Origin of the sequence: Peribacillus sp. AS_2, assembly GCF_026891895.1 — a bacterium.
Taxonomy (GTDB): Bacteria; Bacillota; Bacilli; order Bacillales; family DSM-1321; genus Peribacillus; species Peribacillus frigoritolerans.
The window spans coordinates 1-101,195 of sequence record NZ_JAPTGA010000016.1; the positions used below are offsets into that span (position 1 = coordinate 1).

Annotated in this window: 105 protein-coding genes, 2 pseudogenes and 1 riboswitch; of the genes and pseudogenes, 82 read left to right on the forward strand and 25 right to left on the reverse strand. The window is 35.6% G+C overall.

From position 1 onward, the window contains the following. Window positions 1-165: 165 nt before the first annotated feature. Window positions 166-531: pseudogene (locus OTG27_RS22210) on the reverse strand (CatB-related O-acetyltransferase); the annotation flags it as partial. 294 nt (window positions 532-825) lie between these two features. Continuing rightward, a complete protein-coding gene (locus OTG27_RS22215) occupies window positions 826-2,166 on the reverse strand; it encodes a nucleobase:cation symporter-2 family protein (protein ID WP_057277118.1) in 1,341 nt (446 codons plus the stop codon). Window positions 2,167-2,413: 247 nt separating this feature from the next. Between OTG27_RS22215 and OTG27_RS22220 the strand changes: the two genes are divergently transcribed. After that, window positions 2,414-3,601 carry a PucR family transcriptional regulator gene (locus OTG27_RS22220; protein ID WP_268938144.1) on the forward strand — a complete coding sequence of 396 codons (1,188 nt, stop codon included), beginning with the start codon at window positions 2,414-2,416 and terminating at the stop codon, window positions 3,599-3,601. Window positions 3,602-3,697: 96 nt separating this feature from the next. Here the strand turns inward: OTG27_RS22220 and OTG27_RS22225 are convergent, their stop codons facing one another. Continuing rightward, window positions 3,698-4,888 (reverse strand): PucR family transcriptional regulator, encoded by a 1,191-nt coding sequence (locus OTG27_RS22225; RefSeq protein WP_268938145.1) that lies wholly within the window; start codon window positions 4,886-4,888, stop codon window positions 3,698-3,700. Between the two features lie 241 nt (window positions 4,889-5,129). On the opposite strand from OTG27_RS22225, the gene uraD reads away from it, so the two are divergent. The 8 genes from uraD (at window position 5,130) to OTG27_RS22265 (ending at window position 11,807) form a co-directional block, all read left to right on the forward strand. Then, the gene (gene uraD / locus OTG27_RS22230; RefSeq protein ID WP_268938146.1) at window positions 5,130-5,627 is read left to right on the forward strand and encodes a 2-oxo-4-hydroxy-4-carboxy-5-ureidoimidazoline decarboxylase; all 498 of its coding nucleotides are present in this window, start codon (window positions 5,130-5,132) and stop codon (window positions 5,625-5,627) included. Window positions 5,628-5,640: 13 nt separating this feature from the next. Continuing rightward, complete coding sequence (gene pucL / locus OTG27_RS22235; protein WP_134784533.1) at window positions 5,641-6,624, forward strand: factor-independent urate hydroxylase; 984 nt, start codon at window positions 5,641-5,643, stop codon at window positions 6,622-6,624. Continuing rightward, entirely contained in the window at window positions 6,624-6,983 is a 360-nt protein-coding gene (gene uraH / locus OTG27_RS22240) for a hydroxyisourate hydrolase (RefSeq protein WP_239859417.1), read from the forward strand. The genes pucL and uraH overlap by 1 nt, the downstream gene beginning before the upstream one ends. Window positions 6,984-7,013: 30 nt before the next feature. Next, a complete protein-coding gene (gene tpx, locus OTG27_RS22245) occupies window positions 7,014-7,553 on the forward strand; it encodes a thiol peroxidase (protein WP_063575047.1) in 540 nt (179 codons plus the stop codon). 786 nt (window positions 7,554-8,339) lie between these two features. Beyond that, window positions 8,340-8,747 carry a DUF1259 domain-containing protein gene (locus OTG27_RS22250; protein ID WP_268938147.1) on the forward strand — a complete coding sequence of 136 codons (408 nt, stop codon included), beginning with the start codon at window positions 8,340-8,342 and terminating at the stop codon, window positions 8,745-8,747. 277 nt (window positions 8,748-9,024) lie between these two features. After that, window positions 9,025-9,879, forward strand: coding sequence for a hypothetical protein (locus OTG27_RS22255; protein WP_268938148.1), 855 nt, complete (start codon window positions 9,025-9,027; stop codon window positions 9,877-9,879). Between the two features lie 35 nt (window positions 9,880-9,914). Then, window positions 9,915-10,826 carry a VanW family protein gene (locus OTG27_RS22260; protein WP_268938149.1) on the forward strand — a complete coding sequence of 304 codons (912 nt, stop codon included), beginning with the start codon at window positions 9,915-9,917 and terminating at the stop codon, window positions 10,824-10,826. 222 nt (window positions 10,827-11,048) lie between these two features. Further along, the gene (locus OTG27_RS22265; protein WP_268938150.1) at window positions 11,049-11,807 is read left to right on the forward strand and encodes a carbon-nitrogen hydrolase family protein; all 759 of its coding nucleotides are present in this window, start codon (window positions 11,049-11,051) and stop codon (window positions 11,805-11,807) included. A 304-nt stretch (window positions 11,808-12,111) separates the two neighbouring features. Here the strand turns inward: OTG27_RS22265 and OTG27_RS22270 are convergent, their stop codons facing one another. Beyond that, on the reverse strand, window positions 12,112-13,074 hold the full coding sequence (locus OTG27_RS22270) for a D-2-hydroxyacid dehydrogenase (protein WP_268938151.1): 963 nt from the start codon (window positions 13,072-13,074) through the stop codon (window positions 12,112-12,114). 139 nt (window positions 13,075-13,213) lie between these two features. After that, window positions 13,214-14,098: a 4-hydroxy-tetrahydrodipicolinate synthase gene (gene dapA / locus OTG27_RS22275; RefSeq protein WP_268938152.1), complete on the reverse strand. Its 885-nt coding sequence runs from the start codon at window positions 14,096-14,098 to the stop codon at window positions 13,214-13,216. Window positions 14,099-14,231: 133 nt separating this feature from the next. Next, window positions 14,232-14,410: riboswitch (Lysine riboswitch) on the reverse strand. A gap of 369 nt (window positions 14,411-14,779) precedes the next feature. Between dapA and OTG27_RS22280 the strand changes: the two genes are divergently transcribed. From OTG27_RS22280 to OTG27_RS22290, 3 genes are read left to right on the forward strand one after another with little or no spacing between them, the layout of a single operon-like run. Beyond that, window positions 14,780-16,255, forward strand: a complete 1,476-nt coding sequence (locus OTG27_RS22280; RefSeq protein ID WP_191929481.1) for a spore germination protein — start codon at window positions 14,780-14,782, stop codon at window positions 16,253-16,255. A 21-nt stretch (window positions 16,256-16,276) separates the two neighbouring features. Then, entirely contained in the window at window positions 16,277-17,362 is a 1,086-nt protein-coding gene (locus OTG27_RS22285) for a GerAB/ArcD/ProY family transporter (protein ID WP_268938153.1), read from the forward strand. Next, window positions 17,359-18,447 (forward strand): Ger(x)C family spore germination protein, encoded by a 1,089-nt coding sequence (locus OTG27_RS22290; protein ID WP_268938154.1) that lies wholly within the window; start codon window positions 17,359-17,361, stop codon window positions 18,445-18,447. The genes OTG27_RS22285 and OTG27_RS22290 overlap by 4 nt, the downstream gene beginning before the upstream one ends. A 707-nt stretch (window positions 18,448-19,154) precedes the next feature. Here the strand turns inward: OTG27_RS22290 and OTG27_RS22295 are convergent. Continuing rightward, window positions 19,155-19,556, reverse strand: coding sequence for a hypothetical protein (locus OTG27_RS22295; RefSeq protein ID WP_268938155.1), 402 nt, complete (start codon window positions 19,554-19,556; stop codon window positions 19,155-19,157). 199 nt (window positions 19,557-19,755) lie between these two features. Between OTG27_RS22295 and OTG27_RS22300 the strand changes: the two genes are divergently transcribed. Next, window positions 19,756-20,547 (forward strand): phosphotransferase, encoded by a 792-nt coding sequence (locus tag OTG27_RS22300; RefSeq protein WP_057277132.1) that lies wholly within the window; start codon window positions 19,756-19,758, stop codon window positions 20,545-20,547. Window positions 20,548-20,739: 192 nt separating this feature from the next. On the opposite strand, the gene OTG27_RS22305 is transcribed toward OTG27_RS22300, so the two are convergent. Both OTG27_RS22305 and OTG27_RS22310 read right to left on the reverse strand, forming a co-directional pair. Continuing rightward, the gene (locus OTG27_RS22305) at window positions 20,740-21,228 is read right to left on the reverse strand and encodes a hypothetical protein (RefSeq protein ID WP_268938156.1); all 489 of its coding nucleotides are present in this window, start codon (window positions 21,226-21,228) and stop codon (window positions 20,740-20,742) included. Between the two features lie 28 nt (window positions 21,229-21,256). Beyond that, window positions 21,257-21,670, reverse strand: a complete 414-nt coding sequence (locus OTG27_RS22310) for a thiol-disulfide oxidoreductase DCC family protein (RefSeq protein ID WP_268938157.1) — start codon at window positions 21,668-21,670, stop codon at window positions 21,257-21,259. A 279-nt stretch (window positions 21,671-21,949) separates the two neighbouring features. On the opposite strand from OTG27_RS22310, the gene OTG27_RS22315 reads away from it, so the two are divergent. Continuing rightward, window positions 21,950-22,483: a DinB family protein gene (locus OTG27_RS22315; protein WP_268938158.1), complete on the forward strand. Its 534-nt coding sequence runs from the start codon at window positions 21,950-21,952 to the stop codon at window positions 22,481-22,483. A 240-nt stretch (window positions 22,484-22,723) separates the two neighbouring features. Continuing rightward, on the forward strand, window positions 22,724-23,131 hold the full coding sequence (locus OTG27_RS22320) for a GNAT family N-acetyltransferase (RefSeq protein ID WP_106027950.1): 408 nt from the start codon (window positions 22,724-22,726) through the stop codon (window positions 23,129-23,131). Between the two features lie 272 nt (window positions 23,132-23,403). Here the strand turns inward: OTG27_RS22320 and OTG27_RS22325 are convergent, their stop codons facing one another. Further along, window positions 23,404-24,351 (reverse strand): right-handed parallel beta-helix repeat-containing protein, encoded by a 948-nt coding sequence (locus tag OTG27_RS22325; protein ID WP_268938159.1) that lies wholly within the window; start codon window positions 24,349-24,351, stop codon window positions 23,404-23,406. Between the two features lie 82 nt (window positions 24,352-24,433). On the opposite strand from OTG27_RS22325, the gene OTG27_RS22330 reads away from it, so the two are divergent. The 8 genes and pseudogenes from OTG27_RS22330 to OTG27_RS22360 all read left to right on the forward strand — a co-directional run bounded on the left by OTG27_RS22330 (window position 24,434) and on the right by OTG27_RS22360 (window position 34,752). Then, window positions 24,434-24,805, forward strand: coding sequence for a hypothetical protein (locus tag OTG27_RS22330; RefSeq protein ID WP_268938160.1), 372 nt, complete (start codon window positions 24,434-24,436; stop codon window positions 24,803-24,805). 851 nt (window positions 24,806-25,656) lie between these two features. Then, window positions 25,657-26,409, forward strand: a complete 753-nt coding sequence (locus OTG27_RS22335; protein ID WP_268938161.1) for a DeoR/GlpR family DNA-binding transcription regulator — start codon at window positions 25,657-25,659, stop codon at window positions 26,407-26,409. Window positions 26,410-26,956: 547 nt separating this feature from the next. Next, window positions 26,957-27,937, forward strand: a complete 981-nt coding sequence (locus OTG27_RS22340; RefSeq protein ID WP_268938162.1) for a substrate-binding domain-containing protein — start codon at window positions 26,957-26,959, stop codon at window positions 27,935-27,937. 80 nt (window positions 27,938-28,017) lie between these two features. Continuing rightward, a complete protein-coding gene (locus OTG27_RS22345; protein WP_268938163.1) occupies window positions 28,018-29,583 on the forward strand; it encodes a sugar ABC transporter ATP-binding protein in 1,566 nt (521 codons plus the stop codon). A gap of 80 nt (window positions 29,584-29,663) precedes the next feature. After that, window positions 29,664-30,566 (forward strand): ABC transporter permease, encoded by a 903-nt coding sequence (locus tag OTG27_RS22350; protein WP_268938225.1) that lies wholly within the window; start codon window positions 29,664-29,666, stop codon window positions 30,564-30,566. 55 nt (window positions 30,567-30,621) lie between these two features. Next, a pseudogene (locus OTG27_RS26770) lies at window positions 30,622-31,248 on the forward strand (glycoside hydrolase family 32 protein); the annotation flags it as partial. Between the two features lie 1,407 nt (window positions 31,249-32,655). Continuing rightward, window positions 32,656-33,669, forward strand: coding sequence for a glycoside hydrolase family 32 protein (locus tag OTG27_RS26775; protein ID WP_374941281.1), 1,014 nt, complete (start codon window positions 32,656-32,658; stop codon window positions 33,667-33,669). Between the two features lie 117 nt (window positions 33,670-33,786). Continuing rightward, on the forward strand, window positions 33,787-34,752 hold the full coding sequence (locus OTG27_RS22360) for a carbohydrate kinase family protein (protein ID WP_268938164.1): 966 nt from the start codon (window positions 33,787-33,789) through the stop codon (window positions 34,750-34,752). 579 nt (window positions 34,753-35,331) lie between these two features. Here OTG27_RS22360 and OTG27_RS22365 read toward each other — a convergent pair. Beyond that, window positions 35,332-35,502 (reverse strand): hypothetical protein, encoded by a 171-nt coding sequence (locus OTG27_RS22365; RefSeq protein ID WP_268938165.1) that lies wholly within the window; start codon window positions 35,500-35,502, stop codon window positions 35,332-35,334. Window positions 35,503-35,737: 235 nt separating this feature from the next. Between OTG27_RS22365 and OTG27_RS22370 the strand changes: the two genes are divergently transcribed. The 3 genes from OTG27_RS22370 to OTG27_RS22380 all read left to right on the forward strand — a co-directional run bounded on the left by OTG27_RS22370 (window position 35,738) and on the right by OTG27_RS22380 (window position 37,466). Further along, complete coding sequence (locus OTG27_RS22370; RefSeq protein WP_268938166.1) at window positions 35,738-36,052, forward strand: hypothetical protein; 315 nt, start codon at window positions 35,738-35,740, stop codon at window positions 36,050-36,052. 545 nt (window positions 36,053-36,597) lie between these two features. After that, the gene (locus OTG27_RS22375) at window positions 36,598-37,089 is read left to right on the forward strand and encodes a helix-turn-helix transcriptional regulator (RefSeq protein ID WP_268938167.1); all 492 of its coding nucleotides are present in this window, start codon (window positions 36,598-36,600) and stop codon (window positions 37,087-37,089) included. Further along, on the forward strand, window positions 37,086-37,466 hold the full coding sequence (locus OTG27_RS22380; protein WP_268938168.1) for a hypothetical protein: 381 nt from the start codon (window positions 37,086-37,088) through the stop codon (window positions 37,464-37,466). The genes OTG27_RS22375 and OTG27_RS22380 overlap by 4 nt, the downstream gene beginning before the upstream one ends. 116 nt (window positions 37,467-37,582) lie before the next feature. Here OTG27_RS22380 and blaI read toward each other — a convergent pair whose 3' ends face one another. After that, on the reverse strand, window positions 37,583-37,963 hold the full coding sequence (gene blaI, locus OTG27_RS22385) for a penicillinase repressor BlaI (protein WP_268938169.1): 381 nt from the start codon (window positions 37,961-37,963) through the stop codon (window positions 37,583-37,585). After that, window positions 37,944-39,755, reverse strand: a complete 1,812-nt coding sequence (locus tag OTG27_RS22390) for a BlaR1 family beta-lactam sensor/signal transducer (protein ID WP_268938170.1) — start codon at window positions 39,753-39,755, stop codon at window positions 37,944-37,946. The genes blaI and OTG27_RS22390 overlap by 20 nt, the downstream gene beginning before the upstream one ends. 230 nt (window positions 39,756-39,985) lie before the next feature. Here OTG27_RS22390 and bla point away from each other — a divergent pair, with 230 nt between their 5' ends. The 3 genes from bla (at window position 39,986) to OTG27_RS22405 (ending at window position 42,119) form a co-directional block, all read left to right on the forward strand. Further along, window positions 39,986-40,921 carry a class A beta-lactamase gene (gene bla / locus OTG27_RS22395; protein ID WP_268938171.1) on the forward strand — a complete coding sequence of 312 codons (936 nt, stop codon included), beginning with the start codon at window positions 39,986-39,988 and terminating at the stop codon, window positions 40,919-40,921. A 227-nt stretch (window positions 40,922-41,148) separates the two neighbouring features. Next, window positions 41,149-41,550 carry a DUF6157 family protein gene (locus OTG27_RS22400; protein ID WP_268938172.1) on the forward strand — a complete coding sequence of 134 codons (402 nt, stop codon included), beginning with the start codon at window positions 41,149-41,151 and terminating at the stop codon, window positions 41,548-41,550. Window positions 41,551-41,693: 143 nt separating this feature from the next. Further along, window positions 41,694-42,119 (forward strand): hypothetical protein, encoded by a 426-nt coding sequence (locus OTG27_RS22405; RefSeq protein ID WP_194719387.1) that lies wholly within the window; start codon window positions 41,694-41,696, stop codon window positions 42,117-42,119. 140 nt (window positions 42,120-42,259) lie between these two features. Here OTG27_RS22405 and OTG27_RS22410 read toward each other — a convergent pair whose 3' ends face one another. Next, window positions 42,260-42,991, reverse strand: coding sequence for an NADPH-dependent F420 reductase (locus OTG27_RS22410; RefSeq protein ID WP_268938173.1), 732 nt, complete (start codon window positions 42,989-42,991; stop codon window positions 42,260-42,262). A 227-nt stretch (window positions 42,992-43,218) separates the two neighbouring features. On the opposite strand from OTG27_RS22410, the gene OTG27_RS22415 reads away from it, so the two are divergent. From OTG27_RS22415 to OTG27_RS22430, 4 genes are all read left to right on the forward strand, one after another. Then, the gene (locus OTG27_RS22415; RefSeq protein ID WP_057277250.1) at window positions 43,219-43,578 is read left to right on the forward strand and encodes a winged helix-turn-helix transcriptional regulator; all 360 of its coding nucleotides are present in this window, start codon (window positions 43,219-43,221) and stop codon (window positions 43,576-43,578) included. A gap of 293 nt (window positions 43,579-43,871) precedes the next feature. Beyond that, window positions 43,872-44,309, forward strand: a complete 438-nt coding sequence (locus OTG27_RS22420) for a VOC family protein (RefSeq protein WP_098186383.1) — start codon at window positions 43,872-43,874, stop codon at window positions 44,307-44,309. 956 nt (window positions 44,310-45,265) lie between these two features. Continuing rightward, complete coding sequence (locus OTG27_RS22425; protein ID WP_034304537.1) at window positions 45,266-45,631, forward strand: cupin domain-containing protein; 366 nt, start codon at window positions 45,266-45,268, stop codon at window positions 45,629-45,631. Window positions 45,632-46,147: 516 nt separating this feature from the next. Beyond that, window positions 46,148-47,116, forward strand: a complete 969-nt coding sequence (locus tag OTG27_RS22430; RefSeq protein WP_268938174.1) for a hypothetical protein — start codon at window positions 46,148-46,150, stop codon at window positions 47,114-47,116. 296 nt (window positions 47,117-47,412) lie between these two features. Here OTG27_RS22430 and OTG27_RS22435 read toward each other — a convergent pair whose 3' ends face one another. After that, entirely contained in the window at window positions 47,413-47,868 is a 456-nt protein-coding gene (locus OTG27_RS22435) for a YfmQ family protein (protein ID WP_063577605.1), read from the reverse strand. A 364-nt stretch (window positions 47,869-48,232) separates the two neighbouring features. Between OTG27_RS22435 and OTG27_RS22440 the strand changes: the two genes are divergently transcribed. The 3 genes from OTG27_RS22440 to OTG27_RS22450 all read left to right on the forward strand — a co-directional run bounded on the left by OTG27_RS22440 (window position 48,233) and on the right by OTG27_RS22450 (window position 49,810). Continuing rightward, window positions 48,233-48,400, forward strand: coding sequence for a hypothetical protein (locus tag OTG27_RS22440; protein WP_156500246.1), 168 nt, complete (start codon window positions 48,233-48,235; stop codon window positions 48,398-48,400). A 108-nt stretch (window positions 48,401-48,508) separates the two neighbouring features. Continuing rightward, on the forward strand, window positions 48,509-49,150 hold the full coding sequence (locus OTG27_RS22445; RefSeq protein WP_268938175.1) for an HAD hydrolase-like protein: 642 nt from the start codon (window positions 48,509-48,511) through the stop codon (window positions 49,148-49,150). Between the two features lie 174 nt (window positions 49,151-49,324). Next, a complete protein-coding gene (locus tag OTG27_RS22450) occupies window positions 49,325-49,810 on the forward strand; it encodes an HIT family protein (RefSeq protein WP_268938176.1) in 486 nt (161 codons plus the stop codon). A 526-nt stretch (window positions 49,811-50,336) separates the two neighbouring features. Here OTG27_RS22450 and OTG27_RS22455 read toward each other — a convergent pair. Further along, window positions 50,337-50,540: an alpha/beta-type small acid-soluble spore protein gene (locus tag OTG27_RS22455; RefSeq protein ID WP_034304517.1), complete on the reverse strand. Its 204-nt coding sequence runs from the start codon at window positions 50,538-50,540 to the stop codon at window positions 50,337-50,339. A gap of 307 nt (window positions 50,541-50,847) precedes the next feature. Between OTG27_RS22455 and OTG27_RS22460 the strand changes: the two genes are divergently transcribed. The 6 genes from OTG27_RS22460 (at window position 50,848) to OTG27_RS22485 (ending at window position 57,915) form a co-directional block, all read left to right on the forward strand. Then, window positions 50,848-51,165 (forward strand): hypothetical protein, encoded by a 318-nt coding sequence (locus OTG27_RS22460; RefSeq protein ID WP_268938177.1) that lies wholly within the window; start codon window positions 50,848-50,850, stop codon window positions 51,163-51,165. Between the two features lie 320 nt (window positions 51,166-51,485). Continuing rightward, window positions 51,486-52,739, forward strand: coding sequence for a sensor histidine kinase (locus OTG27_RS22465; RefSeq protein ID WP_268938178.1), 1,254 nt, complete (start codon window positions 51,486-51,488; stop codon window positions 52,737-52,739). Beyond that, complete coding sequence (locus OTG27_RS22470) at window positions 52,736-53,380, forward strand: response regulator (protein ID WP_268938179.1); 645 nt, start codon at window positions 52,736-52,738, stop codon at window positions 53,378-53,380. Before OTG27_RS22465 ends, OTG27_RS22470 begins: the two co-directional genes overlap by 4 nt. Window positions 53,381-53,513: 133 nt before the next feature. Then, the gene (locus tag OTG27_RS22475) at window positions 53,514-55,733 is read left to right on the forward strand and encodes an MMPL family transporter (protein ID WP_268938180.1); all 2,220 of its coding nucleotides are present in this window, start codon (window positions 53,514-53,516) and stop codon (window positions 55,731-55,733) included. 348 nt (window positions 55,734-56,081) lie between these two features. Next, the gene (locus OTG27_RS22480; RefSeq protein ID WP_268938181.1) at window positions 56,082-56,327 is read left to right on the forward strand and encodes a hypothetical protein; all 246 of its coding nucleotides are present in this window, start codon (window positions 56,082-56,084) and stop codon (window positions 56,325-56,327) included. Window positions 56,328-57,069: 742 nt separating this feature from the next. After that, a complete protein-coding gene (locus tag OTG27_RS22485) occupies window positions 57,070-57,915 on the forward strand; it encodes an aldo/keto reductase (RefSeq protein WP_268938182.1) in 846 nt (281 codons plus the stop codon). Between the two features lie 53 nt (window positions 57,916-57,968). Here the strand turns inward: OTG27_RS22485 and OTG27_RS22490 are convergent, their stop codons facing one another. Beyond that, window positions 57,969-58,349 (reverse strand): winged helix-turn-helix transcriptional regulator, encoded by a 381-nt coding sequence (locus OTG27_RS22490; RefSeq protein ID WP_268938183.1) that lies wholly within the window; start codon window positions 58,347-58,349, stop codon window positions 57,969-57,971. A 108-nt stretch (window positions 58,350-58,457) separates the two neighbouring features. On the opposite strand from OTG27_RS22490, the gene OTG27_RS22495 reads away from it, so the two are divergent. Further along, window positions 58,458-59,642 carry an MFS transporter gene (locus OTG27_RS22495; protein ID WP_268938184.1) on the forward strand — a complete coding sequence of 395 codons (1,185 nt, stop codon included), beginning with the start codon at window positions 58,458-58,460 and terminating at the stop codon, window positions 59,640-59,642. Between the two features lie 74 nt (window positions 59,643-59,716). Next, complete coding sequence (locus OTG27_RS22500) at window positions 59,717-60,010, forward strand: putative quinol monooxygenase (RefSeq protein ID WP_268938185.1); 294 nt, start codon at window positions 59,717-59,719, stop codon at window positions 60,008-60,010. 460 nt (window positions 60,011-60,470) lie between these two features. On the opposite strand, the gene OTG27_RS22505 is transcribed toward OTG27_RS22500, so the two are convergent. Beyond that, complete coding sequence (locus tag OTG27_RS22505) at window positions 60,471-60,809, reverse strand: TetR-like C-terminal domain-containing protein (protein ID WP_268938186.1); 339 nt, start codon at window positions 60,807-60,809, stop codon at window positions 60,471-60,473. A gap of 414 nt (window positions 60,810-61,223) precedes the next feature. Here OTG27_RS22505 and OTG27_RS22510 point away from each other — a divergent pair, with 414 nt between their 5' ends. From OTG27_RS22510 to OTG27_RS22520, 3 genes are all read left to right on the forward strand, one after another. Next, window positions 61,224-61,886 (forward strand): hypothetical protein, encoded by a 663-nt coding sequence (locus OTG27_RS22510; RefSeq protein WP_268938187.1) that lies wholly within the window; start codon window positions 61,224-61,226, stop codon window positions 61,884-61,886. A 666-nt stretch (window positions 61,887-62,552) separates the two neighbouring features. Beyond that, window positions 62,553-62,747, forward strand: a complete 195-nt coding sequence (locus tag OTG27_RS22515) for a CDGSH iron-sulfur domain-containing protein (RefSeq protein ID WP_081109037.1) — start codon at window positions 62,553-62,555, stop codon at window positions 62,745-62,747. A gap of 264 nt (window positions 62,748-63,011) precedes the next feature. Next, window positions 63,012-63,818: a putative protein N(5)-glutamine methyltransferase gene (locus OTG27_RS22520; protein WP_268938227.1), complete on the forward strand. Its 807-nt coding sequence runs from the start codon at window positions 63,012-63,014 to the stop codon at window positions 63,816-63,818. 146 nt (window positions 63,819-63,964) lie between these two features. Here OTG27_RS22520 and OTG27_RS22525 read toward each other — a convergent pair whose 3' ends face one another. Continuing rightward, window positions 63,965-64,294, reverse strand: coding sequence for a tRNA-binding protein (locus OTG27_RS22525; RefSeq protein WP_268938188.1), 330 nt, complete (start codon window positions 64,292-64,294; stop codon window positions 63,965-63,967). 32 nt (window positions 64,295-64,326) lie between these two features. Then, complete coding sequence (locus OTG27_RS22530; RefSeq protein ID WP_268938189.1) at window positions 64,327-65,238, reverse strand: DMT family transporter; 912 nt, start codon at window positions 65,236-65,238, stop codon at window positions 64,327-64,329. 439 nt (window positions 65,239-65,677) lie between these two features. Here OTG27_RS22530 and OTG27_RS22535 point away from each other — a divergent pair, with 439 nt between their 5' ends. The 7 genes from OTG27_RS22535 (at window position 65,678) to OTG27_RS22565 (ending at window position 70,723) form a co-directional block, all read left to right on the forward strand. After that, window positions 65,678-65,926, forward strand: coding sequence for a hypothetical protein (locus OTG27_RS22535; protein WP_268938190.1), 249 nt, complete (start codon window positions 65,678-65,680; stop codon window positions 65,924-65,926). 405 nt (window positions 65,927-66,331) lie between these two features. Continuing rightward, window positions 66,332-67,099: a GNAT family N-acetyltransferase gene (locus OTG27_RS22540; protein WP_268938191.1), complete on the forward strand. Its 768-nt coding sequence runs from the start codon at window positions 66,332-66,334 to the stop codon at window positions 67,097-67,099. Between the two features lie 359 nt (window positions 67,100-67,458). After that, window positions 67,459-67,992 (forward strand): sigma-70 family RNA polymerase sigma factor, encoded by a 534-nt coding sequence (locus tag OTG27_RS22545; RefSeq protein WP_268938192.1) that lies wholly within the window; start codon window positions 67,459-67,461, stop codon window positions 67,990-67,992. A gap of 4 nt (window positions 67,993-67,996) precedes the next feature. Continuing rightward, the gene (locus tag OTG27_RS22550) at window positions 67,997-68,404 is read left to right on the forward strand and encodes a PadR family transcriptional regulator (RefSeq protein WP_268938193.1); all 408 of its coding nucleotides are present in this window, start codon (window positions 67,997-67,999) and stop codon (window positions 68,402-68,404) included. A gap of 7 nt (window positions 68,405-68,411) precedes the next feature. Beyond that, window positions 68,412-69,692 (forward strand): FtsW/RodA/SpoVE family cell cycle protein, encoded by a 1,281-nt coding sequence (locus OTG27_RS22555; RefSeq protein WP_268938194.1) that lies wholly within the window; start codon window positions 68,412-68,414, stop codon window positions 69,690-69,692. A gap of 191 nt (window positions 69,693-69,883) precedes the next feature. Continuing rightward, window positions 69,884-70,078 (forward strand): DUF6366 family protein, encoded by a 195-nt coding sequence (locus tag OTG27_RS22560; RefSeq protein WP_268938195.1) that lies wholly within the window; start codon window positions 69,884-69,886, stop codon window positions 70,076-70,078. A 219-nt stretch (window positions 70,079-70,297) separates the two neighbouring features. Next, window positions 70,298-70,723, forward strand: coding sequence for a cytidine deaminase (locus OTG27_RS22565; RefSeq protein ID WP_268938196.1), 426 nt, complete (start codon window positions 70,298-70,300; stop codon window positions 70,721-70,723). Between the two features lie 157 nt (window positions 70,724-70,880). On the opposite strand, the gene OTG27_RS22570 is transcribed toward OTG27_RS22565, so the two are convergent. Both OTG27_RS22570 and OTG27_RS22575 read right to left on the reverse strand, forming a co-directional pair. Next, on the reverse strand, window positions 70,881-71,513 hold the full coding sequence (locus OTG27_RS22570; protein WP_268938197.1) for an MOSC domain-containing protein: 633 nt from the start codon (window positions 71,511-71,513) through the stop codon (window positions 70,881-70,883). Between the two features lie 197 nt (window positions 71,514-71,710). Next, complete coding sequence (locus tag OTG27_RS22575) at window positions 71,711-72,340, reverse strand: LysE family translocator (protein ID WP_268938198.1); 630 nt, start codon at window positions 72,338-72,340, stop codon at window positions 71,711-71,713. Window positions 72,341-72,580: 240 nt separating this feature from the next. On the opposite strand from OTG27_RS22575, the gene pdxR reads away from it, so the two are divergent. Next, window positions 72,581-74,002, forward strand: a complete 1,422-nt coding sequence (pdxR, locus tag OTG27_RS22580; RefSeq protein WP_268938199.1) for a MocR-like pyridoxine biosynthesis transcription factor PdxR — start codon at window positions 72,581-72,583, stop codon at window positions 74,000-74,002. Window positions 74,003-74,286: 284 nt separating this feature from the next. Here pdxR and OTG27_RS22585 read toward each other — a convergent pair whose 3' ends face one another. Then, a complete protein-coding gene (locus tag OTG27_RS22585) occupies window positions 74,287-75,201 on the reverse strand; it encodes a LysR family transcriptional regulator (protein ID WP_268938200.1) in 915 nt (304 codons plus the stop codon). Between the two features lie 237 nt (window positions 75,202-75,438). Between OTG27_RS22585 and OTG27_RS22590 the strand changes: the two genes are divergently transcribed. From OTG27_RS22590 to OTG27_RS22695, 22 genes are all read left to right on the forward strand, one after another. Next, complete coding sequence (locus OTG27_RS22590) at window positions 75,439-75,972, forward strand: cupin domain-containing protein (protein ID WP_268938201.1); 534 nt, start codon at window positions 75,439-75,441, stop codon at window positions 75,970-75,972. Between the two features lie 169 nt (window positions 75,973-76,141). Beyond that, on the forward strand, window positions 76,142-76,945 hold the full coding sequence (locus OTG27_RS22595; protein WP_268938202.1) for a dihydrodipicolinate synthase family protein: 804 nt from the start codon (window positions 76,142-76,144) through the stop codon (window positions 76,943-76,945). 175 nt (window positions 76,946-77,120) lie between these two features. Then, window positions 77,121-77,540: a UPF0715 family protein gene (locus OTG27_RS22600; RefSeq protein WP_268938203.1), complete on the forward strand. Its 420-nt coding sequence runs from the start codon at window positions 77,121-77,123 to the stop codon at window positions 77,538-77,540. 159 nt (window positions 77,541-77,699) lie between these two features. Continuing rightward, window positions 77,700-78,152, forward strand: coding sequence for a hypothetical protein (locus tag OTG27_RS22605; protein ID WP_268938204.1), 453 nt, complete (start codon window positions 77,700-77,702; stop codon window positions 78,150-78,152). Window positions 78,153-78,802: 650 nt separating this feature from the next. Continuing rightward, entirely contained in the window at window positions 78,803-78,952 is a 150-nt protein-coding gene (locus tag OTG27_RS22610) for a hypothetical protein (RefSeq protein WP_268938205.1), read from the forward strand. A 93-nt stretch (window positions 78,953-79,045) separates the two neighbouring features. After that, window positions 79,046-80,521, forward strand: a complete 1,476-nt coding sequence (locus tag OTG27_RS22615; protein WP_268938206.1) for an alanine/glycine:cation symporter family protein — start codon at window positions 79,046-79,048, stop codon at window positions 80,519-80,521. A 103-nt stretch (window positions 80,522-80,624) separates the two neighbouring features. Then, on the forward strand, window positions 80,625-81,179 hold the full coding sequence (locus OTG27_RS22620) for a PepSY-associated TM helix domain-containing protein (protein ID WP_268938207.1): 555 nt from the start codon (window positions 80,625-80,627) through the stop codon (window positions 81,177-81,179). Between the two features lie 118 nt (window positions 81,180-81,297). Further along, entirely contained in the window at window positions 81,298-82,596 is a 1,299-nt protein-coding gene (locus OTG27_RS22625; protein WP_268938208.1) for a PepSY-associated TM helix domain-containing protein, read from the forward strand. 289 nt (window positions 82,597-82,885) lie between these two features. Continuing rightward, complete coding sequence (locus OTG27_RS22630; RefSeq protein ID WP_268938209.1) at window positions 82,886-83,365, forward strand: VOC family protein; 480 nt, start codon at window positions 82,886-82,888, stop codon at window positions 83,363-83,365. Between the two features lie 181 nt (window positions 83,366-83,546). Beyond that, on the forward strand, window positions 83,547-83,909 hold the full coding sequence (locus tag OTG27_RS22635) for a cupin domain-containing protein (RefSeq protein ID WP_268938210.1): 363 nt from the start codon (window positions 83,547-83,549) through the stop codon (window positions 83,907-83,909). A 174-nt stretch (window positions 83,910-84,083) separates the two neighbouring features. After that, window positions 84,084-84,260, forward strand: coding sequence for a DUF4083 domain-containing protein (locus OTG27_RS22640; RefSeq protein ID WP_268938211.1), 177 nt, complete (start codon window positions 84,084-84,086; stop codon window positions 84,258-84,260). A 323-nt stretch (window positions 84,261-84,583) separates the two neighbouring features. Continuing rightward, window positions 84,584-85,111, forward strand: a complete 528-nt coding sequence (locus tag OTG27_RS22645; RefSeq protein WP_268938212.1) for an RNA polymerase sigma factor — start codon at window positions 84,584-84,586, stop codon at window positions 85,109-85,111. Further along, on the forward strand, window positions 85,095-86,183 hold the full coding sequence (locus OTG27_RS22650) for a DUF4179 domain-containing protein (protein ID WP_268938213.1): 1,089 nt from the start codon (window positions 85,095-85,097) through the stop codon (window positions 86,181-86,183). The genes OTG27_RS22645 and OTG27_RS22650 overlap by 17 nt, the downstream gene beginning before the upstream one ends. 200 nt (window positions 86,184-86,383) lie before the next feature. Further along, window positions 86,384-86,845 (forward strand): GNAT family N-acetyltransferase, encoded by a 462-nt coding sequence (locus tag OTG27_RS22655; RefSeq protein WP_268938214.1) that lies wholly within the window; start codon window positions 86,384-86,386, stop codon window positions 86,843-86,845. A gap of 96 nt (window positions 86,846-86,941) precedes the next feature. Further along, complete coding sequence (locus OTG27_RS22660) at window positions 86,942-87,403, forward strand: GNAT family N-acetyltransferase (RefSeq protein WP_268938215.1); 462 nt, start codon at window positions 86,942-86,944, stop codon at window positions 87,401-87,403. Window positions 87,404-87,666: 263 nt separating this feature from the next. Next, a complete protein-coding gene (locus OTG27_RS22665; RefSeq protein ID WP_268938216.1) occupies window positions 87,667-88,524 on the forward strand; it encodes an alpha/beta fold hydrolase in 858 nt (285 codons plus the stop codon). A gap of 347 nt (window positions 88,525-88,871) precedes the next feature. After that, the gene (locus OTG27_RS22670) at window positions 88,872-89,363 is read left to right on the forward strand and encodes an RNA polymerase sigma factor (protein ID WP_054399229.1); all 492 of its coding nucleotides are present in this window, start codon (window positions 88,872-88,874) and stop codon (window positions 89,361-89,363) included. Beyond that, window positions 89,363-90,274, forward strand: coding sequence for a sigma factor regulator N-terminal domain-containing protein (locus OTG27_RS22675; RefSeq protein ID WP_268938217.1), 912 nt, complete (start codon window positions 89,363-89,365; stop codon window positions 90,272-90,274). The genes OTG27_RS22670 and OTG27_RS22675 overlap by 1 nt, the downstream gene beginning before the upstream one ends. 346 nt (window positions 90,275-90,620) lie before the next feature. After that, window positions 90,621-90,971 carry a PadR family transcriptional regulator gene (locus OTG27_RS22680; protein WP_098865994.1) on the forward strand — a complete coding sequence of 117 codons (351 nt, stop codon included), beginning with the start codon at window positions 90,621-90,623 and terminating at the stop codon, window positions 90,969-90,971. Then, window positions 90,958-91,767: a permease prefix domain 1-containing protein gene (locus OTG27_RS22685; protein ID WP_268938218.1), complete on the forward strand. Its 810-nt coding sequence runs from the start codon at window positions 90,958-90,960 to the stop codon at window positions 91,765-91,767. Before OTG27_RS22680 ends, OTG27_RS22685 begins: the two co-directional genes overlap by 14 nt. After that, window positions 91,754-92,596, forward strand: coding sequence for a permease prefix domain 1-containing protein (locus OTG27_RS22690; RefSeq protein ID WP_106028698.1), 843 nt, complete (start codon window positions 91,754-91,756; stop codon window positions 92,594-92,596). The genes OTG27_RS22685 and OTG27_RS22690 overlap by 14 nt, the downstream gene beginning before the upstream one ends. Window positions 92,597-92,826: 230 nt before the next feature. Continuing rightward, on the forward strand, window positions 92,827-93,459 hold the full coding sequence (locus OTG27_RS22695; protein WP_268938219.1) for a LysE family translocator: 633 nt from the start codon (window positions 92,827-92,829) through the stop codon (window positions 93,457-93,459). A 576-nt stretch (window positions 93,460-94,035) separates the two neighbouring features. Here the strand turns inward: OTG27_RS22695 and OTG27_RS26780 are convergent. Together OTG27_RS26780 and OTG27_RS22700 are read right to left on the reverse strand one after the other, a co-directional pair. Further along, entirely contained in the window at window positions 94,036-94,140 is a 105-nt protein-coding gene (locus OTG27_RS26780) for an IS3 family transposase (protein WP_374941282.1), read from the reverse strand. Window positions 94,141-94,311: 171 nt separating this feature from the next. Then, window positions 94,312-94,860, reverse strand: coding sequence for a TetR/AcrR family transcriptional regulator (locus OTG27_RS22700; RefSeq protein WP_268938220.1), 549 nt, complete (start codon window positions 94,858-94,860; stop codon window positions 94,312-94,314). Window positions 94,861-95,192: 332 nt separating this feature from the next. Here OTG27_RS22700 and OTG27_RS22705 point away from each other — a divergent pair, with 332 nt between their 5' ends. Together OTG27_RS22705 and OTG27_RS22710 are read left to right on the forward strand one after the other, a co-directional pair. Continuing rightward, window positions 95,193-95,948, forward strand: a complete 756-nt coding sequence (locus OTG27_RS22705; RefSeq protein WP_268938221.1) for an SDR family oxidoreductase — start codon at window positions 95,193-95,195, stop codon at window positions 95,946-95,948. A 127-nt stretch (window positions 95,949-96,075) separates the two neighbouring features. Beyond that, window positions 96,076-97,110 (forward strand): zinc-binding dehydrogenase, encoded by a 1,035-nt coding sequence (locus OTG27_RS22710; protein WP_268938222.1) that lies wholly within the window; start codon window positions 96,076-96,078, stop codon window positions 97,108-97,110. Window positions 97,111-97,416: 306 nt separating this feature from the next. Here the strand turns inward: OTG27_RS22710 and OTG27_RS22715 are convergent, their stop codons facing one another. Next, window positions 97,417-98,667 (reverse strand): MFS transporter, encoded by a 1,251-nt coding sequence (locus OTG27_RS22715; RefSeq protein ID WP_268938223.1) that lies wholly within the window; start codon window positions 98,665-98,667, stop codon window positions 97,417-97,419. A 193-nt stretch (window positions 98,668-98,860) separates the two neighbouring features. Between OTG27_RS22715 and OTG27_RS22720 the strand changes: the two genes are divergently transcribed. The 3 genes from OTG27_RS22720 (at window position 98,861) to OTG27_RS22730 (ending at window position 100,786) form a co-directional block, all read left to right on the forward strand. Next, window positions 98,861-99,715, forward strand: a complete 855-nt coding sequence (locus OTG27_RS22720; RefSeq protein WP_262870500.1) for a LysR family transcriptional regulator — start codon at window positions 98,861-98,863, stop codon at window positions 99,713-99,715. 169 nt (window positions 99,716-99,884) lie between these two features. Beyond that, complete coding sequence (locus OTG27_RS22725; protein ID WP_268938224.1) at window positions 99,885-100,394, forward strand: hypothetical protein; 510 nt, start codon at window positions 99,885-99,887, stop codon at window positions 100,392-100,394. Between the two features lie 182 nt (window positions 100,395-100,576). Further along, window positions 100,577-100,786, forward strand: a complete 210-nt coding sequence (locus OTG27_RS22730) for a hypothetical protein (RefSeq protein WP_034304456.1) — start codon at window positions 100,577-100,579, stop codon at window positions 100,784-100,786. Window positions 100,787-101,195: the final 409 nt, after the last annotated feature.

A 101,195-nucleotide genomic window follows, 5' to 3' on the forward strand; every position in this document is an offset into this window, starting at 1 on the left:
ATCAATAGGTGGTCTCTTTTATTTGTTCAAAATCAACATTAACCTTTAACAAAGTCATGGTTAAAAAGCGATCTTAATATAGTCAATGGAATCATTCTATAAAAAGTGATTTTCCCTCCATTAATTTGTGGTACAAGAATCGGATTCTCTGAAGTTGATGCATTGTCATCTTTTATTTTTTAAGGATCTTAGACTTTCCATATCCCCATTTACTATCACATCAATATGAGCAGAAATGATAGAGATATCTAAATCCCACCATTTAATTTCCAGCAGTTCGTTAATGATTTCTTTTAAGAAGCGGGTTTTAAGTTTCTTTTCGGGATTCCCTCCAACGATGGTGTAAGGTTCCACATCTTTGGTAATAACCGATTTGGCGGCTACAATTGCACCATCCCCGATTTTTATTCCAGGCATGATGACAGTATCCATTCCTATCCAAACATCATTTCCAATAATGGTATCACCTTTAAACGGCAACTGGTCTAACGTTGGCGTATACTTTTCCCATTCGTGTCCAAAAATGTTGAAGTTGCAGGGCCTACCTCCATTACCCCCTAATAAGCTAAGAAGGTTAAGCTTAAAGTTCGGTCAGGAATTTCGGGATTGACTCAAATTTTGGAGGGTTATATCGCTCTCTTTTCAAATGAAACAAGTTGAAGAGCCATAATTGAGTAAAAAAAAGCACCCTGCTAACCTATTAAATAGGCTGTTCAAGGTGCTTGTATTATTTGTTTGAAAATTCCCTGAATAAGGTTATAATTAAAAGTGTTGGAGAACCTAGCCAACTAGACACCCTTAGAGAATTGCCTTGTCCGCTACTTTCTAAGGGTGGATATTAATATTCTGGCTCATGCTTGGTTGAATTTCGGGTATGGAATGATGGTGTGTAATGGATGGATTTGTTTTTCCATTCAGGATGGCATTTAACACAACCAGTGTTATTGTACCCATCACGACTCCGTTTCCACATATTAATTGGACTGTTTCCGGGAATTTATCGAATGCTTCCGGGACCCCCTTGACTGCCAGACCGACTCCTATCCCAAGTGCAATCGTCAATTGATTGGAAGGTTTGCTTAAATCCGCTTTGGCTATCATCCCCAAAGCTGCAGATAGAAGCATGCCGAACATTGGTATCATGGCCCCGCCCAGAACGGGTAAAGGGATCATCGTCGTAAGACCGGCAACCTTAGGCACAAAAGCTAGAAAGATTAGGATACAGCCTGCCGTGACTACTACCGAGCGTTGAGTTACCTTTGTCAGCAAGACCAAGCCAACATTTTGTGAGAAGGTAGAATGGTTGAAAGAGTTGAAGATACCGCTTATGAAGCTCCCTATTCCTTCTGCACGGAGGCCCTTTTCCACATCTTTTTCAGTTATTTCCTTCCCGCATACTTCCCCGAGTGTCAAAAAGACGCCTATACTTTCCACAGCTATGATTAAAGATATGATTGTCATAGTGATAATAGATGAAAGGTCGAAGGTAGGTACCCCAAAATAAAAAGGAGTCACCATTGTAAACCAGCTGGCCTCTGTAAAGCCAGAGGTATCGACCATACCTAGAAAACCAGCCAATATAGTGCCAAGAATCATGGCGAAAAGAACTGAAACCGCTTTCAAGAAACCTTTAGTGAGTGTATTCAATAATAGGAAACTCACTAGTGTAAAACAAGCTAGCATTAGATTCATAGGATCTCCAAAGGTGGGGGAACCGACTCCGCCCGCTGCATTTTTCATGGCAACTGGCATTAATGACACGCCTATGATTAATATGACGGACCCTGCAACAATTGGTGGGAAATAGGGTATTAATTTACCGATTACTCCTGATAAAAGGGCAACAATTATTCCGGATACCATAACTGCGCCTAAAACCCCGGTTATACTATGGACCGACCCTATGGCTATTACTGGCTCGACCACGATAAAAGAGACAGCCATTAAAGCAGGTAATCTTATACCAAATCCTTTACCGCCAATAACTTGAAGCAAGGTGACTATCCCGCAGGCGAGTAAATCAAACGAGATCAGGTATATGATCTGTTCTTGTGTCAAGCCGATTGCAGGACCGACGATTAGTGGAACAGCTACCGCTCCTCCATACATTACACAAACATGCTGTAAACCTAACAATAACGTGTTTAGTTTGCTCAATTTTTCCATGTTTGCCCCCTTTTAATTAGTCACGACTTTCCAATTATATGAATGTAACGAAATCGCCTCCTTGTGATTTTGTAAATACTTCCTTATGGATGATTTTGTTGTTGCTTATTAAGAAACGCTATTTACAAAATCGGTGTATTTTTATATTATCACCGCCATAATGCTAAATCAAGACTATTTTTTGGAAAAATATGAATATTCATTCTAGTTCATTCTGTATATAATTAAGAAGAATAGGGGGAGAAATATGTATTTAACGATCGAAAAAGCTTTGAAACTTCCTGCCCTAAACCAAGTGGAAGTTATTGGAGGAAGTCAAGGGTTAACTCGGGTAATTAATTCAGTAAGTATAATGGATCATCCGGATATATCATGGATTAAACGAGGGGAACTCCTGCTGACAACCGGTTATGTGTTTAAGGATGACCTGAATGCTCAAATCAATCTTGTTAGGGAATTGTCGAAAAGAGGAAGTGCTGGATTAGCTATCAAGATTAAGCGGTTTCTTTCTACGATTCCTCCTGGAATGGTGGAAGAAGCGAACAAGTACAATTTCCCACTGCTGGAGATTCCTTATGAAATGCCTTTATCCGACTTATTATTCAGCTTTACATATGAACTTGTTAATAAGGAGAAAGTGAAAAACAATGGAAAAGGAAGTGTTGAAGTTTTTCATTCTCTTTTGAATGGGGAAAATAGGAGTTCATCTTTTATCCCCCAATTACAGGAATTTGGCTTTAATCCCGATAGGCCATATATTCTGCTCTTAATAAACGGAACGAAAGAAGAAGGGGATTCATTCTTTCCAATTGGCAGAATGTTGGAGAAATTAAGCCAAACTGAAAGAGAAGATTTCAAGTATTGGAATATCGACTTCGATGGTCAATTGATTATCCTGCAAGGGAAAGGGATGGTGACTGATGAACACCTGCTTATGCAGGCTCAAAGAATTGCCATCCTTTTAGAAGGTCTTATATTGAAAGATAATCCTGGCACTTCACTATCCATTGGGTTAAGCAAGGTGAAAAAAGAAATCTACAATATGAAAGAAGGGTTTATTGAAGCTAAAAAGGCCATTCAACTAGGCTCGAGGCTTAACCCGACTAATATCAATGATTACGCAAGCGTTGAAGTTGAAGATCTAATAAACCAAATCCCTAAGGATGCCATAACTCAATACGTGCTATCCATGATTCAGCCGCTTATTGTATATGATAGGGAAAATGAGGGGGAGTTATTAAAAACGCTGGAAACCTATCTATTTTCAAGAGGGAGAATAGAAGATGCGGCACGGGCTTTGTTTGTGCATCGAAATACTGTAAAGTTCCGTTTGTCTAGAATTGAAGACTTATTAGGAGTTGATTTAAAATCGAGGGATATTGCTTTTAAATTGCAGTTTAGTATAAAGGCTGCGAAGTTATTATTACATGACTAGGTAAAGGAAGCAATCGGGAATCAACTGTTACTGCCCATGAAAAACTGCCAGGGAATGAAGGATCCCTGGCAGTTTTTCATTTGTATAGGCCATTTCTTATCGATTATCCAGCAGGCGTTTGGCATATAGGGCAAGTTTTAAAGTGAACAGATCATCATTGCTTAATTCCATTCCTAATAGTTTTTTTATGCTTTTAATTCGAAAATGGATAGTGTTTCGGTGTACCCCCATTTTTCTGGCCGTTTCAGCAGGTCGAAGATTGCATTGCAAATATGCCTCCAAGGTTTTGATCAGATCAGACTGGGCTTCATCGTCATGGTCCTTAAGCGGTGCTAAATTACCTGTAACAATATCCATGAGCACATTTTTTGGAGCATACTGCAAAATTTTAAATGTTATTAATTCTTTGTAGCCGTAAATTTCCTTTCCTGGGTTCAATCGTTTTCCCAAATCAATAGATTGTAAAGCTTCCTGTAAGCTATTGGCCAGGTTATTAATACCTGTATGATAGTTACCGACTCCCAGTGTAAGTTCCATTGGCAGGTGTGTAGATAAAGTAGAGATAATCTGTTGGCTTATCTGGGTGACTTGTGAATAAAAGCGGGTGTTCCCTAGGGGGATGGTATCCAGATAAATGATAACTAGACTGCCCTTGATATTCCTTATGAGCTTATCGATTTTATATTGCTCGGTTAATGTTTCAATTGTCTTGATAAGCTGTTTATAAGTATTGGAATCATTCCTTTGATTCCATTGCAGCGTTAAAGGTAAAACCGTACATATGAAGCCCCCAGTAATTTGTTGGAAGCTGGATTTGTCCTCCGTCATTCCTAAAATCCCGTAACTTAAATTTTCAGCACCAACTCCGGAAATATCCCCCATGCTATAACTTTGCCCTTTTTGTTCATTCTGTCTCGTCACTATTTCACGAAGCAGGGGAGACATGATATCTGATAGCGAAAACTCAGGGGGGATTTTGAGAATAGGCAAATTGGCCATATTGGCAATGCTGATGGTGGTTTGCGGAATTTCCTCCAGTTTGATGAACAATCCTGAACAATTCATTTTTGCCAATTCGATTACGAATTGGTCTAATTGCTGCGGATTATCTTGAAATAAGTATCCGGTTGTTAGAATCAATTCATTTGGCTTCAACCAGGAAAGCACATCAGGAGCATCAAAGCTATTGATGGATTCTATTTCTCTATTAAGTCCCTGCATGCCAGCTGCCACTTGGCATTGTTTGATCTGTGGTAATTTTAATGCATCAGTCATCGTTAAATGCATGATAGGTCCCCTTCGCTGTGCCTTTTTTCTCTAATTTAACTAATTTTTTGAATATTGGCAACTGGATCTGAGCCTTTAAGATGGCCTGTTCTTTAAAAGGTAAGTGCGGTAAGCACAAAGGGGTTGGAAAAATATTAGCTTTTTCAGCTAATGACCTATAAATGAACGCTCGTATATAATTCAATTAAGTTAAGAATGTTTTGAATTATAAAAAAATAATCGGAAGAAGGGAGGGCCCGTATTGATATCTGACCTTAATAGCATTAATGAGTTGAACAAGGCGGCATTCATCGAAAAGTTAGGTTGGGTATATGAACATTCTCCTTGGATAGCAGAGCGTTCATGGGAGTACAAGCCATTCATTTCCGTAGAGGACCTAAAACAGAAAATGGAAATAGTTGTGCAAAATGCCTCATTATCGGAACAGCTCCAATTAATCAAGTCTCACCCGGACTTAGCAGCCCGGATTGATATGGCTGAAGCATCAGTTAAAGAACAATCCGCAGCCGGTTTGAATTCGCTTTCTCCGGAGGAATATGAAGAATTTCATGCGCTAAATAATCAGTATAAAGAAAAGTTTGGATTTCCGTTCATATTCGCTGTCCGTGGCAGCGATAAAACGGTGATAAAGGCAGAGATGAAAAGAAGGATTGGTTTGGATCAGGCAAATGAACTGAAGGAAGCCATCAAGCAAATCCACTTAATTGCCAGCCACAGGTTATCTGATTTTATAAACTAGGAGGAGGAATAATATGACAGCTCAAAATGAAAACAGAACGATGTATTACGGTAAAGGGGATGTATTTGTATACAGGACTTTTGTGCAGCCTCTTACAGGTTTGAGGAAAATACCGGAATCAAGTTTCACAGAAAGAGATAATACTATTTTCGGATTCAATTGCCAGATTTCTCTAAAAGGGGAAGCTTTTTTATCTTCTTTTACGGAAGGAGATAATAGCTTGGTGGTTGCAACGGATTCCATGAAAAACATCATTCATCGCCAGGCGGCCAATTATCAAGGAAATACGGCGGAAGGATTTTTAAAGTTCATATGTGAAGTTTTCCTTGATAAGTATAGCCACATAGATGCAGTGGAACTGACAGCAACTGAAGTTCCCTTCGATCATGTACTCGTTCCAAAAGGGGAAGGACATGAAAATAGTGATGTTGTCTATCGATGTTCCAGAAATGAAAGGGCTACCACTACAATCGAAGTCAAAAGGACACCTACCGGAAGCAAAATCGTTAAGCATTCAAGTGGAATAGTTGATGTCCATTTAATCAAGGTTAAAGGAAGCTCTTTTTATGGATTTATTCAAGATGAATACACCACACTGCCAGAAGCTCAGGATCGTCCACTATTTATCTACTTGGATTTCGATTGGGAATATAGCCGCTGGGAGGATGGCACTGGAGCGGATCCGGAAAAATATGTAGCAGCGGAACAAATTTGTGATATTGCAAACACAGTGTTCCATGAACTGAATAACCGTTCGATACAGCAGCTCATTTATCATATTGGCATTAGGATTCTGGAACGTTTCCCTCAGCTGGCGAATGTTCAATTTAAAACCAATAATCGTACCTGGGAAACCGTTGTGGAAACCATTCCGAATTCAGAAGGAAGTGTTTATCAGGAACCACGTCCTCCGTATGGCTTCCAAGGCTTTGTCGTTACACAAGAAGACGTTAAACAAAAAAAGGCAGCTGATTCAACTGTAGGGGCTTCCCGATAATGGACAGTAAGCTGACCACACATGTTTTAGACCTCTCTAAAGGTCTGCCGGCAAAAGGGATGAAGATAGAACTTTGGGCCATAGCAGAACAGGGAGACCATTCTTTCATAAAAGAGGTCTGTACAAACAAAGATGGGCGAGTGGATGATCCGCTTCTTCAAGGAGATGATCTCAAACCAGGTGAGTATGAGCTTGTCTTTTATGTCGGGGAATATTTCAATGATGGTGCGAATGATCCAAATATAAGGCCATTTTTAAATAAGGTCCCACTTCGTTTTGGAATAGGAAGTAATGAAGAACATTATCATGTTCCTCTGCTTGTTGCTCCGGGAGGATATAGCACATACCGAGGAAGCTAATAAATCAGTAAGAGAGTTGGAGGGTTCAATTTGGCACATGAGCGTACTGGTGCAGTGACTTTAGGCGGGAATCCAGTGACCTTGATTGGTCCTGAACTAAGAGTAGGGGATATGGCCCCTGACTTCACACTATTAACAAATGACCGCCGTAAAGTACATTTAACAGACTATAAAAATAAGACATGCATCATCACGACTGTTCCTTCGCTTGATACTGGTGTATGTGACTTACAAACAAGGCTCTTAAATGAAGAAGCAAGCAAAATGGGTGATGATGTAGCGGTGTTGGCTATCAGCGCAGACCTTCCCTTTGCTCAAGCAAGATGGTGCAAAGAAAGTAATGTCGAAGCTATAACCATTCTCTCCGATCACTTTGATTTGTCTTTTGGTACTGCATATGGAACGTATATGAAAGAACAACGATTGGAATGCAGGGCAGTATTTGTAATAAATCAAGAAGGAACCATTAAGTATGTGGAATATGTACCGGAAGTCACGGATCACGCAGATTATGAATCCGCATTACAGGTAGCGAAGGAAGTGATAAATAAAGCTGGTGCAGCTAAATAAACATTTTCCCTCACGAAGGATAGTAAAAGTACATTCTATTATCCGCAAGGCCGTCCGATTTTCAAAAGCTGGACGGTCTTTTGTTGATACTGAATTAAATTAGTAGTTTTCCAGTGACTTATCCAGGCCTCTTTCAAAAGTTAAAATATAATTACTATAATTAAACATTAATTCCTTTTATTTGAATGATAATCATGCTATAATGAAAGTCCAATAGCTTTATATAATATGGAAGCGCTTCCTTATTCAAGGGAGTGCCCTTTTTATGTTTTCACTTACTAATTAACATAACCATGCTAGAAACACCTGAAATAGAAATAAGTATACGTGTAAACTCCTGAAACCCGTCATCTCAGCTCCTGCCACATCAATTTCTTGATGATACAACAAACAGCCCCTGCAATGATATTTTTTACATCAGCGAATGGCAAAATCTATCGAGGGACTATTTCCTTTTTAAAACAACTCTTCTGGTCATATCCATTCCCACTTAAGAAAGATCAAATAAAAGTTAAAAAGCCCTTGCCTTCTTTTATTTCTTGTTGAAGGTGAGAGCCTTTCATTGTCCCATATCAATTTATCAATGTAAGCATCTTTAATCTTTAGTACATGTATCATAATACTCTACAAAAATCCCTTCAGAACAAAACCTGAAGGGATTTTCATGTCATATAACCTAGATTATTAGAAGTTGAGGATTATAAACTAATATCCTCATCAACAGATGAATATAATAATCGTGAATTTAGCATGTGGAAAATTTTTTTTTTTGAAAGGGGATTTTTCATGAGTTCGGAAAAACGAAGAAGATTATGTCAGGAATTTGCAAGAATTTTAGGCGGAGACGGAATGATTACTCCAGAAGGAGTATGCTTGGTGCAAAAGTTTCGTAATATTAGATTCACAATACTTGATCGCAGAACGCAATCTCCACTAGTCAATCCGCAATTTTTTACGTTTGAAAATGTTGATAGTAGGGGGAATGCGTTAAATTTAGGGGAAACAGTTCTTTTACAAGAAGAAGTTAACCCGTTATTAACTGAACTTAGAAAAAGGGACCTTTTAGTTACTTCTCTTCATAATCACTGGTTATTTGAAGAACCTCGTGCAATGTATATGCACTTTGAATCGATTGAACCACCACTAGATTTTGCTAAAAAAGTTAGAGATGCATTTAGAGTATTAAAAGTGTAGTCAGACTATAAGAGGCTAGCCTTACATCAGTGAGATTATCAATCCCACTGATGTTTTCTTTTTTGTATATCATGTCTTTTATTTTTCTACGGAGCAGGCCGCATGGCATCTTGTGCAGTTTCTAAGTTACCGGATTAGGGATATCAAAAGTACATATTAGAACATCATTACTAGCATGTCTGAGCCTTTTTAGCTTAATTTGAAGAATTTCCAAATTTTCAAAGGTATTCAATTTATTATGTCCTGAAATAATAAGAAAAAATGCAGGAGAGGTCAAATGAAAAACAATACATTATATCAAGTAATTATCGCTATTTTTATATTTGTCTTAATGGTCGATCAGTCGGTCTATGCCATGGAATGGGAAGATGAAGAAGGACCTATAAGTTTTAAAATTGAGATGTTACCTTGGGAGATTGTAAACAACATTATTCCTGATAAAACAAATTTCACCATAATCGATATTGAAACTGGTTTATCATTTAAGGTACAACGAAGGGCAGGCAGCCATCATGCCGATGTACAGCCATTAACCAAAGAAGATACTCAAATCATGAAGAAAATTTATAATAATAAATGGAGTTGGAATAGAAGAGCCATTATTGTATTAATCAATAATCAAATGATTGCTGCATCCATGCACGGAATGCCACATGGTGCTGGTGCTCTTCCAAATGGTTTTTCAGGTCATTTTTGTGTTCATTTCTCTGGAAGTATTACGCATCGTTTGAAAAACGAAGATCTTTCTCATAAATTAATGATATTGAAAGCCGCTGGTAAGCTTGATGATTATATACAAACCGTAAATCCTTATGAACTTATACGTATTTTCACCATTGCCATTAATCAAGGAAATCAGGAATTATTAGCAATGACCTTATCAAATCCGAGTCACCCTAACCGTGTCAATAAACTTGTTAAAGATATTACATATTTTGGTGTGATTGACCCTTTAAGACAACCGCCTGAACAGCTAAATGGTCTATTTCTCGTGGATGTACCCGTTCAAGTAGCTATTTATAAGAAGAAAGATGGCAAAGAAAAAAAGGTTATGCATTTTATGATCCGCAAGGAGAGTTTGCCTGATCGTTGGTTTATTGATCAAGATGCAATTTATGAAGACTTGAGGTGAAAATTGTGAATAAACCAACCCAGGAGGTGCATTCAATGAGATTAACATGGATTGCCGGACTTTTGCTATTCGTTCAACCAGTGAATATTTCAGAAAGCTTATTGGTAACCCACCAAGGACAAACGATTGCCAGTGTCAACCATGCTGATATTACGATGCCCTACCTGGATGTTCCTATGTTGGATGTGGATAAATACCATCAATTTGTCGAAAAAATAGACCGGCAAGTTTACCAAAAACCTGTAAATGCCACAATGGACAAGCAAGGTAATATTCTACCTGGGCGGGTAGGTTACAAGCTATACCATCAAGCCTTTAAAGAACAATTTCATTCCTTTTTGTACCGTAGTAGATCATATAAACTAGAAGTACCTTTGCTTGCTATTCATCCAAAGGTTGACAGCGAAATGCTTGCGGAAATTCGTGAAAAAAAGATAGGTGAATATAGAACCTATTTTAATGTGAACAATAAAAATCGTTCAAATAATATCTCACTTGCCACTGAAGCCATTAATAATTATGTCGTGTTTCCAGGAGAGGTCTTTTCTTTTAACCAAGTTGTTGGCGAGAGGTCAGTAGAAAAAGGATATTTGCTCGCTCGGGTTATCGTTAAAGGAGAGTTTTCTGAAGGGATTGGCGGAGGGATTTGCCAGGTTTCATCCACCTTGTTTAATGCTATCGACAATGCAGGGTTGCAAACGGTTCAACGCTATTCCCATACAAGGAGCGTTCCGTATGTTCCATCTGGCCGCGATGCTACAGTAAGCTGGTATGGGCCTGATTTTAGTTTTAAAAACAAGTACAATCAACCGATCCTGATCCGGGCTACAATCCAAGGAGGAATGGTGAGTATCAAGGTTTACTCTTCAGATATGATCAATTATAAAATACGAAAGATTCCCGATGCTTCAAAGCAGATATCCAAAGAACAAATTATTCGTTCGTAAAAGTACCGTATACGAATGGGGGCACCTTAGGCAAATTTGGTGTATATATAGAAGAAACTCGTAAAAACGGCCTTTGCTCATTGGAGCAAGGGCTTGTTTAGAGATGGGGGAGGAAACAGCTTTTTCTTTATCGGGACAGATTACATGAACAAGCCAATCCATGTCCATGCTACAATCATTACAAGCATGACCATAATATAAGTTGATGTTTAGGAGATCACTATGGGGAAAATAAAAATAGCTTTACTGCACCTATTGCCCATCGCTGGTGATGTGGAGCATAACCAAAAACTGATTGAACAAGCCATTCATATTGCAGCAAATAATAATGCCGAATGGATTATAACACCCGAACTATGTGTCAGCGGACTTCAATTCAATCATAAGGTTGGGACTGGATGGATTAACAAGCAACCTGATGCTTGGATGAATAATTTGGGCAGTAAACTAAGGAATTTGAAAAGCACTGTATTTTTGGGCTGCCCTGAAAAAGGCAGTGACGGAGAGTTGTATAATTCTGTGTTTGTCATAGATAAAAAAGGCCATTTAATAGGTAAACAGAGAAAAATCAGTGTTATTGATGATTGGTCAGCTTCAGGGGAAGTATTGGAGCCAATAAAAACAGACAATGTTGAGGTTGGTATTATGATTTGTGCAGACGCATATAACAAAGATATTGCTTGCACCTTATCTGAAAAAGGAGCAGAAATATTACTTGCACCGTCTTCTTGGGGTCCCGGATTACATGGTCCGGAGGGAGAATGGGAACAAAGGTCACTAGAAACAGGGCTGCCCGTAATAGTCTGTAATCGTACTGGCGAAGACGAAACGGTCCGTTTTTGGGATGCAGAAAGCATGATCATAAAAAATGGTGTACCCCTCCTGACTCATAAATCAAAACAATCAGCCATACTTACCTTTGAATGGGATTTACAAAGCATGGATTTACTATCCACTCATTTCGACATCGAGTACATATAATGAGAACTGCACCAACTCTTGTTGATAAAGGGTGCGCCAGTTTCTTATGGAACGATACATGAGGAGATAACAAATGGATGGTGGTACATCGCCTCACGGTAACTCCATCGAAAAAAGCCTATCTCTTGTGAGGGTTTTTGATTTGTAAGAGGGAGATAAAGCTAAACAAATGAAAATCCACTTTCAATAATCCTTGAAAAAAGTCAAATTATTCACTTTTAGTTTGTAGGCCGCATTCCTCCGTTGGAGAATGCGGCCTTTTCAATAAATAATTGCAAGCAAATAACAACAATTCTAATCGGGTTTAATACCCTCGGTTCCGATCTACCATTCCACTTAATGGTTGTTCACTTGAAAATCGACTTAAATTTTCTATGAAAAAGCTGCTCACTTCGTTAATCGTACTTGGTCCTGACAGGTGGGAAGTGACAAACACATTCGGCATGGACCAGAAGGCATGTTCTTTTGGCAACGGTTCTGTCTCAAATACATCGAGGACTGCTCCCTGTAGATGCCCTGCTCGCATGACAGATAGTAAATCCCCTTCATCTATCAATGCTCCGCGGCCAACGTTGATAAGGTAAGCGTTGGACTTCATAGCTAAAAGAAGGTCCTGGTTAATGATATGATAAGTGGAATCCGTTAAAGGAAGGGTCAGGACCAAATAATCCAGATCTTTTACAAATTCACCCCATTGGTCTGGAGTAAAGTGGAGATCCACGAGTGTTGCTTGTTTTCCACTAAAGCTTAACCCATGCACATTCATTTCAAATGCCCGGGCTTTACGTACAAGTTCAGCGCCAATCGATCCAAGTCCAGCCACCCCGATTGTTTTCCCCTTTAGAGTTTCAGAAATGAAAGGATCCCATCTCCGCTCCAATTGCGATTGTCTCATCCGAGGACCGTCTTTCACTATGTCCAAGAGAAACGAAAATACATATTCAGAGATGTAAGCACCAAATTGGTCAATAATTCGAGTTATTGTAATGTTTTGAGGTATCGATTTGTCTGCAATCAAATCATTGACCCCGGCTCCCATTGATTGAAACCAGCGAACAGATGAGGCAACTGGTTTACATAGTAATTGCGTCGGGAAATTCCATCCCAAAATAACTTCAGTGCCGGGTAAATATTTTTCTGCTTCCTCCAAAGTTTTCGCTGTCTTTACCGATATAAACCCACTATTTCGGATTTGATCAGCATATGCATCGACCTCTGACTTAATAGGACTAAATACAAGAATGCTTGGTTTGTGTGTACCCCCCATTGGCTCTCTCCTTATGATTCTTTATATATAGTATAAATTCTTTCTCCTGAGTCGTACATGGATAAAAAAACAGTGCATTTCTTTCGAGTATGCACTGCTTTTTAAAATTTCTCCAGAATCATTCGTTTTATTTATTTAATTAAATGGTTTCTGCGTTACTAGGCTGTAGAACTATTTGCAGTGCTCTTTCTTCTTCATCGTTAAAAGGGATCAATGGTAAGCGGACACCTCCAACATGTACCCCCCGCATATTTAATGCAGATTTTACTGGTCCCGGGCTTGGTGCAGCAAATAATGCTTTCATGATTGGAAGAAGTGTACGATGTGCAGCGGCAGCGCCAAGGACATCACCATTTTTAAAGCTATTGATCATTTCTTGCATTTCATTACCAATTATGTGTGAAGAAACCGAAACAACGCCTGTTCCACCGATGGCTAAAACCGGTAATGTCAACCCATCATCGCCGCTGTACAAAGTAAAATCACTAGTTGTTTTGCTTATGATTTGTGCCATGGCATCCAAGTCACCGCTTGCTTCTTTTACTGCCACGATATTGTTGATTTTTGAGAGGCTGACAATCGTCTCCACTGACATGTTTACAACACTTCGACCTGGAATATTATAAAGCATTACCGGTAATGATGTTGAATGGGCTATAGCGCTAAAGTGCTGAAATAGTCCTTCTTGAGACGGCTTGTTATAGTAGGGGGTGACGAGCATGATTCCGTCGACTCCTGCTGCCTCCGCTTGCTTTGTTAAGCTGATGGAAGCTCTCGTGTTATTTGAGCCGGTTCCAGCTATGACTGGAACTCTTCCATCAACAACATCTACAACAAATTTGAATAAATCTATTTTCTCTTCTTGAGTTAAGGTAGGGGACTCTCCAGTTGTACCGGCTATTACTAATCCATCAGAACCATTAGCAATCAAATGGTTTACTAAAGTTCTCGTAGCATTAAAATCAACCTCTTCATTATGATTGAACGGGGTAACCATTGCGGTTAAAACTTGGCCAAAATTCATAACTTCACACCCTTTTGTATAATTTTTAAAAATATTCAGAGGTGGTTAGGGCCATTCAGGAGTAAACGCAAAAAAGCAACAACGAGGATTCGCTGCTGCAGTAGAAACAATATTTACTAAAAAATGTTTCCGCGCATAAGATAGCCCTCCATATAGTTTCCTATATGACAGTCCTGTATTTATTCAATAGCAGAACCAGCTTCAAGAACATGAGATTCTTTCCGCTTCGGCAAATTCCCCTTTCCACAATAGTCATAGGATCTCATTCTCCTCAAAATGTGTACTAATGGTCTTTGCTCCTCTATCCTCACTTCAAAAAAATTTGAAGTAAGAAAATATTTAATTGATTGTAATATAACAGGGAATCCCTTCTGTTGCAAGCCTAATTATGAAGTTTTTTAAGAATGCTAGAAATCTATGGGGAATGGCTAGAGTATTGGGGTGGATTCATCTTTATTCGTTATAGGCTGAACAAATATTCAATGGACGAGGGAGTAGTAGACAATACAACTCCCTTTAATGATTCTTTTTCATTTATCCGATTAAAACTCACTGATAATTTATTGAAAATTACAGTTGGCCGCTAATTTTAATCAGTAATTTCAACTAAGTATTCGTGCGTATAAAATCCTACCATTCGTTAATAATATCCATATCTTACAATCAAAGGAGTGGAGTCTATTGAAAAGATATTCATTCTTTAAAAAGCAAGAAAATCATAAATCTACAGACTTCACTGATGTACTCGAACATCTGCAAAAGTCCAAGGACTTCACAAGCTTTACACTCAATTTTGAAAATGAAATATACTGTGTATCTTTTTTCGATACATTAATTGATAAAGATATAATGCATAGAGACCTCCTTCCTTTTTTACATACAAATTCTTCAACTCTGGAGGAGCTTGTACACAACTTACCAATAGAGGGGCTTGTTTTCACAAAAAATCCTGCTGAACTACAAAGTCAGCTGTTAATGGGTTATATAGCCATAACATTAAATAATCAATCTGATCAGGCAGTTTTAGTTAAAGCAGCAAATAACACTTCCAGGCAAGTTACACTGCCAGAGGTAGAGTTCAGTGTTGTCGGTCCGAAAGAGGCACTGGTCGAATCACTTGATACGAATTTATATTTAATCCGAAAACGGCTTCCTATTGCAGAACTTGCTGTTGAAGAAATTATTGTTGGGAAGTTATCCAAAACAAGAGTAGCAGTGCTTCATATAGAAGGAATTGCAAATAAGGAGAATGTAGAAACCGTCATACAGCGCATATCTGATTTAAGGGTTAACCAAATAATTGATAGCTCCTATATTTCACAAATGATTGAAGATAATAAAAATTCTCCTTTTCCTCAATTTATCGATACGGAACGACCTGATCGATTGGCTGCGGTACTAGGAGAAGGCAAAGTAGTGATCTTGGTGGATGGAGCTCCACATGGCTTACTTGGGCCCTCCACATTCTTTGAATACTTTGCGGCATTCGAAGATTATTTTCTCAACTGGACGATTGCCTCATTCTTTAGGCTTATTCGTTTTTTTGCTGTATTGTTTTCCATCCTAATGACCCCCATATATGTCGCAGTTCTCACTTATCATTATGAGTTGATTCCAAAGGATTTAGTCAGTACGCTTGTGATTTCTCGTAGCGGAATTCCATTTCCACCGATTTTAGAAGCATTAATCTTGGAATTAGCTATCGAACTTCTCAGGGAGGCAGGAGCTAGACTGCCGACTAAAGTAGGTCAAACAATAGGTATCGTAGGTGGTATTGTAATTGGGACGGCATCTGTTGAAGCAGGGCTAACGAGTAATGTATTATTAATTCTTGTTGCATTGTCGGCTCTTGGTTCTTTTACTACACCTGTTTATCAAATGGGTAATACCATTCGCTTAATTCGATTTCCTCTCCTGCTCATGGCTTATTTTTTAGGATTATTGGGTATAGCTATCAGTTTCTGTTTTTTGCTTGTGCATTTACTGAGGATAAGTTCCTTAGGGAGGCCATTTCTTGAACCATTATATCCGCCAAGGATTTATGATATGCGGGATGCCTTGATTCGTTTACCATTTTTTCTTCAGGCTAAACGTCCAATTGAGGTTCAGACGGAAGACACTGTTCGGTTAGAACCCAAAGAAGATTCTAAAGACTAAGTGAGAGTGGAGGTTTCTTACATGAACGATAAAAGTGATCAAATCTCACCATTTCTAGTCTATTTTTTAATCGTTAAAATTCAGATAGGTGTAGGGGTCCTGGGATTTCAAAGGATAATTATTCAATCTGCTGGCCATGATGCTTGGATGGCGGTCATTATAAGTGGTATAGTCTTTTCTTTGGGTATTTGGGGTATGTACAAGCTATTAAATCGCCACGATATGGACTTAATAGGCATACAGAAACGACTTTTTGGAAAGTGGCTTGGCGGTTTACTAAATATCATCTGGATACTGTATTGGCTGATGGTGGGTATTTCTGTTTTAAGATCCTATCTTGAAATCGTTCAATCATGGGTATTCCCCCAAATTAACACATGGATGGTGACCTCCATATTTGCTTTATTAATTTATTATGTGGTTTTAGGTGGGTTTAGAGTGGTCGCCGGTATTTGCTTTTTAGGGATCAGTATCCCTTCTTATTTAATTCTAACTTTTTATTTCCCGCTGGAATTCACACATTTTCGCAACCTATTGCCCATTTGGGATCATTCTCTTAAAGACATGGCCCTTGCATCTAAGCAAATGTCATATAGCTATTTAGGCGTTTCCACTTTAATAATGTATTATCCATTGGTTAAGCATCGTAAAAGTACACAAAAGTGGGCGCAACTAGGAAATCTTACTTCTGTTTTCCTTTATTTATGCCTAACGATCCTGACAATAGGGTATTACAGTGAAGACCAAATCAGTAGATATATTTGGGCAACTTTGTCCTTTTGGGGAATTGTACAAATGCCTTTCGTTGAACGGTTTGAGTACATAGGAATCGCTACATGGATCTTAGTTTTAGTACCTAGTGTATGTCTCTATATGTGGGTTTCGGCAAGGGGGATTTCACAATATTTTAAAATGAAGCAGAAAACAATTTATGCTCTACTATTAATTTTATTGGTTGTGATGACAAATCTGATTAAAGGCAGGGGAATGATTAATCAATATGTGGATTACATTTCAAATTTAGGTTTGGTTTTGGAAATTCCTTATGTCTTATTTCTGGTTTGTTTATCCACTGTCATGTCAAATAAAAAGGAAGATAAGAAATGAGAGTTTTATTCGCGAAATTGGCCCTGATACTTCTTTTAATTAGTGTTCTCTCAGGCTGCATGGGGGTGGATAGCAAAGTTCTCGATGAAATAAATTTGGCAACAGCCATCGGATATGATTATGTCGATAAGACTCATTTCGAAGCGATCGCTGTAACACCTCTTTATTATCCTGATAAAACCATTAACAATATTACCTATAGTTCGAAATCATCACTTAGTAAAGACGTGCGAGATGAGATGAATCAGCAATCTGAAAGACCTATCTTTAGTGGGAAATTAGAGGTGGTCTTATACGAAAAAAGGCTTGCGAAACAAGGGGTATTCTATCTAATCGATACATTAATCAGAGACCCTTCAATTGGAACTACTTTAAAACTCGGCATTGTCGAAGGAAGTTCAAAGGATGTGTTAGGCACCCAGTTTGGCAACATAGATAAAGGAATTTATTTATCAAATACAATTGAGCAAAATATAAAAATGGGTATGCTGCCTAGAACTAACCTTCATCTTTTTTTGTATGCTCATTACTCTGAAGGAATGGACCCATTCTTACCCATCGTAAAAGCTTTGGATGGGAAAGTTTATATTAAAGGAAATGCCATGTTTAATAGTAAAGGGCAATACGTGTATCAGACTAAGAGCCGTGAAAATGTTATTTTCAAAATGCTATATGAAAATACAACAAGCAAGGAAGGGTTCTCTACAAAAATTGAAGGGAGAGAATTTGCTTCCGTCAACAATATAAAAACAAAAAGGTCTTATAAGATTTCAAAGCCGATGACAGATACTCCTATAACGATCGATCTCGAGATAAAGGCAATATTGCGAGAATATACCGGTGATGAAGTAACTCCTAAAATGATTAAAATTATAGAAGATAAAATGTCCAAAGATGTGAAGGAACGCTCGGGAAAATTAGTGAGGAATTTTCAAAAACTACATGTTGATCCCCTGGGGATTGGCGAACAAGTACGCACGAGGACTAGAAGCTGGGATAAGAAAAAATGGGATGAAATTTATAGTTCTATCCCGATAAATGTGAATGCTAAAGTTGAAATTTTAGAATCGGGCGTTGTGGAATAGGAGTAAACGGAGTTGCGGTTTATTAGGGAAAATAAAGCGACAGGAGTTCTTCTTAATAGGGAGTTGATTTTTAAAATATCAGCATCATTTACAGGATGCTTTTTTTTGTGCTGAAAATTATTTTATAAATTTCCATCTGCAGTTTATGTATCTAATTATTCTAAAAATCCCTTGAACCACCACTAGATTTTGCTGAAAAAGTAAGACGCAATTAAAGTATTAAAAGTGAAGTCAATGGCAGCCTCCATTTTACGAACCAAATGGTTCGGTGGCACCAGTTGGTCTAAAGTAATCACTTCAAGTTGATCTCGCTCCTCAAGTTTTAATACTTCTCTTTTAAAACAAAAATGACTCCAGGCAAAAGAGTTCTATCTAAAAGGTAAGACAAAGCTGATTGGAGCGGGTGTACGAGACTCCTGCTTAGAAAAGCGCGTCTAGGGGAGACCCCGCAGGCGAAAGCCGAGGGCTGACCGCCCGCGGAAAGCGAGTGCCCTACGTTCCAATCAACGTCCAAATTGTACAAGCCATAAAAATAGACAAACTCGATTTTCATCGGGTTTGTCTACAGCCTGAGACAATTAATAAATTAATTGCCTTTTTTATACCCTGCTTGGAATAGAGAAGAATATGAAGGAGTCATTCAGAACTTCCTGACCCCCATCTCCCTTAGGGGAGTTTTTAAGTTTTTCCCAATCCTCTATAAAGTCTTAAGCATTAAACATCGGTTGCGTTGTAGCGGGACAAATCGTTTTAACGGAACAAATAGATGAAAGGCTAATAGTGAAATTACCCATTGCTCTGTCAGTAACTATCACTTGCCCGGTAACAGCATCAAAACTGCGTAACTCTACAAATATAGGTGTAAATGGTTCTGCGGTTGTAGTGAATCCAATGATTGAACCTATGATGGAAGTCCTTAAAAACTCACTTATTTGTTGTCGGGTCTGACATGCTTGTCCAATTGGCGAAAATCTTTTTTGTTTATGCCCTTTGTCCTTTGCTTTATCACAGCAGGATGACTTATCATGGCTGGAAGATTTACCATGGCAGGATGAACTATGACCGCATAATGGATTATGACGGCATAAAAAATCATTACTTAAATTCATAAATATCACTCCTTTTCTACTATATATATGAGATAAAACAAAACATGCTTGTACAAATTTACTAGAATCCCTGCCTTTATCGTATTCGCCCATGAATATTTCTACGTAATGTTTCGTGAATCGTAACTGTCTATAAGGCAGTTACAAACAGGAATTGTTGTACGTGTTATAGAAAGTCATATTAGGGAGGGATCCATGGATGTCAAACCTTGATAATGAAGAAATGCTAACAGGAGGGAATGTTTCTGAAGTTTATCGTTCAGGAGATACTGTGCGACGGGAATTAAAGCCTGATAGTCCCAAGATTCATAAGCTATTAAAGCATTTGGAGAATAAAGGTTTCAGTTATGCACCAAAGTTTTTAGGTATAGATGAAAAAAGAAGAGAAATATTATCATTTATTGAAGGAGAAGCTGGTAATTATCCTTTAAAGGAATACATGTGGTCAGATGATGTCTTAATGGAAATAGCGAAAATGCTCCGTCTTTATCATGATTCTGTCAGTGATTTTTCTTTTGATGACAGCTGGCAACCGATAGATAACACCCCCCAACAACCTGAGGTGCTATGCCATAATGATTTTGCGATGTACAACATTATTTTTAACCGTAAAAAACCAATGGGTATTATTGATTTTGATGTTGCTGGACCCGGTCCAAGACTTTGGGACATAGCTTACACACTTTATACTTGCGTTCCCTTAAGCAGATTTCATCTTTCTGAAGCAGGTGAGAAAGTTTATTACCATTCATTACAGCATGGTACCCGTATAAAACAAAGAATCAGATTGTTTCTTGAATCTTACGGTGAGGGAATAGAAGCAGACTATTTGGAAATGGTATTGCTGCGGTTGGAAGGGTTATGTAAAACAATTACAAGAAAAGCCAGTGAAGGGGACATTGCTTTTCAAAAGATGATAGAGGAAGGGCATCTTGAACATTATCAAAACGATATTAACTTCATTCGGGAACATGGAAAGGATTGGATGTAAGGGTGGGTTATTGGTTTCAAACCTACAGCATAGACGAATAAAACCCCTTGGCCGCCAAGGGGTTTTATTTTTGATGGTTTTTTAAGAGTGATTATACCAACAATATTATGGATCAAGAATCTTTTTTTACAACAAAATAATAAAAACAAGATATTGAAAAGATTAGAAGTAAAAGAAGAAAATTTACTATAGTCAATTTATATTCACCTGATTCTTAATTTTTTTAGGTTGTATCGTCTCTTTACCGATAACTGGATTTGCTAAAAAGATCATTCTAAGCTTTTTATATTCAAATAATAGAAGGGAAATACTCATAAGTGTCAATACAGAACTAATGCCGAGCGCTGGTATGCCAAAACAGTAATTAAGGATAGTGATATTTACTGTGATAGGCAGGTAAATAATATTCCCTAATGTTGCTGTTCTTGGAATTAATAATAACAAGGCTGCTGTTAACTCTCCGAATGCTATAAATAAATTATAAGTATGGGAGTAGCCAAAGAAGTGCCAAGCTAATTGCATAGCAGAGTCCTTGGTGGAATCAAATATAAAATCCCCAGTGGAAAATTGTCCTGGATATATCTTGGCCGTCCCATAGATGAAAAAGGTTAAAGCTAAATACCATCTAAACGCAGTAATCGTACTCATTTTAAGTTTCTTAAGGGAACTTTTCTTATTCATTATTTATCTATCCTACTTTCCATTTTAGTTATTCAATAAATCTGTTTTTTATATCTTGTGTCGGTATCATACAAGCCCTTTTTTTACCAAACCAGGTATAACGATTTTTTGCAATGAAACGGTAACCTTTATCCCGAATCAATTTAGGTATCATCCATAATGGAATGAGGCATTTTACAGGTCCTTTAAGTTTATTTAAAATGTGTAAGATAGCCGTAGATTCAGTGAATATTTGATCCTTATCAATCAAGATAATAGAATCCAACTCTTTATTAGTTAGATTGTGGCTTTCCATAATTGAGCGTGCTAACTCTGATTGAAGAGACAAAAATTTAAATATGCCATTTGGATCCCTTTTTATCACAAATTGGATCCAATGATTACACAAGTTACAAATACCATCAAACATAATTATGGGATGATTGTCTTTTTGGGCTCTCATAACATTTCCTCTCTTTAAGTATTTGTAAATATTATCTATAAAAATTATAATGTGGAAGTTAATAAAGTTCACCTAACAATATTGTGAGATATGCTAACAATTTTGTCAGGTGAACTTCATATGTTTTAAGAAGAGTACCTAAATAAAGTCTAATGGTTTATAAACATGATAAACCGAAATCACTACTTTCTTGAATAGGAGAGAAGGGATTATTTGTAAGTGAGTCGAAGTTAATAACATTAAGAAGAAAGAAAAGTTATAAAGAAAGTGGGAGATCTATTGGATACAAAAGAGGTATTGAAGCGATTCGAACAGGTGGCTGCATACTATATTGAAGAGTTAAGTAAATATTCGCTGGATGAGTTTACGAGGAAGCCTTCTGAGGATGAATGGTCATTAGGACAAATGTACAATCATTTAATAAAGAGTACCCTTAGTCTCCATTTGAAAGCCATTGAGCAATGTGTTAATGGCACTACTTCCGATGGCGGTGAAAAAACAGAAATAGGCGAATCGATTTTCAAAGAAGGGACGTTTCCTCCAATCAGGTTAAAAGGTCCGGATACACCGGATTTCACACCGCCAAATCCTGCAGGAAAAGAAGAAGTAAAGGAAGGACTGCTTCAAATCGTTGAGAAAATGGAAGAGATCGAGAGAAGGCTCTCTGACATTCCGGCCAGCCAGAAAGTTCAGCACCGGAGAATGGGATATTTAAATGCAAAGGAATATTTTCAGCTAATCGAAATGCACTTCCGTCACCACTTCCGGCAAAAAGAACGTATCGATCAGTTTCTTTTAAAAGTAAGTAAGTAATTTTTATTGTTAAAGCATATAGCTGAGAGGGTGCCATTCAAGTTAACCAAGCAGTTTACAACGAAGGTTGATTATGAAACTGTTGAATGACGAATAGAATTATTCCGTTAAGAGTTGCTTCAGCAGCTCTTTTCTTATGAGCTAAAGGGACAGGGTTACAGAAGGGAATATGTGGATATCACACAAAAATTATATGTTTATATAAAGCTGTAAGATACAAAAATTCAAGGAGGCAATTGTATGGAAAGAACTATACTTTATACAATAGAACCCCCTGAAAATTTTAAGCAATTACTAACCTTATATGAATCTTTAGGATGGAATTCACTTAAATTAACAGTTAATGATTTGAAACAAATGTGCAATCAAAGTTGGTATGCAATTTATGCTTTTGATGAACAACAGTTAGTGGGTATGGGACGTGTTATTTCCGATGGTGTGATTACTGGAATTGTATGTGGAGTGTGTGTACTACCAAACTACCAGTCCAAAGGAATTGGCAAAGAAATGTTGAATCGAATAATTGAACATTGTGAGCAAAATCGAGTAATTCCTCAACTTATGTGTGTAGAAAGTTTGAAATCATATTATGAAACTTTTGGATTTGAGAAGTTTACCATTGGTATGACAAAGAATATAAATCGTTAAATTTAATTTGCTGTCTAATTAACGTATGTTTAGTTCAATAAGGAAGGTTGCTTTGGCAACTTTTTTTCCCAGCTGTCTTTAAGGCAGCTTCTTCTTATGGAACTATCGGGCCCAGGTTAGTTGATCAAAAGTCTCTAGTACCGATATATTAATTTCTAAAAGCAAAAAAACCCAGTTCTTTTTCCTGTAAGAATGGGTTTTCACATTGTCAAATTCTTAGGACGAATTTGATTATTTTTAGTTCGGATGAGAGTAGTTAAAAATATTTGGAACTAATCCATTGATACTGATACATTGCTTAGCACTGGTGGATCTATCGGTAGTTCTGGAAATTCACTAACAGATGAACATATTGCCCCGCCTTTATTATCTTTATTACACGTATTACATAGCCAAAAGTTACCTGTCATAGCAGATAGCTGACCTACTGAGTCATCCTCAATATCAAAAGTTGGATTACCTAGTGCAGTATTGCGAATAAATACATTATTAGTGGAGTCTGAATCTACCAATATGCCCAATTGGGTATTGTTAGATGAGTTATTTCCTTGTATCAATGCCCCAGTGGTCGAGGCCAAAGCGAGACCAGCATCGTTATTGGACATGTTATTGAACTCGACACAAACAGGTGCTGTTGCAACTTCTTGAAATAATAAGATACCAGTAGATACAACACCGCCTGGACCAGTGAAAATATTACCTGTTACAGTATTATTTTGAACAATTGCAGTTGCCCCACGAGATATTTGTATTCCATTTTGGGCAATAACGCTTGTTGCTCCTACCCCAGTGACTGTATTATTGAAAACAGCACTGCAGCTTTCAGCACCATTCACTCGAATTCCTGTCTTTTGGTAGCTGGTAATTATGTTGTTAATAATTTGTGCAGAACCCATATCTACATTTATACCAGCCCCTTGTTGGAGACCGGATAATGGATTATCCCTTATGTTTGAAATTAAATTGTTTTCAATTACTGCTGAACCCCCCATCGTGACAAATATTCCATTTCTTAAATTTCCCTGGGTCGTTGATGGACCAGAAATGGTAAAACCTAAAATCGTAGTACATCGTGCATTTACTGTAACAATAGAAAGGTTTCCTATCAAACCGATTGGAGGTGGTGTAATGATTGCTGCTTGCGGTGTTTGAGAAATGATGGTGAGGTTATCCTTACCAGCAGGAATCGTAATTTGTTCAGGATAAGTACCTGGAAACACCAGGATTATATCTCCGTTATTTGCGGCGTTTACTGCGGCTTGAATAGTAGAAAAATTAAAGCCAGGTCCAGGACCAACAGTTATGGTGTTTCCAGATGGGGGAGGACAAGGAAATGTTCCTCCACAGGATACATCAACGGTACAAGTTCTAAAAGCACAAGAACTTGGGCATGTTACACTAGTCGTTACAGTCGTTGATACAGTAATTCCATTTACTGTGGTAGTTGCCATTACCTCTGCGATTCCAATTGTAACTTGTGTTGCTGTTAATGTTGCAGAGAATGTGCCGTTGGTGACAGATGCAAATATAGGGCTAACAGTAACTGAACCTATCCCAGGAGTCAATGATGCTGTTAAGGAAACCGTTCCGGACGAAACTGGTTGCCCTGAACATGTAACTGTACCATTAATGTTAAAGGTACAACCGTTGACACCATTTGAAATCGTCATTTGAATGTTTGGTTCACAACGAGGTGGAAAGAAGTTGCAACCTTGTGGTGGCAGGATTCTTTCTAAACAACAAGGATATTTTTGTGAATGAGAATTAAAGCTGATAATTCTTGGTGTATGGTTAGACATATCGAAGGAACCATTCCTTTCATTTCTTAATGGTATGGATAAGTACGAAAGAAGAGTGTGGGAAAAATAATTAACCAAATTTTTTATATAATATGGTGTTTATTCACCTATGTATGGGCAGTTGGCATAGAAAAGAAAAGGTGTTAAAAAAATAAAAATTGTGAAGAAATTCACTTAAACTGATGGGTGCGTTAGCTGAAGATCGGAGCTGTTTTTAAGGCAGCTTTTTCTTTATCATTTAAAGTGGGAAGATAATCCGATAATAAAAAAATACATATATAACGAGATTTGGTAAAATTAATTAGAGGAAAAGGGTGCTTTAATTATCTTGGTTATTTGTTTCTTTTCTGGAAATATGGCACAAGTGATTGACCCTGGAATAACACCTTTTAGTGTATTGCTGATATGTGGAATCATTATATCTTTTTCTTAGTGAGAAAGGACTTTGGAGAAAATTAGCTTTAGGTCTTAATATATTTGTTGGTTTAGTTTACTTTATGGCTGTTGAATTAAGGAGAATAATATTCCAGGGTAATGGATTTTAAATTGTTTATTCAACAAACAGGTGCGTACTTCATTACCAGGAGCTGATCAACAGCTCCTTTTTCTTATGGGGATGCCCTATAGTTCTCACATGTCACTGCAAAATTCTATATACTAAAATTAATTAAACTAGAATACACGAAGAAACTATAAAAAGAAGTGTAATACGAGGAGGATCATATCATGCTTATTACGGAACGGCATCAATTAATTTTAAAGCTATTAAAAGAAAAGGGGAATGTTAAGATTCATGAGCTAGTAGAATTAACAAGTACTTCAGAATCTACTTTGCGTCGTGATCTAGATCAATTAGAAAAGCAGAACTACTTAAAACGTGTACATGGTGGAGCTTCACTTTTACATAGTAAACGAGACGAACCAAGTGTGTTTGAGAAAATAACGCAGAACCTTGAGGAAAAAGCTAAGATAGCAAAATATGCGGCAGAACTAATTTTGGACGGCGACTGTGTTTATCTTGATGCTGGAACAACAACGTATCAGATGATCAAACATTTAAGACAAAAAGATATCGTTGTCATTACAAACGGAATTGATCATTTAGATGCATTACTTGAAAATGACATATGTACATATTTTATTGGTGGGTTTGTTAAAAAGATTACCAAAGCAACAGTTGGACGTTATGCATACGAAAGTATAAAAAAATACAGATTTGATAAGTGTTTCATGGGTGCGAACGCTATTCATTATAATTTTGGATTGACTACCCCAGATCCAGAAGAGGCGCAAATAAAAGAAAGAGCTATCCTTTTGTCACGTGAGGCCTTTGTATTAGCAGATCATACAAAATTTGGAGAAGTATCATTTTCTAAGTTTGCAGATTTAAACCAGACGAAAGTTATTACGAATGAAGAAGGTACAATAACGCTAGGAAAATATAAGGAGAAAACGGAGATAATTATTGTGAGGGACTAAAAACTAAATTTGCTATCGTTGAAGGAAAGCTGGTATTCAAAATGTCTGATTCAGACATTTTGAATACCAGCTTTTTTTGAAGATTCTGAAATTATTTTATTGAAAATTTTCCCCTTTGTTTTATCAATATAATAAAGAATGCTTGATTTATTGTAATGTGGCCAATTAACAATGAGGGAAAATCTGCTCCATGTCTTAAATATTCCATTTGAAACGTTTAATATTTTATGTTATCAATATATTTTTTGTAATAATTGGAACCGTTGACAATTACAAACAGCTCTAATATAATCAAAATCAATCAAAAACAACCAAAAACAATCAATTATAATTCTAATGTGTAAAGGGTAATTATCTTGTTTGCAAGGGATGAAAGCGTTACCAATAAATAGTCAATGTGAAAAAACTATCAAAATCAACCATATTTCCATCGTTACAACCAAAAATATTATTTAAGGAGGTGATCTAGTTTAAGAGATTGGGGGCGTTAACAATTTCTCGTTCAGCAGCTAATTATTTTCATCTTCAAAAACTAGGGGGGACTAATATGGTGAAATATTTAAAAGTAATAGGAATGCTAGTTTTGGCGTTTGTAATTGCCGCGATGACGGCATGTAGTGGGGCTAGTGAATCATCAAATGGATCAACAGACGGTAACGAAGGACAAAAAGGTAACAAACAATTAACGATCGGTGTAGCGGTAGGTAGTTTAGCAAACCCTTTCTTCGTCTCCATGGCTAAAGGTGCTGAAGAAGCAGGAAAAGAATTAGGTGCTGAAGTTCTAGTTGAAAGCGCTGAATATGATTTAGCCAAACAAGCAGCTCAAATTGAAAACTTTATTACGAAAAAGGTAGATATCATTCTTTTAAATGCTGTTGATACAAAAGGAATTGCGGCAGCTGTTCAACAGGCCAAAGCGGCTGATATTCCAGTAGTTGCCGTAGATACCAATGCTGAAGGTGGTGTCGATTCCACTGTTACTTCAGACAACTATCAAGCTGGTAAACTGGCCGGAGAATATGTGATTGAAAAATTAGATGGAAAAGGAAAAATAGTCATTATTGATGGACCTCCTGTTTCGGCTGTATCTGATCGTATTCAAGGATTTGAAGATGCAATAAAGGGTTCCGAAATTAAAGTTATCGCGAAGCAAAATGGAGAAGGGAATCGTGAAAAGGCATTAACGGTGATGGAAAGTATTTTGCAAGCTAATTCATCAGGCTCCATTGACGCTGTATTTGCGATTAATGATCCAGAAGCAATTGGTGTTGAAATTGCTCAAGAGCAAGCGAATCGTAAAGATGAATTTTTCATTGTCGGAGTGGACGGTGCTCCTGAAGCTACAGAAGCGATGGCAAAGGAAGGAAGTACAATTGCCGCTACTTCAGCTCAGTCACCTAGTAACATGATCAAAAAAGCTGTTGAAATCGGAATGAAAGTGAAAAATGATGAAAAAGTTGAGGAGCTTATTAAAGTTCCAGTTGAGATTGTAACTCAAGATACATTAGATTCTTACCAAGGTTGGTAAGAATCTTTCAATAAATAGGCTGATAAGGATTCCTCCTTTAATCAGCCTATTCAAATCAATATAAGGGGTGAGATAAAGGTATGGCTGTGAATGAAATGTCCCTTAAAGGCCTACAAAGTCTAAAAAAGCCAGTGTTGAATATGGAAGCGATTGGTAAGACGTTCTCGGGTGTAACCGTATTGAACAATGTGAGAATTGAACTTTATCCAGGTGAAGTACATGCATTAATGGGAGAGAATGGCGCTGGAAAGTCAACTTTCATGAAAATCCTCGCAGGCATTCATACACCTGATGACAATGGTGGGAAAATCTACTTGAAAGGTCAACCAATTTTATGGAAGGACCCTACTGATGCAAGGAACAAAGGAATTAGTGTTATTCATCAGGAGTTAAACCTTTCTCCTAATTTAACAATAAGTGAAAATATCTTAATGGGCTCCACCTTTCCTAGAAATGGTTTAGGAATGGTGAAATGGGATAAGGTCCATGAACGTGCCCAAGAGGTGTTAGATTCAATGGGGTCGAATCTAAATCCACGCCAATTGGTTTCGACCTTAAGTGTTGCTCAACAACAAATGGTCGAGATCGCCCGAGCATTATCCTTTAATGCAGAGGTACTCATAATGGATGAACCAACCGCCTCTTTAACAGATAAAGAAATAAAAAAGCTGTTTGAAATTATTGATGATTTGAAAAAGCAGGGAGTTGCCATTGTATATATCTCTCACAGAATGGAAGAAATCTTTAAAATTTCTAATAGGTTCACTGTATTACGTGACGGTGAATGGATTGCAAGTGGGCCGATTGAAGAGACAAATCCTGATCATCTCGTAAAGCTGATGGTAGGACGGGATTTAAAGGACTTGTTTAATCGGTCAAAAGCCTTTGGCACAAAAAATCCAAAGGAAGTTTCACCTGTACTTGAATTGAAAAATGTTTCTGATAACACGATTGTAAAGAATGTATCTTTAAAAATTTACCCAGGTGAAATTGTTGGTTTAGCGGGGCTTGTTGGTGCTGGCAGAACAGAATTGGTTAGGGCCATTTTCGGTTTGTCCGAGTTGAAAAGTGGCGAAATATTGGTTGATGGTCAATCTGTTAAAATCAAATCCGCAATAGATGCTATTGCTAATAGGATTGCACATGTACCTGAAAGCAGGAAAGAACAAGGGTTATTTTTATCAATGTCCGTAAAAGAAAACATCATAATGGCTGAATTGAAAAAACACGCTAAAGCAGGAATTGTTAGTTGGAAGCAAGCAAATGAAAGCGCTAACCAATATATTGAAGACTTAAATATAAAAATAGCTTCCCCAGAACAGCAAGTATCAAACTTAAGTGGCGGGAATCAACAAAAGGTAGTGATCGCTAGGTGGCTATCAATTGCACCAAAGGTATTACTACTGGATGAGCCAACACGAGGGGTTGATATAGGTGCCAAGACTGAAATCCACAAGATTGTTTCAAAGCTTGCAGATGAAGGATTGGCCGTTTTAATGATATCATCTGAACTTCCTGAAGTATTGGGGGTAAGTGATCGAATACTTGTCATGAGTGAAGGAAGGTTAACAGGCGAGCTTTCGAAGGAAGAAGCTACACAGGAAACTATTATGCGTTTAGCTACCATAGGGGGAAGAGAGAAATGAGAGGGAATACGCAAACTATTACACATTCACAACGCCTAAATATAGGAAATGTCCTTTATTCTTTATGGAATAGGCTTGGCATGATCATGATTTTATTAATATTGTGTGGAGTACTTTCATTTACAGCACCAAATTTTTTAGATACAGCCAATTTATTGAATGTATTAAAACAAGTTTCCATCATTGCTATTTTAGCTGCTGGGATGACAATCGTTATTTTAACTGGTGGTATTGATTTATCAGTTGGTGCAACAGTTGCTCTATCTGGCGTTATCTCGGTCATGGTCTCTTCTGCAGGAGTTAATCCTATAATTGCGATGTTATCAGGCGTACTAGTAGGGTATGCAGTAGGACTGATTAATGGGTTTCTTACAGCCAAAGCAAAGTTACCAGCATTTATCGTTACACTAGGCAGCTTCACATATGTTCGTGGACTCGCTTATGTCATTAGTGGCGGTTATCCAATTGTTTTACAAAACGAAACATTTAAATTCATCGGTGGTGGAAGTATTTTCGGAATCCCCACTCCTATTTATATCATGTCTTTAGTATATGTCGTGATGTTTTTTGTTCTTAAATATACGATGTTCGGTCGTCATATTTATGCGATTGGTGGCAATGATGAGGCAGCTCGGTTAACTGGAATTAAGGTTGAAAAGTCTTTAATCAATGTGTATTCGATTAGTGGTTTACTAGCTGGTTTAGGAGGAGTCGTTTTAGCGGGAAGGTTGTTTTCTGGACAGCCAACTGCTGGTCAAATGTATGAGTTAGATGCAATTGCTGCTGTTATTCTAGGAGGAACAAGTTTAACAGGTGGAAAAGGGAAAATAATAGGAACAATTATTGGGGTTTTAATTATGGGGGTAATCAGTAATGGGTTAACTCTAATGGATGTCAACTATTATTGGCAGTTAGTTGTAAAAGGTGGAGTCATTGTAGCAGCCGTTCTATTAGATCGATTGCGCGGAAATAGTCCAGCATAACGATCACATGTCATTTTAGATTTTAAAAAAGGGGTGTGAAATAAAGGTGAAGAGGATTATTGGTACTCTACTAATATGTTCAACTTTCACTTGTTTACCATTTAATGGTGCATATGCAGAAGATCCTGGGTATTATAATGAACCATACCGTAATCAATTTCATTTTTCTCCTGAAGCTAACTGGATGAATGATCCGAATGGTATGGTTTTTTATAAAGGTGAATATCATTTGTTTTATCAATATCATCCGTATGGAACGACATGGGGACCGATGCATTGGGGGCATGCTGTCAGTAAAGATCTTGTTAATTGGGAGCATTTGCCGATTGCTTTATCGCCGGATGAAAACGGCCAGATTTTCTCGGGGAGTGCTGTTATTGATTGGAACAATACGGCTGGCTTTGGAAAAGAAGCAATGGTTGCCATCTTTACGCATTCAGGGGATAAGCAAGTCCAAAGTATAGCGTATAGCTTAGATAAAGGAAGAACTTGGGAAAAGTATAAAGGGAATCCCGTAATGCCAGACCCTCCTTTACAAGATTGGCGCGATCCTAAAGTATTTTGGCATGAAGAATCAAACCAATGGGTTATGTCGTTAGCGGCTAAGGATAAGATCATGTTTTATACCTCACCTAATTTAAAAGAGTGGGAGTATGCAAGTGAATTCGGCGAAGATGGTGGTATACAAGCAAATAGCTTAGACAGAACTTCTTATAGCATGTCATCCCAGACAGGTGAATCATTTAGCTATGAGGGAAATATTACGCTTAATGAGAAGAATGGGAGAGAAGGGGCAGGCGGTTTAGTTTTTCGGTCAGACAGGAGTGCAAAGAACGGCTATGTTGCGAGCTTAGATGCCAAAAACGATGTCATAACATTAAGTAAGAATGTAGATGGAAAAAACGAGGAAATTGCGAGAAAACCTTTTACCCTCGAAACTTCAACTACCTACCATGTGAAGGTGGAAACAGAGGGGGATCAAATTCAAGTCTCTGTAAACGATCAATCCGTTATAAATAAAACGGATATAGAATTCGATTATGGATACTATGGATTGTCAGCGTGGAATTCAACGGCTGCCTTTCGAAATGTGGAGTTCAAGAATACATCTAACTTTGAAACCAATTTATCAAAATGGACAGATGTAAACGGTAGCTGGGAGAACACGATGGATGGAAAAAGTGGAACCTCTACGGAGGATGCTTTTGTAATGAGCGGTCAAACAGGGGATAACTTTTTTTATGAAGCAAACATTGAGATATCTGGGGAAAAAGGTGGCAATGGAGCCGGCTCGCTCGTTTTTCGTGCAGATCCTCATGCAACAAACGGTTATATGGCGAATATCGATGCTTTAAACGATACAATAAAAATCATGAAAATCGAAAATGGAGACATATCCATTCTAGCTGAAAAAACAATAAATCTAGATACAGATAAAAGTTACCATTTAAAAGCAAGCACCCATGGAAAAAATATTAAAATTTCTTTAAATGGAAATCTCATTCATGATGTAAATGATTCAACTTTTTCGTCAGGGCATTTTGGCTTAAATGTTTGGAATTCATCCACGTTATTCCAAGATGTTCAAGTTGGTAAGAACATCATGACAGATGAGAAGGAAGTTACTAATCATGACTTTGAGACAGGTGATCTAACTGGGTGGAGTACAATCGAAGGTAATGCTTTCACAAAAGATCATGTGACAAATGTACCATCTTACTGGGGAGGGGATTTCGGCCACCAAGGAAACTACCACCTATGGGGGTTTACTGATCTTCAAAAGGGAGATGACGCAACAGGTGAACTGCACTCCTCATATTTTAAACTAGGTGGCTCTGGAGAAATCAACTTTCTGTTGGGCGGTGGTAATGATATCAACAACCGCTATGTTTCGTTAGTGAGAGCCTCTGATGATCAAGAATTAATTCGACAAGCCAATACCAAATTTAAAGAAGAAAAATATCAAAAATACGTCTGGGATGCGTCTAAATACATTGGAGAAGTGTTATATATTAAAGCTGTGGACAAAGCTACAGGTGGTTGGGGTCATATAAACATGGATGATGTTAATGTTTATAATGAAGGGGCCATGCCAAATGAAGTAGACCAAGTTGCCAAAGAGCCTGAGAAAGGCGATTCGAAAGAAAGCGGCACCCTTACAGACTGGTCTGCTGTTTCTGGAGAGTGGATACCTTCTACTCATGGTAGTAACGGAGGGATTTGGGAATGTCCAACTCTAATCGAATTACCAATTGATGGTGACCCTTCAAAAACAAAATGGGTACTACAGGTAAGCATTAATGATGGCGCTCCTGCAGGCGGGTCAGGTATGCAATATTTTGTAGGTACTTTTGACGGGAAAACGTTTAAAAATGAAAACCCTTCCGATCAAGTGTTATGGACTGACTACGGTGCAGATTATTATGCCGCAGTTGATTGGAGCGGAATTGAAGGGAAGAATGGCGAAAAATATTGGATTGGCTGGATGAGTAATTGGCTATATGCAAATCATACACCAACTTCGACTTGGAGAAGTTCAACGACATTGCCAAGAAAGATGGAGCTAACTCAGACAGATGAAGGTTTACGTTTAAAACAAACACCAGTTTCTTTAAAAACCATTCGAGATAAGAGTGAAAAAATTTCATATAAAAATAAAGTCATATCTGGTGAAAGTAATCTCCTATCCAAACTATCAGAAGATACATTTGAAATGATAGCTGAGTTTGATGTAGATGATATAAAAGCAACTGAATTCGGCTTTCAAGTTCGTAAAGGAGCAACTGAATATACGACTATTGGCTATGATGTTGCCACCAAACAATTATTCGTAGACCGTTCAAATTCAGGAAGCTTTGATTATGGGAACAATGTGGCCGGTAAGCATGACGGACCGTTACATGCATTAAATGGGACTGTGAAAATGCATATTTTCATTGACCGATCTGCTGTAGAAGTGTTTGGAAACAAAGGTGAAACGGTTATTTCTGATCAAATTTTCCCGGATCCATCAAGTAAAGGATTACAAATTTATAGCAAGGGTGGAGAAGTTACATTAAAGTCTTTGAAAATATACCCTTTAAAGAGTATATGGAAAAGATAAAGACTACATTTCAATCCTATTAAAGATGGGTTGATAGTGAGAGTTTATGAAGGCTGTCGAAAATGATCGATAGCCTTTCATTTTACCTTAAATCACAAGAATGGAGATGTAATGTAAATGAATAAAACAAACCGCGCAGTCATATGCGTTGGGGAGCTTTTGATCGATTTTTATTGTACAGATATTGATGTTAATTTAATGGAAGGTATTCATTTTCTAAAGAAAGCCGGGGGTGCACCAGCGAATGTAGCAGCTGCTATTTCAAAGCTAGGAGGGGAAGCAAGTCTTATTGGAAAAGTAGGAAATGACCCATTTGGATTATTTTTAATAGAAACGATAAAAGAGGTGGGGGTTGATACATCGATGATTGTTACTGATGATTTGGCACCAACTACTTTAGCATTTGTTTCTTTACAAGCAAATGGTGAAAGGGATTTTGTATTCAATAGAGGAGCGGATCGAAATTTAACAGAGGATAACTTATACCTAGATAGATTAAGTGGTGCAAAGATCATTCACTTTGGATCTGCAACTGCATTTCTGGAAGACCCTTTTAAAACAACGTATTTAAAGGCAATGGAATTTGCACAAAATAGGGGGATATTTCTATCGTTTGACCCTAACTTCCGACATGATTTATGGAAAAATAGAGTGGCTGAATTTATTAGTTTAGCCAGAAAGGGTATATCAATGGCTGACTTTGTAAAAGTAAGCGAAGTAGAGCTTGAACTAATCACGGGAAAAATGGATAAATATGATGGAATAGCAATGCTCCATCATTTAGGGGCAAAAATAGTGGCTGTTACCCTTGGATGGGAAGGCACTCTTCTTTCAAATGGAAGTGGAATGAGTGTAATAAACAGTGTCGAAGTAAATTCAATTGACTCAACTGGTGCTGGTGATGCATTTGTCGGTGCAGCTTTATTTCAATTTGCAAATCTTGAGTTCTATGACACAATTCTTAGTGATTTTAGTAAACTTAAAGAGATCATTCTTTTTGCAAATAAAGTGGGTGCCGTCGTGTGTACAAAGGTAGGAGCGATTTCTTCTCTACCAAACGAAGAAGATATATATAAGGTTTAGTCTACATCGTATTGTTTCGGATTGTGAAAAAATTGCGGTAGGAGTCTAGGTGCATCACGATTTTTAGAGGTATTCGAAGAGGAACTGATGCTCATGTGATTACAAAGCATATACAAGACGGAATCATTAGACAACATTCAATACCGAATCTATACGGAAAAGTCAAAACAGTATTCATTTACCGAAAAGGTAAGTATGTAACTGCGTCTTTAATTAAATTCATCAATATAAAATGTGATGAGGAGGAATTGTTAGAAAAAGGTTAATTTAAATGGAGTGATACTCCTTCAATTTACAAAGATTGTGAAGGAATGTACTTAAACTAACAGTGCTTTAGTTGATTAAGGAATACCAAAATGATTAATCTTTTTTATAAAAGAATAATCTAATTAAATAGTATAAGGGCATGTTTTGATTAATCATTTTCAAAATATGCCCTTTCTATTTATTCATTTTTATTAAGGTTGCTTCTAAAAAAAAATTAAAAAGGGTGGAGTTTGATAGAATTACTAGTAGGATAAAGAGTGGAAGTAAATGGAGTTTAAAGTTAACAAACAATAATAGGTAGAAGTTGGTTAGTTACCAATTGTACCAAACTACAACTCCTAATATGATGATTGGGATACAAGCCATAAAGATACCGTAAAAAGAAAGTTTGAAGTCCTCAGGATTTCCCATAAAAGCTCTTAGACCTGCTCTATCTAGGGAAGTTTTTTTTATTTTATGTTTTTCCTCTTCTTTATTACTCATAAATGCATTCCCCCTTATCCAATATAAATCACTTTAATTTTAACATATATATACATTTAGATATAAATTTGTATTTTATTTTATTTATCTTTTGAATGAACAATCATTACACTTATCGTACTCAAATTAGTTAAAAAAAGTACCCCTTATGCAACTAAAGGGGCAGGATAGTTTAATAAGAGTAATGGTTTTTCATGGTAAAATAAGTAGTAAAAGGATAATTGGGAGGGTGACTATGGAGGGGTTGGAAATATACGATTTTTTAAGATTAGTTTTTATTACTTTTATAATTAGTTTAAATGTAATTTCTATTATTTTATTGGTTCAAAAGAAACGAAGTAACCTAGTTAATGGATTCACAGTTAGTATTACTTCGATAATTTCAATAATAGTTTCTGGTATTAATCTTATTATTATGGGGTACATAGCTGATGAATTAAATTTAGCAGGAGACGTTATTTCCTCATATATGTTTCTTATAATTTTAGGGTTAAGCATATTTAATTTGTTTATTTATTTAAAAAATAAAAACAGTATTATCAGTGCCTAATAAATTCTTAAAGTATCAGGTGTTTTACTTCAATAATGGTGTTGCTTTTGGAGCTCTTCTTCTTATGGAACTAAAGGGGCAGTTTGGTTTAAGACTTTTAGAATGTTGAAACTTTTTTAGGAAAAATCTCGTATACAGATTTAGGAAAATGTTTTTTAGAAACAGGAGGAACAGGTTATGTTTATAGGGGATATTATATTTCAAGTTATTGTTTTCGGAGGTATAGCATTAATTTTAGGGGTTTTAGGTTATTTATTTTTAAAGAGGACCAAGAAAAGCTAATTAAATTTCTAATTCAAGTAACGGGTGCGTTAGCTGAAGATCGGAGCTGTCTTTAAGGCAGCTTTTTCTTATGGCACTATAGGTGCAGTTTAGTTCAATAAGCCTTTATTAAGAAACATTTCCATTTCAAACTTATTTAGAGCAAGGTTATTTCTTGCTTTTTTATTTGTGTTTTAAAGTTGCTTTTTATTCAAAAAGGGTATTTTTATTGAAAAATAATACTTTTAGTGTAAAATTACACTAAAAAGGAGTATTTAGTATATATGGAAAAAGAAGAGTTCATCCATTTAATATCAGAAAAAATGAAACTTGTCCGAACTGAACAAGGTTTTTCTCAAGATAAGATGTCTGAAATTCTAGGTATTTCAAAAAAAACACTAGTTCAAATTGAAAAAAGAAGAACAGATGCCAATTGGACCACCGTTGTTGCATTTTGTGCTTTGTTTAATCATAGCGAATTGTTGATATCATCAATAGGTGACAATCCAGTAGATTTTGTTCAGTTAATTGCTAGCAAAAATGGTGGTACGCCTAAAGAAAAAACAATGGGCGGTAAGATATGGTGGAAAGAGATCGAGTATAGAGGGGATTTTCGTTTGCAACAAAATTTGATTAGTAACCATTACCGTATATTGGATCAATATGATTATCGTTGGCATAGTTCTTTTAATAAAGAAGAGAGTTTAAGTCGTTTAAATGAATTACAGGAGGCGGGGACTATCGAGATAGACAGAGGTACAGGAATGGAAATATGAAGAATAAGATTTTAATAACAATATTGATAATCAGTATAGGGTTTAATTTGTTTTTATTTGGCAGATGGTTTATTTTTGAACATGCTTATGAACCGTCCGAAAGTGAACAGGTTATTTTAAGTGAAATGGTGCTGAAAACAGTTGAGAGTAAAGAGTATAAAAAGTTAGCAGAAAAAGAGAATATTATCGCTATTGATGCAAACATGGATAAAAATAAAGGTGGAAAGTTCCCCTACTATTTTGGAGTAAGTGTCCGTACTGACATACAAACTTATCTGTTTGCTTGCAGTAATGAACAATGCTCAGAAATGGAAAGCGCAGGCACGACTTATTCTCGTTATAAAGACGAAGATCCCCGAATTCCATTTAAAAAATAGAGAAAAGTCAAAGAAAATAACTGAAATAAAAGAAAGCCCCCTTCCTTACATAACAAGGATCGCAGGCTTTCTTTATTCTTTTAGGTGGAATTTCCAAATCGATTTTTTTAATAGGATTACTTTTTGGGTTTTTTATTTAAAATAGTGCGCAGTTCATTGATATCATCATCAGATAGGGTATCTTCGTGAATGAATTGGACAAGCATGGATTTCATGGCCCCTCCATAGATACGTTTGATAAATGATTCGGTCTCTGCACGCTGGCACTCTTCCTGTGTATAGAGCGGGTAAAAGGTGTAAACTCTTTGATCTTTATTGACACCTACTACATCTTTTTGAACCAATCGATCGAGAAGGGTACGTATGGTTTTCGGTTTCCAATCGGTACTTTCCTGTAAGGAAAGTATGATGTCATTCGCTGTTTGAGGGGCTTTATCCCAAAGTACGTTCATGATTTCCCATTCTGATTCTGATATACTAGGAATGTTTTTCTCCATATTTCTCCCCTCCATTTTCATTATAGATTCCTAAATCTTTTAAAATTGATAAAGTGATTTCTCCAGCTTTGCTTCCAGATGAATCATCTTCATTTTGTATATTGGTAGCAAAGAAATAAGTGTTGTTCTTCGTCTCTACATACCCGATAAACCAACCATTGATGTTTTTTCCATTCACTGCTCCTGTGCCTGTTTTTCCCGATAGGCTGGCTTCTTCGTTCTTTTCTAAGAGCAGTGCTTCCTTCACGGCTTGGATATGCCTTTCCTTATATCCAAATTGATTGTTATAAAAGGCTTGCAGCAGCTGGACTTGCTCGACTGGAGAAATTTTTAATGAGGATTCGTTCCAGAATTCACTAAATTCCCCAGATACATCGGAATTCCCATAGTTTATCTTTTGTAGATTGGATTGAATTGTTTCAAATCCTGTTCTACGATCTAATTCCTGGAAATACCAGTTTACAGATTTTTGTAAAGCAGATGAGACATCCTGATCCATATTCCAAGCTTCATAGGGTTGCTCCGTCCCATCCCATGAAAGTTTGGATTCTTCGGGTGATATCACATTTGATTCTAGAGCAAATAAGGCACTATAGATTTTGTATGTGGAATCAGGTGATATCCGCAAAGTGCTTTTTTCTTCATTATAAATGCGATATTGCTGTGCGTTATGATCATATAAAACAAAGCTTCCTTCATACCCTTTAAAGAATTGCTGTAAATCCTCATGAACTACTCCGTCATTTTTAAAATAGTATCGGTCATTTTCCGTCGCAAATGCGGAAACGAAAGGTAATTGGATTGTCAAAATGATAGTGGCCAACACATAAATGAAGACGCTTTTTCTTAATGATTTTTTTGCGGAATGCTTATAGGCAGAAATTTGTTCAATTCGTTTTTTGATTTGAAGCTTCGAACCGTTTAATTGTGTCACCAACTGTAGATTACTTGATCGTTTTGAAAGATCCAAAAAATTAATGATAGTATTTCCATATTCACTAATGGAATGTTCATCCAGTACCTGTAAAACAGATGTATCACATGCTATTTCCCGATCCAATCTCATTTCTCTAAAAGCAAGCCAAACAAGGGGATTAAACCAATAAATGATTTGATAGAACAATATCACGTAATTTGTCAGCAAATCCTTGTTTTTATAGTGATTCAGTTCATGAAGAAAGATATACTCGTAATTTTTCAAGCTAAGCCAGTTTTCATGCTGAGAAGGTAAGACGATATATGTTTGAAAAAGCCCGAATATCATTGGAGATTGGACTCTATTCGAAATAACAATCTCTATTGGTTTTCTTATCTGCAGTCTTTTCTTGCATTCTTCGAAAAGCACGAGGACTTCTTGATTGGAAAACGGAGAAGAATAATTCTTAATCCTTCTGATTGTGAGCCATCCACGAACCATAGTAAAGGTAAATAAAAGCATCCCTGACAACCATAAAACCATCACTCCCCTATTAAGTAAGGACAGGTCCGGCCGATTGACCGATACAGAAAAGTCTTGTATGAGGTGTAGGCCCTGCATCATATCGGTCCCGGTTTTTTCCATATTAGAGCTGGGTGCATTAATTTGATTTATGTCCCCGCTGCTAAAGAGAGAACTAAAATTATATAAATCAGTAGGTATGAAAGGAAGTGCTAAAGCCATAAAAAGAAACATCCACAAATGATAGTGCCATTTTGCTGTTAATTGTCTTCCAAACCATTTTCGTATAAGGAGGATAACAGTAACGGAAAATGAAGACACCAATAGACCTATTATAAAGTAGGTTAAAAACATGTCCTTCAATACCACCTCTCTTGACTTTTAAATTTATAAAACAGGTTTATAGCAAATTTATAGTGGCTTGATGGTAAAAAAATAAAGAATTGACTTTCTTTGATTACATATGTAATACTATACTACAGATGTAATCAGACTACAAACGTAATCTGTTGAAACTCCTTGCATGAGGTTGTTTTTTCAATTCGTACATAAGAGTCTAATCAAATAATTAGGAGGTTTACATGATGAACAAAAGATGGTTTTATCAAATACTGGCACCAATAGGCTTGGTGCTTATGGTTGCAGGCTGCTCAGATGAGGAAAAACAGGTTGTACAACAGTCGGAAACAGAACAAACCGGGGGAACTAACCAAACATCAGAAAATAATACGGCAAAAGAAGCCACAATCAAGAAATTTGAACAACTTGAGAAGGAATATGATGCAAAGCTTGGAGTCTATGCCATTGATACAGGAACGAAAAAAACCGTGGAATTTCATGAGAACGAACGATTTGCGTTTACATCTACTCATAAGGCTCTGGCTGTAGGAGCACTTTTACACCAGAAATCAATAGAAGACCTTAATCAAAGAATTACCTATACAAGTGAGGATCTTGTTAATTATAATCCGATTACCGAAAAGCATGTTGATACGGGGATGACCCTTAAGGAGCTTGCGGATGCTTCGCTTCGATACAGTGACAATACTGCTGGAAACCTTATCCTTGAACAACTGGGGGGACCGGCTGGATTTAAAAAAGTACTGGAGGGAATTGGAGATAATGTTACCAACCCTGAGCGAATTGAGCCAGATTTAAATGTAGTTAATCCTGGTGAAACGCATGATACGAGTACACCGATAGCACTTGCTACTAGTCTTCAGGCTTTTACATTGGGAGATGCACTTCCAACTGAGAAACGTGAACTTTTAATAGATTGGATGAAGAGAAATACTACTGGAGATGCTTTAATTCGTGCTGGAGTGCCGAAAGGTTGGGCAGTGGCTGATAAGACTGGAGCGGGATCATATGGTACGCGAAATGATATTGCGATCATATGGCCATCAAAAGGAGATCCTATTGTTCTTGCTGTACTTTCAAGTCGTGATGAAAAAGAGGCTGATTATAACGACGAGCTTATTGCTGAGGCGACAGAAGAAGTAATTAAGGCCCTTAAATAGAAAATGATTGTGCTAAAAAAGGTTACGTTAAGTAGCCTTTTTTGGTGGATTAATTCCTATAATGAGTGTTATGGTGACCCTTCTTTAACGCCCATTAACGTAAGCCTTTCATCATCTGTATTGCTATGAAGACATAACGAAGCGACGCTTTTTTATAGAGCCAAAGGGGCAGGATGGAGGAGGGGAATAATGGTATGATATGGTATGTAGACTAAGGAGGTTGTTATATGAGTTATAAGAACACACTTATTACCATTTCAGAGGATTCAAAGGTTTCTTCAGCAAAGGTCCCTGTCATCAGAAACGAAAAACCGACCATTGCTTATATTGAGCATGATTTGATTAACAATAACCCCTATAAATTTACACAAGAAGACGTCCAATTCAAAACATATTTAATCAAAAATCAAATGGAAGCCGAAAATGCAGCTGAACTTCGAGAACAGTTCTTTTCAAAATCCAAGGCGTGCTTCAGGGCTTCTCCTTTAGTGAAAAATTATGGTTGGGGAATTCATTATAATAACCAAGGGAAAATTGCGATATATGATGTTAACAGTGAAATGTATAACCAGTTGCTTAAGCAAGAGGACATTACAAAACTTAAAGGCATGCGCTCCAAAAGAAAATAGATGCAGGATCGTTCAAAACGAAGTGACTGGAACTGTAAAGCGATGAAGATGACGAAACTTAAAACATGCTTGAAGCTAAGAAGGTATAGTCATTTTTAATCATTTTAATAATCAGTTTATTCTGATATTATAAAAGGGATAAAATGGGAGGAGGAAATAACATAAAAAACTTATTTTCAATCTTAAGTATGTTTGTGTTAGTTCTGGTAGGTGGAATGGTATTAGGCAATTCTTCTGCACAAGCAAGTGTTCCTCAGTATTCTTTTCAAACAGAAGATGGAAAATGGGATGGTGAAATTGGAAATCCTAACAGAGGTAGTGACTTACAGGTAGAACTGGTTTCCCCAATCTATTTAAAGACTTCTTCTGGAAGTAAGTTGTTGACTAATTATAGTAACATATGGTCCCGTCTCTGCAATGCCAGTACTGGAAAGTGCACAGGCTATCATAGCTTAGCTGGCGGAAAGACCTTATTCACAGATATGAGAATCGGTAAATTTTATGTGGATGTGAAAGATGGATACTCTTCTGGAAGAGTATCTGGAAAACTGCAAATTGTTTTCAAATAACATGTAATACTAGCTACCCACTCTTAATGGGTAGCTTTTTATCATGAGAAAAATCGAGATCTGACTGGAAGGGCTTTTGTGGATTGTTTGGTGGCAATATTACAAAAAGGTACACTTTAAACTGAGTGCACCTTTTTGTTTTATGAATTATATATTTCTCTGTTCATATTCACGATATCTTTATTTGCGAGGGGGAAGCTAGAAGCTGATAACTTCTCTATTACCTTATCCCGCAGGAATGGGGCTTTTTCTTTATTTGCTTTTTCCAATGCTTTTGTTAGTTCTTCTTTTGTTAGTTCTGTGCAGTATGCAGGAGTTCCTGGCTGCTGTCTCCACGAATCACTTAAAGAACCACTATCCACTGTGTCGAAGCCTAGCTGGTTTACTACGTCCATGATTATTTGTTTTTGTGATACGTCATTACCAGCAATCGCCATGGCAATGCGTCCGCTAGTACCTTCGGGGGTTCCCTCATTTTCTAAAGTATGGGCTAACAAGTTGTTGAAAGCTTTGATGATAGGTTTACCTAATTGATTGGAAACCCAATCACTTTCAACCATCCCGTTCTCAATCTCTGCAATTTTTTGGTCCCTGCTAGGGTAATAATTTGAAGTATCTACGACGATTACTTCCTCCCCAACTTGCTCGATAATGTTCCGAATGCTTGGCAGTGCTGTTAAAGGGAGAGATATTATAAGAACTTCAATATTGGTCATTACATCTTCTATAAGGACAGGTGTTCCAGCAAGCTCTTTTCCTTCTAAATGTTCAATTCCTCGTGCATCTGCAATTTTTACATCATGTCCATTCTTAACCAATTTTTTAGAAATGATCGACCCGATTGTTCCAGCACCTATAATTCCAAATTTCATCATTTTTCCTCCTAAAGAATTTGTATATCAAAGAGTTGTTCTGCTTAAAGTTAACAATGATATTTTTATCTGAATCAATATCACCACTTTATCTATTCGATATTAAAAATATTGAGTGTTTTTATTACATATACTAGAATATAACCAATTCTCATTTCTTTGAAGAAGGCAATAAAAATTGCCATAGTACATTTTTTTGTACCTAAAAGTAGAAAGCAGGTGAATGGGTGTCTAGAATATGTAAGGATGGATTTGACAAAAAGTGTATAAAGGAACAGAGAGAAGTATATGGCATTGCCTATACCCAAAACATACTATCTGGACGTTGGAAATATCTCATTCTTTGGTTTATAAAGTCCAAAGAGCGCCGTTATAGTGAAATCAAAGCTTTTTTAGGGGATATTTCACAAGGTTCTCTTACAAAGCAACTTCGAGAACTAGAAACAGCTGGTTTAGTTAATCGCAAAATTTATCCAGAGGTTCCTCCTCGTGTTGAGTATTCATTATCCTCAAAAGGGGAAGAACTCATTCCTATTATTGATTTAATGGAAGAATTCGGAAAGAAGTTTGGGGAGCAGGTAGACTAACCAAAGCTAACACATCCATCGTTAACCCCAGAATTTAAAAAAACGAAATGGTATAAAGTAAAAGTTGCGGGAGGGAAAACGTTCTAACGCAGCTTTTTCTTTTACCAAAAAAATTTGACTTAAAATAATCAAGAGCTGATCAGAAGCTCTTTTTCTTATGGCACTAACGGGGCAGGATATTGAAGAGTGCTCTTTGCCTTTCTTCAACAAGAAGGATATTTTCTGTTTTTCGAGAATTAGAATGTAAGAATACAGGATATTGCAAAATAACAGGAACAAAGGAGGTATGAATTATGAAGATCCACAGAATAGATCATGTAGGTGTAATCGTAAATGATCTCTCTGCTGCTAAAGAGTTTTTTCTCGATTTTGGACTTGAAGTGCAAGGGGAATGGGAAATGGAAGGAGATTTGATGGATCGGATGAGTGGGCTTAATGACGTTAAAGTAGCATGTGTAGGATTGGGGAAGCCAGACGGTCAGGCATGGATAGAGCTAATTAAATTTTATACGCCGTCAGATGAAAAAGATAGTCAGCAACCTTTTGCAAATACCCTGGGCATCCGGCATATTGCATTTGCTGTTGAAGATATTGAAGCTCTTGTTGCCAAATTGAAAAAGAAAGGTACGGAAATCTTTAGTGAGATACAACAATATGAAGATAGTTATAAGTTATGCTACTGTCGTGGACCAGAGGGAATTATTTTAGAGTTGGCGGAGAAAATCAAATAAATTAGGGGTAATTAATGGTTTTTGTGCTTGTAAAATTATGCATAAATGGTAAAAACGAACAGATGCAAACCTTTTATCTGGATATATATGGAAATAAATCACCCGGAATTGTTTCAATTTGCAGCTGAAATTGAATGAATAAATAAGGACTTCTTTATTGCAAAGGGGTTCTTTTTTTTGTTCACTTCTCTTGTTGAACTATAGAGCAGGATAGTTGGATTGCAAAGAAAAGATTCTTCATTAGTTGTATAGTGGGCATCATACTTAAGTATCTTCAAGCTCTGTTTTGCAATACGACCCTTGAAGAAGCAAGTCATGGTTATCGAATTTTTAATAATCGTGAGGATGAATGTATAAAAGTCGTTTTAAAACCGTAATACTCTTCTCTTTCCAAAACGCTGTTTTCACATACTTTGTTGCTATTTACCAGGTAGTGAGTTGTGGTTGATTTCCCCTCCAGATGCTCGCTTTCCTTGGTGCGGGCGGTGAGCCTCCTCGACGTAAACGCCTGTGGGGTCTCACCTGTCCCGCTGCTCCCGCAGGAGTCTCGCACTTCCGCTCCAATCAACCTTAAATGGTTTCGTTTTAAAAACATCAATCTTTACGAAAAGAGCCTTCCAAAAAGACTTCATACTGTGTATGGAAGTCTCTTTTTGTGAAATTTTTTATGGATAGGCGAAAAGTGGAAGTCTGAGTCCCATCTATGACATTGGCAGGATCATTCATTATTAAGTATATCAATCCTTAACTAGGTGCAAATAAGGTAGGTTGCTGCTGCAACTCTTTTTCTTAAGGCACTAACGGGGCAGGTTGATTCAAGAGTAGTGTTTGGTCTTTGTTCAACAATTGGGCCATTTTGTGGAAAAACAGCAGAAACTTTTGAGGTCTTAATCAAAATAGCAATTAATCTATGGAAGTTGTAAAATAAAGGTAAGAATAGTTCTGGGGGGATTTATATCAATTATAATGCTATTAATCTTAGCGAGAAACTGTCCAAATTCAGTGAACACTGGTCGCCCAAAGTCATTGGTGAAATGAATGACTATCAGTTTAAGTTAGTTAAGATTCTGGGGGATTTTGTATGGCACGATCATAAAGACACCGATGAGGCATTCATCGTGATAGACGGCGAGATGTCAATCGCATTCCGCGATGGAGAGGTTAAACTTTCCAAAGGAGAAATGTATGTGATACCAAAAGGTGTGGAGCATAAGCCTTATGCTGAAAAGGAATGCCATATAATGCTGGTAGAGCCTAAAGGTGTAGTCAACACTGGTGAAACTAATTTTAAACTAACTGCTGAAAATAATATATGGATTTAAACTGATAATTTTCCAGTTACTATCTTTGGGTCAACATATAAAAGGAAGTTACATTTTTTCTGCAACGGGAGCGATTCTTTAATAGGAATCGCTTTTCTTAATGAACTACCGGGTGCGTTAGCAGAAGATAATAGCTGTCTTTAAGTCAGCTTTTTTTCTTGAACTATCGAGGCGGGATAGTTCAAGAAGAATTAACACAAGAAGGTCGTCAATGAAGACAATTTTCTTGTGTTAATTTTTTTTAGAATAAGGGATTTGCAATTGGAATATTATGTTAAAGTTAAAGCAGACAGAGCAGTTTTTAGGGTATTGATGGTGAGCGAAATGGGGGAAATGATTATCTTCGAGAAAAGTCCTATGATTCATTAAAACTAAAACAGTTTAAATGATAATTCTTAAGGGGTGTTTATTTATAGTTATAAATAGAAATAAACATGAGAGTTTAATTGGGAGCGCACTGTTCATTGTAGAGGTAGAGATTTACGAACTCACTGGTCAGGCTGCCGAGGTGACCTCATGACAGAAATGAAAAAGCAGCCAATTTCACATTTGATGAAGAAGCGTAGATTTTGGGGTTATGGTGCCGCTATAGCGGTAACGCCTTATCTGTTAATCAAAATAGCCTGGACGTTCGGTCTCTTCATGCCGACCGAACAAATGGGCGACCCAAGTTGGCGCACTGCAAACGCAGTAACAATGGTTCTAGCTGCAGTTGGTATCCTGTTAGCATTGGCGTTTAGCATGACATGGGGTGAGCGACTGCCCGCCTGGTTGGTTGCCTTGCCCGTCTGGGTAGGTACTGGTTTACTTATTCCCATGCTATTGCTGGCACCTGTGCTTGGTCCTGCTGCTATGATACGCGATCAGAAGGCAGGTGCTGCTAACGTTTGGGTATATGAGCAGATCTTCGTAATGGTCTCACTGGTTGGAGTCGGCATCTGCCTACCTTTCGCCTTAGCTGGATACGCTAAAGCGCGTTGGCCAGAGGCATTTGCTGATCCAATCGACATTGAATTACTCCCGGGCAACAGCCAGAAACTGTATATCACCTTGGCTAGGCTTGTCGCGGCTGGCTGTATCCTGCTTGGATTTATTAAGCTATTCTGGGCGGTTGGCGGAACTATTGGCATCAACCCAGCCATGTTGGATAACCGCGATTTATGGTGGCACCTATTGTCGTTGAGTACCGGTGTGTGGGCCTTCGCGGGGGCGTGGGGTTTGTTGGTATTGACCACTCGCCGCGGGTCGAAGCGGTTCCTCCCTCCTATGGCAGCAGCATGGATCTCGTCGGGAATGCTGTTCTCTTATAACCTCTTTAACCGCTTGGCCGGCACTCGCCCCGATGCACAACCTGCTCTAGAGAACCCGCTTGCATATGCACTAACCACCGAGTTAGGTAGCGTTTTGGGAGTGATGATGGGAATAATCATCCTGATGGTACTGCACGACCGCCGGAGAGCAATGCGAAGTTTTAAAAGTAATTAACATTCCTAATATTGAATTATATATTTATAAAAAGAAAATAAATTAAATGAAAAGGCCCCCAATTTTAGGGCCTTTTTAATGTATGATTCTTTACAGTATCAATCAAGAAAAAAAATTCCCTTGTTCAGCTAAAGTGTGCGTCGCACTAGAAAATGGTCACTGATGAGACCGCAATCTAGGTGAGCGAGCCAAAAAATGAAGGCATCCTTATAAGAGGAGAAGAAGTCGTGTCAGAAAATAAATAATTCCCAATCAAAAAACCACACATCATGGTGTGGTTTTCATTTTTCTTCCTTTTATGCTTCTTTTACATCCATTCCCTTCATCATCGAACGGTCTTGGAGGCTTTCGGAACGCATGCTATATGCCACGAGCTTCTTCTTGTCCTGTTTTACGACATCCACATGGTCACCGTACACGAACACCAATAACCGAATATCCTTTTTGCCTTTTTTCGTATCGATGACCAATGGCTTAACACCGCTCTCTGGATGTAAAAACAAGGAATCGTTTCCGGGAAATATATGATTTTTCTTCAAAATCATCGCGTGGTTAACATCCTGAATCACTTGGTTCTTCTCTTCCCCTTCCAATCGTTTTCCGTCCATCGTGATCACGGTATTCTCGTCACTAAGTGTTGGATGCATCTTAAATTTATTCAAAAGCCAATTGACGACATCGGTTGGAAGGCAGGTAACAACTAGTTTAAATATCGTCATAATAATGGTCAAAATCAAAACGGGTCCTGTCATTTTTTCATCATCTCCGTATGTTATAAATGCCTCATGATAAGTAGCTGCCTCTATATTACCAAAAGAATGGCCATTTTTTCTTTCGAAAATATGTCCATTCTCGCAACGTTTTCCTTTTGGGGCGTGCGGTATAAACTAACGGACAGGGGGTTGCTTCCGCAGCTCCTTTCATATTGAAAAGGGAAGATTAGTGTATTCATAACGGGTGCCTTATTACAAGGGTTGCTGCGGCAGCCTTTTTTCTTATGGCACTAACGGGGCACGATCGTTTAAGAACGAATGGGTTTTTAATGGTAAAATTAACCTGGTTATAGTGATTAAGTGGCTTACCTGCAGTATAGAAAATAAAATAGGAGTTGTTTTTATGTTTGACATTGCCTTGATTTTGTTTATAGCTTCAGCTGGGGGAGTTATTGCTATTACCGGATTCCTCGTTATATTAGGTCGAAGAATTTTAGAACCTAAGAAAGAACTTCAACAAAAAATCGAAAAACTAGAAGAAGAGGTTCAAAAATTAAAAAATCACAAATAAAAACTAGCTTTAATGAACTAACAGGTGACGTTAGCTGAAGATCAGAACTCTTTAAGGCAGCATTTTTAAAAATGTTTTAATGAGAGATAATTTGAGGGGGAATTTTCAATGAGTAAAGCAATCATTTTTGATATGGATGGAACCTTATTTCAAACAAATTTAATTTTAGAACCTGCCCTAGAAGCAACATTTGAAGTACTACGAAAAGAAAATTTATGGGATAAAAAAACACCGATTGAACAATATAGGGGAATTATGGGTGTCCCACTACCGGTTGTATGGGAAACACTTTGCCCAAACCACTCACTGGAAATACGAGTAAAGAGCAATGAGATTTTTCATAAAAAGCTTATAGAACTAATCCAAGCACAAAAAGGTGCATTATATGCTGGTGTGGAGAGCACATTAAATGAGTTAAGTAAAAAGTATCCCTTATTTATTGCCAGCAATGGTCAGATAGAATATTTACAAGCAATTGTAGAAACTTATAATTTGGATAGGTTTATTCAAGATACATATAGTATCCAACTAATTAAATTTGGGAATAAATCAGATTTAGTGCAAATGGTGAAAAATAAAAATCAAATTGAAAAAGGTTACGTTGTCGGAGACCGGTCTTCGGATATATCTGCTGCTAAGGATAATGAACTTATTGCAGTTGGTGTGAACTTTGACTTTGCTCAAGAAGATGAATTAAAACAAGCAGATTTTGTAGTGAATAACTTCAAAGAAATCTTAGAGTTAGTTTAAATTCTAAATGGCCGCTAATTGGCGGCCTTTTGAAATACGATTCTTAGTATTATCATACTTTCATATTCAAGTGAAAAACTACCTTTAATGAACTAACGGGGGCAGGATAGCTCAACAAGGGTTTGTTTATTTTTATCTTTTTAAGAGAGATAATTTTATATATTGGAGGGAATTATGAGGGGAATTACTTTGTCTAATGGAAAAACAGTTGAAGTCGAATGTTTAAGTTGTGCTTTAACAAGTGGGGAAATAGAACCGGATGGTGGTGTAATAGTCGAAACTGAATATTTTCATGCTCACCAAGACGTTGCATATCCCATTAAAGGTTTAGTAATTTTAGCATCTAAACGCCATATTATGTGCTTTGACGAGTTAAATGACTTTGAAAAGGTTGATTACATAAACTTATTATCTAAGATTAGAAAAGCTCAAAGGGAAGTATTAGGGATAGAACATGTTTATTACTTTTATAATGAAGATACTACCCACCATTTTCATACTTGGATGGTTCCTCGATATGAATGGATGTACGATTTTGGACGTTCTGTGGAATCTGTTAGACCAGTTTTGCTCCATGCAAGAAACAAATTGAATAATGATGAAAATGTAAAAAGTGTAATTGATGGAATTAAGGCTTTAAAAAAAGAACTATACACTTAATCCTTCCTTGTCCCACTAACAGTTGCTTTACATCGATAAGAGAGTTGCTTTGGCAGCTCTTTTTCTTATGGCACTAACGGGGCAGGATTGAATCCATACAGTAATATGGTGTTATTTGAAGACGCCTCTCATGCTATCAATGGGGAGTACCCTGAAAAGTTGTTACAAACGATTGAAGACTTTCTAAAACATATTGAATAAGGGGTATGACCACGGCAATTTAGTTCCAGGCATCTCATGATAATATAGTCATCGACACAAATGTGAATTGGTGATTATCGTGAGAACTTTGGTAGTTCATTAAGGATTACTAAAAATAATCAAACTATTTTATAAAAATTGTATCTAAGGAAAGAATTCATTTATTCAATATTTTTACAAAATGGATTCATTTGTGGTTTCAAGAGGGGATTTTGGTCAATCTTAAAAATACACATAGACATTAATATTTTTGTAAATGGACTACTTGGAGAATTATAAATAGGGATAGTCCAATCACTATCCCTAACAATACATATGATTTCGATTAACGAGTTCTTCCGCCTAATTGTTGTTCAGCCATTTGCACTAAACGTTTTGTAATTTCTCCACCAACAGATCCGTTTGCACGAGATGTTGTATCAGCGCCAAGTGTAACACCGAATTCACTAGCGATTTCGTATTTCATTTGTTCTAGAGCTTGCTCTGCACCATTAACTACTAATTGATTACTGTTGTTATTTCTAGCCATGTTGTCAGCTCCTATGAATATAATGTGTTGCTGGTTATAGGTTTTGATATTGTTAAGAGTTATATACATAGATTTCAAAATAAATTAAGGCAATGATTAATTGAAATTAATACCATCTGTGGATTTAGAAGAGAGAGCAGAGGAAAACATTGAAGTCACCGGGTCGCAAGGAAGGGTGTCAGAAGCGATTATGAAAACAAATGATTTGCAATATCTTCGCTCAGGGTTAAGAGTCAAATGTGAAAAGGATGTAAATCCATCAGTAAGACAGACGTGCTAAAGCTTTGCGGTTTGGTTGCGTACATATATGGAATTTCTTATAAGGGTTGTTGTATATCTAAAAACGGATTATCAACTTAAAACGAGAGGTACAAGAGAACTGGCAAGTGCTACTTTTTTTGCACCTTATGATAAAACTGTTGAACCATACATAAGAATTGCAACAGGTGATTATGAAGAATCAGTTTCAGAAGGAGGAAAAAATGATGCTTTATGGGCAATTTTAAGCAGCATGGCTCATGAGATAATCCATTATCAACAATGGCTAGAAGATAAGGAAATGGATGAGAAAGAAGCAGAAAACGGAAGCGAAGAATCATTAGATAGTTACTATCGATTTTTGTGATTTGATTTTCTTGTTGAACAAACAGATGCGTTAGCTGAAGATCGGAGCTGTCTTTAAGGCAGCTTTTTCTTATGGCACTATCGGGGCAGGTTAGTTCCTTAAGGATTTTCCCCCTATATAATGATGAAGGCATTTTTTGAGGTAGTGAATTAGGTGAAATTTGTAAGGTGCCGTTATTCAAGAATTATACATATTATACACAATACAGAAAAGTGAGGGGTTTTTGCCCAATCGTACATATAGGTTTGCCCCATGGTACATTTTCTTTTTACTTGTTTTCCTCTACAATTAATAATAAATATGTATGAGAATTTCAACTCATGAGAATTGCTATACCAATAATAATAAATGTGGTGAATAAACTGAATAATTTTAGCGATCAAAAGCATTTTTCTTATACAATATCGGATTCATTCATAGTAAATAAGATCCCTATTCTATTATGGATAACATTAGTGTATATAGGTGCAATAGTGTTGCAATATATTAGTAAGCCACTTTTCATGCCTTTTTTTATAGTTGCGATAATTATTGCCATTCATATTTTACTTTATTGGTTTTCAGATACATTAACTAAACATAAGCACACTTATTATTTTATAATACAAGGCTTGCTTATTTTTATTGCATCTTTCATATTACCAAAAGGATCAATTGTACTATTAGTAGGTTTGCTCCCAATTTTGATAGCTCAAAGCATAACTATATTTCATCAAACATTTAAAGTCGTTTTTGTTTTTTCTCTTTTCTATATTCTATATTGCATAGCTATTATCATTAATTATGATCTTAGTGAATTGCCTAAGTTTATCCCCATATTCTTTTTTATACTGATAATTGTGAGTTTTTACTCAATTATTTACAATAGGCAGGTTAATGCTAGAATTCGTATGCAATACTATTTGAATCAATTGGAATTCGCACACAAAAAAGTAGAAGAGCTAACTTTGTCAAATGAACGGCAGAGGATGGCAAGAGATTTACATGATACATTAGCACAAGGTTTAGCAGGTTTAATTATGCAACTAGAGGCGGTGGAGTCACATTTACATAAAGGGAATGCTGTGCGATCACAAGAAATCATTCTTATGTCTATGGAACATGCCCGTAAGACATTGCGTGATTCAAGGGTAGCTATTGACAATTTAAGATTAAAATCTTTAGGCGAAAAAGATTTTAGAGAAGCAGTAATTGATGAGATAAATAAATTTTCAGAAGCAACTTCCATTCCAGTAGAATATGACATTCAGGCTATTTATAAATTAAATAATTTAATACGCGAACATAGTCTTTATATCATAAGTGAAGGTTTAACTAATATAGCTAAGCATTCAAAAGCTACAAAAGCAAAAATTACACTAAATGAGGGAAATAAATTATTGTATATAGCAATGGAAGATAATGGAATAGGATTTTCGGATAAATTAATAGGTAAACAACCTGGTAAATATGGCTTACTTGGCTTACATGAACGTGTTCGCCTAATTGGAGGTCATATAAATATTCAGAGTAATCATGACGAGGGTACAAACATTTATGTGAAAGTACCTTTAAATGGAAAGGGATATTCATGAAATATAATGTGTTGATTGTGGATGATCATATGGTGGTTAGGGAAGGATTGAAATTAATTTTAGAAACAAACGATTTATACCATGTTCTAGGTGAAGCCGAAAATGGTCAAATTGCTCTTCAGATTATTGAAAATCAACGTCCAGATGTTATTTTGATGGATTTGAATATGCCAATTATGAGTGGTTTAGATACAATTAAGGCGATTAATGATCAGAAAATTTCCATTCCTATCATTATCTTGACTACTTATAATGAAGATGAATTGATGTTAAAAGGAATAGAGCTAGGTGCAAAAGGATACTTATTAAAGGATACTAGCAGGGAAGTCTTATTTCGCACTATAGATTCAGCAATCAGAGGCGAAACGTTAATACAACCAGAGATTATGATGAAAATAATAAACAAAAAAGAAAATAAAGAACGTGAAGTTACTCCCTATAATACAAATTTAACAGAAAAGGAGCTATTTATATTACAAGCAGCAGCCAAAGGATTTCGAAATAAAGATATAGCTTTTGATTTGGGGATTGCAGAAAGAACAGTTAAGGCCCATTTAACTAATATTTTTAATAAGCTTAATGTATCTAATAGAATGGAAGCAGTAACTGTTGCTTTAAATCAAGGATTAATCAATATATAGAATTATGCCCTTTCGTACATTGGAGCTTGCCCATCCGTACGATTTTTTTTTATCTTTTTTCGTCTAAAATAAAGTTTGTATCTAGTGAGTTGCTTTACAAAAGCTCTATTAAGAATCGGAAGGAGATAAAAAAATGGCAAAGTTTCTATATAAATTAGGCAACTGGGCAGCAGAAAATAGAAAAAAGGTATTAGGTGGTACAATAGGATTTCTTTTAGTGATAGCTATCATAGCTTTAAGAATGGAGCCATCTTTTAGTGAAGATATGTCTATACCTAATACACAATCTGCTAACGCTGGAGAACTGCTTGATAAAGAATTTCAATCATCTGAAAATACTGAAGGAGGACAGGTACAATTGGTATTTAAGGCTCCAAAAAATGAAACATTAGAGTCTGATAAAATAAACCTGATAATTACTGAAACTCTAAATGAAATAAAGAAGGACGATGCTGTGGCAACTACAGTAACTCCAAATGAGTTAGGTAATTTAAGTGAGAATAAAAAAATAGGATATGCTACAGTAACGTACAAAGTAGCTGCAGATAAAGTCACAGAAGCTTCGAAAGAGAAGATATTGGAACAAATAGAAAAAACACGTGAAGCAGATCTCCAGACAGAACTAGCTGGGAATGTTGCTTTTTCAGAAATGGAAATTGGTGGAGTTACAGAAGTAATTGGTGTAATTATAGCCTTTTTGGTATTGGCTCTTACACTTACCTCGTTCTTAGCTGCTGGAATGCCAATAATGACAGCTGCAATAGGAATCGGTATTGGATTAATGACTATAATTATTGGAACAAGCTTTTTTGATATTACTTCTGTATCGCTTTCTTTAGCAGCGATGCTAGGACTTGCAGTAGGAATCGATTACGCTTTATTCATTATTGTAAGATTTAGGCAGGAAGTAGAAAAAAATCATTCTATTCAAGAATCGATTGCACTAGCCACTGCAACCGCAGGTAGTGCTGTTGTATTTGCGGGTATAACTGTCATTATAGGGCTTTTAGGGTTATCCGTTGCAGGCATTCCATTTTTAACAATGATGGGTGTTTCAGCCGCGGTCTGTGTATTAATTGCAATTCTTATCGCAATAATCTTAGTACCAGCTATATTAGGCATTATTGGACCAAAAATTAGTTCTTCTCAAAAAAACCAATTTTTAAGTAGAATATCATCAAGCGATAAAAAACAAAAAGGATCTAACAAGTGGGGAGAGTTTGTTACAAAACGACCTATATTGGTTACTATATTTGGAGTGGTTTTGCTTTCAATTATAAGTATTCCTTTTTTTTATATGGAACTTGGATTGCCTGACAACAGTACAAAATCAGATGAAACAACCGAAAGAAGAGCCTATGATTTGCTGACTGAAGCTTACGGCCCAGGATATCATGCATCGTTGGTAGTCGTAGCTAAAGTGGATAAGCAATCGAAGGATCATGAAAAAGCCATAATTGAGGCAACAGAGGAGATAAGTCATATATCCAATGTTAAAAGTGTTGGTCCAGCAATCTCAAGTCCGTCTGGTAAAGTATACATGATTTCCATCACCCCAAAAACCGGACCTAACGATTCTAAGACAAAGAACTTAGTTCAAAAAATTAGAGATAAATCAAAAGAAATGAAAAAAGAAAATCATATAGAATTGTTAGTAACAGGTTCAACAGCGGTTAACATAGACATTTCGCAAAAATTAAACGATGCAGTTCTGAAATTTTCCTTAATAATTGTAGGATTTGCGTATATACTTTTAGTTCTTGTGTTCAGATCGCTCCTTGTACCTCTAAAAGCTGTATTAGGGTTTATCCTTTCTCTAGGTGCCACATTAGGCTTCGTTGTATTCGTTATTCAAGATGGAAACCTAATCAATTTATTTGGATTCCCTACAGCAAGTCCTGTCTTGAATTTTTTACCGGTTATTGTTGTAGGAATACTGTTTGGACTAGCAATGGATTATGAAGTTTTCTTAGTAAGTAGAATACGTGAAGAGTTTACACATACTGGGGATGCTCGTAAAGCAATATTGGTAGGTATAAAAGAAAGTGGTAAAGTAGTTACGGCTGCGGGTCTAATAATGATGGCTGTATTTGCTGGATTTATGCTGGCTCCAGATCCAATCTTAAAGTCAATGGGGTTAGCCCTTACATTTGGTGTTCTCTTTGACGCTTTTATTGTGAGAATGGCTATAGTTCCTGCCGTTATGACATTATTAGGGAATTCAGCTTGGTATTTGCCAAAGTGGTTGGATAAAATCTTACCCAATATAGATATTGAAGGAGAATCAGTCATAAAAGATATGCAAAGAGAGAAAAAACATTATAAAAAACCTAAATTGGTGAAAGACAATTAATTATTAACTCTAGAACATAATTAGAGAAAATAACTTCGATCGAGGGACTAAAAATTCAAGCGCATTGTCTGGTTAACATTTGTAAATATATTCACTTAAACTAACGAGTGCGTTAGCTGAAGATTGGAGCTGTCTTTAAGGGAGCCTTTTTCTTATGGAACTATCGGGGCAGGTTAGTTCTACAAGCACAGTGTATTCGTACTGTGCGGTACTATTTCTTGTAACTTTTTGTAACATGATAAGAATATACATTCAAACTTTCTAATGTTACAGTAAGAGAAAGTAATAGATATTTGGGTCCTACCTGACTTTTATTAGTCACTTCCCATTTATGGAAAGGAGACTAGTATGACAATTGAACATGTGAAAAATCTACTTTCATCATTGTGTCATTTTAGCGAAGTAGATATTACCCATACTTTTTCTTTTAATGGAATTCGCATTTTAAAATTAAGATGCTTAACAAATAATTCACAACAAATTTTCGAATTAACTTATCCTGATAGGGATATAGTAGATTCTTATAGCGATTTAGCTGAAGCTGCAAAAGTAATTACAAACCTTATTTCTAAAGATACTCATACTCCTGCTTAGGAGTATTTTTTTTGTTAATTTACTGTTTACCGCACAGTTTGTGTCAACTGTACAATAATCCTTTATGAACTCCCATGAAAATAAAAAAAGCTCAAAATCCAGAAAAAAGCACAACAAATAGACCCAGTAAAAACGCTTTTTAAAAAAGGGCTGAGCCTTATGAGTGATCTGATTGAGTTTGGTAAATCGTTAAATAAAAACCTCCAATCATAGCAAATTAAGTAGAGGCTAGCGCGACGACCAAAAAAGGATTAATCTCCCATGAGTGCTACCCATAAAGGGCGCGACAGTCGGTGGTACACCGTGGTCGTCGGAGTCAGACTAACGGATGGGCTCAACGACCTTCTTCGCCAGCCATTAAAACATTTTCGACATAGAGGCCAATTTTCATTCTCTGTGTGTGGTGAAGCTCTGATTTTTGCGCTTCATGTATGGCTAACGGGTGCGTTAGATGAATATCCGGAGCCGTCTTTAAGGCGGCTTTTTCTTATGGAACTAAAGGGGCAGTTTAGTTCTATAAGAAACTAGTTTGCCCACGTTTTCTTGGTTATATAATTAGTGAAATGCTGATAAAAAGATGGTGATTGACATTGAAATAGAGATTTAGGTGCCTCTATCCCTTGTCAACTCACAAAAGTTACCTTAACGTTTCTATGTAACATAAATGTGCGTACTTTTTTTTACTCTATAGAGGCATCATAATAAAGGAGCAATAAGCAATCAAACAATTGGAGGATTCAACATGATTAATCATTTACAAGATACAATCACATTAAATAACGGCCTACAAATGCCTGGTATGGGTTTGGGTGTTTTTCAAGTAGAGAATGATGCTACTGCTGAGATGGTTAAAAACGCTATTGAGGTTGGGTATCGAAGCATCGATACTGCTGCTATTTACGGCAATGAAGCAGGTGTAGGAGAAGGTATTAAACAAGCGATAGCATCTACTGGCTTACGACGTGAAGACCTGTTTATTACATCAAAAGTATGGAATGACGGATTAAGCTATGATGAAACCATTGCTGCATATGAAGAGAGCCTACAAAAACTAGGGTTAGATTATTTAGATCTTTATCTTATTCATTGGCCAGGTAAAGATAAATATGCTGAATCTTGGAAAGCGCTAGAAGACCTATATGATCAAGGAAAGATTAAAGCAATTGGTGTATGTAACTTTACTGTTTCACACTTACAAAATTTATTATCATTTGCTCGTATTAAACCTGTTGTGAATCAGGTGGAATTCCACCCACGCTTGCAACAAGTTGAGCTTCGTTCATTCTGTGACAATCACCAAATTCAACTTGAAGCATGGGCACCTTTAATGCAAGGTGGGCTTCTTGAAGATGAAACTATTTCTAAAATCGCAACAAAATATGGAAAATCAAACACTCAAGTTATTTTGCGCTGGGATGTACAAAACGGAATTATCACTATTCCAAAATCTGTGCGTAGAGAACGCATGATGCAAAACGCCGATATTTTCGACTTTAATCTAACAGACGAAGAAATAGCTATGATCAATGCGATGAATCTTGAACAACGTGTTGGACCAAATCCAGATGAATACGACTTTGCTCTATAAGCATTAAAAGGAAAAGAGACTGTCTTGTGTTTGACAGTCTCTTTCTCCTCTCATTACGATGTTTGCTGCATGGCTATTTCATCACGTTGTTTTAAAATTACATCTTCGCCTTTAACCTGTAATACTTCAACATGCTTTTCGCCCCAAGTGCAAAGCATGTTCAGAATAGGTTCCATTCCTTGTCCATAGGGCGTTAAGGAATATTCAACTTTCGGCGGTACTTGATTGAAGACTTTTCGAAGGATTAATCCATCTTGCTCTAACTCTCTTAATTGACTTGTGAGCATTTTTTGTGAAATTCCTGGAATCAATCTTCGAAATTCATTTGTTCGAATCTTACCATGGTGGTTTAAATGACAAAGAATGACTGGTTTCCATTTACCACCAATGACTTCAAGCGTAGCTTCAACACCAATATTATAAATTTTTTGCATAGTAACCCCCGTAATATTCAAAAGTAACCAAAAGTAGCCTACATATCTTTTAGTTATGTATGAATATTACTACACATGATAAAAAAAATCAAAGGAGATATTAGTAGTATGTCACAATCAAAAAAGCCAAGTGCTAAATTAACTTTACTAGCACTTGCAATCAGTGCATTTGGTATTGGGTCTACTGAATTTATCAGTGTCGGGCTTTTACCATTAATTACAGACAACTTTGGTATATCTTTAAGCACAGCAGGCTTAACCGTTTCTATATATGCACTCGGCGTCACTGTTGGGGCTCCATTATTAACAGCCTTAACATCTCGCCTTAGTCGAAAAACAGTTTTATTGCTTGTTATGACCATTTTTATAGTTGGGAACTTAACCGCAGCTATAGCACCTATTTTCTCTATCCTGTTAATAGGACGTATTATTTCAGCATTATCACATGGTGTGTTTATGTCCATCGCTTCTGTCATAGCGGCAGAGGTAGTTGAACCAAATAAACGAGCAAGTGCTATTGCCTTTATGTTTACAGGATTAACATTAGCTACTGTGACTGGTGTCCCACTTGGTACATTTATTGGACAAGTAACAGACTGGCGTATGTCGTTTATATTTATCGTCATTATCGGGATTATCGGTTTAATTTGTAATGCTTTTTTAGTACCCAACCAATTATCGAAAGGTAATCCAATCTCTTTACGTGATATCGGTAAAGTATTAGGCAATATTCGAATGTTATTAATACTTTTCATTACAGCAATTGGATACGGTGGTGCCTTCGTTGTCTACACGTATGTTTCACCTATTTTGGAACAATATATGGGTTATTCACCACATGTGGTAGTCATTATATTAGTTGTCTATGGTATTTGCGTAGCTATTGGTAATACACTAGGTGGCCATTTCGCTAATCAAAATCCGCTTCGTTCAATTTTTATTATTTTTGTTGGTCTTGCATTAGCGTTACTTGGCATTGGCTACGCTCTTGAATCACCGATTATCGGATTAATTATGGTACTGATAATGGGTCTATTTATGTTCATGAATGTTCCAGGGTTGCAATTATATGCTGTACTACTATCTGAAAAATATGTGCCTTCAGCTATTACAATGGCCTCAGCATTGAATATTTCCGCTTTCAACATAGGAATATTTTTAGGATCATATATTGGAGGCTTTATTATTCGCCATCAATCGTTAGCACATACACCTTTGTATGGATTCTTAATGGTTATGCTTGCAGCGATTGTTACACTATTATGGCTACTTTTTGATAAAAAGAAACAATAGTGAGTGTTCTGAACTTCATTTTTTAAAAAAAGAAGTAGAGAATGTGTATTGATACGTAAAGGAGAGGGAGAATAATGAACGAAATTATAATCAATGCAGTTTTAAAAGCTAAATCGGGGAAAGGTGAACTGCTTAGAACTGAGTTATTAAATTTGGTTGAAGCATCTCGAGTCGAGGATGGCTGTATTCAATATTCTCTTCATGAATCTGTTGAAAATAAAGACACATTTGTTTTTTACGAAAGATGGAAAGATGAAAAGGCACTTGCCTTTCATATTCACACTGATCATTATAAATATTGTAGCCAACAAACAGAGCAGCTACTCGAAAAACGAGATGTTTATCGTTTACAAATATTAAACTCTTAATCGACAACACATGTTGCACCGTTCATATTCTGAACGGTGCTTCTTTATAAATTGAGATTTACTTTTTATTCGTAAAAATATTCAACGTTAGTATCACGATCTTTTAAATAGACTTATTGCCCTTGTTGAACTAACAGGGGCAATAATCCGAACAGAGAAACATTTTTATAGTGTTTCTCTGTTTTAATTAAACTAAAGGGTGCGTTAGCTGAACATCGGAGCTGTCTTTAAGGCAGCTTTTCTTATTTGTTTATAATTAGTTGCAAATAATACCTAGCTTTATTAACAACTTTTTTTAACCATCATCGAAACTATCCCTTTCTCACCTTTCAGACACTTCAGTTACTCTCTTCTTCATCTTAGTCCACTCGCCACCTAATAAGTTACAGTCCACGTTATACGTTTTGTTATCACTAACTGTTTACGATTCTGTTCACTATTGAAATAGCTTTGGGGAAACTTATAGATTCCTGTCTATCAAAATCCCTAGTTGTACTGCTATAACACGAGGCGGATAAGGCATCCCTTTTATGATCCACCATTCCGCAATTCCTACAAAAGATGTAACAATAAATTGAAGTATAACCTCTTCATTCAATTCTCGATTTATCACTTTTGTTGTGTCAATATCATTTTTCATTTCTTCGATGAGAAGCTCTTGGAACCGACTACGAAAAGAAGATGCTTTACTACTTGCTAACAACGTTGAAAAGAATGAATAGTTGCTCTCAAAGTATTCGAACCAGCCTATATTCGATTCTACAAAATATAAATCCATTTCAGCTGCTGATTCGCACATTATCCTTAGTTGATTAATATGTTCTTCAATGATTTTATCTAGTAAATCAAACTTATCCAAGTAATGAAGATAAATGGTTCCTCGGTTAACATTTGCCCGGTCTCAAGGTTTTATCGCCTGTCTTATAGCAGTCATTTTAGCTGCGTTAACTATTAGGTTTAAGACTGGAACAGTTAATATAGAACTTATAATATTTTTTATATCTTGCCTCTATGTTACTTATCTTCTCATTTCTTTTTATTATAGTCGAAATAGTAAAAACTAGATTTGTTCTTCAACGTGTCGCATTAGTTAAAGAATGTAGATTGATTGGGGCAGTTTACAGCTTTTTTTTTATGGAGCTAAAGGGTCAGGATAGTGGAAGAAGGAATAACAATACTTTGTCTAGAAACTATCAATAGGTGATGAAATATAATGATGTTAAAACATTTTCTCTTATATTCGGTTGATGATGAAGGAATTGTAGAAGTAGATAAAAACTTTTCTTTTCAATCAAGATGTATAACATCTCTTTACGAAAGATGTTTCTCAAAGTTTCATACAACTGAAATTAAACAAATCAATATCTTCTGTGTAAAGGAGAATCCAAAGCCGAATTTAACTATTATAGATGGTTTTTGCGATGTGGAAATTCTTTATGATGTAGTTGAATTTTTCAAACTAGATGACCAAGAGAAAAAAGAAGTAATATTAGATAAATTTAAGCAAGGTATTGATAAAGTGGTTAAACTGAATAACTGGGAAAGCACTCCATTCGATGATGCTTATAATTGTGTGAAAGAAGCTGGTTACAAAACTATTTATGTTTGGAAGAAACCAAAGAGTAGCCCAAATCGCAACTATAAAGCTGAAGTTATTATAAAGCACAGTCTATATCTATGTGAAATATATTTGATAGTCAAGGATAAAAACGGACAAGAAATAGAAAAAAAACTGGTGGCATCTGAGAAGCCAGATGAATTACTTTTTAGACGACACTTAGGGGAACTAAAGTGGTTATCAAATAATGAAGTTGTTTTGTTCAACAGCTCTAAAACTAATTACGTTTCTGTTCAAAAATTAAATGAGTATCAATGATAATTCTTGTTCAGCTAAATGCTGCGTTAGCTGAAGATCAGAGTTGTCTTTAAGGCAGCTTTTTCATATGGAACTGTTAATTGAACTTTATCACTTTAGGAATTATAGTTGAGGTGTCCAAGAGTAAATGGAATTATATCCTAAACGAACTGAAAAATATAAAAGGAAACAGCCTCCATTCATTTTGTTTTATTTTGGAAGTGTTTATCTATTAACTGAATTACTTCCTATCCAATATAGGAACATATGGACAGCATTGGGTGTATCTACTATTATTATTACTATTACTATTACTATTACTCTTTTTGTGGTTATTGATAGAATAAAGGGCTGGTATTATACAAAGTGGATTGTGTTTATTCTTATTTTTATATTGGGTGTAGGTTTATATATCTTCAATGACATAAATGGGAATTGAAATACCACTATTCTAATTTAACTATAGGGTGCGTTAGCTGAGGATCAGAGCTGTCTTTAAGGCAGCTCTTTCTTTATGCAACTGATATGAACGAAACTGTCAATAAAATGTGGTGTGTTTTTATTGGTATAACACTTCTTCTTTTGGTAATTGCAGGATGTCAATCAAATAATATTGAGGAAGTAGAACTTATTTATCGTTTAAAGTTATTCCCCCATGGCAAAAATGTTTAAAAAAAGAGGTGATTTATTATAGCTACTATTAAAGTTAATGATAATGGTTCATTACGTGTATCAGGGAATGTAGAGCTAGTCGATGGTGAAGGGAATAAAATTGAAACAAAAGAAGCCTTTTCCCTATGCAGATGTGGACTTTCCGATAATAAACCTTTTTGTGACGGATCTCACAAAAGTAATTTCGAAAGCGTAGTTAGGGCAGAATAAAGCTAGTAGGGCAGAAGCTTTAGGGCACTCTTTTGGGAAATCGAACCCCAAAAAGCCGCCCGATTCATTTTTCTTTTACGAAAGAGTATGTTGTTGAACTATCGGGTGCGTAAGTTTAGAACCGGGGCTGCCATTTGGTGGCCTTTTTGCTTAATGAACTAAAGGGGCAGGATAGTTGAAGAAGGATATTTTACATTATTAACGAATTATAGATAAACCAAAATTAAAAGGGTGATAGAGATAGAAAAACAAATAAATATCTTTTTGGACAAAAATACGGAAAAATCTATTATCAACAAGCTTAGAATCGCCGGTTGTGTTTTTGCAGAAGCTGAGACTCAAATGCTTATTTCAGAGGCACTATCTCTAGAGGACCTAAATAAAATGGTTGAAATACGAGCAGATGGTTTGCCACTTGAATACGTAATTGGCTGGGCAGAGTTCTGTGGTCTTCGGATAGAAGTGGAACGGGGAGTTTTTGTGCCTCGCCCACGTACCGAATTTCTTGTTCGTCAGGCTGAAAAACTTTCTTGTTCTGGTGATGTCGTCGTTGATCTCTGTTGTGGTTCAGGCGCTGTAGGTGCTGCTCTGGCTGTTGCTCAGGGAGAAATTTTGTTGTACTGTGCTGATATCGACCCTGTCGCAATACGATGTGCAAGACGAAACGTATCTGAATTCAGGGGTCATATTTATAAAGGTGATTTGTATAAGGCTTTACCACAATCCATTAAAGGTCATATAAATATCCTAGTTGCTAACGTACCTTATGTTCCTACTGAGGCAATCAAGCTGCTTCCGCAGGAGGCTCGCTTTTATGAACCAAAGGTGGCGCTAGATGGAGGAGAAGATGGGCTTAAAGTTCAACAAAGAGTAGTAGAAGAAGCCCCTCATTGGCTCGCTGCGGGTGGACACCTATTGATAGAGACGAGCGAAATGCAGGCACCACAAACTTTTGATATGTTTGCCAAGGCTGGGTTGACCACAAAAGTGGTTAGAGACGCTGAGTTGGACGCTACTGTCGTTATTGGAACCAATCCGGCATTTAATTGGAATGAACACACAATATTGTGATGAAATGTACTTAAACTAACGGGTGCGTTAGCTGAAGATCAGAGCTGTCTTTAAGGCAGCTTTTTTGTATGCAACTAAAGAGGCAGGTTAGTGGAAGAAGGGGAAAAAAAGAACACAAATGAATGTATCATTTGTGTTCTTTGGACTTATCCTAATCGGTCTCCGTTTTTAACCCTTTGTTGAGGTTCTATTAGAACAACACCTTGTTCCGAATAAGTCCCCATCACCAAAACTTCTGAACTAAAATCAGCAACTTTCATAGGCGGAAAATTAACTACTCCTAATACTTGCTTACCAACTAGTTCATCTAAACTATAACAATCTGTTATTTGAGCACTACTTTGTTTAATTCCTATTTCTTCTCCAAAGTCAACCCATAATTTATATGCTGGTTTTCTTGCTTTAGGGAACGCTTCTGCTTTAATAATTTCTCCCACACGCATATCTATTTTTTGGAAATCGCCAAAAATTGCCATTTTAATTCCTCCATCTATTTGAGTATATTCTTTTATATATTGAGATTTGATTGATTCTGATTCTGTTCTTCTTGTCTATCTTTAATAACAATTAGTACTCCTAAAAGAATTAAGAAAGAACCAGCCCAAAAGGTGATACTAATGGTTTCACCTAATATCAACCAACCTAATAATGTTCCAACAACAGGTTGAAAAAAGAAGAAAACTCCTCCACCAGAGGCATTGAGCATTTGTAGACCACGATTCCACAATAGAAATGCAATAGCTGTTGATATTACCCCTAAATATAGCAACCCTCCCCATATGGTAGGATCTAATAATTCGTTAATATTTATTTTAGGTAATCTTGTGATGACTAAAGGAGTTAGAACAACAAAAGCAATTAAAGTAGCATAGGTATTTACCACAATCTGCGAATAATCACTAGGCAGGCATTTTATAAGTACAGACATTAAAGCCCAAGTTAATGCAGCGATAATAAGCGAGATGCCTCCTAGCATACTAGACATGTTAATATCATCAATTCCAACGATAATAATGACACCAATAGTGGCTAAGCTTACAGAAATAGTTTTCTTAAAAGTTAAACGTTCTTTAAGAATTAAACTAGCGAACACAACCATAAAGGCAGGTGTTGTAGAAGTGATAATAGCTCCCATTTGTGCAGTAGAAAGCATTGTACCCGTTTCTTGAGTAACAATAGAAATGACGTATCCTACAATCGAAATAACAATTATTATCCCTATATGTTTCCTTTTAATTTTCCATTTTTGTTTAGTAACAAATCCAATGAATACTAACGCAACAAGTGCGATAAGATAACGTATCCATACAAGTTCTAATGGTGGTATGACTGCCACTACTACTTTTACGACAACATACATACCTCCCCAAATACTTGAAGCTAAAATTAAAAACAATGAACCTATTAGTGTATTTTTCATGTTTGTACCCTCCGTATTTTTTTTAGGCTTGTTGCCCTAACGGAGAGAAATAACTATTCTAAAGTTCTCTCCGTTAAGATTGGGAGAGTACTTTTGGTACATCGTTTTCAAATAATGGAGTCCAATACATTATGTTCACCCCTAGTCCATTTCTTTTACTAATTTTATTATAGCAAAGAATATTAAGCTTGAGTTATCAGGCTAATAGGAAATTACTTTACTGAGAATAGATTGTGAAGGATTGTACTTAAACTAACGGGTGCGTTAGCTGAAGATCAGAGCTGTCTTTAAGGCAGCTTTTCTTTATGCAATTAACGGGGCAGATTAGTTGAATAATGACTTTAAAAGAATAGGATAAAAAATCGTTTATAGCTGATTAAGGGCTCGATTATAATAGAGATGGCAATGAAACTTAGAAATAATAAGGTGGTTAAAAAAATTGAAATGGGAAAATGTAGCGTTTGGGAGTTCAATTTTTATTGTACTAACTTTCCTTCCTCCGTATCTTGATATAATTGGTATTTCTTTTTGGCTTAAAGCAGTATGTATAATTGCTGTACTTTTTAGTGTTCTCTTTATTGTATCTAAAATCAAATTCCTTCAGAAATCGGTTACAAAAAAAGTAGGCTGGTTGAGTTTGATTTCTGTTTTTATTTTAGTTTTCATTTTTGATATTTTAACCAATTAATGAGGTGCGTTTAATAAATTTATTTTAGGTCGATTTCCTACTTGGAAATCGGCTTTTTTAATTTCCGAATAGTGTCATAACTCAAAAGTTATGGAGGGTTTCTTGTTCAACTAACGGGGCAGGATAGTTCTAGAAGCGTAACTTATTCGAACCTTGATTATGACTATTTTTGTATCAAGTTGTTTAATTTACAATAAAGTCGTTTAAAAAATAATAAAGTTGTTTAAAGAATGCGAGTCATTCTTTCAACAATCGACCAGATTGTGGAGTAAATAAACAAGTGCGCTTTAAGTTTTCTGAAAATTATGGGAGGATATAGAAACTGTGAACATTGTTTTATTATAATTGAATTGCTCCTATAATAAAAAAGAGCGCGCGCTGAATTTAATTTGAAGGAGCAAAGAAATGATTGCAAATCAGCAATTAGTTATAAACAATCTTGAAGAAAAAATAAGAATATTCACTCATGCGGTTAATGGAAAGCTTATCAAAGAAGAAGATTTCGTTTTGGCGAATACAGAAATACCCACTGATACATTCAATGTACTTTTGCCGAAATCTTCACATATAAAAAATGCATTTAATATTAGAAGTAGCATCGAAAATATGTCTCTTAAAGAATATCCCTTTAGTACATGGATTGACTCCCGGTATTTGAACGCTGGCTGGCAAGACCTGATGCAAGAATACAACCTAAAAGAAGCAGAACGTAATGTAATGATGAAACTTGAAAATACTCTTAATGTTGGTCAAAGAAAGTCCCATCAGCTTATGATTACTCATGTGAGAAATTTTGAAGAACTTAAGGAATATAGTGAGGTTTTTATGAGCCTATTTGAAGGTACACCAGAAAAAGATGCGTTAGAAAATTATTTTAATAAGTTTTCTGAAGTAAATTTGGGTTCAGAAATTCAAATGTTTATTGGACGCGTCGGTGAATTAACTGTATCTACTGCTTTACTAATAGATAGCAAAGAAAGTTATGGTATTTATGATGTTATGACAAAAGAAACATTTAGAGGTAAAGGATATGGGAGTGAAATGTTTCAATACCTTCTTACTCAAACAAAAGATAAACAAAAACCTGTTGTCTTACAAGCATCAGAGGATGGGAAAAATATCTATAAGCGCTTTGGGTTTATAGATGTCGGAGAAATGGTTGTATTTGAATAAGGAGTTTTATTATGAAGTAAAAGGGCGATACATATTAATATGTATCGCCCTTTGAACAAGGTCAATTCAATATAATAGAGGATGGACTTATGTTGAAACTGTTTCTGATGATATATACGAAAAAATTGATGTATTTAAAATGAAGTGTAATTGATTTTATGAATGATACTTCTTTATCCTTTAACAAACTACATTGTGAAGGAATGTACTTAAACTAACAGGTGCGTTAGTTCAACAAAGAAGACGAATGATAATTAACAAAACGGTATGGCAATTGCCAGCCGTTTTTCGTTTGAGAAAATTATAAAAAACTTTTCAATGGAGCAAGTCGTCTAATAATTGGGGAGGAGGAACTTGATGTGGATGAATTAACAGCAAAGGTGTTTGAATTAGAAGATAAGGAAAAGTTTATAGATGAGATTATGAACAAGTATGGACAGGAGATATTACAACTTGTTTATTCATATGTAAATAATAAAGAGGTCGCTGAGGACTTAACCCAAGATATATTTGTAAAATGCTACAAGTCCATTTATACCTACAAGGGAAAATCAAAGTTAAGAACATGGTTGTGGAGAATTGCTATTAATCATTGTAAGGACTATTTAAAAAGCTGGTATAACAAAAATGTAATCATTACAGAGAATGAATCTGCTTATACCGGGATTCAAAAAGAAAGCGTGGAGCAGACTGTTATTCAAAATGATGAGGATCATAGACTTGCTTCTGCAGTAATGAATTTACCAATAAAATATAGAGAAGTGATCTATCTATTTTATTTTGAAGAATTGCCAATCAAAGAAATTGCTCTAGTAATAGATGTGAAGGAAAACACTGTTAAAACAAGGCTTAGAAGAGCCAAAGAACTCTTAAAAGTAGGATTGGAGGAATAATTATATGGAAGATCGGTTAAAAGGACTAAAAAAATCAATGGAAAAAGCTACATTTAAACAGTTGAATTTTTCAGAGAAGCATCGCAAGCAGGTTCACGAAAAAATCAATAAACAATACGAAAGTAAAGAAGACATCTTTTTAGCAGCTTTACAACTTCTCATCCATGAAAAAACAGGATACGAATTAGCCCACCTATTACGGGCGAGAGGTTTTCAAAGATTTGAGGGAAATGAAGGCTTTTTATACACCCTATTACACCGTCTAGAAAAAAATTGTTTCATAAAATCAAGTTGGGATCAATCAGGAGCTAAATATTATCAATTAAACAATAAGGGAAGAAAGATATTACGAAAGGCAGAAAAAGATTCTACAAATAAAAGATTTGTATTAAAAGAATTGATACAGGGGTGAGGCAAAATTGAAAAAAAGACAGGATTCCTTTTTAAAAGAAGTCACAAATCATATTAAATCAAAGGAAGCAAAGAAATTTATTGCAACCGAATTAGAATTTCATTTAGAGAAATCTAAGAACACATGGAAAGAGAAAGGCTTAAATGAGATAGATGCTGAAGACAAAGCAGTTGAACAAATGGGAAGCCCAATAAAAATTGGTCAGGAACTTAACAAACTTCATCGACCAAGGATTGATTGGTTGATGGTTATTTTATTAGTTACAACTATGGGGTTAGGCTTCTTGCCAATAGTATCCCTTGGTAATGCGGGCTTTATGGATGTAAATCACTTTCTAAGAAATAAGGTGATTTTCGTTATTCTCGGTGCTGCGGTTGCTTTTGGGATGATGATGATTGATTATCGGAAACTGGAAAAGCAAGGATGGTTGTTTTACACAATAGGAGTGATCATTCTCCTAATAATTAATTTTTTTTCAAACACCATAATAAATGCGGCTGCTTTTGTAAGAATTGGATCTATAACAATTGAAAGTTTTATGGCTGTACCATTCTTTTTTCTTTCCTGGACTTCATTTTTCAATAATAGTAGGTTGAAGGTTTGGTATCTTGGAAGTTTGTTCTTACTTTCTTTTTATTTATTCTTAACAGTAGCAAGTATTTCGACAGTCTTTATATATACAATTATGGTATTCGTTATGCTCTGGTGGAGCAAGGTAGATAAGAAAAATGCACTTATCATTACAGTTGTACCAATTTGTTTATCTATGATCGGTGGCTTATTTATTTGGTCTTCAATAGAGGATTACCAGAAAGAAAGATTATTGGGGTACTTGAATCCAGAAAATTATGCAAATGGGGCAGGTTATACATACTTGCATTTAAAAGAGCTGATTTCGACAGCAGGATGGTTTGGAACAACTGAAAATAAAGAGTTTATTGAGAGTGCACATACTGATCTTGTTTTTGCAAGTTTGACTTACTATTATGGGTATTTGTTTGCGACTATCCTTGTTTTTATTCTGTCACTTTTTACTGCAAGAATGATAGTAATATCTTATAAAATTAATAATCATTATGGTAAATTGCTTCTTGTAGGTGGAATTGCTCTTTATGTAGCCCAGTTTATTTATAATGTTGGAATGACACTAGGTTTATTTCCAATCACCTCTATATCCTTACCGTTTATTAGCTATGGTTTAATGCCTACTCTATTTAATGCGTTTCTAATGGGTATCGTACTAAGCGTATATCGCCGTAAAGATTTGACATCAAATAATTTTAGTTAAATACAGAAATTAATGTTAAGTAATTTTATAAGGAGATATTAGTAAATAGGATTAGCAAATGCTCTTTAAAGAGCTGTGACGATCAGCACTTTTCTTATGGAACTAAAGGGGCAGGATAGTTCAACATGGATAACGGTTATTAATGGTAAAATTTAGAAGGGATGATTTTTTAATTCACAGGGGGTGTTCAAATGAGTGAAGATAAAGAAACTCCTGAAAAAAGAAGGGAAAAATTAAGGCAAGAAGAGCTAAAAAGGAATCCTGGTGGGAGTCTTCACGGTGGAGGTCTTCCAGACTTTGTAGGCAGTATGGGATGGAAAAGTACAGGAATTCTTATTCTTATAATCATAATTGGCTTTATTTTTGTATCACTCTTCTTCAAGTAACAGGTGCATTAGCTGTGGATCGGAGCTGTCTTTAAGGCAGCTTTTTCTTTATGGAACTATCGGGGCAGGTTAGTTCAATAAGGATTTTTGGTAAAAACATGATGATATCTTAAATTTTTCATAAAAAAAACACTTCTTAAGTTAGAATATAGAGATATTGTAAATAAAAAAATTTAAATATAAGTGGGTAAACAAATAAGAAAAAATGAGGAAAAAATTATGAAAACTTATCCTTTATCAGAAAATGATTTTAAATTAATTGATGAAGCTAAAAGTAAAATTACTCACCTCTATGAAGATGATAGGCATCATGTGGGAGCAGCGTTAAAAACAAAGTCGGGAAATATTGTTTCTGCGGTACATATAGAAGCATACATTGGACGGATTACAGTATGTGCTGAAGCTATCGCGATTGGAAATGCAATTTCAAACGGAGAAAAATACTTTGATACAATTGTTGCCGTTAGACATCCTTATTCAGATGAAAAAAATAGAGAGTTAAGAGTAGTTAGTCCGTGTGGGATGTGTAGGGAATTAATCTCCGATTATTCACCAGATTGTTTTGTTGTTTTAGATATAGATGGCGAGTTACAGAAAACTAAAATTGGTGAACTAATTCCACTTAAATATAGTCGAGAATCATAAATAAAAAACCTAATGAACTACCATGAAAATAGACTAACGGGTGCTTTAGCTGAAGATCGGAGCTGTCTTTAAGGCAGCTCTTTTCTTATGGCACTAACGGGGCAGGTTAGTTCATTAAGGTATACACAAACTAAACTTCGAAAACAGAACAAAAGAATCATAACAATTTTAAAAATCTTTTTCTCCAGTCCTCCGCAAGAGCATCAACCGTCAATATTTTTTCAATTGATGTTTTATCTTGTTGTTGATGAAAAAGAATTTGTGTAGCAAATGAAACTGATATTTCTTTTGGGTGTTTTTCCACAAGATTTATTTCCGAATCGAACATAATGGTCCCCTCTTCTAATACTCGAAAAAAGTAACCAGTTAGAGTCGTTTCAACCACTTTCTTTAAAAATTGTTTTTCCTGATTATATTTGGAGATAGTTGCACAAGGTACCCTTCCTTGTGTTACTTGAACAATAGTATCCCCTATTTCATATATATCACCTATAAAAACTTGTTCTTCCACCATCCCTGTTGCCGTAATATTTTCCCCAAAAGCCGGTAGAATCAGTTTTTTTTGGAACATCTCTTCCCAATAAGAGTAATGCTCAAAGGGATACAAACATACTGCACGGTCTGGTCCTCCATGAAACTTATGGTTTGCAACATCATCATCAACAAAGCCAGATTTTTTTAACTCAACAACTTGTACAAATGATTTTCCTATTGCGGAAAGCTCTTTTGTACTGTTCCAGTTATATTCCTTAGGTTTTCCAACAGCTAAATTAATAATTTTTCGATTCAATTAGAAGTTACCTCACTTCCATTAAAAGGATTATAAACTTATGTTAACTTACAATGGTGTTAGAGCGAAACATCTGTTAAACAGGCAACCGATAGTTTAAATGCACCCCATTATATAGGTGAAAAATAGAGGGTAGGTTCCGTTTTTAAATTTTTATAGTTAGTCAATGTATCTTTATCTCAACCTTGAGGCGAACCTTAATTAGGCTTAGCAACCATTAATCTCCACCCGAGAGCTATAAAAACTACGCCTGAAACTTTATTAAGAATACTGTTGAATGTTTTGTTATCCCTAATTGCCTTGGTTGCTATAGTCGAAAAGTATGTTACCAATACATACCACACTAACACTATTACAGCGAATGTTGAACCTAATAAGAGAAATGATAATGATCCGGATCCATTATTTGTCGATGCGAACTGAGGTAAGAATGACAAGTAGAATAGAATATTTTTAGGATTTGCAACATTTGTTATAACACCTTGCATAAAGTGTTTCTTATTAGATACATTAGACACATTCTTTAAACTTACTCCCTCACTTTTCTTGAGAAGAGATTTAATCCCAATGTATATCAAATAGATACCGCCTATAATTTTAATAGCCGTAAATAAAACAACTGACTGGGATAAAATAATAGACAAGCCGATAGTAGAAAGTATCGTATGTACAAATGCACCTGTCGCAATACCCGCAGATGCAGCCATACCACTTGCTCTTCCGTTTGAAATACTTCTACTTAAAACGAACATAGCATCTATACCAGGTGTCGCTATAAAAATTAGTGAAGATATTAAAAATAAAGTAAAATCATGAATACCAAACATGTCAATCAACTCCAATAAATCATAAAGTCTCACCTTGGACTAGCACACTATAACAGGTAAATAGTAAACCTTGTCTTAACATATTTGCTTAACTGATTAAATTTAAAATTTTCCCTTAATACATGTCCTTTAATCAATAAGCTTTTAAAGTCAATCGGTGGATATACAGAGTTTATTACAATGTTGACACCTATAAAAGGTACAGTTTATAAAAACTAAATGAGGTCAGAAGGAGGAAATATGTTAGAATTTATTCCTTTATTAAATAAGGACAATGGCGTTCCTATTTATGTGCAGTTATTTCAATATATAAAACAAAAAATTGAAGATGGTAACATTCCGGAGGGATCGTTTTTACCTTCTGTTCGCTATTTATCAGGTCAGTTAAAAATTAGCAAAAACACAGTTGACAGTGCGTATCAACAATTGGTAGCAGAAGGATATGTAGCCAGTAGAGCCAGGGTTGGTCTAATTGTACTCCCATTAGAGCAACCTGTCTTATCCTCTATAGTACAAGAAATCAAACACAAACCAAAAGTACTCTTGGATAATAAGGTGGAAACATTTGAGTATGATTTTAAATACGGAGATATAGATGTAAACTCTTTCCCACATGATATTTGGAAGCGTTGTTTAACTAAAGCTTTGACTAATGAACCTGATCTATTGTTAAATCCAGGAGAACGACAGGGAGATATTGGTTTACGTAGAGAATTAATGAATTATTTATTTCAGTCACGAGGAGTTAATTGTTCAGAAGAGCAAATAGTTATTTGTTCTGGCACTCAGCACGCACTCAGCCTTATTATCCAATTATTTTCTATCGAAGACCGTTCGGTTGCTATGGAGAATCCGAGTTATGATGTGGCTCAATCAGTATTTAATAACCACGGTTGGTCAATAAAACCTATTCGACTTGAACAGGATGGTATAGATATAGAACAGCTACAAAAGATAGCAACAAAAGTAGCCTATATTACGCCTTCTCATCAATTCCCATATGGAATGGTACTTCCCATTCAAAAGCGATTGTCATTATTGGAGTGGGCAATTCAAAACAGTAGCTATATCATTGAGGACGATTATGACAGTGAATTCCGATATCAAGGTCAACCAATCCCTTCTTTAAAAGCTTTAGATGAAGAAGATAATGTTATTTATTTAGGCACATTCTCTAAATCTTTTTCCCCTGCTGCAAGAGTAAGTTATATTGTCTTACCACAAAACTTAATAGACGTATACAATCATACGTATGATAATTACAATCAATCCGTTTCCCCTATTATTCAAAAGGGATTATATATATTTATGAATGAAAGACATTTTACAAGTCATATTCGAAGAATGAGAAAAGTTTACCAAAAAAAACATCAAACACTTATAAATGCATTAAACAAATATATGGGGAGACATATTGAAATAATTGGACAAAATGCAGGGCTTCATCTTTTAGTAAGAATTAAAAATAATATGTCTACAAAAGATTTAGTGAAGAAAGCCAAAAAATTTGGTGTAAGAGTTTACGACCCATCTTTTTATTGTCTGGATGAAAAAGAAATTGAACCATCTTTAATTATGATAGGTTTTGGAGGAGTTTCGGAAGAAAAAATAGAAAAGGGGACCCTGTTACTCCAAAAAGCTTGGTTTTCTAATGAAAGTTGAAAGTCAAAAGTAAAAAACATCTGTAATTTAATATTAATTATTGGGTAAATGAGGGTGAACCCTTATAAGGATTCACCCTCTAATTATTTAAATATTGCTCTCGAAAGGGAAGTTAGAGAGAGCTACGAACTCTTTGTCACTCAAAGGATTCGTTGATTTTCTTTATTTCATGTTATTAGAAGTAAATAGAAAAAATAGTATCTTGCTCATGAATGCCTATGTCTCTTAAACTCTTGGTTTAAAATATACAAATGGTCACAAAATTCACGGAAAAGGAGAAACTTTTAATCAGTGCTTTCAATAGTACTATAATTTAAATTAAGTGACGTTTCTTTTAGATTATTAATAAAATTATGTGTAGCAGCAGACAGGTATTTATCTTGTCTATAGACGATTCCTACTTCTCGAGCAAGATTAGAATTTAGGATTGGAATAATTTTTATATTAGGGTGGTTAAGGTACTCTAAGTAAGGTTTAGGTAATATAGTTACCCCCACTCCTTCTATAACCATATTTATTAAAGACTCCATGGTTGTAATTTCAAAGATTGGTTCGGGAACAAAATCTAATTCCTTACAAGCCTTATTAATAAGCTGTCTTATAAAATAGTTTTCGGGAAGTAAGATGGAAGGTGTTGTCTGCAACACTTCTAAGCCCAATATATCCTGTTTCTCTAACGGGTGTCCAGTGGGTACTGCAAAGGCCATTTCCTCTGTATATAAAGATATTGTTTCTAATTCATCACCTTTCATAGGTAAAAAAACAATTCCAAAATCTAATTTGTTTTCCAATAAGTGTTTTTGGATATCCCCAGTACGCAGCCCTAACACAGATATCTTAATAGCAGGGTATAGACGATGGAAATTTAGTAAGGTTGGTGGAATGAGATAATTTTCAACTGTTAACACTGTTCCAATCGAAATTGTTCCTCTTTGAAGTCCATTCAATTCATTTATTGAAGTTTTTACTTGTTCTAGTTCGTAAAAAATTTTTTGAGTATACTTTAAAAGTAATTTTCCTGCCTCTGTAAGGTCCGTCTTTTTACCAATTCGATCAAATAAAGGTGTCCCTATTTCATGTTCTAATAACCTGATTTGTTGGCTTAAAGACGGTTGAGAAATACCAACCTTTTCTGCAGCTCTTGTAAAGTGAAGTTCTTGGCATACTGCATAAAAATATTTAAGTTGTCTTAATTCCATTCTAAATCCTCCTGATCTAAAAAGTAATAGTGAATATACTAATGATGTGTGAAATTTTGAGGATATTGTCTATATAAAACCTATAAAACAATCTATCATTATATGGGCTATAATCATAGGCTATACCTATTATTATTATACAAATAAGTGAATTGTAATATCAATCGGACTATTTTAAACTGATTTTAATCTTATTAAGTTTTTAATAGGAATTAAGGATTTTAGGAGGGTAACAAAATGAGTAATCAGACAACAGATATTATTACCTACAGTAATTTTTTGAAAAACAGTAGGAAACCTATGATCAGGGCATGTTCTTGGAAATGGAAAGACATTTATCCCTTACTTAAGGAATCGGTATCAGAGGACTTTCTTGAAGCTGGACGGGGAACACTATCACTCGTACATAAGGATACAGGAGATGCGTATGGAACTTCATCAACAATGAATGTGGTAGTACAAACTTTCAAACCTGGTGAGCACAATAAGGCCCATCGCCATACTAATGTAGCACTCAATTTAGTATTTCAGGGTAAAGGATTTAGTATTGTAGATGGTGAGAAGATCGAATGGGAAAAGGGTGATCTATTCCTAGCTCCACCTTGGTCTTCTCATGAACATTGCAACACTTCGAAAACAGAGGATGCCATTCTCTTTACTTTTCAGGATGTTCCGGTTCTTGCTTCAATGGGCACATGGTTTTTAGAAGAGCCAGTGGGTACTCAACCACGACATATAGTAAAGCAAGATACACAGACGGAGAAAAAATAAAAGCTGTTAGCTAATGACTACCGCCCTTGCACAGACTCTACACAACAAAATAAGTAAAGAGAAATTCAAATATAAACCGATATATGTATATTTTATAAAAGTGTGAAATATTTGCACTTATATCCCATTTAATTTTTTTAATGTATTTAAGTACTGGAGGAAAAAATTGATGAAAAATTTAAATGTTGCTATTCCCACTCCCTTTCATGAAGACGAAAGTTTATATTTAGAAGGGTTTAATCCTATTGTTGAATATTTAACAGATAACGGAATAGAGTCACTACTTGTATCTGGTACTACAGGTGAGCAAAATTCAATGAGCATTGAAGAACGGCTGGAAATCATTGAATATTTCAATCAGCAAAATTTTAGTAATGTTGAACTTATGTTTGGTGTATCGGCTACTAGAACAAGAGATGCAATAAAACTCATTGATAAGATTGAGAATTCCGTTTTTAATTCAATTCTAATTCAATTCCCACCTTATATCCAACCGACACAACAGCAAGCCATTCTCTATATTAATGAGTTGCTGAAACATACAACCAAAAACGTTGTACTTTATAATAATCCTTTTCGAACAGGATTTGACTTGGATGCTGAATCATTTAAGACTCTTGTTGGTCAAAAACATTCTAATCTTGTAGGACTTAAAGAAGAGAGCGATGTTAAACGTCATAATAATACAAGCTTACCTGAGGATTTCATTATGTTTGCTGGCGGAGATGTAAACTTCACAGAAAAGGTAATTGAGGGGTGTAATGGGCTTTCCAGTATGGTAGGAAATGTTTATCCTAAGGAAATCAAACAAACTTTTAATGACCTATTAATGAATAGACCAATCGACCTTATGAAAATAAATCATTTAATTAATGAAGTTACACGTCATCAGACAATTATAAACATAAAAAAACATTATAATAATTTAGGCATAAAAGTAGGAACTTGTCGTTCTCCTATTAATAATATTTAATTTGTTTATTTACTTTAAAAGTAAAAACAGTATTATTAGTGCCTAATAAATAAATTTTGTTCTTAAAGGGGTTGCTGCGGCAGCCTTTTTCTTATGGCACTAACGGGGCAGAATAGTTGAAGAAATGATATTATTATGGAAAAAAGTAACATGACATTTGGAAGGTTGAGAAAAATTGGAGACTTGGAAATTAAGTAAAAAAGTATCGAAAATTAGCGATGTAATACCTTATTATTTTGTTAGTCTATTCTTGTCTTGTATCTCTTTTTCTGTTTTTATAATTGTAGTGAGTGGAGAACCCTCTTGGTTGCAGTTAATGCCTGTTATTATTTATTCTTTTTATGTTGTGATACCATATTTACTTTTTGCAGTACCATTGCAAATTATATTTAATAAACGCCCGAGAAAATTTAATGTGTTTTATCTATTAATTTACACGGTACTTTCTTTTGTAGCAGTATTTTTATTTAATGTAATGTTATTTAGAGTTGAACCTACATATTTAGTTAAAACCCAAATATATTACGGTTTTAGTTTTGCAGCAGCTGCTATTTATTGGTTTTGGGATTCTGTCTTCTTACAAAAGAAAAACTGAAATATCCTAGTTCTTCAGCTAACAGGGTGCGTTAGCTGAAGCTCAGAGCTGTTTTTAAGGCAGCTTAGAACTAAAGGGGCAGGTTAGTTCAACAAGGAATTTTTAAAATGTTAACCGAATAAAGGGGTATGAGGAAATTTCAAAGAAGTGGGTGTCGAAATGCTGCAACCGATTAAAATAGAGAATTGGTTATTAGAGGTTGATATTGATAAGACCCGAGAATTTTATAACAAAGGTATAGAGGTATGTAGTTGTCTATACTGCAACAATTTTGTGGAAGCCTGTAAATATTTAGATACTTCCGTAGCAAATGTATTCAATAGACTAGGAATTAATCCTGCCAAACCAGGACATCTCTCTGATTATCCTACAAATGAATGGGGAAAACGTGCATACATAGGTATTTATCATTTAGTTGGCAGAGTATTAGAAGGAGAATTGTGTACAATGTCTACTTGGAATGATACTAATACAGTTCGTATAAAGAACTTCACAATAGGTTTTTCTTACGACCTAGAGTTTGTGCCAGAAGGCTTCCCTAATCCTGTCGTTCAGTTGGAATTCGGGGCTGATATCTCTTGGGTGCTTGCTGAAAAGCCTGATGAATGTTAAGTAAAAAGAGAGTCATTTTTAACTAACCGGTGCTTAGCTGAAGATTGGATCTGTCTTTAAGGCAGATTTTTCTTATGGTACTAACGGGGCAGGATAGTTCAACAAGCATATTGTATTTGAACTGTGCAATAAATACTAAACAATGAGAATGGAAAAATGATATTTAAATCAAATAATTGGTTTTTTACGGTAAAATAGGTTTTTAAACTGTTGTTGTCAACGAGGTGATTTAATGGATATTTTATTCTCTCCTTATACAAGCTACGTGATTACCTTTATTCTTCTAGTAACTTTTCTTGCAAGGTCTGATATGTCCAATAAGGCTAAACTAAATGCTTTTCTAGAAGATAATGAAGAACCACTTGGATAAAAAATATGTTGACTGAATAGTATGTGTCCGCGTACAATTAGATAAGTTATTAGTTAATTCAGAAAATTAAAAAAGATGAGTTTGGCAGAAGAATCGGACACCAGGCTTACGCGTTTGTAGAAAAAGAGGAATAATCCTTATTAACATGCAGACAACTCGAATGAATTGGTGTTATGGAAAAGGAAAAGTAGGTTTAATGGAGTTGCAAAAAATAGTGGAATTAACCACATTTAAATAATCAAAAGCCTATAGTTATTTAGTGAAATAGGGGGCTGTATTGATGACGGGATACGTCTGTCAATATGGCCTCCTTTTTATGTGTTTAAAAAAAGGTGTTACGGGCCAGCCTTTAACAATTGAAGAGGCGAAAAAAGTATTATATGGTATTGCGTTTGTCACGGCTTCAGCCGAGGAGGGTTTAAGTTTTTAACACTGAATTATTTTGAAAGCGTTTACTTTTTTCGTCTTTCTATATGACTCAGTTTTTTATAGATTTTACAGAACAATGCGAGGGGGGATTTTTTTGGAAGAGTTCGTGAATGGATTAAATGGATTGTTGTGGAGTACTCCTGTTATTTATGCGTTACTGGGTGTTGGATTATTTTTTTCAATTTTAACACGTTTTGTGCAGGTCAGAAAAATTAAGGAAATGTTAAGGATTATGTTTCAAGGGAAAAGTTCAGAAGCAGGAGTGTCATCTTTCCAAGCTTTATCTATAGCGCTTTCAGGCCGAGTGGGAACTGGGAATATCGCTGGTGTAGCAACAGCCATTTTTTTCGGCGGTCCAGGCGCTGTTTTTTGGATGTGGGTCATTGCTTTCATTGGTGCATCTAGTGCATATATTGAATCTACTCTTGCACAGATTTATAAGGTAAAACAAGATGGGCAATATCGTGGTGGTCCAGCTTATTATATTGAAAAGGGAATTGGATGGAAATGGTTTGCCGTTGCCTTTGCTTTAGCTATGCTTGTTGCACTTGCCATTCTTATGCCGGGTGTTCAATCAAATTCGATTGCGATAGGGATCGATACTGCATTTGGAATTGATAAGAATATAACCGGAATAGTTATTGGTCTTTTATTAGCTGTTATTATATTTGGTGGGGTTAAAAGAATTGCTACTACTGCTACAATCATCGTTCCGTTTATGGCTTTGGGTTATATTCTGTTAGCTCTTGTTATCATAGCCATGAATATTACAGCAGTCCCAGCGATTTTTTCTCTTATTTTTAGGAGTGCTTTTGCCATGGATTCTATGTTTGGTGGAATGATTGGAATGGCGATTTTATGGGGAGTAAAACGTGGACTTTATTCAAATGAAGCAGGCCAAGGAACAGGGGCACATCCGGCGGCAGCTGCTGAAGTATCGCATCCGGCACAACAAGGATTAGTTCAAGCTTTTTCTGTTTATATTGATACATTATTTGTGTGCTCTGCGACAGCATTTATGATTCTATTTACCGGGATGTACAATACAGAAACAGCAGAGGGCACTCGTCTGGTAAATAATTTACCAGAAGTCGAAGTAGGTCCTGGGTTTACTCAGGCTGCTATTGACAGTGTATTCCCTGGATTTGGTGCAGGATTTGTGGCTGTTGCTTTATTCTTCTTCGCATTTACGACGATTATGGCTTATTACTATATAGCTGAAACAAATATCGCTTACTTAACCCGTGGTAAAAACAGCAGATGGCCAATGTTAATATTAAAATTTGTTATTATAGCCGCATCTATCTATGGAGCTGCTAATAAAGCCACCTTAGCCTGGGCATTAGGAGATGCTGGTTTAGGGATTACGGTATGGCTAAATATTATTGCGATTTTAATACTCGCCAAACCTGCATTAATTACTTTGAAAGACTATGAAAATCAGAAAAAGCAAGGGATACTAGACCCGGTATTTGATCCCAAAGCTTTGGGGATTAAGAATGCCGATTACTGGGAGGAAGAACATAAAGGAGGTAAAGAGCGCGCTTCAACTAAGAGAAAAGTTGAATAACCTCTTTATAAACGTCTAACGGCAAGAAAAATCTAAAAATTCATAAATTTCGTAACAGGCCTTTGTATTGTTTTGAAAAGAAGTCAAGGAGTGTGATGGGAAAATGTCGAAATCTATAAAGTTGTATCAATTAAGCCGAAAAGTACATAAATGGGCAGGATTAATTTTATCTGTTTTTTTTATGTTCATAGCAGTCACAGGACTCTTGCTTGTTTATATGATACCACTCGGAGTGGCTGATGAGTTAAGGACGGGGAAAGAGGCGAGTCCAAGTCAATCGATATCTATGGATAAGGTCGTGTCCATTGCCACGTCTCAGGGGCTTCCAGGTGTAACATCGGTTGAAGATATCTTTAGAATAGAATATAGACCAAGTGCAAATGTTTACCAGATTCGCTTTAATAACAGTCAAGGTGTTCAAATCGATGCGAGTACGGGAAAAGTGTTATCTACAAACCCAGATTACTCAACTTTCCTTATTACTTTGCATGATGGATCCTTCTTTGGTAATTGGTATAGATACAGTGCACTAACATTCGCAGGCTTATCTCTCATTCTACTATCATTTTCCGGGTATTATATGGTGGGCTATCCACTTTATAAGCGTTTAATGGCAAGAAAAAAAGCAAAAAGCTCGGAAAATATAGCTACAAGGTAATAAAGGTACAAATAAGTGATACCCCATTTTTTTGTCATTTTTATACCGCCAATACTTTGCTGGTATGACCCCGTTATATCAAATATCAAAAACAGACGAAAAGAAAGGGGATATCAATTTGAATATTGCCCTAAATAACGAACGTAGGACCGTAAACTCCTTGTCTGGAGCCATTTGGAGGTGGCATTTTTACGCTGGGATGGTATTCGCTCCATTTCTGATTCTTTTAGCAATAACTGGAGGCATTTATCTATTCAAGCCTCAGATCGAGCCACTCCTATATAAAAATTATTACTATGTTCAAGCCGAAGGTCAGAAGTTGCCAGCTTCCAAACAATTTGAGAAAGTAAAAGAATCTCATCCAGATGGTCAATTCACACGATACAAGCCTGGTGTTGAAGGAAATCGATCTTCAGAAGTGGGGATTCTTGATGGTAATAAATCACTAACGGTTTTTGTCAATCCCTATAATGGAAAAATCGTTGGAGAACTAGATGACGCCGATCGATTCATGGCTCAAATAGAGAAGTTGCATGGTCAATTGATGGTAGGTAAAGTTGGCGATCTACTGATAGAACTTGCAGTGTGTTGGGGCTTGATTCTCTTAATCACCGGCATGTATCTCTGGAGGCCCAAGGATCGAAAGGTGGTATTCAAAAGGTTGATTCTCCGGCAAAAACGGGGCAAGCGAGCCTTTTGGCGGGATATTCATGCAGTGACGGGCTTTCTCATGTCATTGGGTATTGTTTTTTTAATCTTGACCGGTTTACCTTGGACTGGATTTTGGGGGCAGCAAGTCCAAAAAATAGGTACAGACACAGGTACGGGAATTCCAGCCTCTGTATGGGGAGAAAAACCGAAGTCGACCGAACCGGCAAAAGGGAATGTTTCCTCTATTTCCATCGATGAGATCGTAAGGATTGCTGAATCCCGGAAATTATATCCGGGATATGATGTGTACTTCCCTGATGCTCCAAAAGGAGTCTACACTGTACAGGTTTTCCTTCCCAAATCTACAGATGAAGCTACATTACATATCGATCAATACAATGGGAAAGTACTGAGCGATTCTCGATACAAAGATTATGGTCTTCTAGGAAAGGCCATTACCACGGGATATTATCTTCACATTGGATCCGAGCTTGGCTTGATAAATCAAATTGTGGGGCTCATCATCTGTATAGGAATCGTGCTCATCGTTGTTACAGGTATTTTGATGTGGTGGAAACGAAAACCTAACAACAAACTAGGTGCACCGCCTCAACCAAAGAATTTCAAGATGGAAAAAGGCTTAGCTTTGATTATCGTAATTTTTAGTATTATATTTCCATTGGTAGGAGTATCTTTGCTCTTTGTTTTTCTTTTGGATTGGCTGGTGACTCGCCGGATTCAACGAGTAAAGCAGTGGATTGGGTAAATGTCACTTTAGACGTTATTTTGCATTTTTTGATTAAGTTACGATTTAAATAGCTGAGAAGGAGTATTAAACAAAGGTTTAATGCTCTTTTTTTTCGTTAAGAAAAGTAAGTTCGTTGTTTTTAAGTACAACATTGGTGACTTGTAGTGTGTTTGGTGGAAGTTCTGCTGTTTTTGCTAACGAGGTAGAAAATCTAGTAACTTCTCAACTATCGGGGCAGATTAGTTGTATAAAACATGTGTTTATCTATAATCGGTAATATATTCATAATTGTAGAGGGGTTGAGAACTTGATAGAAGGAATATTTGAAGCACATTTGCCTGTAAAAAATTTAGATGTTTCAATGGAGTTTTATAAAAAGCTGGGTTTGGAATTTGCATGGCGTGATGAAGAAACTGCTTTTTTTTGGATTGGAAAAGGAAAAAGTTGGTTAGGTTTGTGGGAGGGAAATGAGTATCAAACGCCATACCATCCTTCCTTACGACATATTGCTTTTCGAGTTTCATATGAAAATTTAAAAGAATCTTTAAAATGGTTAGATTCTATTCAAGTTAAAGTCGTGCCATTTGGTAGTAGAAAATCTATTGAGCCATTTATTCGGCCATATTCAGAAAATGCTTCCGTTTACTTTGAAGACCCTGATGGTAACAGTTTGGAAATGATGTGTTCCGTTAAAGTTCCTAATGCTTTAAAACATATTACTGATAAGCTGTCCTTTGAAGATTGGGAGGAATTAGCTAAAAGTAAATTAAAAAAAGAGAAGGCATAATTATTTATTTTGCTTAATGAACTAACGGGTGCGTTAGCTGAAGATCAGAGCTGTCTTTAAGGTAGCTTTTTCGTTATGCAACTATCGGGGCAATTTAGTGAAAGAATAAATTTTAAACAGGACTATTGATTAAGTACGTAGTATTTACAAAGTAGAATGTAAAATGAGGGGGTTAATCTTTTTGGAATTTTATAGATTTGACAAAGAAGTAGGAAAAAATATTTCTCATTTTAATTCAAATTTCATTATGTCTCGAATTGTAAAAACAGAAAAACCTACACAAATTGGTTGTATGCATTTAGAAGCTAACGGAATTGTAGGTTTCCATCAAGCTGTTATTCCACAATTACTCATTGTTGTTGATGGGGAAGGATGGGTTCGTGGTGATGATGAATTAAAAGTAAATATAAAAGCTAACGATGTGATCTTTTGGGAAAAAGGTGAAGGACATGAAACAGCAACTGCTACTGGACTAACTGCTATTGTAATTGAGTCTGAAGAATTAACCCCTTCTAATTTTATGCCAATTAAAGAATACAAATAAAAAAATATTAATCAACTAACGGGTGCGTTAACTGAAGATTGGAGCTGTCTTTAAGGCAGCTCTTTTTCTTATGGCACTAACGGGGCAGGTTAGTTCATTAAGGGGAGTGTTAAAGAATTACGTATTAAAAAATATGGTACACTTACACCAGTACTTGTAAAGGTAGGAATTAATTTGAATAGTGGCGATATGTTATATCAACTAGTTTTCCTTATTTTTATATTTGGAATATTTTCTGGTGTATTTTTTCTTGTTCGTTCTTTAGTTATCAAACAACCAAGCAAGTCAGAAAATATCGAACAAAAGCTTGATAGAATTATTGATTTACTTGAAAAGGATAAGAAAAATTAATCTTTTTCTCTAACGGGTGCGTTAGCTGAAGATCGGAGCTGTCTTTAAGGCAGCTCTTTTCTTATGGAACTAAAGGGGCAGGATAGTTCCATAAGGAATACTAATATTAGTTCTAACGATGAACTTATTTTAAGGAGGAAAACATGAGCTTGGAGCATGATTTTCATCTTATTTCTAAGACAACTGTTATAAACGTCAGTTCTATAAAAGAACGAGAAAATCTCTAATCTAAACTTTTAGAGATTTTTTTAATGCAAAAACACAACTTTTATTTAGCTAATACGTCTAAGTATTGAACATTCAAGAAAAGGAGGGTTGGTAACTTGTCAGAGTACAGAAAAGAAGAAATTACAGATTGGTATGACCAACATAGTAAATCCATTTTAAGCTTTATTTTATTGATGGTTAAGGATTATCAACAAGCAGAGGATTTGACCCATGATACCTTTGTAAAAGCGTATTTATATCATAATTCATTTAATCAGCATTCCAGTGAAAAAACATGGCTATTCAGTATCGCTCACAATTTAACGGTTGATTTTTTAAGAAAACGTAAACCCAGCAAGTTCTTTAAAGAAGTATTTCTTTTGCAAAAGGACAATAACTCATTGCCTGAAGAAATGATTCGAATAAAAGAGGAATCATCTGAACTATATAAAGCCTTAGGGGAAATCAAAGATACATATCGAAAGGTGATCGTTTTAAGAAAAATCAAGGGTTTTTCTATTGAGGATACAGCAAAGATATTGAGTTGGTCTGAGAGTAAAGTTAAATCGACTCTTTTTAGAGCTATTCCAGCATTGAAAAAACAATTAATAAAGGAGGGGTATTTGGATGAAAAAACAATATGAAGATACTGATTTTGATAGTTCCTTAAAGAAGTTAAATGCCGATTTAATGTGGAAAACAACACAAAAACAAGAACTGAAAAAAAGAATCATTACTGATATTGAAAAATTGGAATCCCAAGAGAAAAATAAGAACCCAATCCTATTAACTCGTATCAAAAAAGTAAGTTGGATCAGGAAGTTAACATACTTTGGTATCGCATTGGTCATATTATTTAGTTTATTTATTGGCTCAGCTTTCATCTCTCCTGCAATGGCAGAAGTGGTCTCAAAAATTCCATTCTTAAACTCAATTATTAATAAAAAACCGGTTGGTACTAATATTAATGAAGAATTAAGCGAGAGGGGCTACAAATTTAGTGGTCCTAATATTAACTATCCCAATAAAACGATAACTATAACTGTTGAGGGTTCTAATCAATATTATAAAAGTGTTAAAGGTGAAATTGAAGGTATTGTGAAGTATATATTACAATCAAACAATTATGATGCTTATAAAGTTAAAATAGAAAAAAACGTGGATGTTCCTTATAGCGAAGAAGAAAAGAAACACATTGAAGAGCTTGAAAAAAAGTATAAGAAGGATATGGTACTTTCGAGGGCTCTTGATAAAGTTTTTGAAAAGTATCACATCTTACAGTATGGTGTGAATCCCAATAAGACAATAGAAATAGCCCTACCGGACACCGAAACAAATACAGATGAAATTAAAAAAGAAATTAATAATATACTGCAGAAAACAACAAAGGAGAAATACTCAGTCAAAATTAATAAAGTAGACATGGATAAAAGAGATCGAGACAAAAGATGGATGACGATTCTAGATTCCATTACTGATGAATTAATTGGTAAAAGGGATTATAAAGTTACGTTGACTGGATATTCCATCAACCCAGAACCTAGGATTGATATATGGACGTCTTTAAATAGCTCGGATCCTGATTCAAAGGAACATGGTGATAATATCGAAAAGATCCTTAAAAAATATCTGAATTCTAAAGAAATGCAACCATTGGTTAAAAATGATTCATACAAAATTAATGTATACAGTAAGGATAAAAAGAAGATAAATTAAACTAGCATACATCTATAACTTTCAGTTTTTTTGGAATTAACGGGTGCTTTAGTTCATTAACAGGGGTTGCTGCGGCAGCCTTTTTCTTATGGCACTAACGAGGCAGGATAGTTCTAGAAGCATAATGTTAAAGATTTCCCTAAAATTACATAAAAAGGTACAATTATTTAAAATAGTGAAAGATAGATGAGGGATTTGTTATGAAAATTAGTCAAACCCGGAATTTCAACTTGGTTGCTAAATTAAACAAATATGTGCACGATTTACATTCGAATTTATATCCTGAATATTTCAAGGAATATAACTATGAAAATGTGAATGAAGTTTTCAAAAGTCTTGTTAATAACGAAAGTTTCGTTTTCCTTTTGTTAGAAGATAACAAAGAAGCTCTCGGCTATGCTTGGATAGAGATAAGAGAATATCCAGAAAATGCATTAAAAAAAGGATATAAGTCTGTTTATGTACACCAGATTAGCATAGTGGATACAAAGAGGAATAAGGGGTATGGTTCAAGTCTTATGGAACGTATATATGACATTGCGAAGGATCGAGGAATAGATTTAATAGAATTAGATTATTGGTTTGAGAACAGTGTTGCAAAGGACTTTTATAAAAAGCAAAATTTTATAAAATATAGGGAGTTTGTATATAAACAGTTGTAGTTTCTTGTTTTAACTATGGAGCAGTTCAATTAAACAAAAAATATAATATTAAATAGTAATTATCATTAAAATTAAAATAAAGGGTGTGCATCACAGATGGACATTACCATCAAAAAAACAAGTCTAACTGAAGTAGATATGTTGTTAGCTATACAAAAAGAAGTTTTTGCAGAAGATTATGCTCTATATGAAGACCACGATTCAACCCCTGTAAATGAAACGGAAGCAAAATTAATCGAAAACATTGAGCGTTTTTTTCATTACACAATATTGTTAGACAACGCTATTATTGGAGCAATAGATATTCGCCCTTTAGATGAAAACCGATTAAGATTAAGTAAATTATTCTTAAGAAATGAATTTCAAAATAAAGGACTAGGAAGTAAGATAATCAAGTTAATGGAGTCTGAATTTCCGTTAATAAAAGATTGGAGCTTATATACTCCTTATTTGAACAAAAGAAATCACCATTTTTATGAAAAGCTAGGTTATATAAAAATAGGTGAAGTACAAGTTACTGAAAAACTCCAGTTATTTAAATATGAAAAAAAATCATAAGTCATTATGTTTTTCTTCTCTTCTTTTTTCTTCTAAAAGAGATATCTTTAAGTTGGAGTGGCGACTTATTCCGATTTCTCAAAAAAAATTGTGAAGATTTGTACTTAAACTAACGGGTGCTTTAGTTAATTAACAGGGGTTGCTGCGGCAGCCTTTTTCTTATGGCACTAACGGGGCAGTTTAGTTCAACAGTAACTTGGAAGGATTTTCTCTAAAAAAGTTGAATTTACAATAATATACATTTTGTTTTTAGGGGGACCATTATGTGGGAGAGAATGTTTATAAGTACATCTCGTGGAAAGTTTGAGATCTTTACCCAAGGAGAAGGAGAACCAGTGTGTATTACCCATCTATATAGTGAGTTTAATGAATTAGGTTATTATTTCGCCGACACTTTTGTAGATCAATTCAAAGTTTATCTAATAAACTTAAAAGAAGCAGGAAACTCTTGCAAAGCAGGTATAGAAGAGGAATTAAGTATGAAAGAAACCTCTAAGGATTTAGAGGCTATTAGAGAAGCTTTAAATTATAATAAATGGTGCTTTGCAGGGCATTCAACTGGAGGAATGCTTGGTTTAATTTATGCAACAATGTTTCCAAAATCTCTGATAAAACTATTAGTTGGAGGAGCAACTGCTACTAAAAAATATATGGAACACGAAGGCAGTATTTATAGCCCTCGTAGTCCACTAAATAAAAAACTGAAAAAGATTTTTGCCGTATTAAAATCTCCTGACTCTACCACTGAAGAGCGAAGGGATGCTAACAGAGAATGGACTAATATGTCTTTATATAATATAGAAAGATGGGATGAATATTTTAAAAAACCGAGCAGTGGAAAAGTAGTACAAAAAAGGCTAGATTATTATTCCTTTAATGACTTACCAAACTACGACATTCAAAATGAACTGTACCAGGTTACTATCCCGACCATTGTTTATTGTGGAAGATACGATGCCCAATGTCCTCTTGTTTTTTCTGAAGAAATAAATGCAGGTTTGGAAAATTCCAAATTATATATTTTTGAAAAAAGTAATCACCTACCGTATTTAGAAGAGAAAGAAAAATTCCTTCAGATGGTTTCTGATTACAAAGGACTGACTTTAAAAACCTATTCTTAATGAACTAACAGGTGCTTTACTTCAATAAGGAAGGTTGCTGAGGCAGCCTTTTTCTTATGGCACTAACGGGGCAGGTAGTTGAATAAGAGGTATTTCCAAATAGTTAAAAATATTACTTTATAGATAATTAAGTTGTTTAGTTTTGTATTAGAAATGCAGTACCCTCTTGTGATGGGAGGTTATTAAAGTTGTCTACTTTAAACAATATTTTAGGAATAATAAAGCTATTTATTTTCGGAAAAAGAATCATATACTTAGTCCAATTCATAAAAAATTGAAATTTAACTCTTCTAAGTGTATACATCTAATATCACTCATTCGTTGTATAAGTATAGGGAGGACAAAAGATGAAAAAAGAAAATGTATTAACCTCCTACCTTATCAATTTAGGAGAGGAAGTGTTCAAGCTATTACTAGCGAGAGGAGCCAAAAAAGAAGACGCAGAAGATATAATTCAAAACACCTACTACAAAATTTACACGCTATTAGATAAATTAACAGAGAGCAATATACGTCCTTGGTTTTTTAGAGTATCACTTAATCAATATATTGATTTGAAAAGGAAAAAGGAGCAGCAGAATATTTATTTAACTGAGGAAATTTATTCAAAGCTATCACATATCGATTGCGATTTTGATACCGTTTTAAATAAAGATGAGATTTTTTATTTATTAAAAGACATAAAAAAAGAATACAAAGAAATTTTCTTTTTAAAGTATTACTATGATTTTTCATATGAAGAAATTGCAACTATTTTGGATATTCAAGTAGACAGTGTAAAGCAAAAATTATATCGTGCACGTAAATTTATTCACTCAAAAATAGGAGGGCCATATTGATGGAATCTTCGTTAAATGATGCTTTAAAAAAGGCTAAACGAAAACATCTACTAAAAATTATCATCACTTCAATTATTGTAGTACTAATTCTCTTACCTATCTTTTATAAAACAGGTAACTACTTTGCAGCCAAAAGCTCTACAAAGCTTCACGGAAAGCTTTTTTTACATAATGCCATTGCTGAACCTAATATTTATATCGACTCTCAAGTAACAAGTAGTTCATCGATGTTTGGGGGTAACATTATTACAAACCGTTCTAAGAATCTTAATGGTTATGTAGTTCAATGGAGCACTCTTACAAGTTCATATGATTGGTTTCGAGTCAATATTGACACGAACGAGTTAGTACCGGGATTTCATTGGTCTGATACAGAGTTCTATGAGTATGATAAACAGACAAAGAGTAAATCAGCAACATTTTATCATCCATCCATAAAAAAATACTATGATGGTGTACAAAATGAATTAGGGGAAGTTTCGGAAATGGAGAACCACGTTGCAGAAGTTGCCATTTCCTTTGATAAACCATACACGTTACAGGAAATACAAGCAAAAATCCCTGATAATTTAAACATTGTATGGTTGTATATGGCATCTCCAATTAGAGATGAAAGCAAGGGGCCAGCTGGTATGCCAGTTTATGGGTTTGAACTTTCCGACAACCCTAAAGAATCATATTCAAGCTTTGTCGATGGTCTTAAAGAGTATGATTCAAATTTGGATGATGAAACAATTCAAGAATTTTTAAAGGTAAATAAAAATAAGCAGTTCGGTGAAGTGAAAATTTTAGGGGTAATGCTCACTGGAAAAACAAAAAATTTCAAAGCCTTAGAGAATCAAGATTTTATCCGCGGTGCTTCAGTAGGTGCCACTGCACAAATCGTTCCTTATATTAAACCTGAAAAATAAATATGCAAGAGACCCAATAAAAATTATGTTCTTAATTAACTAAATAGAGAAAGTTTAAGCTTAAGACTGCTAATTAGCAGTCTTTTTTGTTATGAAGCTAACGTAAAGTGTTCTTGCAAAGAGTGGTAATGAGATTTGATCTATTTTAATACATAGAAACCACAGTTTGTGAAGAAATGTACTTAAACTAACGGGTGCGTTAGTTCATTACCAGGAGCTGATCAGAAGCTCCTTTTCTGATGCAACTATAGGGGCAGGATAGTTCATTAAGAACTACCCGTTTTTTTGATGAATACCTTGCATTATATAGTAATATAAAATATATTTATACCAAGAGGTGGATAATTTGGAAATTAATAAGGAAGTCTTAAAAGGGCATATAGACACTCTCATCCTTTCTCTTTTACATAAGAGGGATATGTACGGCTATGAATTAGCCAAAATTGTTCGAGAAAAGAGTGATGACCAATTTGAATTAAAAGAGGGTACGCTTTATCTGTCTTTAAAGAGATTAGAAAAGAATGAATGGATTTCTTCTTACTGGGGGGATGAGAAAGGACCAGGAGGAAGAAGAAAATATTACAAACTTACATCAATGGGTGAAGAAGGATTTAAAGAAAAGCGTTTGGAATGGGAATTTGTAAGAGATGTGATTGATTCGTTTTTGGATTGGGGGAGAAAAAATGAAAGAAATTGAAGCATTTGTTGATTCGGTTTATCAAAATGTTGGCGGAAATAAAAAAGAAATACAAGAATTAAAAGATGAAATGAAAGGTCATTTATTAGAGGCTGTTCACGAGTTGAAATTAGAAGGAAAGTCTGAACAAGAAGCAATTGAAATTTCCATTGAACGTTTCGGCGGAGAAAAAGAAATGCGTTCTATTGTTGGTCAGTTGTTTAAAGCACAAAGAACATTTGCAAAATGGGTACTTTATACAGCATTAACATTCCTTTTAATTAGTTTTATCGGATATGGTATTCTTATTCCACTTGAAAGGAATCAACAAAATGAGAGTTATCAATTTAGTTCACAAATCCTTGATAGTTTAGGTAATACAATAACCGAGCAAGCTAAAACGGATATTCAAAAAATTGTACAAGAAAATGAAAACATTACAGGAGTAACCATTAGTGCTGTTGAGGTTACCAATTATGGTAATGAGACATTTTATACTACTGTAAGCGAAGAACCAGAATATAGTTTTAGAGAAAAACCAATATTTAACCACTTTATTTCTTATCGTGCTGATGGTACAGGTAACGAAAATTGGGATGTCATGGTTGAATCAAAAGGTTATGTAGAAACAGCATATACTGCATTGTTTCTAAGTGTATGTATTTATTGGGTACTGTTTGCAATTTGGGCAATCATTAACGCTTATCATCATAGACGATTGAATGCTGGTTGGGTTATTGCTTTTGCTTTATTAAATGTTGTAGGGTATCTGTTTTTCCGTTTTATTGGAAAGGGGATAAAAAATGAAACAAATTGAAGAATACGTTCATTCGGTTTACCGAAATGTTGATGGAGATAAAGAAGAAATTCAGGAATTAAAAGAGGAAATGCAATCGCATTTATTAGAGGCTGCCCATGAGTTAAAAGAAAAGGGAGTATCAGAAGAAGAAGCGAGCAGAATGGCTATTGAAAACTTTGGAGATAAAAAACACATGATTAAAGGATTATCAGAATTTTTTAGTGTACAAAAGAGATTTGCTCGTTATATCTTATTATTTTCATTGGTTTCACTTGTGCTAGGAGCTATCATTTTTGTAAATACCTCCTTAGAAATATATAATTTCAAGGAAGAAAGAAGCATCATCATGAACGATGTGTTAACCATTGTAGGTGATGATGATGTGATTTCTGACTCCAAAAAAGAGGATATTCAAACTCTTTTCGACGAACATAAGGATCATTTGAATTATCTTGCAATATTTAACACAGAAGAGAACGCTCAATTAAAAGATTGGTTGAAAGAATTTAATATAACACAAAAACCTTCTACCACTTACCCCATTGAATATCAGTATGCAACATTTATGATAGAAGATCCGTATGAAATTTTTAATAAAGAAGGAATTGTTAGCGATGATTATGATTTAGGAACAGTGGCGAGTACAAAGGATAATTGGATTGTTCAATATGAATATAAGGATACCTACCAGAATGTTATTGAAGCAAATAATTCATGGGCATTAGGAGATTACATGGATATTTTTCAGCTGCCGATTTTGTTCTTTGTAGTGTTTGGGGTTCTAATTATTGTTTGGGGATTCTTAAAAAAATATCATAAAACATATTTAAAAGGACTTATAAACTGAATTTCTTAATGAACTAACGGGTGCGTTAGCTGAAGATCAGAGCTGTCTTTATGGCAGCTTTTTCTTATGGAACTAAAGGGGCAGTTTAGTTGAATAAGGGGATATGTTAAGATGCAATTTGAATCGTCATAACTTTAAGAGAAGTTTAAAAAAACAAAAAAATCTTTTCTTTTCATACAATTTTATTTAATATCAATAAGGGCACCAAAAAAATTAAAAGAGGTGCTAAAATGTACGGAATCATTAATTACGAGGTTTTTTTACTAACAGGAATTCTATTGAATCTTATTCCTGGTGCAGACACAATGTATATTGTGGGAAGAAGTATTTCACAAGGAAGACAAGCAGGTGTTTATTCTGTTTTTGGTATTATTACAGGATCTTTAATCCATACGTTATTTGTTGCTTTGGGTTTATCAATCATTCTTACAAAATCTATTATTTTATTTAACACAATTAAAATTGTTGGTGTTATTTATTTGATGTATTTGGGAATTAGAATGTTGATCGATAGAACAAATGCAAGTTTTGATAGTGCTCCATCCAGTAAACTAAACATTAGAAAGTTATATATACAAGGACTTTTAACAAGTCTTACGAATCCAAAAGTTTCTTTATTTTTTATTGCGTTTCTCCCGCAATTTATAGATACAAAGGTTTCAGGTCCTATTCCTTTTATCATCTTAGGACTTACTTTTACATTCACTGGATTTCTATGGTGTCTATTTATTGCAACTTTCTCTTCGTATGCTACAAAAAAACTAAGAGGAAACCAAAAGGTAGGAATGATTTTAAACAAAATAACAGGAATAATTTTTATTGGTATGGGGTTGAAGTTACTGCAAACAAAAGCTCCTCAATAACATAAGCTCCTCAATAACATAAGCATTGCCCCCTCATAATGTTATATAAGATTTAACTCGATTCATATGTAATATAAATTCCCTTCAGAATATACTCTGAAGGGGTTTTTGCTTATTCCTTTTGAATAATCTGTTGGCTTTTTTATGTTGAATAAACCCTTAATGAACGAACGGGTGCGATAGCTGAAGATCAGAGCTGTCTATAAGACAGCTTTTCTTTATGCAACTAACGGGGCAGGTTAGTTGAATATGAATGTTACAATAAAAGAAAAATGAAGCAAGGTGATATTATGGTTGGAACGTTTTTTAGTTTTTTTGTTATCTTTTTTATTATTGCAAGGCTTGTTAGCCAAATGGGTAAGATTAGCTGGATGCCACTGATAAGAACAACTACGAGACAAGATGCAATATTAGCCATAATCTTTTCATTAATTGTCTGTTTTACTAAATGGATAAAACACTATTTAGACCATGTTGAAATATCAGCAAGATCGGAGCTGTCTTTAAGGCAGCTTTTTCTTTATGGAACTAACGGGGCAGGTTAGTTCTATAAGATGTTGGATTGTCAACATCAAATCAGACAATTTTCTTAAGGGACGATCGTTTGTATTCCATTGGACTTACGTGGCCTAGTGTTCCATGAATTCGCAGCTTGTTAAACCAATTAACATAATCACTGATTCAAGCGTGAATGTGCGGCGTTCTCGCTTTGTCATAATTGGAGCTCCTCATCTGTTTTAGGTCAAGTGTACGTGACCTTAATTTTTCTGTCCAGATAAGTGTAGACGCTCCAAGATTACTTTATTTGTAATAGGTTCACATGTGAATTTAAAGATAATAATTGAAGAAATCCTATAGAATCCTCTCCATCAAAATCCCCAAATCCTTTGCTAATGACTGAGAAGATGAAGTTATTCCTTCCTTTATCCATGTCTCCAATACACCTACATATGCATTTGAAGCAAATTCCACAATAATATCTTCGCTCAAACCCTCATTATTTACGTTTGATTTTTTTAACTCTTCTTTAAACCCATCTTTGGCATACTTTATAAATTTACTGCGGAAAGAAGGTGCTGCTGCTTTACTTGCCAACATTGTCGAAAAGAATAAAGAATTATCCTCAAAGTATTTGACGAAGATTAAAGTTGCATCTAGCCATTCCTCATCACATGCCCAAACGTTCATTTCTGTGAGTTTGTTGATATGCTGATCAATCAGCTTATCGAGTAAATCGTATTTATCTAAATAATGCAGATAGATGGTACTTCGGTTCAGGTTTGCTCTGTCCGATATATCTTGGATAGTTATAGTTTCGAATTTTTTTTCATTCATGAGTTCTAGAAATGCTTTTTTTATCGCTTCTTGAGTCTTGGCCACTCTTCTGTCTACTTTTTTCATCGTTTCATCATCAACTCTCTTTTTGAATATATACAATTCGTGCAATATTTAATTGACACTTGAATTTGAATACTAACTGTGGGTGGAGCACAAACTATTATGTAGAATAACAGCTGCTAGTTAATCGACAATTGTAAGTCATTTGTCTAGAAAACAACATATCACAATAGATTAACCATTGAAGACATTCTGTTATTAATTATAATTATAGACAGATGTCGATTAATCAATCAATATTTCCTAGATTGGAAAAAATCATAAAAAATCAAATGTTTTATTTGATTTAGAGTTGAGTCTAAAACTACATTAATTAATCAGAAGGAGGCAATTTCATGACAGCAATGAAAGATAAAGTGGTAATTGTAACCGGAGCAAAAGGAGGTATTGGACTGGCAACAGCACAATTATTTGCTAAAGAAGGTGCAAGTGTAGCTTTAGTTGATACGAATGACCCTAAACAAGAAGCACAAGACTTAATAGACGCGGGATATCAGGCGATATCCATCCAATGCGATGTTTCAAATGAGAAAGCTGTTGAAGCTATGGTAGAAAAAACAGTTGATACATTTGGAAAATTAGATTATGCATATAATAATGCTGGTATTCAAAACCCAGTAACAGATACGGTTGATTTGAAGGAAGATGTCTACGATGATGTGATGAATGTTAATACGAAAGGTATTTGGCTTTGTATGAAGTATGAGTTGCTTCAATTAATAAAGCAAGGTACGGAAGGGGCTATTGTTAATTGCTCTTCATTAGGAGGTTTAGTGGGTGTTCCCGGACGTTCTGTATACCATGCTTCTAAACATGGTGTATTGGGATTAACTAAAAGCACTGCTTTAGAGTATGCTTCAAAAGGAATTCGTATTAATGCAGTTTGTCCAGGAATCATCGAAACGCCAATGGTTGAAAATATGTTAGCTACGGAAAGTGACGCAATGGACGAATTAATGAAGGCAGTCCCAATTGGTCGTCTAGCTAAAGCAGAGGAAGTTGCTTCTGTTGTACTTTGGTTATGCTCTTCTTCCGCAAGCTATGTAATTGGTCAAGCGATATCAGTTGATGGTGGATATACGGTTCAATAATTGTTTAGACACCCAGCATATTTTTTAAGTGCAGGTTTAAAAAAGTAGAACGCAAATAGAGAGCACTTATTTTTAGAAACTGTCTCTCTATAAAAATACACTAAAGTTTTAAAGGTGGAGAATTAATATGAAAGCAAATATTATGTACGCTGCTGGTGATGTACGCGTAAAAGAATTGCCAGTACCAAAATTACAATTACCAACTGATGCAGTATTAAAAGTGGTTGCTGCCTGCATTTGCGGTAGTGACTTGCATCCTTATCGTAGCATGCATTCTCATGATCACCCTGAAGGCGAAGCAATGGGGCACGAAGTTATGGGAAGAATAGAAGAAATGGGTTCAGAAGTATCTGGATTTGAGAAAGGCGATTTGGTTATTGTACCTTTCGCTATTGGAGATAACACTTGCCCTTATTGCCAAGAAGGATTGATGACTTCTTGTGTGCATGGAGGCTTTATGACAGGCTGTCAAGCTGAATACGTTCGTGTTCCTCAAGCACAAGGAAGCATGTTCAAATTACCAAAAGAGATTGATGAAAACTCCCCTCTTCTACCATCCCTATTAACATTGTCTGATGTTTATGGTACTGGGTATCATGCAGCTGTAATGGGAGGCGTAAATGAGAACACAACAGTAGCAGTTATCGGTGACGGAGCAGTTGGTCTTCTTGCTGTTATGTCCGCAAAGAAACTGGGCGCGGAGAAAATAATTCTTATGGGTCGTCATAAAGAACGTACTGATCTTGGAATTGAATTTGGTGCTACACATGTTATTCCAGAACGTGGAGAAGAAGGTGTGGCAAAAGTTCGTGAGCTTACAAATGGTGAAGGAGTACATGTAGTTTTAGAATGTGTTGGTCTGAAGCCAGCGTACGATATGAGTATTGGAGCTGTGCGAGCTGGGGGAGTAATCAGTCGCGTTGGAGTTCCGCAGTATGATGAAGCAGCTGTTGGCTTTGAGAGTTTATTTGGCCGCAACATTACACTAACAGGAGGCCCAGCACCTACACGTGCTTATATGGAAGAACTACTACCAGATATTTTAGACGGTACACTGGAACCTGGTCGAGTGTTTGATGTAACCGTTGACTTTGACGGAGTTCCGGAAGGTTATCGACTTATGAACAACCGAGAAGCACTTAAGGTATTGGTTAAACCGTAATTTATTCTAATAGTGCTAAACTTTTTTAAAGAAGCTACTCTTTACGAAGTAGCTTCTTTTTATTGAGAGAAAATGTAAACAAAAACAAAATTGAGACATAAAAAAGTTGAGTGTTCTACTTTACTGTATATGCAAGTAAATAAAATCGTATTAATAATGTTTACTCTACGGACAAGATTGTGAAAGAAGGTACTTAAACTAACAGGTGCGTTAGTTCATTAAGGAACACAAAAATGATCAATCTTTTTAATAGTATAAGGGCATGTTTTGATTAATCTTTTTTCAAGACATGCCCTTTCTATTTATTCATTTATCAAGGTTGTTTGTATTAATTTGATCAAACTTTGTGGTGATCCCATGATCCGTTCTTTTTTTTATTTTTACTCTGTATAAATTAATCGCTCCTAAAGCTACAGATATTCCGGCCAAATATAGAGCATGTTGATAACTGTTCAATAGATTAACGACTAAACCGAATAAAGAGGGTGCTATGACTATGAATAATTGATTTAATGTCAATGCTGAACTCACCGTTAAACCTATAAAACGTGAATCCGATTGCTCTGTGATACAAGCAATAAAAATGGAATACCAACCAATGGCTACAAAACCCAAAAGAAAACAAAATAATAGCATCAAGATTTCCATTTCAACAGTCAGGATGAGTGGCAGCATCACTGTAAGAATTACGGTAACAGCCATAACAATAAGCAATAATCTTTCCCTTTTACCTTCAAAGAATTGATCACTCGCCCATGCGATGACTACCCGTCCAACCATACCGCCTATTAAAACGACGCTTAAATATTTTCCTGCCTCTGTTAATGCATAGCCCCCTTCGTTATGTAAATAACTCATAAAATGCCCAATGATAATCATCTGTAATGACATCATCACAACACCCACTATATACATCGGATATAACTCTTTATTATTCTTGATGACACTCATTTTCTCCTTGAACCCGACCGAGGTCGATCCCGTTTTACCCGTTCTTTCTGGTTCGTTATATAATATTAGGAAGAGCAGACCTCCCATTATTGCTACGATCCCTTGTACTATATGTACTGATGACAAATTGAAATGATAATATGTATAGGATAAAACTACAGAGGCTAAAGATCCTCCAAGCGGTATTCCCGTCTGTCTTATCCCTAGAGCCAGACCTCTATGTTCGTTTGGAAACCATTTTACGATGGCCGTGCTTCCACCGGTTTGAGCACTTCCGTACCATATACCGACCAACAATAATAAAAGCAGCAATACAATATAATCATTAACAAAAACTAGCGTTAAAGCTGAGAGACCCAATAAAATGGTCCCCCACCCGATAATGTGTTTTTCCCCTTTTTTATCCATCAAGTAACCGAAAGCCAGCAATGAAAACATCGGACCAATATTGACCGCTGAAACAATGAAGCCTGTTTGAAGTGGTGTTAAATTCCATTCAATTTGATAAAATGCAGCGATGGGTCCCATGCCATATGTCACGAAGGTTGCTGCAGTTTGGGATAACGTGGCCACCAATACGATTAACCATTTATAATATGTATGCATTAAGAAATTCTCCCCCTATGCTTGATGTATCGTTCAATAATAATTCGGTGGGATAAATTCTTATTTTTAGCTTCTAGCATTATCTAGTCTCCCTACTTATTAACTAACTAGAGTTTACTCTGACTCCCCAGTTGCGTAAAATGGAGGAAAATGATAGGGTTCATAAATTTTTTTTATAGGGTGTGCCAACTATATGAACATCAAAGAAATAGCATTGAAAATTGAAATATTAAACCGTCAAAATTTAAGTAAGTCTGCAGAAATCACGAACTATACTCAATCCGCCCTTACGGCTAAAGTGAAAAAAATAGAGTCGGAAATTGGGAAACTTGTTTTTAAACGCACGCCCCAAGGATTGAAAATCACTAGCGTAGGAATACAGTATAAAAACTATCTTCAACTTATTTCACAAGAGTACGAAGAATTTTTACAAAACATTGGTGCCATTCAAACTAACTCTAAAGTGGATTTTGGCACATCACATACAACCTTGAAAATCTATGGTGCCCATATCGCGAATACTTTGAATATGAAGAACGACATTCAAATGGATGTGGATTTCGCCGTAGATTCCAGTAATGCCATAAACCAAAAAGTGCACAATTCTGAATTAGATTGTGCACTCATTAGTGAACCTATTAAGAAATATCCCGACTTAACTTATGACATCGTTGCATCCGAAACATTCGAGATCATTTCAAGTAAGGACCATATCATCAATTTTGATTGGAAAACACCTATTACATTGCTCGTATTGAGTAAAGGTTGTATGTATACAAGAGCTGTGACCGAATGGCTTATGAATAATCAAGTACCATATAAATTAAAGGAAATAAAATCAATCAGCAGTATCCAAGATTTTTTGCAAATCAGTAATACCATTGCAGTATTGAATACTAAGCTTATAGATTTATATAACTATACAAACATTCACTTTTACAAATTAAGCTTTAACAATGTCATTAATACCGTTTTCGTTTATAAGATGAACGACGGAGAACAGAACAATATCGTACAATTAAAAAATGTTCTGAAGACGATTGGATAATTACAAAAAAGAGGTTTTATCTTTAGAGTTGCATTTTGGCAGCTCTTTTTCTTATTGAACCATCGGGACAGGTTAGTGGAATAAAAAATTTTCAAACGAAACCAAAACAAAAACCTTTTAATGGTAAAATTTAAAATAAATTCAATTTTACCATTAAGGAGGATTTAATTTGAAGAAAACTTTTACTGTATTATTTTTAATGATTGTTTTAACAGCTTGTGGTTCTAACAGCACTAACAAGGATTTTAATTCGGATACCACTAATTTGGAAACCACTAAAAAAGATACTAATTCGGAGGAAATGACTGAGCATAATTATCAATTTACAGGAGAAAGCGAACATTGGGAAGCTGTATATTTTTATGAAGGAACAGAATTATGGGGAGAGAAAAACGAACAAACCACTCATTCTAGCAAAGATAGCTATGAACTTGTATTAAAATATAAGGGGGCTTTGAAAGAGTTATCTTCCATGAAAAATCTGGAATTTACTTATGAAACAACCACTTCAAGCGGAACTAAAACTGAGGCATACAAAGAACCACCTAGTGAAAAAGTATTTACAATTAGAGGTGGTTCAGAAAATGGAGCAATAATAGGTGAAGGCGAAGTTATAAAAGTAAATGTAAAATGGGATGGTTCTGAAGAGTCATTTCAATTGCATAATAAGGCTAAGTGATTTTGTTGAACTAACGGGTGCATGACCAGGAGCTGTTCAGCAGCTCCTTTTCTTATTCAACAAACGAGTTGTTTGATTGAGTGCCGGCTCATGTTATAATGAATAACTTACGAAAATTACTATTTTTGAACGGATGCCTAGAAAAGCCTCCGCATAGCGATAAAATATGGAGGTGTAAGAGAATGAATAAACAATGGACGATTGGTCAAATTAAAGAATTTGTTGAGAAGAATTCGGAAAGTAAGTTGCTGACGACGGAATATCACGGTTTTTCTCAAAAGTTACTATTTAAATGTACATGTGGAAGCAACTTTGAAAAGACATTTAAGAAATTTAAAAATAATAACCAACGTAAATGTGATGTGTGCCAACCGCCTAAAGCGACTCGATAACGTTTACAAATAAACGAAGTGCTGAATTTCTATTAAAGAGAAGTTGGCACTTTTTCTTATCTCACTAACAAGGAAGGTTGGCTGAAAAGGGACGAATTACCAGTACAAAAGTTTTGATATTTTGAGATAATCAATAAGCAATAAGTCTTTAATAGACTGGATTTGTTTAGAAAATATTATACTGGGGCTGCCAATCGGAATATGTATTTCAGCCTATATAAGGCAATGCACAGATAAAATTATAAAAAATGATAGGTTCCATAAAATACATAGTTAAATAATTTCTTATTGAACTAAAGGTCGGTTTAGTAGAAGATGGAGTCGCGACGAGGGCTCTTTTTTCCCGTAAAAGAACAGGCATGTTATAGTATAGTAGAACCGGATTTTATAATATCTGTGATAATCTTAA

What these genes read in the sequence shown, in the direction of transcription:
- OTG27_RS22695 (WP_268938219.1), top strand. Translation starts at nt 92,827, where the DNA reads ATGTACGGAATCATTAATTACGAGGTTTTTTTACTAACAGGAATTCTA.
- OTG27_RS22655 (WP_268938214.1), top strand. Translation starts at nt 86,384, where the DNA reads ATGAAAATTAGTCAAACCCGGAATTTCAACTTGGTTGCTAAATTAAAC.
- OTG27_RS22435 (WP_063577605.1), bottom strand. Translation starts at nt 47,868, where the DNA reads ATGACAGGACCCGTTTTGATTTTGACCATTATTATGACGATATTTAAA.
- OTG27_RS22375 (WP_268938167.1), top strand. Translation starts at nt 36,598, where the DNA reads ATGGAAAAAGAAGAGTTCATCCATTTAATATCAGAAAAAATGAAACTT.
- OTG27_RS22265 (WP_268938150.1), top strand. Translation starts at nt 11,049, where the DNA reads ATGGGGAAAATAAAAATAGCTTTACTGCACCTATTGCCCATCGCTGGT.
- OTG27_RS22550 (WP_268938193.1), top strand. Translation starts at nt 67,997, where the DNA reads ATGGAAGATCGGTTAAAAGGACTAAAAAAATCAATGGAAAAAGCTACA.
- OTG27_RS22420 (WP_098186383.1), top strand. Translation starts at nt 43,872, where the DNA reads ATGAAGATCCACAGAATAGATCATGTAGGTGTAATCGTAAATGATCTC.
- OTG27_RS22465 (WP_268938178.1), top strand. Translation starts at nt 51,486, where the DNA reads ATGAGAATTGCTATACCAATAATAATAAATGTGGTGAATAAACTGAAT.
- OTG27_RS22685 (WP_268938218.1), top strand. Translation starts at nt 90,958, where the DNA reads ATGAAAGAAATTGAAGCATTTGTTGATTCGGTTTATCAAAATGTTGGC.
- OTG27_RS22575 (WP_268938198.1), bottom strand. Translation starts at nt 72,340, where the DNA reads ATGTTTGGTATTCATGATTTTACTTTATTTTTAATATCTTCACTAATT.
- OTG27_RS22495 (WP_268938184.1), top strand. Translation starts at nt 58,458, where the DNA reads ATGTCACAATCAAAAAAGCCAAGTGCTAAATTAACTTTACTAGCACTT.
- OTG27_RS22260 (WP_268938149.1), top strand. Translation starts at nt 9,915, where the DNA reads ATGAGATTAACATGGATTGCCGGACTTTTGCTATTCGTTCAACCAGTG.
- OTG27_RS22300 (WP_057277132.1), top strand. Translation starts at nt 19,756, where the DNA reads ATGTCAAACCTTGATAATGAAGAAATGCTAACAGGAGGGAATGTTTCT.
- OTG27_RS22460 (WP_268938177.1), top strand. Translation starts at nt 50,848, where the DNA reads ATGGAATTTCTTATAAGGGTTGTTGTATATCTAAAAACGGATTATCAA.
- OTG27_RS22590 (WP_268938201.1), top strand. Translation starts at nt 75,439, where the DNA reads ATGAGTAATCAGACAACAGATATTATTACCTACAGTAATTTTTTGAAA.
- bla (WP_268938171.1), top strand. Translation starts at nt 39,986, where the DNA reads ATGAACAAAAGATGGTTTTATCAAATACTGGCACCAATAGGCTTGGTG.
- OTG27_RS22675 (WP_268938217.1), top strand. Translation starts at nt 89,363, where the DNA reads ATGGAATCTTCGTTAAATGATGCTTTAAAAAAGGCTAAACGAAAACAT.
- OTG27_RS22400 (WP_268938172.1), top strand. Translation starts at nt 41,149, where the DNA reads ATGAGTTATAAGAACACACTTATTACCATTTCAGAGGATTCAAAGGTT.
- OTG27_RS22410 (WP_268938173.1), bottom strand. Translation starts at nt 42,991, where the DNA reads ATGAAATTTGGAATTATAGGTGCTGGAACAATCGGGTCGATCATTTCT.
- OTG27_RS22470 (WP_268938179.1), top strand. Translation starts at nt 52,736, where the DNA reads ATGAAATATAATGTGTTGATTGTGGATGATCATATGGTGGTTAGGGAA.
- OTG27_RS22450 (WP_268938176.1), top strand. Translation starts at nt 49,325, where the DNA reads ATGAGGGGAATTACTTTGTCTAATGGAAAAACAGTTGAAGTCGAATGT.
- OTG27_RS22715 (WP_268938223.1), bottom strand. Translation starts at nt 98,667, where the DNA reads ATGCATACATATTATAAATGGTTAATCGTATTGGTGGCCACGTTATCC.
- OTG27_RS22620 (WP_268938207.1), top strand. Translation starts at nt 80,625, where the DNA reads ATGTCGAAATCTATAAAGTTGTATCAATTAAGCCGAAAAGTACATAAA.
- OTG27_RS22445 (WP_268938175.1), top strand. Translation starts at nt 48,509, where the DNA reads ATGAGTAAAGCAATCATTTTTGATATGGATGGAACCTTATTTCAAACA.
- OTG27_RS22320 (WP_106027950.1), top strand. Translation starts at nt 22,724, where the DNA reads ATGGAAAGAACTATACTTTATACAATAGAACCCCCTGAAAATTTTAAG.
- OTG27_RS22525 (WP_268938188.1), bottom strand. Translation starts at nt 64,294, where the DNA reads ATGGCAATTTTTGGCGATTTCCAAAAAATAGATATGCGTGTGGGAGAA.
- OTG27_RS26775 (WP_374941281.1), top strand. Translation starts at nt 32,656, where the DNA reads ATGCCAAATGAAGTAGACCAAGTTGCCAAAGAGCCTGAGAAAGGCGAT.
- uraH (WP_239859417.1), top strand. Translation starts at nt 6,624, where the DNA reads ATGGACAGTAAGCTGACCACACATGTTTTAGACCTCTCTAAAGGTCTG.
- OTG27_RS22290 (WP_268938154.1), top strand. Translation starts at nt 17,359, where the DNA reads ATGAGAGTTTTATTCGCGAAATTGGCCCTGATACTTCTTTTAATTAGT.
- OTG27_RS22670 (WP_054399229.1), top strand. Translation starts at nt 88,872, where the DNA reads ATGAAAAAAGAAAATGTATTAACCTCCTACCTTATCAATTTAGGAGAG.
- OTG27_RS22335 (WP_268938161.1), top strand. Translation starts at nt 25,657, where the DNA reads ATGCTTATTACGGAACGGCATCAATTAATTTTAAAGCTATTAAAAGAA.
- pdxR (WP_268938199.1), top strand. Translation starts at nt 72,581, where the DNA reads ATGTTAGAATTTATTCCTTTATTAAATAAGGACAATGGCGTTCCTATT.
- pucL (WP_134784533.1), top strand. Translation starts at nt 5,641, where the DNA reads ATGACAGCTCAAAATGAAAACAGAACGATGTATTACGGTAAAGGGGAT.
- OTG27_RS22660 (WP_268938215.1), top strand. Translation starts at nt 86,942, where the DNA reads ATGGACATTACCATCAAAAAAACAAGTCTAACTGAAGTAGATATGTTG.
- OTG27_RS22530 (WP_268938189.1), bottom strand. Translation starts at nt 65,238, where the DNA reads ATGAAAAATACACTAATAGGTTCATTGTTTTTAATTTTAGCTTCAAGT.
- OTG27_RS22585 (WP_268938200.1), bottom strand. Translation starts at nt 75,201, where the DNA reads ATGGAATTAAGACAACTTAAATATTTTTATGCAGTATGCCAAGAACTT.
- OTG27_RS22455 (WP_034304517.1), bottom strand. Translation starts at nt 50,540, where the DNA reads ATGGCTAGAAATAACAACAGTAATCAATTAGTAGTTAATGGTGCAGAG.
- OTG27_RS22270 (WP_268938151.1), bottom strand. Translation starts at nt 13,074, where the DNA reads ATGGGGGGTACACACAAACCAAGCATTCTTGTATTTAGTCCTATTAAG.
- OTG27_RS22505 (WP_268938186.1), bottom strand. Translation starts at nt 60,809, where the DNA reads ATGTGCGAATCAGCAGCTGAAATGGATTTATATTTTGTAGAATCGAAT.
- OTG27_RS22490 (WP_268938183.1), bottom strand. Translation starts at nt 58,349, where the DNA reads ATGCAAAAAATTTATAATATTGGTGTTGAAGCTACGCTTGAAGTCATT.
- OTG27_RS22710 (WP_268938222.1), top strand. Translation starts at nt 96,076, where the DNA reads ATGAAAGCAAATATTATGTACGCTGCTGGTGATGTACGCGTAAAAGAA.
- OTG27_RS22310 (WP_268938157.1), bottom strand. Translation starts at nt 21,670, where the DNA reads ATGAGAGCCCAAAAAGACAATCATCCCATAATTATGTTTGATGGTATT.
- OTG27_RS22215 (WP_057277118.1), bottom strand. Translation starts at nt 2,166, where the DNA reads ATGGAAAAATTGAGCAAACTAAACACGTTATTGTTAGGTTTACAGCAT.
- OTG27_RS22360 (WP_268938164.1), top strand. Translation starts at nt 33,787, where the DNA reads ATGAATAAAACAAACCGCGCAGTCATATGCGTTGGGGAGCTTTTGATC.
- OTG27_RS22305 (WP_268938156.1), bottom strand. Translation starts at nt 21,228, where the DNA reads ATGAATAAGAAAAGTTCCCTTAAGAAACTTAAAATGAGTACGATTACT.
- OTG27_RS22700 (WP_268938220.1), bottom strand. Translation starts at nt 94,860, where the DNA reads ATGAAAAAAGTAGACAGAAGAGTGGCCAAGACTCAAGAAGCGATAAAA.
- OTG27_RS22390 (WP_268938170.1), bottom strand. Translation starts at nt 39,755, where the DNA reads ATGTTTTTAACCTACTTTATAATAGGTCTATTGGTGTCTTCATTTTCC.
- OTG27_RS22595 (WP_268938202.1), top strand. Translation starts at nt 76,142, where the DNA reads ATGAAAAATTTAAATGTTGCTATTCCCACTCCCTTTCATGAAGACGAA.
- OTG27_RS22565 (WP_268938196.1), top strand. Translation starts at nt 70,298, where the DNA reads ATGAAAACTTATCCTTTATCAGAAAATGATTTTAAATTAATTGATGAA.
- OTG27_RS22485 (WP_268938182.1), top strand. Translation starts at nt 57,070, where the DNA reads ATGATTAATCATTTACAAGATACAATCACATTAAATAACGGCCTACAA.
- OTG27_RS22285 (WP_268938153.1), top strand. Translation starts at nt 16,277, where the DNA reads ATGAACGATAAAAGTGATCAAATCTCACCATTTCTAGTCTATTTTTTA.
- OTG27_RS22250 (WP_268938147.1), top strand. Translation starts at nt 8,340, where the DNA reads ATGAGTTCGGAAAAACGAAGAAGATTATGTCAGGAATTTGCAAGAATT.
- OTG27_RS22220 (WP_268938144.1), top strand. Translation starts at nt 2,414, where the DNA reads ATGTATTTAACGATCGAAAAAGCTTTGAAACTTCCTGCCCTAAACCAA.
- OTG27_RS22365 (WP_268938165.1), bottom strand. Translation starts at nt 35,502, where the DNA reads ATGAGTAATAAAGAAGAGGAAAAACATAAAATAAAAAAAACTTCCCTA.
- OTG27_RS22370 (WP_268938166.1), top strand. Translation starts at nt 35,738, where the DNA reads ATGGAGGGGTTGGAAATATACGATTTTTTAAGATTAGTTTTTATTACT.
- OTG27_RS22510 (WP_268938187.1), top strand. Translation starts at nt 61,224, where the DNA reads ATGATGTTAAAACATTTTCTCTTATATTCGGTTGATGATGAAGGAATT.
- OTG27_RS22345 (WP_268938163.1), top strand. Translation starts at nt 28,018, where the DNA reads ATGGCTGTGAATGAAATGTCCCTTAAAGGCCTACAAAGTCTAAAAAAG.
- OTG27_RS22350 (WP_268938225.1), top strand. Translation starts at nt 29,664, where the DNA reads ATGATCATGATTTTATTAATATTGTGTGGAGTACTTTCATTTACAGCA.
- OTG27_RS22690 (WP_106028698.1), top strand. Translation starts at nt 91,754, where the DNA reads ATGAAACAAATTGAAGAATACGTTCATTCGGTTTACCGAAATGTTGAT.
- OTG27_RS22500 (WP_268938185.1), top strand. Translation starts at nt 59,717, where the DNA reads ATGAACGAAATTATAATCAATGCAGTTTTAAAAGCTAAATCGGGGAAA.
- OTG27_RS22480 (WP_268938181.1), top strand. Translation starts at nt 56,082, where the DNA reads ATGACAATTGAACATGTGAAAAATCTACTTTCATCATTGTGTCATTTT.
- OTG27_RS22705 (WP_268938221.1), top strand. Translation starts at nt 95,193, where the DNA reads ATGACAGCAATGAAAGATAAAGTGGTAATTGTAACCGGAGCAAAAGGA.
- OTG27_RS22665 (WP_268938216.1), top strand. Translation starts at nt 87,667, where the DNA reads ATGTGGGAGAGAATGTTTATAAGTACATCTCGTGGAAAGTTTGAGATC.
- OTG27_RS22330 (WP_268938160.1), top strand. Translation starts at nt 24,434, where the DNA reads ATGGTGTTTCCAGATGGGGGAGGACAAGGAAATGTTCCTCCACAGGAT.
- dapA (WP_268938152.1), bottom strand. Translation starts at nt 14,098, where the DNA reads ATGAATTTTGGCCAAGTTTTAACCGCAATGGTTACCCCGTTCAATCAT.
- OTG27_RS22605 (WP_268938204.1), top strand. Translation starts at nt 77,700, where the DNA reads ATGCTGCAACCGATTAAAATAGAGAATTGGTTATTAGAGGTTGATATT.
- OTG27_RS22295 (WP_268938155.1), bottom strand. Translation starts at nt 19,556, where the DNA reads ATGAATTTAAGTAATGATTTTTTATGCCGTCATAATCCATTATGCGGT.
- OTG27_RS22255 (WP_268938148.1), top strand. Translation starts at nt 9,025, where the DNA reads ATGAAAAACAATACATTATATCAAGTAATTATCGCTATTTTTATATTT.
- OTG27_RS22720 (WP_262870500.1), top strand. Translation starts at nt 98,861, where the DNA reads ATGAACATCAAAGAAATAGCATTGAAAATTGAAATATTAAACCGTCAA.
- OTG27_RS22730 (WP_034304456.1), top strand. Translation starts at nt 100,577, where the DNA reads ATGAATAAACAATGGACGATTGGTCAAATTAAAGAATTTGTTGAGAAG.
- OTG27_RS22380 (WP_268938168.1), top strand. Translation starts at nt 37,086, where the DNA reads ATGAAGAATAAGATTTTAATAACAATATTGATAATCAGTATAGGGTTT.
- OTG27_RS22560 (WP_268938195.1), top strand. Translation starts at nt 69,884, where the DNA reads ATGAGTGAAGATAAAGAAACTCCTGAAAAAAGAAGGGAAAAATTAAGG.
- OTG27_RS22610 (WP_268938205.1), top strand. Translation starts at nt 78,803, where the DNA reads ATGACGGGATACGTCTGTCAATATGGCCTCCTTTTTATGTGTTTAAAA.
- OTG27_RS22475 (WP_268938180.1), top strand. Translation starts at nt 53,514, where the DNA reads ATGGCAAAGTTTCTATATAAATTAGGCAACTGGGCAGCAGAAAATAGA.
- OTG27_RS22440 (WP_156500246.1), top strand. Translation starts at nt 48,233, where the DNA reads ATGTTTGACATTGCCTTGATTTTGTTTATAGCTTCAGCTGGGGGAGTT.
- OTG27_RS22405 (WP_194719387.1), top strand. Translation starts at nt 41,694, where the DNA reads ATGGGAGGAGGAAATAACATAAAAAACTTATTTTCAATCTTAAGTATG.
- OTG27_RS22650 (WP_268938213.1), top strand. Translation starts at nt 85,095, where the DNA reads ATGAAAAAACAATATGAAGATACTGATTTTGATAGTTCCTTAAAGAAG.
- OTG27_RS22430 (WP_268938174.1), top strand. Translation starts at nt 46,148, where the DNA reads ATGACAGAAATGAAAAAGCAGCCAATTTCACATTTGATGAAGAAGCGT.
- OTG27_RS22540 (WP_268938191.1), top strand. Translation starts at nt 66,332, where the DNA reads ATGATTGCAAATCAGCAATTAGTTATAAACAATCTTGAAGAAAAAATA.
- OTG27_RS22225 (WP_268938145.1), bottom strand. Translation starts at nt 4,888, where the DNA reads ATGCATTTAACGATGACTGATGCATTAAAATTACCACAGATCAAACAA.
- blaI (WP_268938169.1), bottom strand. Translation starts at nt 37,963, where the DNA reads ATGGAGAAAAACATTCCTAGTATATCAGAATCAGAATGGGAAATCATG.
- OTG27_RS22340 (WP_268938162.1), top strand. Translation starts at nt 26,957, where the DNA reads ATGGTGAAATATTTAAAAGTAATAGGAATGCTAGTTTTGGCGTTTGTA.